This is a genomic window from Niveispirillum fermenti (genome assembly GCF_048066175.1).
In the GTDB taxonomy this organism is placed as follows: domain Bacteria; phylum Pseudomonadota; class Alphaproteobacteria; order Azospirillales; family Azospirillaceae; genus Niveispirillum; species Niveispirillum fermenti.
Genome location: NZ_JBLTXA010000014.1, coordinates 1 through 114901, shown reverse-complemented (window position 1 = coordinate 114901; position 114901 = coordinate 1). Strand labels below are relative to the sequence as shown.

Annotated in this window: 93 protein-coding genes and 1 riboswitch; of the genes, 46 read left to right on the top strand and 47 right to left on the bottom strand. The window is 65.6% G+C overall.

What is annotated here, in order from left to right:
• Positions 1 to 130 precede the first annotated feature (130 nt).
• The 6 genes from ACM9LZ_RS15320 to ACM9LZ_RS15295 all read right to left on the bottom strand — a co-directional run bounded on the left by ACM9LZ_RS15320 (position 131) and on the right by ACM9LZ_RS15295 (position 9781).
• Positions 131 to 3487, bottom strand: coding sequence for a flagellar hook-basal body complex protein (locus ACM9LZ_RS15320; RefSeq protein ID WP_416620363.1), 3357 nt, complete (start codon positions 3485 to 3487; stop codon positions 131 to 133).
• A gap of 277 nt (positions 3488 to 3764) precedes the next feature.
• Positions 3765 to 4052, bottom strand: a complete 288-nt coding sequence (locus ACM9LZ_RS15315; RefSeq protein WP_416620362.1) for a hypothetical protein — start codon at positions 4050 to 4052, stop codon at positions 3765 to 3767.
• A 33-nt stretch (positions 4053 to 4085) separates the two neighbouring features.
• Positions 4086 to 6134: a hypothetical protein gene (locus ACM9LZ_RS15310; protein ID WP_416620361.1), complete on the bottom strand. Its 2049-nt coding sequence runs from the start codon at positions 6132 to 6134 to the stop codon at positions 4086 to 4088.
• Positions 6131 to 7537 carry a flagellar hook-associated protein FlgK gene (gene flgK, locus ACM9LZ_RS15305; protein WP_416620360.1) on the bottom strand — a complete coding sequence of 469 codons (1407 nt, stop codon included), beginning with the start codon at positions 7535 to 7537 and terminating at the stop codon, positions 6131 to 6133. The genes ACM9LZ_RS15310 and flgK overlap by 4 nt, the downstream gene beginning before the upstream one ends.
• Positions 7538 to 7807: 270 nt before the next feature.
• Positions 7808 to 8140, bottom strand: a complete 333-nt coding sequence (locus ACM9LZ_RS15300; protein WP_416620359.1) for a DUF2934 domain-containing protein — start codon at positions 8138 to 8140, stop codon at positions 7808 to 7810.
• 126 nt (positions 8141 to 8266) lie between these two features.
• A complete protein-coding gene (locus tag ACM9LZ_RS15295; RefSeq protein ID WP_416620358.1) occupies positions 8267 to 9781 on the bottom strand; it encodes a class I SAM-dependent methyltransferase in 1515 nt (504 codons plus the stop codon).
• A gap of 217 nt (positions 9782 to 9998) precedes the next feature.
• Between ACM9LZ_RS15295 and ACM9LZ_RS15290 the strand changes: the two genes are divergently transcribed.
• Both ACM9LZ_RS15290 and ACM9LZ_RS15285 read left to right on the top strand, forming a co-directional pair.
• Positions 9999 to 10583 carry a thymidine kinase gene (locus ACM9LZ_RS15290; RefSeq protein ID WP_416620357.1) on the top strand — a complete coding sequence of 195 codons (585 nt, stop codon included), beginning with the start codon at positions 9999 to 10001 and terminating at the stop codon, positions 10581 to 10583.
• 113 nt (positions 10584 to 10696) lie between these two features.
• Positions 10697 to 11173, top strand: coding sequence for a YchJ family protein (locus ACM9LZ_RS15285; protein ID WP_416620356.1), 477 nt, complete (start codon positions 10697 to 10699; stop codon positions 11171 to 11173).
• A gap of 18 nt (positions 11174 to 11191) precedes the next feature.
• On the opposite strand, the gene ACM9LZ_RS15280 is transcribed toward ACM9LZ_RS15285, so the two are convergent.
• Entirely contained in the window at positions 11192 to 12070 is an 879-nt protein-coding gene (locus tag ACM9LZ_RS15280) for an SDR family NAD(P)-dependent oxidoreductase (RefSeq protein WP_416620355.1), read from the bottom strand.
• 278 nt (positions 12071 to 12348) lie between these two features.
• Between ACM9LZ_RS15280 and hemH the strand changes: the two genes are divergently transcribed.
• The gene (hemH, locus tag ACM9LZ_RS15275; protein ID WP_416620354.1) at positions 12349 to 13395 is read left to right on the top strand and encodes a ferrochelatase; all 1047 of its coding nucleotides are present in this window, start codon (positions 12349 to 12351) and stop codon (positions 13393 to 13395) included.
• A 221-nt stretch (positions 13396 to 13616) separates the two neighbouring features.
• Positions 13617 to 14294 (top strand): substrate-binding periplasmic protein, encoded by a 678-nt coding sequence (locus tag ACM9LZ_RS15270; protein WP_416620353.1) that lies wholly within the window; start codon positions 13617 to 13619, stop codon positions 14292 to 14294.
• A 38-nt stretch (positions 14295 to 14332) separates the two neighbouring features.
• Here the strand turns inward: ACM9LZ_RS15270 and ACM9LZ_RS15265 are convergent, their stop codons facing one another.
• The 4 genes from ACM9LZ_RS15265 to ACM9LZ_RS15250 all read right to left on the bottom strand — a co-directional run bounded on the left by ACM9LZ_RS15265 (position 14333) and on the right by ACM9LZ_RS15250 (position 18194).
• Complete coding sequence (locus tag ACM9LZ_RS15265; protein WP_416620352.1) at positions 14333 to 15175, bottom strand: alpha/beta fold hydrolase; 843 nt, start codon at positions 15173 to 15175, stop codon at positions 14333 to 14335.
• Entirely contained in the window at positions 15172 to 15990 is an 819-nt protein-coding gene (locus tag ACM9LZ_RS15260) for an aspartate/glutamate racemase family protein (RefSeq protein WP_416620351.1), read from the bottom strand. The genes ACM9LZ_RS15265 and ACM9LZ_RS15260 overlap by 4 nt, the downstream gene beginning before the upstream one ends.
• 186 nt (positions 15991 to 16176) lie before the next feature.
• Positions 16177 to 16671, bottom strand: a complete 495-nt coding sequence (locus ACM9LZ_RS15255; RefSeq protein WP_416620350.1) for a YbaN family protein — start codon at positions 16669 to 16671, stop codon at positions 16177 to 16179.
• 62 nt (positions 16672 to 16733) lie between these two features.
• On the bottom strand, positions 16734 to 18194 hold the full coding sequence (locus ACM9LZ_RS15250; RefSeq protein ID WP_416620349.1) for a catalase: 1461 nt from the start codon (positions 18192 to 18194) through the stop codon (positions 16734 to 16736).
• Positions 18195 to 18321: 127 nt separating this feature from the next.
• Here ACM9LZ_RS15250 and ACM9LZ_RS15245 point away from each other — a divergent pair, with 127 nt between their 5' ends.
• Positions 18322 to 19218: a LysR substrate-binding domain-containing protein gene (locus ACM9LZ_RS15245; RefSeq protein WP_416620348.1), complete on the top strand. Its 897-nt coding sequence runs from the start codon at positions 18322 to 18324 to the stop codon at positions 19216 to 19218.
• Between the two features lie 82 nt (positions 19219 to 19300).
• Here ACM9LZ_RS15245 and ACM9LZ_RS15240 read toward each other — a convergent pair whose 3' ends face one another.
• From ACM9LZ_RS15240 to ACM9LZ_RS15225, 4 genes are all read right to left on the bottom strand, one after another.
• Entirely contained in the window at positions 19301 to 19909 is a 609-nt protein-coding gene (locus ACM9LZ_RS15240) for an SCO family protein (RefSeq protein WP_416620347.1), read from the bottom strand.
• 12 nt (positions 19910 to 19921) lie between these two features.
• Entirely contained in the window at positions 19922 to 20425 is a 504-nt protein-coding gene (locus tag ACM9LZ_RS15235) for a copper chaperone PCu(A)C (protein WP_416620346.1), read from the bottom strand.
• Between the two features lie 52 nt (positions 20426 to 20477).
• The gene (locus tag ACM9LZ_RS15230) at positions 20478 to 20819 is read right to left on the bottom strand and encodes a hypothetical protein (protein ID WP_416620345.1); all 342 of its coding nucleotides are present in this window, start codon (positions 20817 to 20819) and stop codon (positions 20478 to 20480) included.
• Positions 20820 to 20963: 144 nt separating this feature from the next.
• Positions 20964 to 21464, bottom strand: coding sequence for a hypothetical protein (locus tag ACM9LZ_RS15225; RefSeq protein WP_416620344.1), 501 nt, complete (start codon positions 21462 to 21464; stop codon positions 20964 to 20966).
• Between the two features lie 102 nt (positions 21465 to 21566).
• Between ACM9LZ_RS15225 and ACM9LZ_RS15220 the strand changes: the two genes are divergently transcribed.
• The 12 genes from ACM9LZ_RS15220 (at position 21567) to ACM9LZ_RS15165 (ending at position 36468) form a co-directional block, all read left to right on the top strand.
• Entirely contained in the window at positions 21567 to 22175 is a 609-nt protein-coding gene (locus tag ACM9LZ_RS15220) for a PAS domain-containing protein (protein WP_416620343.1), read from the top strand.
• A gap of 718 nt (positions 22176 to 22893) precedes the next feature.
• A complete protein-coding gene (locus ACM9LZ_RS15215) occupies positions 22894 to 24231 on the top strand; it encodes a replication initiation protein (protein ID WP_416620342.1) in 1338 nt (445 codons plus the stop codon).
• A gap of 149 nt (positions 24232 to 24380) precedes the next feature.
• Entirely contained in the window at positions 24381 to 24593 is a 213-nt protein-coding gene (locus ACM9LZ_RS15210; RefSeq protein ID WP_416620341.1) for an alkylphosphonate utilization protein, read from the top strand.
• A 93-nt stretch (positions 24594 to 24686) separates the two neighbouring features.
• Positions 24687 to 25508, top strand: coding sequence for an alpha/beta fold hydrolase (locus tag ACM9LZ_RS15205; RefSeq protein ID WP_416620340.1), 822 nt, complete (start codon positions 24687 to 24689; stop codon positions 25506 to 25508).
• Positions 25509 to 25626: 118 nt separating this feature from the next.
• The gene (locus ACM9LZ_RS15200) at positions 25627 to 26616 is read left to right on the top strand and encodes a ParA family protein (protein WP_416620339.1); all 990 of its coding nucleotides are present in this window, start codon (positions 25627 to 25629) and stop codon (positions 26614 to 26616) included.
• Positions 26606 to 27451, top strand: a complete 846-nt coding sequence (locus ACM9LZ_RS15195; RefSeq protein ID WP_416620338.1) for a ParB/RepB/Spo0J family partition protein — start codon at positions 26606 to 26608, stop codon at positions 27449 to 27451. The genes ACM9LZ_RS15200 and ACM9LZ_RS15195 overlap by 11 nt, the downstream gene beginning before the upstream one ends.
• A 93-nt stretch (positions 27452 to 27544) precedes the next feature.
• A complete protein-coding gene (locus ACM9LZ_RS15190; protein ID WP_416620337.1) occupies positions 27545 to 28201 on the top strand; it encodes a hypothetical protein in 657 nt (218 codons plus the stop codon).
• Positions 28202 to 28753: 552 nt separating this feature from the next.
• Complete coding sequence (locus tag ACM9LZ_RS15185) at positions 28754 to 29920, top strand: efflux RND transporter periplasmic adaptor subunit (RefSeq protein WP_416620336.1); 1167 nt, start codon at positions 28754 to 28756, stop codon at positions 29918 to 29920.
• A 15-nt stretch (positions 29921 to 29935) separates the two neighbouring features.
• Positions 29936 to 33061 carry an efflux RND transporter permease subunit gene (locus ACM9LZ_RS15180; RefSeq protein ID WP_416620335.1) on the top strand — a complete coding sequence of 1042 codons (3126 nt, stop codon included), beginning with the start codon at positions 29936 to 29938 and terminating at the stop codon, positions 33059 to 33061.
• Positions 33062 to 33063: 2 nt separating this feature from the next.
• On the top strand, positions 33064 to 34449 hold the full coding sequence (locus ACM9LZ_RS15175) for an efflux transporter outer membrane subunit (RefSeq protein ID WP_416620334.1): 1386 nt from the start codon (positions 33064 to 33066) through the stop codon (positions 34447 to 34449).
• Positions 34450 to 34959: 510 nt separating this feature from the next.
• Positions 34960 to 35991 carry a glycosyltransferase family 4 protein gene (locus ACM9LZ_RS15170; RefSeq protein ID WP_416620333.1) on the top strand — a complete coding sequence of 344 codons (1032 nt, stop codon included), beginning with the start codon at positions 34960 to 34962 and terminating at the stop codon, positions 35989 to 35991.
• A gap of 162 nt (positions 35992 to 36153) precedes the next feature.
• Entirely contained in the window at positions 36154 to 36468 is a 315-nt protein-coding gene (locus tag ACM9LZ_RS15165; RefSeq protein ID WP_416620332.1) for a PepSY domain-containing protein, read from the top strand.
• Positions 36469 to 36541: 73 nt separating this feature from the next.
• Here ACM9LZ_RS15165 and secD read toward each other — a convergent pair whose 3' ends face one another.
• Both secD and ACM9LZ_RS15155 read right to left on the bottom strand, forming a co-directional pair.
• Positions 36542 to 39091: a protein translocase subunit SecD gene (secD, locus tag ACM9LZ_RS15160; RefSeq protein ID WP_416620331.1), complete on the bottom strand. Its 2550-nt coding sequence runs from the start codon at positions 39089 to 39091 to the stop codon at positions 36542 to 36544.
• Positions 39092 to 39172: 81 nt separating this feature from the next.
• Complete coding sequence (locus ACM9LZ_RS15155; protein WP_416620330.1) at positions 39173 to 39556, bottom strand: hypothetical protein; 384 nt, start codon at positions 39554 to 39556, stop codon at positions 39173 to 39175.
• A gap of 144 nt (positions 39557 to 39700) precedes the next feature.
• On the opposite strand from ACM9LZ_RS15155, the gene ACM9LZ_RS15150 reads away from it, so the two are divergent.
• From ACM9LZ_RS15150 to ACM9LZ_RS15135, 4 genes are all read left to right on the top strand, one after another.
• Positions 39701 to 40192 carry a MarR family winged helix-turn-helix transcriptional regulator gene (locus ACM9LZ_RS15150; RefSeq protein ID WP_416620329.1) on the top strand — a complete coding sequence of 164 codons (492 nt, stop codon included), beginning with the start codon at positions 39701 to 39703 and terminating at the stop codon, positions 40190 to 40192.
• Positions 40185 to 41258 (top strand): HlyD family secretion protein, encoded by a 1074-nt coding sequence (locus ACM9LZ_RS15145; protein WP_416620328.1) that lies wholly within the window; start codon positions 40185 to 40187, stop codon positions 41256 to 41258. Before ACM9LZ_RS15150 ends, ACM9LZ_RS15145 begins: the two co-directional genes overlap by 8 nt.
• A 4-nt stretch (positions 41259 to 41262) precedes the next feature.
• Complete coding sequence (locus ACM9LZ_RS15140; RefSeq protein ID WP_416620327.1) at positions 41263 to 42792, top strand: DHA2 family efflux MFS transporter permease subunit; 1530 nt, start codon at positions 41263 to 41265, stop codon at positions 42790 to 42792.
• Positions 42793 to 42898: 106 nt separating this feature from the next.
• Complete coding sequence (locus ACM9LZ_RS15135; RefSeq protein WP_416620326.1) at positions 42899 to 43120, top strand: hypothetical protein; 222 nt, start codon at positions 42899 to 42901, stop codon at positions 43118 to 43120.
• A 142-nt stretch (positions 43121 to 43262) separates the two neighbouring features.
• On the opposite strand, the gene ACM9LZ_RS15130 is transcribed toward ACM9LZ_RS15135, so the two are convergent.
• On the bottom strand, positions 43263 to 44075 hold the full coding sequence (locus tag ACM9LZ_RS15130) for a substrate-binding periplasmic protein (protein ID WP_416620325.1): 813 nt from the start codon (positions 44073 to 44075) through the stop codon (positions 43263 to 43265).
• Positions 44076 to 44192: 117 nt separating this feature from the next.
• Complete coding sequence (locus ACM9LZ_RS15125; protein ID WP_416620324.1) at positions 44193 to 44699, bottom strand: TIGR00645 family protein; 507 nt, start codon at positions 44697 to 44699, stop codon at positions 44193 to 44195.
• Between the two features lie 200 nt (positions 44700 to 44899).
• Positions 44900 to 45024: riboswitch (guanidine-I (ykkC/yxkD leader) on the top strand.
• Positions 45025 to 45094: 70 nt separating this feature from the next.
• Here ACM9LZ_RS15125 and ACM9LZ_RS15120 point away from each other — a divergent pair.
• The 7 genes from ACM9LZ_RS15120 (at position 45095) to atzF (ending at position 54905) form a co-directional block, all read left to right on the top strand.
• Entirely contained in the window at positions 45095 to 46171 is a 1077-nt protein-coding gene (locus ACM9LZ_RS15120; protein WP_416620323.1) for a putative urea ABC transporter substrate-binding protein, read from the top strand.
• Positions 46172 to 46330: 159 nt separating this feature from the next.
• Positions 46331 to 47152 carry an ABC transporter permease gene (locus ACM9LZ_RS15115; RefSeq protein ID WP_416620322.1) on the top strand — a complete coding sequence of 274 codons (822 nt, stop codon included), beginning with the start codon at positions 46331 to 46333 and terminating at the stop codon, positions 47150 to 47152.
• A complete protein-coding gene (locus ACM9LZ_RS15110) occupies positions 47149 to 47979 on the top strand; it encodes an ABC transporter ATP-binding protein (protein ID WP_416620321.1) in 831 nt (276 codons plus the stop codon). Before ACM9LZ_RS15115 ends, ACM9LZ_RS15110 begins: the two co-directional genes overlap by 4 nt.
• Before the next feature lie 12 nt (positions 47980 to 47991).
• Positions 47992 to 48807, top strand: a complete 816-nt coding sequence (locus ACM9LZ_RS15105; protein ID WP_416620320.1) for an urea amidolyase associated protein UAAP1 — start codon at positions 47992 to 47994, stop codon at positions 48805 to 48807.
• A gap of 17 nt (positions 48808 to 48824) precedes the next feature.
• Positions 48825 to 49478: an urea amidolyase associated protein UAAP2 gene (locus tag ACM9LZ_RS15100; protein WP_416620319.1), complete on the top strand. Its 654-nt coding sequence runs from the start codon at positions 48825 to 48827 to the stop codon at positions 49476 to 49478.
• Between the two features lie 121 nt (positions 49479 to 49599).
• Positions 49600 to 53139, top strand: a complete 3540-nt coding sequence (gene uca, locus ACM9LZ_RS15095; RefSeq protein ID WP_416620318.1) for an urea carboxylase — start codon at positions 49600 to 49602, stop codon at positions 53137 to 53139.
• Positions 53139 to 54905, top strand: a complete 1767-nt coding sequence (gene atzF, locus ACM9LZ_RS15090) for an allophanate hydrolase (RefSeq protein ID WP_416620317.1) — start codon at positions 53139 to 53141, stop codon at positions 54903 to 54905. The genes uca and atzF overlap by 1 nt, the downstream gene beginning before the upstream one ends.
• A 27-nt stretch (positions 54906 to 54932) precedes the next feature.
• Here the strand turns inward: atzF and ACM9LZ_RS15085 are convergent, their stop codons facing one another.
• Positions 54933 to 55844 (bottom strand): aldo/keto reductase, encoded by a 912-nt coding sequence (locus ACM9LZ_RS15085; RefSeq protein WP_416620316.1) that lies wholly within the window; start codon positions 55842 to 55844, stop codon positions 54933 to 54935.
• A 147-nt stretch (positions 55845 to 55991) separates the two neighbouring features.
• Here ACM9LZ_RS15085 and ACM9LZ_RS15080 point away from each other — a divergent pair, with 147 nt between their 5' ends.
• Positions 55992 to 56894 (top strand): acyl-CoA thioesterase, encoded by a 903-nt coding sequence (locus ACM9LZ_RS15080; protein WP_416620315.1) that lies wholly within the window; start codon positions 55992 to 55994, stop codon positions 56892 to 56894.
• A 101-nt stretch (positions 56895 to 56995) separates the two neighbouring features.
• Positions 56996 to 57364, top strand: coding sequence for an acyl-CoA thioesterase (locus ACM9LZ_RS15075; RefSeq protein ID WP_416620314.1), 369 nt, complete (start codon positions 56996 to 56998; stop codon positions 57362 to 57364).
• Between the two features lie 46 nt (positions 57365 to 57410).
• Here the strand turns inward: ACM9LZ_RS15075 and ACM9LZ_RS15070 are convergent, their stop codons facing one another.
• The 8 genes from ACM9LZ_RS15070 to ACM9LZ_RS15035 all read right to left on the bottom strand — a co-directional run bounded on the left by ACM9LZ_RS15070 (position 57411) and on the right by ACM9LZ_RS15035 (position 66744).
• Positions 57411 to 57830, bottom strand: coding sequence for a c-type cytochrome (locus ACM9LZ_RS15070; RefSeq protein WP_416620313.1), 420 nt, complete (start codon positions 57828 to 57830; stop codon positions 57411 to 57413).
• A 105-nt stretch (positions 57831 to 57935) separates the two neighbouring features.
• A complete protein-coding gene (locus ACM9LZ_RS15065; protein WP_416620312.1) occupies positions 57936 to 58730 on the bottom strand; it encodes a hypothetical protein in 795 nt (264 codons plus the stop codon).
• A 90-nt stretch (positions 58731 to 58820) separates the two neighbouring features.
• A complete protein-coding gene (locus tag ACM9LZ_RS15060) occupies positions 58821 to 60467 on the bottom strand; it encodes an OFA family MFS transporter (protein WP_416620311.1) in 1647 nt (548 codons plus the stop codon).
• Between the two features lie 355 nt (positions 60468 to 60822).
• Positions 60823 to 61038 (bottom strand): formate dehydrogenase subunit delta, encoded by a 216-nt coding sequence (locus ACM9LZ_RS15055; protein WP_416620310.1) that lies wholly within the window; start codon positions 61036 to 61038, stop codon positions 60823 to 60825.
• On the bottom strand, positions 61028 to 61849 hold the full coding sequence (gene fdhD, locus ACM9LZ_RS15050) for a formate dehydrogenase accessory sulfurtransferase FdhD (protein ID WP_416620309.1): 822 nt from the start codon (positions 61847 to 61849) through the stop codon (positions 61028 to 61030). The genes ACM9LZ_RS15055 and fdhD overlap by 11 nt, the downstream gene beginning before the upstream one ends.
• Positions 61846 to 64716 (bottom strand): formate dehydrogenase subunit alpha, encoded by a 2871-nt coding sequence (gene fdhF, locus ACM9LZ_RS15045; protein ID WP_416620308.1) that lies wholly within the window; start codon positions 64714 to 64716, stop codon positions 61846 to 61848. The genes fdhD and fdhF overlap by 4 nt, the downstream gene beginning before the upstream one ends.
• A gap of 10 nt (positions 64717 to 64726) precedes the next feature.
• Positions 64727 to 66271 (bottom strand): formate dehydrogenase beta subunit, encoded by a 1545-nt coding sequence (locus ACM9LZ_RS15040; protein ID WP_416620307.1) that lies wholly within the window; start codon positions 66269 to 66271, stop codon positions 64727 to 64729.
• A complete protein-coding gene (locus ACM9LZ_RS15035) occupies positions 66268 to 66744 on the bottom strand; it encodes a formate dehydrogenase subunit gamma (protein WP_416620306.1) in 477 nt (158 codons plus the stop codon). Before ACM9LZ_RS15035 ends, ACM9LZ_RS15040 begins: the two co-directional genes overlap by 4 nt.
• Before the next feature lie 398 nt (positions 66745 to 67142).
• Here ACM9LZ_RS15035 and ACM9LZ_RS15030 point away from each other — a divergent pair, with 398 nt between their 5' ends.
• Entirely contained in the window at positions 67143 to 68201 is a 1059-nt protein-coding gene (locus tag ACM9LZ_RS15030) for a pyridoxal phosphate-dependent aminotransferase (protein ID WP_416620305.1), read from the top strand.
• Positions 68202 to 68229: 28 nt separating this feature from the next.
• On the opposite strand, the gene ACM9LZ_RS15025 is transcribed toward ACM9LZ_RS15030, so the two are convergent.
• Genes ACM9LZ_RS15025 through ACM9LZ_RS15015 form a run of 3 tightly spaced genes read right to left on the bottom strand, consistent with a single transcriptional unit; the run spans position 68230 to position 71550 of the window.
• Positions 68230 to 69123 carry a LysR family transcriptional regulator gene (locus ACM9LZ_RS15025; RefSeq protein ID WP_416620304.1) on the bottom strand — a complete coding sequence of 298 codons (894 nt, stop codon included), beginning with the start codon at positions 69121 to 69123 and terminating at the stop codon, positions 68230 to 68232.
• On the bottom strand, positions 69120 to 70778 hold the full coding sequence (locus ACM9LZ_RS15020) for an alkaline phosphatase family protein (protein WP_416620303.1): 1659 nt from the start codon (positions 70776 to 70778) through the stop codon (positions 69120 to 69122). Before ACM9LZ_RS15020 ends, ACM9LZ_RS15025 begins: the two co-directional genes overlap by 4 nt.
• Entirely contained in the window at positions 70768 to 71550 is a 783-nt protein-coding gene (locus ACM9LZ_RS15015) for a M48 family metallopeptidase (protein ID WP_416620302.1), read from the bottom strand. Before ACM9LZ_RS15015 ends, ACM9LZ_RS15020 begins: the two co-directional genes overlap by 11 nt.
• Positions 71551 to 72260: 710 nt before the next feature.
• Between ACM9LZ_RS15015 and ACM9LZ_RS15010 the strand changes: the two genes are divergently transcribed.
• On the top strand, positions 72261 to 73691 hold the full coding sequence (locus ACM9LZ_RS15010; protein ID WP_416620301.1) for a M20/M25/M40 family metallo-hydrolase: 1431 nt from the start codon (positions 72261 to 72263) through the stop codon (positions 73689 to 73691).
• Positions 73692 to 73755: 64 nt separating this feature from the next.
• Here ACM9LZ_RS15010 and ACM9LZ_RS15005 read toward each other — a convergent pair whose 3' ends face one another.
• The 3 genes from ACM9LZ_RS15005 to ACM9LZ_RS14995 all read right to left on the bottom strand — a co-directional run bounded on the left by ACM9LZ_RS15005 (position 73756) and on the right by ACM9LZ_RS14995 (position 80438).
• Entirely contained in the window at positions 73756 to 77229 is a 3474-nt protein-coding gene (locus ACM9LZ_RS15005) for a glycosyl hydrolase 2 galactose-binding domain-containing protein (protein WP_416620300.1), read from the bottom strand.
• 278 nt (positions 77230 to 77507) lie between these two features.
• The gene (locus ACM9LZ_RS15000) at positions 77508 to 79583 is read right to left on the bottom strand and encodes a S46 family peptidase (protein ID WP_416620299.1); all 2076 of its coding nucleotides are present in this window, start codon (positions 79581 to 79583) and stop codon (positions 77508 to 77510) included.
• A 198-nt stretch (positions 79584 to 79781) separates the two neighbouring features.
• Positions 79782 to 80438 (bottom strand): glutathione S-transferase family protein, encoded by a 657-nt coding sequence (locus tag ACM9LZ_RS14995; RefSeq protein WP_416620298.1) that lies wholly within the window; start codon positions 80436 to 80438, stop codon positions 79782 to 79784.
• Between the two features lie 189 nt (positions 80439 to 80627).
• On the opposite strand from ACM9LZ_RS14995, the gene ACM9LZ_RS14990 reads away from it, so the two are divergent.
• The 5 genes from ACM9LZ_RS14990 to ACM9LZ_RS14970 all read left to right on the top strand — a co-directional run bounded on the left by ACM9LZ_RS14990 (position 80628) and on the right by ACM9LZ_RS14970 (position 86228).
• Positions 80628 to 81179 (top strand): PAS domain-containing protein, encoded by a 552-nt coding sequence (locus tag ACM9LZ_RS14990; RefSeq protein ID WP_416620297.1) that lies wholly within the window; start codon positions 80628 to 80630, stop codon positions 81177 to 81179.
• A 73-nt stretch (positions 81180 to 81252) separates the two neighbouring features.
• Entirely contained in the window at positions 81253 to 81831 is a 579-nt protein-coding gene (locus ACM9LZ_RS14985) for a HupE/UreJ family protein (protein WP_416620296.1), read from the top strand.
• 123 nt (positions 81832 to 81954) lie between these two features.
• Positions 81955 to 83127 (top strand): TAXI family TRAP transporter solute-binding subunit, encoded by a 1173-nt coding sequence (locus ACM9LZ_RS14980; protein ID WP_416620295.1) that lies wholly within the window; start codon positions 81955 to 81957, stop codon positions 83125 to 83127.
• Positions 83128 to 83226: 99 nt separating this feature from the next.
• Positions 83227 to 85188, top strand: coding sequence for a GGDEF domain-containing protein (locus ACM9LZ_RS14975; RefSeq protein WP_416620294.1), 1962 nt, complete (start codon positions 83227 to 83229; stop codon positions 85186 to 85188).
• 80 nt (positions 85189 to 85268) lie between these two features.
• Positions 85269 to 86228: a nucleoside hydrolase gene (locus ACM9LZ_RS14970; RefSeq protein WP_416620293.1), complete on the top strand. Its 960-nt coding sequence runs from the start codon at positions 85269 to 85271 to the stop codon at positions 86226 to 86228.
• Positions 86229 to 86249: 21 nt separating this feature from the next.
• Here ACM9LZ_RS14970 and ACM9LZ_RS14965 read toward each other — a convergent pair whose 3' ends face one another.
• Positions 86250 to 86651 (bottom strand): hypothetical protein, encoded by a 402-nt coding sequence (locus ACM9LZ_RS14965; protein WP_416620292.1) that lies wholly within the window; start codon positions 86649 to 86651, stop codon positions 86250 to 86252.
• 116 nt (positions 86652 to 86767) lie between these two features.
• Positions 86768 to 89032: a beta-glucosidase family protein gene (locus ACM9LZ_RS14960; RefSeq protein ID WP_416620291.1), complete on the bottom strand. Its 2265-nt coding sequence runs from the start codon at positions 89030 to 89032 to the stop codon at positions 86768 to 86770.
• 705 nt (positions 89033 to 89737) lie between these two features.
• Here ACM9LZ_RS14960 and ACM9LZ_RS14955 point away from each other — a divergent pair.
• The 3 genes from ACM9LZ_RS14955 to ACM9LZ_RS14945 all read left to right on the top strand — a co-directional run bounded on the left by ACM9LZ_RS14955 (position 89738) and on the right by ACM9LZ_RS14945 (position 95975).
• Positions 89738 to 92806, top strand: a complete 3069-nt coding sequence (locus ACM9LZ_RS14955; RefSeq protein ID WP_416620290.1) for a TonB-dependent receptor — start codon at positions 89738 to 89740, stop codon at positions 92804 to 92806.
• A gap of 115 nt (positions 92807 to 92921) precedes the next feature.
• Entirely contained in the window at positions 92922 to 94433 is a 1512-nt protein-coding gene (locus ACM9LZ_RS14950; RefSeq protein ID WP_416620289.1) for a tryptophan halogenase family protein, read from the top strand.
• 27 nt (positions 94434 to 94460) lie between these two features.
• Complete coding sequence (locus ACM9LZ_RS14945) at positions 94461 to 95975, top strand: tryptophan halogenase family protein (RefSeq protein ID WP_416620288.1); 1515 nt, start codon at positions 94461 to 94463, stop codon at positions 95973 to 95975.
• A gap of 7 nt (positions 95976 to 95982) precedes the next feature.
• On the opposite strand, the gene ACM9LZ_RS14940 is transcribed toward ACM9LZ_RS14945, so the two are convergent.
• The gene (locus ACM9LZ_RS14940) at positions 95983 to 97023 is read right to left on the bottom strand and encodes a LacI family DNA-binding transcriptional regulator (protein ID WP_416620287.1); all 1041 of its coding nucleotides are present in this window, start codon (positions 97021 to 97023) and stop codon (positions 95983 to 95985) included.
• A gap of 320 nt (positions 97024 to 97343) precedes the next feature.
• On the opposite strand from ACM9LZ_RS14940, the gene ACM9LZ_RS14935 reads away from it, so the two are divergent.
• Entirely contained in the window at positions 97344 to 99005 is a 1662-nt protein-coding gene (locus ACM9LZ_RS14935; protein WP_416620286.1) for a protoglobin domain-containing protein, read from the top strand.
• A gap of 86 nt (positions 99006 to 99091) precedes the next feature.
• On the opposite strand, the gene flgH is transcribed toward ACM9LZ_RS14935, so the two are convergent.
• From flgH to flgF, 4 genes are read right to left on the bottom strand one after another with little or no spacing between them, the layout of a single operon-like run.
• Positions 99092 to 99859, bottom strand: a complete 768-nt coding sequence (gene flgH / locus ACM9LZ_RS14930; protein ID WP_416620285.1) for a flagellar basal body L-ring protein FlgH — start codon at positions 99857 to 99859, stop codon at positions 99092 to 99094.
• An 11-nt stretch (positions 99860 to 99870) separates the two neighbouring features.
• On the bottom strand, positions 99871 to 100851 hold the full coding sequence (gene flgA / locus ACM9LZ_RS14925; protein WP_416620284.1) for a flagellar basal body P-ring formation chaperone FlgA: 981 nt from the start codon (positions 100849 to 100851) through the stop codon (positions 99871 to 99873).
• Between the two features lie 46 nt (positions 100852 to 100897).
• Positions 100898 to 101683, bottom strand: coding sequence for a flagellar basal-body rod protein FlgG (flgG, locus tag ACM9LZ_RS14920; RefSeq protein WP_416620283.1), 786 nt, complete (start codon positions 101681 to 101683; stop codon positions 100898 to 100900).
• A gap of 26 nt (positions 101684 to 101709) precedes the next feature.
• Positions 101710 to 102432, bottom strand: a complete 723-nt coding sequence (flgF, locus tag ACM9LZ_RS14915; protein ID WP_416620282.1) for a flagellar basal-body rod protein FlgF — start codon at positions 102430 to 102432, stop codon at positions 101710 to 101712.
• Between the two features lie 138 nt (positions 102433 to 102570).
• Here flgF and ACM9LZ_RS14910 point away from each other — a divergent pair, with 138 nt between their 5' ends.
• Both ACM9LZ_RS14910 and fliN read left to right on the top strand, forming a co-directional pair.
• Complete coding sequence (locus tag ACM9LZ_RS14910) at positions 102571 to 103098, top strand: mismatch-specific DNA-glycosylase (protein WP_416620281.1); 528 nt, start codon at positions 102571 to 102573, stop codon at positions 103096 to 103098.
• Positions 103099 to 103136: 38 nt separating this feature from the next.
• Positions 103137 to 103454, top strand: coding sequence for a flagellar motor switch protein FliN (fliN, locus tag ACM9LZ_RS14905; protein ID WP_416620280.1), 318 nt, complete (start codon positions 103137 to 103139; stop codon positions 103452 to 103454).
• A 344-nt stretch (positions 103455 to 103798) separates the two neighbouring features.
• On the opposite strand, the gene ACM9LZ_RS14900 is transcribed toward fliN, so the two are convergent.
• Positions 103799 to 104500, bottom strand: coding sequence for a Crp/Fnr family transcriptional regulator (locus ACM9LZ_RS14900; protein WP_416620279.1), 702 nt, complete (start codon positions 104498 to 104500; stop codon positions 103799 to 103801).
• A 110-nt stretch (positions 104501 to 104610) separates the two neighbouring features.
• On the opposite strand from ACM9LZ_RS14900, the gene ACM9LZ_RS14895 reads away from it, so the two are divergent.
• From ACM9LZ_RS14895 to ACM9LZ_RS14885, 3 genes are all read left to right on the top strand, one after another.
• Entirely contained in the window at positions 104611 to 105336 is a 726-nt protein-coding gene (locus tag ACM9LZ_RS14895) for a DUF502 domain-containing protein (RefSeq protein WP_416620278.1), read from the top strand.
• A gap of 96 nt (positions 105337 to 105432) precedes the next feature.
• Positions 105433 to 107406, top strand: a complete 1974-nt coding sequence (locus ACM9LZ_RS14890; RefSeq protein WP_416620277.1) for a multicopper oxidase family protein — start codon at positions 105433 to 105435, stop codon at positions 107404 to 107406.
• A gap of 252 nt (positions 107407 to 107658) precedes the next feature.
• Entirely contained in the window at positions 107659 to 108936 is a 1278-nt protein-coding gene (locus tag ACM9LZ_RS14885; RefSeq protein ID WP_416620276.1) for an MFS transporter, read from the top strand.
• Between the two features lie 213 nt (positions 108937 to 109149).
• On the opposite strand, the gene ACM9LZ_RS14880 is transcribed toward ACM9LZ_RS14885, so the two are convergent.
• The 5 genes from ACM9LZ_RS14880 to ACM9LZ_RS14860 all read right to left on the bottom strand — a co-directional run bounded on the left by ACM9LZ_RS14880 (position 109150) and on the right by ACM9LZ_RS14860 (position 114491).
• Entirely contained in the window at positions 109150 to 110343 is a 1194-nt protein-coding gene (locus ACM9LZ_RS14880) for a class I SAM-dependent methyltransferase (protein WP_416620275.1), read from the bottom strand.
• Positions 110344 to 110439: 96 nt separating this feature from the next.
• A complete protein-coding gene (locus ACM9LZ_RS14875) occupies positions 110440 to 111609 on the bottom strand; it encodes an amino acid aminotransferase (protein WP_416620274.1) in 1170 nt (389 codons plus the stop codon).
• 135 nt (positions 111610 to 111744) lie between these two features.
• Entirely contained in the window at positions 111745 to 112641 is an 897-nt protein-coding gene (locus tag ACM9LZ_RS14870; protein ID WP_416620273.1) for a DMT family transporter, read from the bottom strand.
• A gap of 117 nt (positions 112642 to 112758) precedes the next feature.
• Complete coding sequence (locus ACM9LZ_RS14865) at positions 112759 to 113523, bottom strand: RDD family protein (RefSeq protein ID WP_416620272.1); 765 nt, start codon at positions 113521 to 113523, stop codon at positions 112759 to 112761.
• Positions 113524 to 113591: 68 nt separating this feature from the next.
• Positions 113592 to 114491, bottom strand: coding sequence for a LysR family transcriptional regulator (locus ACM9LZ_RS14860; RefSeq protein ID WP_416620271.1), 900 nt, complete (start codon positions 114489 to 114491; stop codon positions 113592 to 113594).
• Positions 114492 to 114901: the final 410 nt, after the last annotated feature.

Genomic DNA, 114901 nt, shown 5'->3' with positions numbered 1-114901 from the left:
AACGCCGTTTACCGCCCGCGACCACCCCCGGCCCCCGCATGGCCCGGAAACGCGAAATCCCGGCCCTGGAAAGGGGCCGGGATCGACACGCCGCGCAGCTAGGGGTAAGGGGCCGCTGCCGCCCGATGCCTTACCGCTTCAGATTGATCGTCTCCGTCAGCATTTCGTCGGTCGTCGTGATGACGCGGGTATTGGCCGTGTAGGAACGCTGGGCCACGATCAGCTTCGTGAATTCCTGCGCGATATCCACGTTCGATCCCTCCAGCGAGCTGGTGGCGATGGTGCCAGCACCATTGATGCCCGTGCTGGTGAAACGCGCGCGGCCACTTTCCGAGGTTTCCGTGAACACCCCACCCGTCTCACGCGACAGGGAGTTGGGGTCGTTGAACAGGACCAGCGGCACCTGGGCGATGATCCGCCGGCGGCCATTGTCGTAATTGGCCACGACATCACCATTGTCCCGGATCTCCACGTCGCGGAAGGTGCCCTGCGGGCTGCCATCCTGAAGCAATGAGGTGACGTTGATCGTGCTGCCATCATACTGCGTCAGGCCCGTTGCCTCGCCGAAGGTGCCGAGGTCCAGGGTCATGCGCTGCGGCCCGTTGCCGTAATCGACCAGGAAGGTCACCTGCGCCGGCTGCCCGGCTTCCGTCACGGCGCTGACTGTCGCATTGCCGAGGCCGACATTGGCCGACGACAGGCTGGACAGCGTGCCGGCCTTGGCCAACTCGCCGTTGGGCAGTGTACCGCCAAAGCCCAGCGTGATATGGGCCGGCGTCGTGCCCGCCGTCGATGACGGCTCGCCAAGGAAGGCGATGCCGTCCTGGTTGCTGGTAAAGGTCAGCACGCCGCCCACCGATGTGGCCTGGACCGGCACGCCGCTATCCTGGTTGACCTTCAGGGCCAGGTTGGCGGCGATCTCGTCCAGCGACACCTCGCTGCCGGTGGTCGTATAGGTGATGGTCCGGTTGAAGCTTTCGGGAATGGCCTGCGTGCCGTCCAGCGGGATGCTGGCATCCTTGGCCGTCAGCGTGATGCCGGTCGTGACACCGTTGGTCTTGACGGCATTGGCCGTGAAGGGGGCGCCGAAATCATTGCCGACCCGGGTCACCAGATTGTCCAGCACGCTGGCCACCGTGGGGAAGTCGGCCAGATTCTGTTCGGATATCTGCATCGCATAGGTCGTGCCGTTCATGGTGATGGCATAACGGTTGCCCACCGTCGGCGCCGCCGTGGTGTTGGAGAAGTCGAAGAATTGCGAGGCGGCATCGGTGGTGGTGGCGATGGCATCGGTCCCGGTAACCGTGAAGCTGTTATTCGGGGTCGAGGTCAGGATCAGATTATTGCCGGTGGCGGACGCGGTGATCCCGGCCGGCAGGCCAAGCTGGCCCGCCACGAAATTCAACGTATCATTCATGGTCGCCAGTGCCGGCGGACCCGCGATGTCGGCGGCGGTCAGCGTGTGCGAATAGGTCGTGCCGTTCACCGTGACGCTGTAGACCTCGTTCGCCACGGGCGCCCGGTTCGGATAGCCGATCTGGGTGATCTGCGGCAGGGTGGCCGTCGGCTGCTGCGTCGTCGTGCCCCGCATGGCGACGGGGTTCGTCTGGATCGCCGTGGGGCTGCGCAGTGTGACGGAATAGGTGGCCCCCACATCGCCGGGCACGCCCGTGATGGAGATGCGCTGTGTCTGCCGGCTGCCGGAGATGTTCCCCTGCACCGAGCTGACGAAGGTCGTGTTGTCGGCCGGCAGGGCGTTGGTGATCGCCGGCTGCATCAGGTTGTCACGTGCCGTGACGGAGAAACCCGTGCCCGCGACCGGTGCCGTCAGGATCAGCCGGTTGCCGCTGGCGCTGACGTTCACCGGCGGGGCGGTACCGCCGCCATCCTGCAGCAATGTCACGCCCGGCGCCGGCGGCGCCACCAGGGTCAGCGCGTCGCTCATCGACGGGTTGGCCGGAAGGGCAGCGATGTCAGCCGCCGTCAGCGTGTGGGAATAAACGGTACCGCCGATGGTCATGCTGAACGTGTCACCCGCCACCGGTGTGCGGTCGGGATAGGACAGTTCGGTCACCTGCTGCACGCCGGTGGCATTGGCCGTCGTCGTCATGCCCAGTTGCTCACCGACACTGAACGGCTCGCCCAGGGTCGTGCCGCGCAGGGTCAGGGAATTGCCTGTGACGGAGGCAACAACCCGCTCACCCGCCGAATTGGCGTTGATCTGGGCGGCCAGGGCCGTCACGACACCGTTCAGGTCGCGCAACTGGCCGATATTGGCGGCCGTTACCTCCACGCGGTAGGTCCGCGAGCTGGCATTGTCGACATTGATGGTGAAGACGTCACCGATATCGATGGAACTGCCGGCAAAGGTCACCACGCTCTGCTGCGGCTGACTGGCCGTGGCCGTGGTGGTGACCGGGGGATTGACGGTGTTCGTGGTGGGCGTGGCGTTGGTAACCGCCGTCGTCAGGTCGAAGCCCTGGCCGGCGGTGGAGGAGGAGATCCGCAGGCGCCCGTTGGAAACGGTGGCCGTGACACCCACCGGGGGGACGGCGCCGTTGATCTTGTCCGCCAGCGACTGGGCCACGCCCGCCAGGTTGGAAAGCTGGGAGGCATTGTTGGTCGTGATTGTCTCGGTGAAGTTCACGCCATTGACCGTCACCTGATAGGCGTCGCCAACCTTGAAGGCGCCGTTGCCGCTGGGAGAGGTGAACTGCACCTCCTCGATCTGCTGGCGCGGCTGGGTGCCCTGGGTCATGCTGGTCGATTGCGAGCTGACGGGATAGCCGGGCAGGCTGCCGGCCAGCGGCTGGCTGCCGACGGCGCCCGGCGTGTCGATGGTCAGGCGCCAGGACCCTTCGGTCTGTCCCGGCCGCCAGCCCAGGGTGATGTCGCGCGGCGTGCCCGTGGCATCGAACACCTGGATGGTTGTGGGCTGGATGGCCTGGCCCGGCGTCGGCGTGGTCGGCAGGTTGGCCCGCAGCTCGATGGAGCGGGTGGCCACGGGGCTGTCGATATCGGCCGTCACCTGGATCGGCGAAACGGTCGTGGAATAGGCGCCCGTCGCCTCGTTGTAGATATAGCCGTTCAGTGCATAGCCGGAATTGTTGACCAGCGTGCGCTGATCGTTCAGTTCAAAGCTGCCGTCACGGGTGTAGAAACGCCCGTCGGTCGGGGTGCTGACCCCGTTCACCGTGGTCAGGCGGCTGACGCTGAAGAAGCCCTGTCCGCGGATGGCCAGGTTGGTCGTGCGATCGACGGTCTCGATATTGCCGGCCACATTGTTGGCATAGCTGGGACGGGCCACCACGCCGCCGGGATTGTGAACGCGCGAGTTGGACTGCAGCACGAGATTGCTGAAGGACGTGTCAACGCGCTTGTAACCCGTGGTGCGGGAGTTGGCGATATTGTCCGAGATATGCCCCAGCGCCGAAGCCTGCGCCTGCAGGCCCGAAATGCCGGTGGTCAACGATCCGAAGATGCTCATGGAAGGGCTCCCGTCAGGGTATTGGCGTGTCGCTGTCTATTAAGCACGGACCGTGCCAACTACCTGAAAATCCACCATCTATCTGATATGGAAGGAAAATCCTTAAATGGTCGGTATCTGCAAGCCGGTGGTGACAAAGATTGCCGGGCTCTGGCCCGGCGGTTTTTGCCGCCCGGCGGGGGGCTTTTGCCGGGGGGGGAGCGAACATGGGAAAGGGCCGGCCCGCCATATGCGGAACCGGCCCTTGCGGCACGACAGGGATGACAAGAGGGGGGGATCAGTTGGGACGCGGCAGGCTGAAGAGCCCGGACCGCACATCCTCTGTGATACCTTCCAGGAACTCCACGGTCGTGCCGGCGCCATGCTTGGCCAGCAGGCCATAGATGGCGGCCGTGACAGTCATGGTGCCAACCATGTCATAGGGCACACCGTCCTTCACGGCATTGATCCAGAAGTTGTTGAACTGGTCGAACAGGCGGACGCGCATCTGTTCTTCCGGGGTGCCTGCCGCACTCTGGCCGGCGGAAACGGGGGCGATGGCATTCTGGGAAACATAGGCGTTCATGTCGGTTCTCCTTGGATGGATGATTGCTGCGATTCAGGTGAGGAAGTTGATGAGGGAGAGGGAATTTGCGCGGGACGCGACCGTGTAGGTAGCTTCCTGCGAACTCATGGCGGCCTTCAGGCGGACGGCGACCTCGTTCTCGTCGATGCCTTCGATGCCGGCCAATTCGTTCTTGGCCTTGGTCAGCGCGTCCTGATGGCGGGAGCGCACATTCTCCATGGCCGTGTTGGCGTTCGCGACGCGGGCCTGGGCGCCCCGCAACTCGCCGGTGACACCGGTCAGCACGTCGCGCGCCTCGTTCATCCGCTGGCTGTACTCGCCGGGGCGGGCCACGGCGGCCGTCAGGCTGCGCAGGGCGTTGACCAGCTTCTGGATGGCGGGATCGTTGCTGGTGACGCCATAGCTGACCGTGTAGCCGTCATCCACCTGCACGCGGGCGATGTCATAGGCCGCGGTGCTGGTGGCATTGGCAGCATATTGCGTGTCGTAGAAGGGCAGGTCCGGGGGCCGCGTGGTGCTGGTGAAATCACCATGCTCGGCCAGCGGCGGCAGCTTGTTGTTGACCAGCATCGTGCGGTTGCCGGCATTGTTGATGCTGGCTTCGGTCTGGAACTGGGAATTATTTTCCTTGGCCGTCAGCACGATGTTCGTATCGTCAGCGGGATCGATGCTGGCGACGACCGGAGAGGTCCCGTCGGCATTGATCTGGTCCATCAGCTTGGTTGCCACGAAGGCCGACATGGAGGGCTGCGGGGCCGGCATGGCCGCGATCTCGTCGAAATCCTTCGGCCCGACGACATAGGAATATTCGGTCGGTCCGGCGATCACCACCTGTTCGGGGGCGCCGTCATTCTGCACGATGGTGCGCGCCCCGATGGAGATGTTGAACACATCGCCGACATCGGCCTCCGCCCCGTGCAGCTTCACATGATCAATCTGCTCCTGGGTTTCGCTGGCCGTCTGGATGGTGAAGGGGGCCGTGTCGCCGTCGATGGCCAGGGGGGACGCCTCGATCCGGTTGTTGTGCCGCCCCGGCTCATAGACGTTGGTGGCCAGCGTGAAGCCTTCCTTGGGATCGTTGCCGGTGACCGTGACCACCCCGTTCAGTACCGATGCGGTGACGTTCAGGGGCGGCTGGTAGGCCTTGATCTGGTCGACCAGGCCTGTGCCGGTGCTGTTGGTCAGCGCCTCGTTCAGCGACTGTTCCTGTCCCGTCGTGACATAGGTGAAGCGCTTGCCATTCAGGGTCATCTCGTAGGTCGTGCCCACGTCGCCGCGCTCGCCCACCAGGGTGACGCGATTGATCTGCTTGGCGGAGATCAGGTCGCCCACAGGCACCGTGTCATAGCGTGACCCGGCGAAGAGATAGCGGTCGCCGACCTTCTGGTTCAGAAGCGACTGCAGTTCCGCCGTCATCCCCTTGATGATTTCCTTTGTGGCGGTCAGTTCCGGCCAGCTCACATCGAAGGAGGAGATGCCGGAACCTTCCAGCTTCTCGATGTTCAGCTTGACGATGGCGCCATCGCCCGGCCCGCCAGTGATCGTGAAACGATCGGCATCGACCTGCGGCGGCACCTGCTTCAGATTGATGGTGTTGGTGGCGACACCGCCCAGACCATCGGAGACCGTCACATCGAAGCTGCCCGGCGGGCCGCTGCGGCTGGGGATCGCGGAAACGGTATAGGTGGCTTCGGCCATGAAGCGGCTGTTGGTCAGGTCCACGCTGACCTTCATGGAACCGGCCGTCGCATTGTTGACGGTGCTGACGCGCACCGCGCCCGGTCCGGCGGGCAGGCGCGTCGTGCTGGTCAGTTCCGACGCCATGTCGGCCATGCGCTCCATGATCGTATTGTAGGATTGCACCCGCGTGGAGGTCTGATCGATGACCTGCGTATAGCTCTGCCGGCGTACCAGTTCGGTGCGCAGGTCCAGCAGGCGCTGCGTCTGCACGCCATAGAAGGCGACATCCGTCGATTGCTTGCCGGACGACAATTGCTGGGACAGCGTATCGATGTTCCTCTGACCGCCCGTAACGGTCCGGACCAGATTAAGATAGCTGGCGTAGCTGCTGATGCCCGTCATCTCACGATCCCCTCGATGGCGTCCAACATGTTGTTGACCGTCTGCATCACGCGGGCGGCGGCGGAATAGTTGCGCTGGAGGACCTGCAACATGGCGATTTCCTCATCCATGTTGACGCCGACATTGTTCTTGTAGCGAACATCCAGTTGCATCTTGAAATCCGTGGCGATGGTTGCCTGTTCGCCCACCACCTTTGAATTGGCGCTCCACTGGGTGATCATGGTGCTGACCATGGAGCTGTAGGTCAGGCCCGTGGCGCGCAACCCGTCGGCCGTGATGCTGCGGCCCGAGCTATTGAGCGCCGTGGACACGCTCTCCGCCGCGCTGGTCTTCACCTGAAGCTGGCCCGACAGCAGGGCCGGGTTGATGCCGAAGGTACCGGCCCCGTTACCGATGAAGAAACGGTCCGGCAACTCACCCTCGGCCGTCGGCGATGCCTGGCTGTAGGCATCGGCGAAGCTGGTGGGCTCGCCCGCCTTGGTCGGGCCCAGGAAAGCCTGTGCCACCGCCTCCAGCTGCGAGCGCAGTTTGCGCAGAACCTCCGCACCGGGCAGGCTGGAAGCGGCCTGGACCGGGTCCTTGGTCGATCCATCGGCCCGCAGTTCCAGCAGGGCGCCCAGCTTGCCGTCGGAGACCATGCCGGAAAGATCCCGGTCCGACCCGGTGGACCGAAGCTCCCCATTGTCATAGGTGAACTTGACCGGGGCGGCATCCAACAGCGAGATGCCCGAACTGGTGAAGATCGACAGCTTGCCGTCCGCGCGCTCCACGGTGCGGATGCTCATCATGCTGGCCACATCGCGCACGAGCTGGTCGCGCCGATCCTCCATGGCCAGGGTCGGATCGCCCGCCCCCCGGGTAGCAAGGATATCGGCATTCAGCTTGTCGATCTCGGCAAGCGCGCTGTTCAACTGATCAACGGAACCGCGGATATCATTGTCGAGCTGCTTTTCAAGATCGCCGATGCCCGAGGACAGGCGCTGCATCTCCCGCGCGATATCCTCTCCATAGATCACGATCTGGTTCTTGGCGACGACATTTTCCGGATTGGCGGACAGTTCGCGCCAGGCGGATTCAAATTTCTCCAGACTATCGGAAAGCGGCGGCGTGCCGCCCGTGGTCCCCAACAAATCCGTAACCCGGCGCATATAGCCGGCCAGGGTCGTGGCGCTGGACTCCTCCGAAATGGTCTGCTCAAGCTGCACGCGCAGGGCGACATCGACCTGACGCTTGTACTGGGCCACGACGGCGTTGCCGCGGCTGTCGGTCGTCTGTTCCAACGTGTGGCGGGAACGGTTGGGATCATCGGCCTTGGCCACATTCTCGGCAACAAGCGACAGCTGGCCCTGAATCATCTTCAAGGTGCTTGTCGTGTTTGAGAGAACGCCGAAGAGGCTGGTCATCGACCGGTTCCTTTTGCCGACTTTGCGTCAGGACCGATCCCCACGACCGGCCCGCCCCCAGAGATGCAACGGGCGGGCCAACTTGATGAAGTTGTTGTTTATCAGATAGTTATGTGAAAAATCCCCCTGTCGCACATGATAGGCGGCAATTTCTGCCGGCTGGAAAAGCCGGAAACGGCAAGCTTCGCCGGGTCAAACAAAAACCCCCGCCTTTCAGGGGCGGGGGCTTGGATGCGCGGGGGGCGGCCGTCGCCCGGCCGGCAGCGATGGTCAGGCCGTGTGAACGGCGGCGGACAGCAGGGATAGCCGGCTGCGAACGATCTGTTCGGCCACCAGCCAATGTTCGACATCACGTCCCTGCGGCTGGCCCTCGCTCAACCACAGCAGGTAGGCTTCCTCAGCCACCTGATCCTGCGAGGGTTCGGCGGCCAGGGGTGCGGTCGTCACCTTCTTCTTCGCTGCCGGTTCAGCCTTGGCAGCCCGCGGCTTGGCCGCGGCGCGGGGCTTCCGGGGCGAGGGAGGCGTGATGGCGGCAGCGGCCGCCTCTGGAACAGTCAGGGCAACGGCATCGACAATGACGGGCTTGGCGGACTTGCGCGGCATGGAATCGTCTCTCCATCGGCGGGGGGCAGTCAGGGTGACGCCCCGCCATGTTGCACCGCACTTTCGAGAAAAGCCACCTTCTTCCGAAGCATTACACCGAATTTTCATCCTGACTGTACAAAAGCGTCATCCATCCTGCTGCACCGCACCCAGAAGGCGCAGAAGGGGCAGGCGGCGCCGGGCAAAGCTTTCCCACTGGTCTGCCAGTTCTGCACGGTTGCGGTCGGGCGTATCCAGCGGCCGGCCGTCCCGCAGCACGCGCTGGCCCGCCGCCTCCAGCACCTTCCAGGCGAAGGCCGCCGGCTCCGTCCCCTTTTCCAGCGCGGCCAGGAACAGCAGTTCGATGCGACTGGTCTCCACAGCCCCGCCCGTCACGGGGCAGGCAAGGGCCGTCATCCGGTCGGCCTGCTGCGCGTCCGCCAGCAGCAGCGCATTCAGGCGCGCACAGCTTTCACGACGCCGGGCCAGCCCGGTCTCCGGCAGGGCCGGCGTCACCAGCGACAGGGCGGCCAGCGCGGCAAGCGCGGCCGGACCCCGGTCACCCAGCGGCGCCAGCAATGCCTGCTCCGCCTGCGGCCCCTGCATCAGCGCCGTCAGCAGGGCGTGCGCCTCGTCGAACGGCGGCTCCACGGGCAGGGTGGCCGGCGTGGCCCGGCGTGGCAGGTCGCGGGGCGTGCCCAGTGCCGCCCATATCCGGTCACCCTGACCTGCCATATCCCCTGTCCCGGCCTGCCCACCTACGCGGATGAACAGGTCGCGGCGGAAGGGACGGTTGGACAGGAAATCCCGCAGCAGTTCGGCAAAGGCCGGATCATCGGCCGCCGCAGCCCCCCCGGCGGTAAGGATGGCCTGCCGCCGGGGTTCCTCTTCCCAGCGGTCGGCGGCCCGCGCCTGGGCCGCCAGGCTCAATCCGGCCGGCGCCAGACTGGCCGCCAGATCGGTGAAGTAGGTGGGGTGCCAATTCTCGTTGAAATATTCGTGTGCCAGATAGGCTACGGGCCGGTCCAGCAACTGGTCCAGCCGGGCCGATACGGTGGGGTTGACCTGGAAATGCGCGGCGCCAGCCGCACGCAGCCTGTCGGCCAGGGCCAGCGCGCCCTGGATACGGTCGGGCAAGCCCCCCTGCCCGCGCATCACCGACGCCAGCATCAATTCACGCAGCGGCATATATTGCCCCCAGCCGGGCAACACATTGTATCCCATATAGACCACGCCACCGGGCTTCAGGTGACGGGCGATGAAGTCCACGATCTCCGCCCGCTGGACCGGTCCAACCCAGGACCACACGCCATGCAGGGCAATGATGTCGAAACCGGGCAGGCCGGCGCGGCCATATTCGGCAAAGCCCCTGTCGCTGACCGTCAGATTGCCAAGCCCGGCCCGCGTGGCCAGCCCCCGGACATGGGCCACGTGGGCGGGATTGATGTCATTGCCCCAGAACCGCGCCTGGGGATTGGCAGCGGCCATCAGGGCCAGCGTGAAGCCCTGCCCGAAGCCCAGTTCACAATAATCGAAGCCGGCATCGGGCCGGATGGGCGCGCGCGGCCCCAGCGCCGCCGCCATGGACCAGGGCAGCAACTCGGCATGGAAACCATGCGTATAGCCGATTTCCGTGACATACCCGTCGGTCCAGCCCTGCATGCCCCTTCGCCCTCTCCCTCTCATACCGGGGTCGAGAAATCCTGCCCCCGGTATCCGCGCCAACTGGCGCGGCGGCAGCCCGCGCCGCCGAAACCGGCAAATCCTGACCCGTCAGGATTTACCGGCGCGCGTATCACATGGCGTTTTCATGGCATGAACGGCCGATCTCGGCTATGGAAAGCAAACCCGGGCCGGGAAGAAGCGACAGGGAACAGGCATGCGCTACGGAAAGCTGGAAGTCATCTGCGGTCCCATGTTTTCCGGCAAATCCACGGAAATCCTGAAACGCGCCATCTGGTACACGCATGGCACGGGCTCGCACATCCTGCTTCTGAAGCCCGCCTTCGACGTGCGCTATGCTGAAAACCGGGTGGTCAACCATGATGGCATCGGTTTCGACGCCATCCCGATCACGCGCATGCCCGCCGTGGCCGACAGCATCGCCGCCGTCTTCATCGATGAAGTGCAGTTCTGCACCGACCCCCATTATCACGGTGACCTGGTGGAGGATGTGCGGGTGCTGCTGCACCGGGGCATCGATGTGGCCGTGGCCGGGCTGGACATGGATTGGCGCGGCCGGGCCTTTCCCGTGACGGCCACTCTGGCCGCCATGGCGGATGGGTTGCAGAAGCTGCGGGCCCGTTGCGCCGTGTGCGGGCATGACGCGCATAAAAGCTTCAAGAAGCACAGTAACGACCGCACCGTGGAACTGGGACAGGCCGACCTGTACGAGCCACGCTGCAACCTGCATTGGCATGATCACAGTCCGAAGCCGGGCCGGGAATTGTCGCTGGACCTGTGACGCGCTTCACCGGAAGCCCCCCTTGCCATAACCGCACTGGCGGGGGCCGGCGCAATCCGCTATCCCCTTGGGCCCAAGCCGAACTGAACCTTCTGCCCTTGCGAGTGAGCGATATGAGCCTTTGTCCCTGCGATTCCGGCCTGGCTTTCGATGCCTGCTGCGGCCCCTTCCTGGCCCGCACCGCCGTCGCCCCGACACCGGAAGCCCTGATGCGTTCGCGCTACAGCGCCTTTGCCAAGCAGGATGTCGCCTATCTGGGCGAGACGCTGCTGCCCGGCACCCAGGACGATTTCGACGCCGAGCAGGTGACCGAATGGGCCCGGACCAGCACCTGGACGGGACTGGAAGTGCGGTCCACGGCCAATGGTGCCTCTCCGGACGAAGCCTATGTCGAGTTCGTGGCCAAGTTCACGATGGACGGCAAGGACCTGGTCCATCACGAGACAGGCCGTTTCGTGCGCCAGGACGGTCGCTGGTGGTATGCCGACGGCATCATGGGCCAGCGTCCGCGCACCGTGGTGAAGGTGGGCCGCAACGATCCCTGCACTTGCGGATCGGGCAAGAAATACAAGAAGTGCTGCGGCGCCTGACCGGGCTGCGGAAATACGCTAAGCGTTGAAACCCGCATCCACCGTCACCACCGACCCCGTCATGAAATGGGCGGCGGGGCTGGCCAGGAAGGCCACCGCAGACGCAATGTCGGCCGGCTTGCCATAATGGCCCAGCGATGTGAGCCGGCGGTTGGGCTCTGCCCAATCGCCATCGGCGGGGTTCTGATCGGTATCGATGGGCCCCGGTTGCACAAGGTTGACCGTGATGCCCCGTGGGCCCAATTCGCGGGCGAGCCCGCGGGTGAAGGCCAGAAGCGCCGATTTCGACATCGAATAGACGGTCAGGCCAGGATAGGGAACCCGCTCCGCCAGGCAGGAACCGATGGTGATGATGCGCCCGCCCTGCTGGAGATGCGGGATGGCCGCCCGGGCAGCCAGCGCAGCGGAACGGGCATTCACGTTCAGCAGCGCATCGATATCGGTCAAGCTCATCTCCTGCAGGGGGCCGGACCGCGCGATGCCGACATTGTTGACCAGCATGTCAAGCCCGCCCAGCCTTCCGACCGTTTCAGCCACCGAGCGCCCGACCGCCGCTGGGTCACCGCTGTCGGCCTGAATGGCCAGGGCGCGGCGGCCCTTCGCCTCCATCGCGCCGACGATGGCGGCGGCCTTGTCAGTTGAATGCAGATAGGTGATGGCGACATCGGCCCCCCGGTCCGCCAGTTCCAGCGCGATCCCGGCGCCGATGCCACGGGATGCGCCCGTCACCAGCACGCGCCGGCCCGCCAGATCCCCCTGCCTGTTCGGTCCGGGGTCGGTGGCCTCCCTGCCCGAAGCGGCGCCGGCGGCTGCACTGGCGGCAATCGCACCCATGCCCGCGGTGGCGCCCATCATCATCAAGCGCCTGCTGACGGCGGTTTCATCCTGGTTGCGCATTTCATCTCTCCATAAGGTCATGGCCAAAACCGGGCTGGCCCATGACCGGAAGTGTCACGCTTCGCGGCGGCCGGCTCTACGCAGATCCGATCAGACAATGATGGGGTTCTATCAGATGAAAGCGGCACGGCCGCCGCCGGCCCTGCGCCAGCATGGCGCAGCCGTTCCGGCAAAAGATTGGACGCCCGGTCATTGAAGGTTTGGCCCCACCGGATATCTTGTTAGAACCCAGACCGTCCACACGGACGGTTTTGTCCCCTTTTCCGGATGGCCCGCAATTGTCCGTCACGCCCCAGCCCCCTGCCCTGCCCGCCGGCCATCCGCTGCTGCCCCGGCCGAAAATCGGCGTCCTGCTGATCAATCTGGGCACGCCGGAAGGCACCGATTACTGGTCCATGCGCCGTTATCTGTCGGAATTCCTGTCAGACCGCCGCGTCGTGGAGATACCGCCCTTCATCTGGCAGCCGATCCTGCAGGGGATCATCCTGACCTTCCGGCCATCCAAAAGCGGTCATGCCTATGCCGGCATCTGGAACCGGGAGCGCGATGAAAGCCCCCTGAAGACCTATAGCCGGGCGCAGGCCGATGGGCTGCGGGCCGTGCTTTCCCAGGCCCATGGCGACCGGGTGGTCGTGGAATGGGGGATGCGCTATGGCCATCCCGCCACCGCCGATGCCATCGACCGCCTGTTGGCTCAGGGCTGCGACCGCATCCTGCTGTTTCCGCTGTATCCGCAATATAGCGCCACGACCACGGCCACGGCCTGCGATCAGGCGTTCCGGCATCTGATGCGCCTGCGCCGGCAACCTGCCGTGCGCACGGTACCCGGGTATCACGATGATCCCGCCTATATCGAGGTGCTGGCCGATAGCGTGCGGCAGCATCTGAACGGGCTTTCCTGGCAACCGGATATGATCATCGCCTCCTATCACGGGTTGCCCAAAGCCTATCTGGAAAAGGGCGATCCCTATCATTGCTACTGCCTGAAAACGACACGCCTGTTGCGTGAACGGCTGGGCTTTGGCCCGGACCGGCTGATTCATGCGTTCCAGTCGCGCTTCGGCCGCACCGAATGGCTGCAGCCCTACCTTGAGCCCCTGGTCAAATCCCTGCCGGGCCAGGGTGTGCGCAAGGTCGCCATCCTGGCGCCCGCCTTTGTCAGTGACTGCGTCGAAACACTGGAGGAGGTGGACCAGGGCATCCGGGAGACATTCCTTACCGCAGGGGGGAGCGACTTCACCTATATCCCGTGCCTGAACGACCAGCCCGGCCATATCGGCCTTTTGCGCCGGATCGTGGAGCGGGAATTGGCGGGCTGGCTTTAACGGCCTGCCCCATCCTTACCGTCTGGGGGCATGTCACAAGGCCGGGTTGACCTTGGGTCCCGATCCCTCCTACGCTGGGCCGACGGGTCCACCGCGCGTTGGCCCCATAGCATGCAGGTGGCAGGGTGCGGCGATCGGCGGTCCTTCTTCTGTTTCTTGTGGCAACATGGACCCTTCCCGCCCCATCGGCCAAGGCGCAGGAAGGGGGCGCAGCATCTCCCTTGAAGCTGGTCACGGGCAGTGACTATCCACCCTATGTCGATGATGATCTGCCGGGCGGCGGTCTCATCACCCGCGCGGTGCTAAGCGCTTTTGCCGCCGCCGGATGGCCGGTGGAACTGACGGTGGAGCCGTGGCGGCGCGGCTATGAAGGGACGCTGGCCGGCCGCTTCGACGCCACCTTCCCCTATATCCGCACCACGCAGCGCGAAGGCGAGCTGCTGTTCTCCGATCCGATCGTCATGGTGCGCCAGCATCTGGTCGTCGCCATCGGCCAGCGCGATGCCGCCGCCGCCCCCGGCTGGATGAAGGGCCGGCTGGTCTGTGCCGGTGTCGGCTATGGCCTGCCGCCCTGGCTGGAGGCGATGATCCACAATGGAGAGGTGCAGCGCATCACGCCGGGGCAGCAGCGAAGCTGCCTGGCCATGATCGCCGCCGGCCGCGCCGATTTCATGGTGGAGGATGCGCGCATTGCCGCGGCGCGGCTGGCCGAACCGGGCGCGGCGCGGAATGTCGCCGTCGTTCCCTCCCCCGATACGCGGGAAGCGAGCCTGCACCTCGTCATTGCCCGCACCCATCCGCATGCTCAGCAGATCCTGGCGCTTTTCAACCAGGGCCTGGCCAAGGCGAAGGCCGATGGCACGGCCCCGGCGATGGTGCCCTTGGGCCCCCCGTCCTGACGGCACCCAGCCTGTGCCCCTGTTCCCGGCCACGGACCTCACCCGATACCGGCGACGAAGTCGGCGATGACCTGCGCAACGGCCGTGCCGTGGCCTGCCGCCCCGAAGCCCGGCGTCTGCCGGCACTGGCCTTTGGCGGCGGCGGCCAGGGCGGCGCGGGTATCATCGGCCAGCGGGTCCGCCGCACCCAGGACCCCCAGCACAGGACAGGTGATCAACGGGATACGGGCCAGGGTCGGATAGCGGAAAGCCGCGTGATAGCTCCAGGGATAGGTTTCCGGCGCCTTCAGCACATCCAGCAGCAGATCGTGCAGCTTCTGCGGTGCCGGCAGGCCTACGGCCCGGCGGTGCCCGGCATCGCGCTGATACCAGGGAAAGAAGATATACTGATCACGGCAGAACATGAAGGCGCGCAACAGATGGTCGCCGTCCAGCGTCGGCGTGAAGGCGGGAGCATAGCGCGCCATATATTCCGCCTGCTGTGCTTCCGTGAAGGCCGCAACCCCATCCAGCACGACGCTGCGCACCCGGGCCGGCGCCTGGATGGCCAGTTCGGCGGCGACGGCAGCCCCCGTGTGCGAACCGTAAAGATGCGACGTCGCAACTTCCAGCCCATCCATCAAGGCCAGGGCGGTGGCGGCGTAATCCGCCATGGCCGGACGTGCATCGCCGGGCAGGCGCGGGGGATCGCTGTCACCATTGCCCGGCGTATCGGGCGCGATGACATCGAAGCGATCGGCCAGGGCTGCGATCAAGGGCTCCAACTGCTTGGAACTGCCGGGAGAGGCGTGAAACAGCAGGATGGTCTCGCCGGCGCCGGCCCGGCGATAATGGATCTGCCCATGCGGGCCATCGGCGAAACCGCGGCGGATCCGTGTCATGCCCCCTCCTCCAGGCTGGCCACGATGCAGACCGGACAATCCTCCGGCGCATCGGCGGCCACCCCTTCCACCATGCGCGACACCAGATCGCGCCGGCCGGGGCGCAGGGTCAGACGGCCGGAGCCGGATGCAGCCGTTGCCGCCACCCCGACGGCAGCGCGCACAGCTTCCTGCAACGGATTGATCACGGGAAGGCTGGCCGCCTGCGCAATCCGGCCGGCCAGGGGGGACATGCAGGTGCAGCCCAGCAGAACGGCCTCCGCGCCACTGGCCGCCATGCGGGCGACCGCCGCATTGATGGTGGCAAGGATGGGGGCCGCACCGTCCCGCACCTGTGCCAGATATCCGTCGGGACCTTGCAGTTGGTCCAGCGCTTCTTCCTGCCCGACATTGTCGATGCCCAGGCACTGGCCAGCAAAGCCATACCGATGCAGCAGGTCCTGTGGGATGAAGTTCATGGAAGCCGGCCAGACCGTGACGATACCGAAGCGGCGCCCCCCCGCCCCGGCCGCCGCCATTCCCTGGAAACCCGCCCCGAAGACCGGCACCGGCGTGGCGGCCTGGATGGCCTCCAGCCCATAATCGCCGACACTGTCGATCACCATGGCCGTACAGCCATCTTCAACCGCCACCAGCGCCGCATCCAGATGCCCGACCTGTTGCAGAAGCCGTTCTACCGGCGTGTGGGGAAAAGCCGGAACCCTGGACGGACACGCCCGTAATGACAGGCCCGGTGTCAGCAGGGGTGCCAGCTCCGCAGCCGGGCCACCCGGCCGGAACGGGTCCCTGACGGCACCCAGCAAGCCGATCCACATGACCCATCTCCGATCTATTGATATATTCTTATATCATATTGACGGAGACTGCTATCTGTCAATCACGGGGCCCGCCCGGCCGACCTATCTTTGTGCGCCATTGCACGGACCAGGATGGCCCGATTACGCTGCCGATCACGGGATATCGCATCGGTGAAGGATAAGGGCGATGGATGTTAGCATCGATCAGGATGGCACCCTGACATTGACGGTCGAGATGCTGAACCATCTGGGCGTCAGGCCCGGTGACAGGGTGACGGTCACGCTGGCGGCCGGCCGCATGGTCACACCATCCGGTTCGGGCCGTGTGACCAGATAGACGGCGATCATGGCCAGACCTGTGCCACAGCCTGCAACCAGCCAAGGCTGTGCCGTGGCCAAGGGCACCAGCATGAGCCCTCCCAGCGAAAGCCCGATCACGGCCGCAACCTTGCCCCGCCGGGAAATCGCCCCCCGTTCGATGAACAGCCGCAGGGGCGGGCCCAATCGGGGATGACTGAGTAACATCGCCGCCCGCCGATCCCCTAGCCGCAACAGGCACCAGACCGACAGCAGCAGGAATATCGTGGTGGGCATCACGGGCAACACGGCACCGATCAGCCCCAGCAGCAGGAACAGACCCGCACCAAGGCGCAGCAGGCCGCGGGTCAGGCGGCTGGTTCTCCGGGGCATGGCGGTCATGGCACGGGTCCTTTCCATCGCCCCCGGTTGCGACGTCGCAACCGGGGGCATCATTGTCGGGGTTACGCGGCCGGATCGGACCGCATCGTGACACCGAGTGCCCTGGCGACGCCGGCGGCATAGTCCGGATGGACCTTGGCAAAGTGGCCAAGCTGGCGCTGAACAATGAAGTCGGGCACGCCATCCATGGCGGCGGCGATATTGCTGAACAGCCTTTGCTTCTGATCATCATCGAACAGGTTGAACAATGCCCGGGGCTGGCTGTAATCGTCATTCCCCTCCCGGTGATCATACCGGGTCGCGTCCCCGCTGATCCGCAGCGGCGGTTCCTGCACCGACGGGTCCTCGACCGGACCATCAAAGCTGTTGGGCTCGTAATAGGCATCGGGATTGCCCGTGTCGTTACGGAAGAACCGCATGGCCCCATCCTTGTGATAATGATGGAACGGGCATTTCGGGGCATTGACGGGCAGTGCTTCATAATGTGTGCCCAGCCGGTAGCGATGGGCATCGGCATAGGAGAAGATGCGGGCCTGAAGCATCTTGTCCGGGCTGTGCCCGATGCCGGGAACCACATTTGACGGGCTGAAAGCCGCCTGCTCGATCTCGGCGAAGTAATTGTCCGCATTGCGGTTCAGTTCCAGCACACCGACATCGATGGGCGGATAATCACCATGCGGCCAGACCTTGGTCAGGTCGAACGGATTGTAGGGTGTCTTTTCGGCATCCGCCTCGGGCATGATCTGGACCTGTACGGTCCATTGCGGAAAGGCACCCTTTTCAATGGACCCGAACAAATCCTCCTGATAGCTCTCCCGGCTGTGGCCAATGACCTCCGCAGCCTCGCCATTGGTCAGGAATGTGTGGCCCTGCCGGGTCTTGAAGTGGAACTTCACCCAGAACCGCTCACCATCATGGTTCCATAAGCTGTAGGTGTGGCTGCCATAGCCGTTCATGAAGCGTGGGCTGACGGGCAGGCCGCGGTCGCTGAACAGGATCGTCACCTGATGCAGGCTTTCCGGCGACAGGGACCAGAAATCCCACATCGCCGTGGGACTGCGCAGGTTGGTGCGGGGGTGGCGCTTCTGCGTGTGGATGAAGTCCGGGAATTTCAGCGGGTCGCGCACGAAGAAGACGGGCGTGTTGTTCCCGACCAGGTCCCAGTTGCCTTCCTCGGTGTAGAACTTGATGGCAAAGCCGCGCACGTCGCGTTCGGCATCGGCAGCCCCCATTTCACCCGCGACGGTCGAAAAGCGGAGCAACAGGCTAGTCTTCTTGCCCACCTCGCCAAAGATCCGGGCGCGGGTATAGCGGGAAATGTCGTTCGTGATGGTCAGCGTCCCGAAGGCGCCCCAACCCTTGGCATGCACCACGCGCTCCGGAATACGCTCCCGGTTCTGGTGCGCCAGCTTCTCGATCAACTGGTAATCCTGCATCAGCAGCGGGCCGCGGGGACCGGCTGACAGGCTGTTCTGGTTGTCGGGAACCGGCGCCCCTGCCGAGGTGGTCATGCGATGAGCCATTTTCATATCTCCCTGCGGGGTAGGTGTATGGGATGAACCGAACCTTAAGGGGTACGGTCCCACTGGTAAAATCGATTGTTTGAATGGTAATGATTGGTTTTACCTATGATAAGTCACGAGAACCCCTATGAACCTGCGCGACCTTCGGTATGTCCTCGCCGTCGCCGATCATCGGCATTTCGGACAGGCGGCAGCAGCCTGCAATGTCAGCCAGCCGACCTTGTCGGGACAGATCCGCAAGCTGGAAGAGTTGCTGGGCGCCACCTTGTTCGAACGCACGAACAAATCCGTCAGCCTCACGCCGGCCGCGGAGGCGATACTGCCCCTGGCCCGCGCCGCCGTGGAGAAGGCGGACACCATCATGGAACTGGCCCAGGGCTGGCGGGACCCGCTGGCCGGTTCCTTACGTCTCGGGGTCATCCCGACCCTGGGGCCCTATCTGGTGCCGCGCATTCTGGGGCCCTTGCGCGACCATTGCCCCCACCTGGACCTCGCCCTGTGGGAGGATACGACCGACAATCTGCTGGCCCGGCTGCGCCGGCACGCGCTGGATATGGTGCTGATCGCGACCAGCGTTGAGGAGGAGGATATCGTCACCCTTCCCCTGTTTGATGAGCCATTCCTGCTGGTCCTGCCGGAAGCGCACGCCCTGGCACCAGCCCCCTTCATCAGTGAAGACCAGTTGGCCCATATGGAAATGCTGGTGCTGGCCGATGGCCATTGCCTGCGCGAGCAGGCATTGGCAGCCTGCGCCCGGCCGGAAACGGGACGCGCCGACCTGCGGGCCACCAGCCTGGAAATGCTGTTGAACATGGTTGCGGCGGGTTATGGCTGCACGCTGGCACCAGCGCTGATGGTCGCCGGCCGGTCCTCCCCGGCACCCGGCACCATTGCAAGACCGCTGACGGCTGGCGTAGCGGGTCGGACAATACGCCTGGCCTTCCGGGAAACCTTTCCCCGCCGCCAGGCCGTGGAAGCCGTGGCCCAAGTGATCAGCGGCCTCAGCCTCGGCGCCTGCCGGTAAAGCCGGGCAGGGGAGGGGGCGGGGAAAGGGACGGTGGCGGAATGTAGTCGCCGCCAGAGCGGTTTCCGGTCAACCGAAAACGCTAGCCGCGGACCTTGCGTATCCATTCCACCAGTTCAGCCGGGCTGGAGCCATGGCCGAAGACGCGGACAAACTGTCCGTTCCGGTCCATCAGGTAGATGAAGGCGGAATGGTCCATCAGGTAATCAGCCGTGCCCGCCTCTTCCGCCGATACCTTCTTATAATAGGCACGGTAGGATTTGGCAGCGGTGGCGATCTGTTCGGGCGTCCCCGTCAGTCCGCGCAGGGCCGGATGGAAAAGCGGCACATATTCAGCCAGTTGCGCCACCGTGTCGCGTTCGGGATCAACCGACACGAACAGTGCCTGTGTGTCCTGCTGTTCCGCCGGCGTCAGTTCGTCCAGCGCCTGGCCGATCAGTTGCAGATCGGTGGGGCAGATATCGGGACAGAAGCTGTAGCCGAAATAGACCAGCGACACCTTGCCATTCAAAATGTCCTGCGTGACCGACTGCCCCTTATGGTCGGTCAGGGAGAAGGGGCCGCCGATGGCGGCGCGCCCCTGTCCCTGCTCGGCCTGTGGTGACAGCCGGTCGGCGATCAGGACGATGGAACCCAGTACCGCAGCGGCTGCCAGCAGCACCAGGCCGGTCCAGAATGTCCGGCGACCCATGATCATGCCGCCTTAATGCTGGTGACCTTCATGACCCTTGCCATGGTCATGGTCGCCATGGTCATGCTCGGCAGCGCGGGCACCGGGACCCTGAACGGGAACGGTCACCGTAACATTGCCCGCCTTTTCGAAGGTGAGGGTCAAGGGGAAGCTTTCACCCTGCTTCAGCGGTGCCTTCAGCCCGATCAGCATGATGTGCAACCCGCCGGGCTTCAGTTCCGTCGGCGTGCCCGCCGTCACGGCGATCCCGCCTTCCACGGGGCGCATGCGGGCAATGCCGTCTTCCATCAGATGGGTATGCAGTTCCACCTTATCGGCAACCGGGCTGCTGGCACTGACCAGCTTGTCGCTGCCGCTGTCGATATTGACGGTCAGGAAAGCCGCGCCGGCCTTGGCCGTGGGCGCGCTGGCGCGGGAGAAGGGGGCCGTGACGCTGATTTCCGCCGCGTGGGCGGTGCCGGCCAGCAACAAGCCGGCCAGGGTGGCGGCGAACAGGCGGTGAATGGTCTTGCGCATGATTGAACTCCCTCGGGGGATACCATATGGAATCGGTGGTGGCAGGTGCGGGTCATCGCCCTGCTGGCGGTCCCCGGGCCCCCAATCCCGCCGGGGCCGACACAGCCCGCAACACCGGGCCGGGCGGTGCGGGCGTTACAGCAACCCTCCAGACCAGGGGTACGAACAGCGCCGACAGCGCCGCCGGCAATGACAAGCCCGCCATCATGGCGAAGGGACAAGGCAGGGCATGCGTATCCGCGGTACGCCCGCTACCGCCACCCGCCATGTCATCATCCGGCTGCGGGGCGGTGGTGGCGCAAAGGGCCAGGGTCAACCGACCTCGCCACAACGCCTCGCCATCCGGCATATATCCGCGCGGCACCAGGGCGACCAGCAGCATGACCGGCAGCAACCATGCCGCCGTCCATGCCCGCCACCCATCCGCCTCTGGCCGTGCTCCCCACATCATGAGCTATGCGATGCCATGACCGGGCGGGCCTGTCCAATGTTCTCTTGTCGCAAGCCGGCCGGGCCGGAACAGCAGGAACCCGGCATGTCAATGCAGACTGGCCCCTTGCGGCATCCGGACCATCAGCGGCACCGCGGCCGAAGACAGGGCATAGCCCGCCCCCCGCAGCAGCCGGGCATAATCGACCAGTGATGGTGCCGCCACCCGCGCCGCATGAAGCGGCAGCCAGGTCGATAACAGTGCCTCCACATCGACCACATCACCATTCTGGACCGATCGCATCGCGTTCAGCAGGGCCGCCTCGTCATCGGTCAGGCGCGTACAGGCCGGGCATCCCAACTGGGGTGGGTGGCGGGCGGCATAGGCGAAGACGCGCATCAGGGCGTCGATGCGCAGGGGCGCCCCCTCCACCCCCGCGGACAGATAGACATCGCGCAGCAGCAACGCGGGGCAGCGTCCCCGGCGCGCACATGTTGCCCAATAGCGCAGGCCCCACAGGGCCAGCCGGCCGGACGGGTACAGGGCGACGAACGGCATGTTGGCGGCGATGACCGGATGGGAGGGGCGACGGCGCTGGACGATCGGCACGGCTCTGGCTCCTTGGGGTTGATGCGATGTCGCAACTCTATCGCTATTAATAATCATTCTCAATATAGCAATGTGCCATTGCCAGCGCCGGGGGCCCGGTCCATGCTGGTCTGGAGAGGCGGCAAGGCGGAACGCATGGGCACCTTGATCCTGGCCAGACTGGCAGCACCCTTCGGCATGTGGGAAACCCATGCGCCACACCCATTGCCGGATACGCCCGACAGCATGGCGGCCTTCCACCTTGATTGGCAGCAATGCCGGGGCAGTCAGGCCTTTCCCACAGCCTTGGGCTTCACACCCCAGGCTCTGCAGGGGCCGGCGGGAAATCTGGCGCTGGTGGATCTGCGGCGGGGCGTGGAGCAGGCCCGCTATCTATGGGCGGGCCCCAACCTCGTGAAACTTTATGGCGCATCCCTGACGGGCCGGCTGCTGTCGCAATGCTATCGCGGCCAGGCATTGGCGGATGTCCGGGCTGCCTACCAGCGGATGCTGGACCAGCAGGGGCCGGTTTTCTCCGATCGGCGCTTCCGTATCTTCGGGGAGAAGCTGGGTTATCACCGCCTGCTGCTGCCATTGCTTGACGAGCGGGGGAAAGTCGGATTCGCGATGTTGCTGCTCCTGCCCAAGGGAAACCTGAAATCCTCGGTCGACTGGCGCCCCTACGAAATCGAACTTGAACTGGCCGAAGCATTGCGATCGGAAAGCCGGTGACAAACCATCCTTACCGCTTGGGGCGCAGCCCCCGGTGGGTAAGGGAATCGGGCAATCCTTACACCTCGGGGGCAAAGGCATAAGGCGGCGGCGTTTTATCATCGGGAGGCAGCATCCTTACGGTTCGGGGGACTAAAACCCATGGCTACAGCCATATCCATGTCCCTCTGGCGCTGGCGCCTGCCAAATCAACGGCCCGATTCCCTTACCGCACGGGGGCTTTCATCCTTACCGGTCGGGGGCTGTTGAGATCACCGATAGTCCGAAGACCCCAAGCCGTAAGGAATGCCCCCGGACGGTAAGGATGGCGGCGTGCTGGGCAATGACACCAGCCCCGGAGTCGGCCTTTCCCCCGGGATGTAAGGAAAAGAGCCCCCGATTCGGGATTTCCCACCTCATCACCGGGGGCAGGTAAAGGACAACCTGCCCATGTCCTGTTGCCAATCTCCCCAAAATCCTTGCCGTTATTTTGTTCCAGGATTCTTAAAAGGATTCAGGGGCTCGGAAAGCCGCGGAAAACCTGGCATTTCCGGTGATCATCCTTACAGCCTGGGGTGGGGTGTCCCTACAGGATGGGGGCGTTTGACCCACGCCCCAGGGCGTAAGCCCAGCCCCCGGGCCGTAAGGACGTGGGATTTTCCCAGCCATAGCCCCTTTCCTTACTTGCCTTGGCTGTAAGGAAGGGACTAGCTTGGCGGCACCAGACCAGGGGACCACCATGCCGCCATCCCGCCGCAAGAATGCCGCACCGGAACAGGGACCGGCCGCCTCCGCATCGCCCATGGGCAAGATGGGAACGATCGTACCCTATGTGCCGGGCGCTGGCGATACGGGTGTCGTAATCGAACTGGATGGCAGCCTGGTGGATGAGGAGAAGACCGATAATCTTCCGGCCCTGGACCGGATGGGCCATACGGCCCGCGTCGCCGCCGCGACGTTCGAACGGGATGGCTACAAGCATCTGATCAAGGCGGCTGAGGCCGTCTATTCCTATCCGGCCAACGGCTCCCGCCTGTCGCTGCCGGCGCAGAAGATGCTGAATTTCATGATCCATCTGGCCGGCAGCCAGAATTTCGCCAACAAGCTGTACCGCCTGCCCAAGAAGGTGGTGCGCGGCAACCACAAGGGCAATGAACGCATCTTCGACGCCCTGAAGGAGATTTACGAAAGCAGTCTGGTGGTCATCGGCCCCTTTCGCGGGCGACGCAGCCGGGCCGAGTTGCGTATCCTGTCATCCTATGTCCGGCCGGAAGATGAGGTGGAGATCGACAGCGCGGACATCCATTTCCAGTTCACCGATGCCTTCCTGGAATTGCAGCGCTCCTCCCAGCTCTGGGCGCGCCTGTCAGGCCCGGCCATGGTGAAGGTCACCAGCACTTATGCGCTGAAGCTCTATGAGATCGGGATGCAGCGCTATCAGATGGATCACCCGTCGCTGACCCTGGATATCGAGACGCTGCGCAAGCTGTTGAACGTGCCTGAAGGGGCGTACAAGGATTTCGGTATCCTGCGGACCCGCACCATCGACCGGGCCATGGTGGAGGTCAACCAGCTCGCCCCCTTCAGGGTGGAGATGCCGGAAGACAAGATGAAGCGCCGCGGCCGCAAGATCGAGGAGGTGACCCTGGATTTCCATGCCAAGGAGGAGGAGGAGGCCGCCGAAACCTTCCTGGAGCGGGAACGCAATTCGGCTGGCCGGAAGACCCGGCGTGAGACGGGCGGGACCAAGGCCCCCGCCGCCATCGCACAGACAAGGTCCCTGCCGGAACCGCCGCCCCCCTTACCGGATGCCGATGATGCCGAGGCGCTGTGGGCCGCCGCCCGTCATGCGCTAGGTCAGAAGCAGGTGCCGGGGCCGCTGCTGCGCGATCTCAGCGTTGTGGGGATCGAGGAGACGGCCCGCGGCAGCCGCCGGCTGGTGCTGCGCGCCGGCCACGCCGCCACGGCGGAAACAGCCCGTCGCAGCCATGAGGCGACGATCCGCGTCGTCCTGTCCTCCCTGACCTCCGGCACCATCGCCGAGGTGGAGTTCCAGTCCACACGCATCGGTCGTTGAAACAACCAGGATATCAACAGATGCACATTGTGGCCGGGTCGCGATGTGCTTTCGGCAATCCGGGCATCCCTGTTCCCTGGGCTATGGTCCGCATCCTCCCTTTTGCCCCTTTTCAACAGGGGGCACATGAACCCGGAAGGATGCAGGCGATGGACGTGAGGGATTGCAACGGCAACATCCTGGCCGAGGGTGACAGCGTCACCCTGATCAAGGACCTGAAGGTAAAAGGCGCCAATGTCACGCTGAAGCGCGGCACCATGGTGCGGAACATCCATCTGACCGATGATCCGGAAGAGATCGAGGGCAAGGTAGAAAAGGTGAAGGGCCTTGTCCTGAAGACCTGCTTCGTCAAGAAAGCCTGAACTGTCCACCTGTCGAACAGGAGAGGGGAGGCCAGGTGTGGCCCGGTCCGCTTCCGGCAATGCTGCCGGCCTGTTTCGCGGACCAGGGAGAGGATGATGATGCGGCTTCGGCGGGGATATGCGGACGGACCCTACGGCCAGATCCATTACTGGGACGGGGGCAGGGGCAAGCCGCTGGTGCTGGTGCATCAGGCCATCATGTCGGCCAATGAGTTCGACAATGTGTTCCAGCCGCTGTTGGATCGGGGCATCCGTCCCATTGCGCTGGACCTGCCGGGTTTCGGCCTGTCCGATCCCCCGCCGTTCGCACCGGGCATCCCCGACTATGCCGCTGCCATTCCGCCCTTGCTGGATGCCCTGGGCATCGGGCGGGCCGCCATCGGCGGTCACCATACAGGCGCGCTGGTCAGCAACGAGGCGGCCAATCTCTACCCCGACCGGATCACGGCCGCCATCCTGGGCGGGCCGCTGTTGCTGCCCGACCCGGTGCGCCAGGCCCTGATCGACGATATCGTCGCGCGGGAGAAGGCCTTCACGGCCCTGCCGGAAGCGGCCCATATGGTGGAGGTGGCCAAGGTGCGGGAGCGTTATGCCGCCGGCAGCGTCAGCCATGCCCGCATCACCGACTATGTCGTGCAGGCGATGCAGGCTTTCGCCATGGGAGCCTATTGGTACGGGCACAACGCCAGCTTCAACTATCGTCAGGAAGGGCCGCTGATGGCCCTGCGTCAGCCGGCCCTGATTCTGACCAACACGGGCGACATGATCTATCAGGCCGCCCTGGAGGCCCATCGCATGCGCCCGGACTTCGCCTTCCATGCAATCGAAGGCGGCGGCATCGACATCCTGGACCAGAGCCCCGTCGAATGGGCCAATGCCGCTGCCGACTTCCTGGATGGTGTCGATTACGCATGAGACCGCGCCGGGCTGGGACGGTCACTGTTGACATATAACAACCGCGTTAGTTGACGCCCCGTCAACCGATCCCTATGCTCCGCTCGCATCGACAGCCATTGGCACCGGGGGGCGGAGCATGGAAGGGACGGCGTTGCGGGCGGCGCGGGAAGCGCGCGGGGATACGCAGCAGGCCTTTGCCGACTGGCTGAACGCCAGTCTGGGCCGGCGTTACGACAAGGGCCGGGTTTCCCGCTGGGAAGGCGGGACAGAGAAAATTCCCCAGGCCGTGGCCGAGATTGTCGGCACCCCGGCCCGGCGGCACCGCGACCGCGCCACCATCATCGCCATTTCCAACCAGAAGGGCGGGGTGGGCAAGACCAGTGCCGCCGTCAACATCGCCGCCGCCCTGTCGGCGCTGGGGCAGCGGGTGCTGCTGGTCGATGCCGACCCGCAGGCCAGTGCCACGGTCCATCTGGGCATCTCCCAGGCCGAGGCGTCGGAGGCGGGACGCACGACCTATCACGTGATGCTGAAGGACCAGCCCGTGGCCGGAGCCGTGAACCCCGTCTGCGACGGGCGGTTCCACCTGCTGCCTTCCACCATCCTTCTGTCGGCGGCAGAGACGGAACTGATGGCCGAGCCCATGGGCACCCTGGTGCTGCGGGAGAAGCTGGCCTCCGTCGCTCGCTCATACGATTACATCCTGCTGGATTGCCCGCCGCACCTGGGCATGATGACGTTGAACGCCCTTGCCGCCGCAACGGGTGTTCTCATCCCCGTGCAGACGGAGATGCTGGCCATGATGGGCGTACCCCTGCTGCTGGACACTATCGCCAAGGTCCGCCGCCGCGGTAATCCTGATCTGGCCATCATCGGCATCCTGCCCACCATGTTCACGGCCCGCCATACGCAGGACCGCGCCACGCTTTCCGATCTGACCGAACGGTTCGGCGGCAGCTTGCGCATCTTCTCGCCGGTGCCACGCTCCACGATCTTTCCGCAATCCGTGGCAGCCGCGCAGCCGACGGTCGATGTCTCTTCCGACCCCGCCCTTGTCGCCCCCTTCCGCGAGGTGGCACATTCCCTGCTTCAGGCCGACCAGACGGAGGACGCCCATGTCGCGTAAGCTCGCCCGCACCAATCCGGCGCTCGCCCCGGCCATGCCGGTGGTGCCGCGCGACAGCGGGATGAACCGGCTGTTCGGCACCTCGGCCGATTTTCCCGAACTGGTGGAACTGGACCTGGATCAGGTCCAGCCCAATCCCGACCAGCCGCGACGACATTTCGACCCCCAGGGGCTGCAGGAGCTGGCCGACAGCATCCGCCACAACGGTCTGCTCCAGCCCATCCTGGTGAAGAAGGCCGCCGATGGCCGTTACGTCATCGCGGCCGGCGAGCGGCGATGGCGTGCCCACGGGCTTCTGGGCAAGCCCACGATCTTCGCCGTGATCACCAAGGGCGATATCGAGGAAGTGGCCCTGGTGGAGAACCTGCAGCGCCGTGACCTGGACGCGCTGGAAACCGCTTCCGCCCTGGCCCGGCTGGGGGAGCGGCACAATTACGCGCAGGAGCAGCTGGCGGCCGTCGTCGGCCTGTCCAAATCGGAAGTATCCCGGCTGCTGGCCCTGCGCGGATTGCCGGACAAGGTGCAGGCCGAATATGCGGCCCTGCGCGAGCGGGTGACGAAAAGCCACCTTTATCTGCTGGTCGATACCGAGGGGGAGGGCGCGCGGCTGGCGCTGTGGTCACGAATCAAGGACGGGGCGACCATCAAGGAACTGCGCGCTGCGCGGCAGACCCCGGCCGCCACACCCACCGGGGAAAGCCCCGTGCTTGCCGTGGCGCGCAAGCTGGGCCGAAGCCTGGACAAGCTGTCCGACCGGGCCGGCCGGCTGGCCGCAGAGGAGGTGGCATCGCTGACAGCGTTGCGTGACCGTATCGATCAGTTGATAAAGGGGTGATTTGCGACGTCGCAAGCCTGGGTCGCAAGCCTGGGCCCAATCCCCCGGGCGGTAAGGATTCGGGGTATTCCCCCAAAATGTAAGGATGATGTGATGACGCGGAAGCTGCTGGTGTCCTTTCTGGCCCTGGGCCTGCTGGCAACCCCCGTAATGGCCCAGACGCCGCCAGCTGCCGGCGGCGCGGCGCAGGCCGTCAACGCCAAGGTGGAAGGGTTTCGCAGTGCCCGCTTCGGCATGACGGAGGAACAGATCCGCCAGGCCATCGGCAAGGATTTCAAGCTTACCGGTGACTCCATCCAGAAGGTCACGGACCCGTCGGAACGGACCACGGCATTGCTGGTCAAGGTCAATGACCTGCTGCCCGATACGGGCCCGGCCGTCGTGGCCTATCTGCTGGGCTATAAATCGAAGAAGCTGTTCCGGGTGAATGTCACCTGGGGCCATGAGATCGGATCCCCCGCCAAGGCGGAGCAGATCGTCAACGCGGCCAATGCCCTGCGCAACTATCTGCTGGAACAGGGATATCGTACCGAAGGGCTGGTCCTGAACCACCCGCTGGGCAATGACGGGGTTCTGGTCTTCCAGGGCAGCGACGGCAAGGGACGGCTGACCGAACTGGTCCTGGGCATCGTCAGCCAGCCTTCCGGGAAGCCCGATACGCCGCCCACCGTGCAGGGGGCGAGCATGCGCCTGTCCTATGTGGAAAAGCCGGGTGAGCCCGACATCTACCGCATTCCGGGCGGTTTCTGATCCTATCCTTACCGTTTGGGGGCATCCTTACGTCCTGGGGGAATATTTTGTCCCGCGGCTTGTCGGATCGGGCCGCCGCCGCACGTCTTTGGAATGTGCCACGTTCAGGAAACCGCTTCTCCCGTCATCGCCGCGCCAGCGGAAGGATGGCGGCGAAGAGGGCGGAGCCGATTCCGCCCTGAACCTGACAAGCACGGGCCTGAAGATCAGGTAAAGACGGCGGAGGATGCTTTGCGCACAGAACCAGCGATGCGGATACCGGAAATTGCGCAACGGGGCCCTGCGGCCGGAATTGCACCGGCTAGTGACCGGGATCACAGGTTTAAAACGTCGATACCATGATAAATCGGCCCAACCGTTGGTAGGCAGGATGCCTGTCGGCGTGCGCGCGGCACCATCACCCCTATCGCGTTACTGTCATGGGGATGGCCACGTGTACGGTGTTCAACGGAAATCGTATATGATGCATCCGCTATCGGATGTAATTTCATGACCGGAATGCCGGGACAGCTCCGGAGTGCCGGGACAACAAAGTTCAAGGGAACTGGCAGCATGCTCCTCAAACGTTCTATCGGCCCCGTCGCCCTTTTGGCATTGTCGCTTACGGCTTGCGGACAGGATGGCGGGGGCGCCGGCGCGGGTGGGGGTATGCCACCGGCCGAGGTGGCCGTGATCGCTGCCAAGCCGGCACCCTTCACGGTGACGACGGAGCTGACGGGCCGCGTCACGCCCTACCAGGTGGCCGAGATCAGGCCGCAGGTATCCGGGATCATCAAGGAGCGGCTGTTCACGGAGGGCACGGACGTTCAGGCCGGACAACCGCTCTACCAGATCGATCCGGCCCCCTATCGCGCCGCCCTAGCCCAGGCCCAGGCCGACCAGAAAAGCGCACAGGCGCAATTGACGGCGGTGAAGGCCAGGGCCCAGCGTTACAAGGAACTGGTCGCCGTCCGGGGCGTCAGCCAGCAGGAATATGATGACGCCGTGTCGGAACTGGGCGCGCGGGAAGCCGCTGTCGCCGCCGCCACCGCCGCGCTGCAAACCGCGCGCATCAATCTGGACTATGCCAGCCTGACGGCCCCCATCTCGGGCCGGATCGGCCGGTCCCGTGTGACGCCGGGCGCCCTGGTGACGGCCGGGCAGGAGAGCATGCTGACCAGCGTGACGCAGCTCGATCCGATCTATATCGACCTGACCCAGTCGGCCGATGCCCTGTCGGCCCTGCGCCGGCAGGTGACGGCCGGCAGCCTCAGCCTTCCGGAGGACGGGAAGCTGAAGGTCAAGCTGATCCTTCCCGATGGCAGCACCTATGCCGAGGAGGGCGTGCTGGACTTCGCCGATGTCACGGTGGACCAGGGCACGGGTACGGTGGGCCTGCGCGCCACCTTCCCCAACAAGCATATGGAATTGCTGCCGGGCATGTTCGTGCGAGCCGTGGTGGAACAGGGCACCTATGCCAGCGCCATGCTGGTTCCGCAGCAGGGTGTCATCATCGGACCCGGCGGCCACCCCGTGGCCATGGTCGTGGGCCAGGGCGACAAGGTGGAGCCGCGCCCCCTGAAGACGGCGAAGGCCGTGGGCGACCAGTGGGTCGTCATCGGCGGGCTGGCGCCCAATGACCGGGTGATCGTGCAGGGCGTGATGAAGGCCCCACCGGGTGCCCAGGTGAAACCGGTGCCCTATCAGCCCGCCGCGGCCCCTGCCGCTCCGGCGCATTGACCGGAGTAGCGGATCATGGCGAAATTTTTCATCGATCGCCCGGTTTTCGCCTGGGTGATCGCCATCGTCATCATGCTGGCCGGTCTGCTGTCGATCCTGCGTTTGCCGATCGAGCAGTATCCCGCCATCGCGCCGCCGGCCATCGCCGTGTCGGCCGTCTATCCCGGTGCGTCGGCCGAAACGCTTGAAAAGACCGTCACGCAGGTTATCGAGCAGAACCTGAAGGGCATCGACAATCTGCGCTATATGTCGTCCAGCAGCGATGCATCCGGCAGCGTGACCATCACGCTGACCTTCGATGCGGGGACCGATCCCGACATCGCGCAGGTGCAGGTACAGAACAAGGTCACGCCGGCCCTGTCCTCCCTGCCGTCCGAAGTGCAGTCCCGTGGTGTCACGGTGTCGAAATCGTCGGCCAGCTTCCTGATGGTGGTGGCATTCGTTTCCACCGATGGCCGGTTGAGCGACATCGATATCAGCGATTTCATCGCCTCGCGCATCCAGGATCCGGTCAGCCGCGTCAACGGCGTGGGCAACATCCAGGTGTTCGGCGGCAGCTATGCCATGCGCATCTGGCTGGACCCCGTGAAGATGGCGGGCTTCGGCATGACCTCTGCCGAGGTCATCGCCGCCATCCGTGCCCAGAACGCGCAGGTTTCCGCCGGTCAGGTGGGTGGCACACCCTCCGTGGCGGGCCAGCAATTGAACGCGACCGTGACGGCACAGGGCCGCCTGGCCACGCCGGAACAGTTCAGCGCCATCCTGGTCAAGTCCAACCCTGACGGGTCGTCCGTGCGGCTGGGCGATGTGGCCCGCGTGGAACTGGGGGGTGAGACCTATGATTTCGTGACCCGGTACAACCGGCAGAACGCATCGGGTCTGGCCGTCAACATGGCGACTGGCGCCAATGCGCTGGAAACGGCTGAAAACGTCAAGGCCGCCATCGAAGCATTGCGCCCTATCTTTCCTGAAGGGGTGGATGTCGCCTATCCGTTCGAAACCACGCCCTTCGTGAAGCTGTCGGTGCAGGAGGTGGTGAAGACCCTGGCCGAGGCCGTCGTGCTGGTCTTCTGCGTGATGTACCTGTTCCTGCAAAGCTTCCGGGCCACGCTGATTCCCACCATCGCCGTGCCCGTGGTGCTGCTGGGCACCTTCGGTGTCCTGGCGGCGTTCGGCTTCACCATCAACACGCTGACCCTGTTCGGGGTCGTGCTGGCTATCGGCCTGCTGGTCGATGATGCCATCGTGGTGGTGGAGAATGTCGAGCGCGTGATGGAGGAGGATGGTCTTTCCCCGCGTGAGGCGACGCGCAAATCCATGGGGCAGATCACCGGGGCCCTGGTCGGCATCGGCATGGTGCTGTCGGCCGTGTTTGTGCCCATGGCGTTCTTCCCCGGTTCCACGGGCGTCATCTACCGGCAGTTCTCCATCACCATCGTATCGGCCATGGCCTTGTCGGTGCTGGTGGCATTGATCCTGACGCCGGCCTTGTGTGCCACGATGCTGAAGCCGCCGCAGCATGGGGAGCGCCGGGGCTTCTTCGGCTGGTTCAACCGCAATTTCGGCCGGGCCAACCGGGCCTATGTGAGCGCCGCGGGCGGCATCATGCGCCGGTCCAAGCGTTTCATGCTGGTCTTTGCGGGTCTGGTGGCGCTGTTGGCCTTCCTGTTCCTGCGCATGCCGACGGCCTTCCTGCCGGAAGAGGACCAGGGCGTGGTCTTCGCCATGGTCATGGCACCGCCGGGTGCCACGCAGGAACGCACGATGGAGATCGTCAAGCAGGTGGAAAACCATCTGCTGGACAATGAGGGCCAGTATATCGATGGCGTCTTCTCCGTGGGCGGCTTCAGTTTCGCCGGCCAGGGCCAGAATTCGGCCATCGTCTTCATCAACCTGAAGGACTGGTCGGAACGCAAGGGAGAGGGTACATCCGCGCAGGCCATCGCCATGCGCTCCATGGGGGCCTTCATGGGCCTGAAGGACGCCATGGTCTTCGCCTTCACCCCGCCGGCGGTGATGGAACTGGGCAATGCCACAGGCTTCGACTTCCAGCTTCTGGACGAGGCGGGGCAGGGGCATGAAACCCTGCTGGCGGCGCGTAACCAGTTGCTGGGCATGGCCGCCCAGAACCCCGCGCTGGCCGGTGTGCGCCCGAACGGGATGGAGGATACGGCCCAGTTGAAGGTGGAGGTGGACAAGGACAAGGCCGCCGCCCTGGGCCTTGACATCAGTGATATCAACAGCACGCTGTCGGTGATGTGGGGGTCGACCTATGTTGATGATTTCGTGGATCGCGGCCGTGTGAAGCGCGTGTTCCTGCAGGCCGATGCACCCTTCCGCATGCTGCCGGAGGATGTGGGCAAGCTGCATGTGCGCAACAATCAGGGGGAGATGGTTCCCTTCTCGGCCTTCGCCCACACATCCTGGACCTATGGTCCGCCCAAGCTGGAACGGTTCATGGGCACGGCATCCATGAACATCCAGGGGGAGCCGGCGCCAGGATACAGTTCCGGGGCCGCCATGGCGGCGATCGAGGAACTGGTGGAGCAGTTGCCCGACGGCATCGGGCTGGCATGGACGGGCCTGTCCTATGAAGAGCGGCTGTCCGGCGCCCAGGCGCCTGCCCTTTACGCCCTGTCCCTGCTGGTGGTGTTCCTGTGTCTGGCCGCCCTTTATGAAAGCTGGGCCATCCCGCTGGCCGTGATGCTGGTGGTGCCGCTGGGCGTGCTGGGGGCCGTGGTCGCGGCGACCCTGGCCGGCCTGCCCAACGACATCTATTTCCAGGTGGGCCTGCTGACAACCATCGGCCTGTCGGCGAAGAACGCCATTCTGATCGTGGAATTCGCCAAGGAACATTACGAAAAGGGGATGGATCTGGTGGAGGCCACGCTGGAGGCGGCGCGTCAGCGCCTGCGGCCCATCATCATGACGTCCATGGCGTTCATCCTGGGCGTTACCCCGCTGGCCATTGCGTCGGGTGCGGGGTCGGGCAGCCAGAATGCCATCGGCATCGGCGTGGTGGGCGGCATGCTGTCCGCCACCTTGCTGGCCATTTTCTTCGTACCCCTGTTCTTCGTGGGTGTCGAACGGCTAATGAACCGCCGGGCCCGTGCCCAGAACATTCAGGCCGGGCAGGAGTGAGGATGATGCGCAAGCCTGCTTATCTGACCCTTTTCACCAGCCTGCTGCTGGCGGGCTGCACCCTGGCCCCCGATTACCAGGCGCCCGTCACGGGGATCGCCGGGCAGTATCCGGCGGGCACCATGGCAGCGCCTGCGGCCGACGTCGCTTGGCGGGACTTCTTCCTGGAGCCGGAGCTGCAGGGCCTGATCGAACAGGCGCTGGTGCGCAACCACGATCTGCTGATCGCCGCCGGCAATGTGGAGCGTGCCCGCGCGCTCTACCGCATCGAACGGTCGGCGCAACTGCCCAGTGTCGCGCTGGGTGGCCAGGCCAGCCGTGCCCGCACCGTGGGGCCGGCAGGGGGCATCAATGAACAGATCGGGGTCAATGTCGGTTTCACCGCCTTTGAACTCGACCTGTTCGGCCGGGTACGCAGCCTGTCCGATGCGGCCCGCCAGAGCTATCTGGCCACGGCCGCCGCGCGGGAGACGGCGCGCCTGACCGTGGTGGCGGAGGTGGCGAACACCTATCTGACCCTGCTGGCCGATCGCGAGCAGCTTGCCCTGACGGAACGGACCTTCGCCGCCCAGCAGGAGAGCTATGACCTGATCCGGCAGGCCTATGACCGTGGGGCCCGCAATCTGCTGGAACTGCGGCAGGCCGAAACCCTGCTGGAGACGGCGCGCGCCGACCATGCCGCCTATCGCCGCCAGGTGGCGCGGGATGAGAATGCGCTGGCCGTGCTGACCGGTGGCCCCGTGACCGTGGCGGCCGACCGGGAACTGGGGGCGGACGGTACGTTGCTGATCCCCGCCCTGCCGGAGGGCCTGCCGTCAGATCTTCTTGTCCGGCGTCCCGATATCATGCAGGCCGAGCATACGCTGCGGGCCGCCAATGCCAATATCGGCGCCGCGCGGGCGGCCTTCTTTCCGCGACTGAGCCTGACCAGCGCGCTGGGAACGGCCAGCACCTCGCTGTCCGGCCTGTTCGAGGATGGCAGCAAGACCTGGAGCGTGGGCGCCGATGCCAGCCTGCCGCTGTTCGATTTCGGCCGCAACCAGGCCAATCTGGACGTTGCCAAGGCCGAGCAGGAGATCGCCGTGGCGCAGTACCAGGGCACGGTGCGCACGGCCTTCCAGGAGGTGGCAGACACGCTGGTGGCCCGGGCCACCCTGGATGACCAGATCGCCGCCCAGACGGCCCTTGTCGCGGCCGCTCGGGAAAGCCAGGAGCTTTCCCAGGCACGCTATGACCGCGGCATCGACAGTTATCTGCAGGTACTGGACGCGCAACGCAGCCTTTATGGCGCCGAGCGCACGCTGATTGCCCTGCGATTGGAGCGGTTGGCGAATCTGGTCACGCTTTACAAGGCGCTGGGTGGTGGTACAGGTGATCGCGCAGATTGATGTTTCTGCGTTGCAACAATAAATTCACAAGGCAAGGGGGCGGGCAATCCAGGGATGCCCGCCCCTTTTGTTTGGACGGTCCGATACGTGCTGGCCGTATTCGAGTCGCATCCGTCTTTCGGACGAAAATTAATGTGTGTTATGCCGAAAGTCCTTACGTTCCGCCCTCTTCCGCATGGCTCATAATCGGAATGGCATAGGCTTATCAGCCAAAACTGTGCCATTTAGGCATCAGATATGTTAATCTCCATGTCAGTAAGTTGTTTTTGTCTCTCCGCGCTTCCAACGCAGAGCATCCCTACGCTAATGTCTTCACGGTCTGTCGGGTGCTATGGTAAACAGCCATGGCTTTCGGCGCTGCGGTACGGAAGGGGCGGACCGCGGAACGAATACGCATCAGGGAACGTTTCCCCGGCGCTCTGAATATCCTCGTCAATGTTCGGCACAACCGGACTGGTGTGGGTTGAAGAGGGGAAGCAATCTCGCAAACCTCGTTCGAGGGTGGGAAAATTGACGTATATTTTGGCTGTGGTTCTGCAGATCGCCCTGTCTGCCCTGATTTGCCTGTCGGCACGCCCGATCGGGGATGCCCTGGGGATCATGGACAAGCCCGACAGTCTGCGCAAATTGCATCGCGGTGCCGTTCCCCTGGTCGGCGGCCTGGCGATCCTGTTGCCGGCGATGCTGGTTGGAACCGGGCTTTCCATCATGGATGATGTGACCGGGCACTGGGTCATCGTGCCTGTCATGACGACGCTGTTCGTCATGGGCATGCTGGATGATCGTCAGCACCTGCCGCCCGCCGTCCGTTTGTCCGTCTCGTTGGTCATGTTCTCCGTGGCCATGATCCTGTCCCCGCATCTGGCGCTGACCAGCCTGGATTTCGGTGATGGCACCGTGGTGGATGTACCGCCCTTCCTGGGGGTGATGCTGACCGTGATCAGCCTGGTCGGGTTCCAGTACGCCTTCAACATGAGCGACGGGGCCAACGGTATTGCCAGCGGCACGGCCATGATCTGGGCGTTCTTCTTCGCCCTGGCCGGGGCTGGCACCTTGTCGGTGATCGCTCTGCTGATCCTGGCTGGTGGCGCGGTTTTCCTGATGTTCAACATGCGTGGCCGCATTTTCCTTGGGGATAGCGGGGCCTATGGCATTTCCGCCGCCATGGGGCTGCTGGGCCTTGCCATCACCAATCATCCGGGCAGCGGCCTGGCCAACATGCAGCTCATGGGCCTGTTCCTGCTGCCCGTGCTGGACTGCCTGCGCCTGATCGTGGCCCGCAAGCGGGCCGGGCGGGCGCCCTTCTCCCCCGACCGGGAGCATCTCCACCATTACCTGCTGCGCTGGCTGGTATCGCCCACCCGCACGGCCCTGTTCTACTGGATCATGGTGGCGTTGCCGAACGCTGTCGGTCTGATGGTGGGGGGTGTGTCCGGCTTCATGCTGACCGTGATCCTGACCCTCGCGCTCTATCGTGTCGCCATTGCCCGCACCGCAGCGATCCCGGCACCGGCCGGCGTGATCGGCGGCGAGGCGCGCTGACAGGCTTCCCGATCCCGCCGGGTTCCTCCCGAAGCGGTACTACTGAAAGCGGCCGGGGCCATTTCCCGGCCGTTTTTCTTTTCCCGGCCCTGTTCATGCCGGGTTCAGGCCCCACCTGTCAGGATGCAGTCATCCTTGATCCAACAAGACAGGAGCGACCTGATGTTCTTCCCCCGTATCCTTGCCGCCGCCCTTCTGACCACCACCCTGGGCACCGGTGCCTATGCCCTGGCCCAGGGAACGACCGGTGCCGTCCCCGCGGCGCCGGGTCCCGCCATCGGGGCGGCCGGCCAGCCGCCGCTGCCCATGGCCGAACTGCTGGACAAGGTGGCAGCCCAGGGCTATCGCGATGCACAGGGCTTTGAACGCAAGAGCGACAAGCTGGTAGAGGTGAAGGCCACCAACGCCGACGGCCGTCGCGTGGAGCTTGATGTCGATGCCCGTACCGGGGAGGTGCTGAAGGTCGACCGGGATTGACGAGCGCCCCCCCCACTGGTCCCCGCGGCCCATGAAAAAACCCCGGCACCACAGGGTGCCGGGGTTTTCTCTGTCAGGCCTTGCTGGTGGCCTCGCCGTCCGCCTGTGGCTCGTCGGCGGGCGGGTCGTCCGCATCCATGGTTTTGCGCAGCCTGTTCTCGCCCAGATAGAGCAGGATGGGGGCCGCGATGAAGATCGAGGAGGACGTGGCCAGAACCACACCGAACAGCAGCGCCCAGGCAAATTCCCGCAAAGCCTCACCGCCGTAGAGTGCCAGCGGGATGATCGACAGGAAAATGGCGATGCTGGTGTTGATGGTGCGGGTCATGGTCTCGTTGATCGACCGGTTGATCAGTTCGCGCAGCGGCATCTTGCGGTAAAGCCGCAGGTTTTCGCGCACGCGGTCATAGACCACGACCTTGTCGTTGATGGAGAAGCCCATGATGGTCAGCATGGCGGCAATGGCCGTCAGGTTGAACTGCATCCCCGTCAGCGAGTAGAAGCCGATGGTCTTGGTGGTATCCAGCAACATCGTGATCACCGCCCCGATGCCGAATTGCCATTCGAACCGGATGGTGATGTAGAACAGCATGGCGATGGCCGCCAGCCCCAGGGCGATCATGCCGTTCGTGAACAGCTCGGCGGAAACCGAGGCGCCCACCGCCTCCACACGTCGGACCTCCGTGCCGGGGAAATTCTGCTCCAGCGCGGTGGTCACGGCCTTAATGGCGGCTTCCTGATTGCTCTCAGCCCCTTCCTGCCGCTCCATGCGCAAGATCACGTCGCGGTCGGACCCGAAGGCCTGAAGCGACACGGGGCCGACATCCACCCCTTCCATCACCTGACGCAGGCGGGGGAAATCGGTCGGCTCGGGGGTCCGCACCTCCATCACGATGCCGCCGGCGAAGTCGATGCCGTAATTCAGGCCGGGCTTGAAGAACAGCGCCACCGACAGGGCGGACAGGATCACCGAAACGATCAGGCCGGCATGCCGGCCCTTCATGAAGTTCACGTTCCAGCCATAGGTCTTGAGACTGAACGGCCCCTTGACCGGCAGTTCCCGGCGCCGCTTGCGACGGAACCAGATGGCCGTCAGCAGGCGGGCCACCAGCGTGGCCGTGAACATCGAGGTGATGATGCCCAGCGACGTGGTGACAGCGAAGCCCTTCACCGAGCCCGTGCCGACAATATAGAGCAGAACCATCTTGATCAGCGTGGTCAGGTTGCTGTCGATGATGGTGCCCATGGCCTTGGTATAGCCGGCCTCCAGCGCCGACAGGGCGGTCCTGCCTTTGCGCAATTCCTCGCGGATACGCTCGTTGATCAGGATGTTGGCATCCACCGACATGCCCAGCGTCAGGACGACGCCGGCGATGCCGGGCAGGGTCAGCGTAGCTTCCAGCATGGCCAGACAGGCCAGTGTCAGGAACAGGTTGAAGATCAGCGCCGCATTGGCGATCAGGCCGAAGAAGCCGTAGGTCATCCACATATAGCCGAAGACCAGCACGACGCCGACAAGGCAGGAAATCAGGCCGGCCTTGATGCTGTCGGCACCCAGTTCCGGGCCGATGGACCGTTCCTCCACCACCGTCAGCGGGGCGGGCAGGGCGCCGGCACGCAGCAGCACGGCCAGTTCATTGGCCGTCTGGGCCGTGAAATTGCCGCTGATCTGCCCGCGGCCACCCATGATGGGCTCGTTGATCACGGGGGCGGAGATGATGCGCCCGTCCAGCACGATGGCGAAGGGCCGGCCGACATTGGCGCGGGTGATCTCACCGAAGCGGCGGGCACCGATGCTGTCGAAGCTGAAGGACACCACCCAGCGGCCCGTCTGCGGGTCCGCGCTGGGCTGGGCATCGGTCAGGGTCGCGCCATCCACCTCGACGCGCTTGCGCACCAGGATCTGGCTGCCGCCGGCACCCCGGTCGGCATTCATCATCCACTCAAATCCCGGTGGGGCGGCGCTGCCCGGCGCAATGGACGGATCGCCGACCAGATGGAAGGTCATCTTCGCCGTCTGGCCCAGCAGGCGCTTGATACGGCCGGGATCGGTCACCCCGGGCAACTGAACCAGCACGCGGGAGGCGCCCTGGCGGGCTACCATCGGCTCGTTCACGCCGGTCTCGTCGATACGACGGCGGACGATCTCCAGCGACTGGTCCACGGCCTTGCTGACGCGGTTGGCCAGGGCCTGCTGGCTGAAGGCCAGACGCAGCCGTCCGGTTTCAGGCACGATGGAGAAATCGCCAACCTCGCCGGGCAGGGCGCCCTGCGTCATGGGACGCAACGCCTCGGTGGCACGCGCGGCATCGGCCTGATCGGCCAGACGCACGATGATGCCATCGCCATCCACGGCCACGCCCGTCGTGCGCACCTCCGCGCTGCGCATCAGGCCGCGGGCTTCGTCTGTGGCATTGTCCAGCCGTTCGCGCTTCACGGCCTCGGCATCCACCTCCAGCAGCAGGTAGGAGCCGCCCTGGAGATCCAGGCCGAGATTGAAGTGACGCGCCGGCATCCAGGAAGGGATATTGTGCGAGCCGATCAGGCTGGGGATCGACACCAGCACGCCCAGAAAACAGATCAACAGGATGATCGTCGTCCGGGCCTTGGAGAAATTAAGCATAGGCAGGTCCGATCGCGGAGAAACCGGCGTCGGTCACGCCGGCTTTGATCATTGAACGGGGTCAAGAAGACGGATGGAGGGTCAGGCGTCCGACGGCGGGCCGCGCGGCTGGCCGCAGAGCCCCTGTGTCGGGCGGACCGGGCCGTCGGCCGGGCAGGACAGGTCCTGCCTGTCCGTGCCGGGGACGGTCAGCCAGGGGCCGGCCGGCGGCAGGGCCACCGGCACCGGGCCCTGGGGGAAGGGCGCCGGCTTGCCATCGGGGCGATAGGAGCCCTGCACCAGCGCCATCTGTGCCGGCGCCGACACCTGCACACCGCAATCAAGCGGACCCGGCTCGCAGCCGGAGGCGGGCCCGCGAGCGGCGGCCGCCATGGCCCGGCCCAGGGCGCTGTCGCCCATGGCGGCGGCCAGCAGCACAAGGGCTGCCAGCAGCATCAACCGCCAGGGGGCAAGGGACAGACGCACCGGTTCCACCACTTCCAGAGATATCAAAGGGGCAGGAATACGCGCTGGCCGCTCCCCTGGCAAGCAACGACTGGCTTTTGTGGCATGGCTGCCCCGGCTGATATGACATTGCTTATAGTAGTCATGCTTATAATATGTGGAGTTATGAGCGACATCGAACCCATCCCCGCCTTTGGCGCCGCGCTGGCCGACACGGCCCGCCTGTTGCGCCGACGCTTCGACCAGCGGCTGCGCTTCACGGGCAGCACGCGGGCGCAATGGCACGCCATCTTCAAGATTTCCAAGCAGGAGGGGGTCAAGCAGGCCGAACTGGCGGAAGTGCTGGAGGTGGAGCCCATCACGCTGACCCGCCTGCTGGACCGCATGGGTGACGGCGGCTGGGTGGAGCGCAAGCCGGACCCGACCGACCGGCGTGCCCGGCTTTTATACCTGACCGACAAGGCGCGAGAGGCGCTGGTGCCCATGCGCCTTGTCGTCGACGAGATTTACGAGGAAGCGCTGGCGGGCATCAGCCCGGCGGAGCGAGCCGAACTGGTCCGCATCCTGTCCAAGATACGGGCGAACCTGTCCGACCGCACCGCCCAGCCGGACGATCAGACCGGCCAGGGTGCCGGGAAAGGTGATCATCATGAGTGAGATGGAAGAAACGAAGCCCGTGCCCCCGCTGCGCCGGCGCCTGCTTCTGGGGCTGGCCCTGCCGCTGGTGCTGGCCGCCGCCGGCGGCTATGTCTGGGTGACGGGCGGCCGCTATGTGAACACCGACAATGCCTATGTGAAGCAGGACAAGGTGGCCGTGGGGCCAGAGGTGCAGGGCCTGATCGTGGCGGTGCATGTCGGGGAAAGCATGCCGGTCAGGCGCGGCGACCTGCTGTTCGAGGTCGATCCCCAGCCTTATCGCATTGCGCTGGCCCAGGCCGACGCCGCCATTGCCAGCGCCCGGCTGGAGGTGGAGCGCATGCGCGCCAACCTGTCACAACAGCGCGCCGAACTGGCTGCGGCCGAGCAGGACCTGGATTATCGCCGCCGCGACTTCGACCGGCAGTCCCGCCTGGCGCAGAGCGGCTACGCCGCCCAGGCGCGGCTGGACCAGTCCCGCAACGAATTGCGGGCGGCCGAACAGGAAGTGGCAAAGACCAAGCAGGGTGTTGCCGCGGCCCTGGCCGCGCTGGGCGGCAATCCCGATATCGCCACGGACAGCCATCCGATGGTGATGCAGGCGCTCGCCACCCGCGATCGCGCCGCCCTGGACCTGGAGCGCACCGCCGTCCGCGCGCCGTCGGATGGCATTGCCAGCCAGACCGACCGGCTGCGCGTCGGGCAGTTCGCCCTGCCGGGCCTGGCCATGCTGTCGATCGTGGAGACGCAGGCCACCTATATCGAGGCCAATGTCAAGGAAACCGACCTGACCCACATGACCGCCGGCCAGACGGCCACCGTGGTGCTGGATGCCTATCCCGGCCGCACGCTGACGGCGCATGTCGCCAGCATCGGGGCCGGAACGGGGTCGGAATTCTCCATCCTGCCGGCCCAGAACGCGACGGGCAACTGGGTGAAGGTCGTGCAGCGCGTGCCCGTGCGCCTGTTGCTTGCCGACGGGGATCGTGTCCCCCTGCGGGCCGGCCTGTCCGCCACGGTGGAGATCGATACGGGTCAGGCGCGCGGCCTGCCCGGCTTCCGCGCGGCCCAGGCGACGGAACGGTGACATCATGGCAGCCGTAGAAGAAGCGGCGGCCCCTGTCCGGCGAGGATTGCTGACCATTGCCATCATGCTGGCGACGGTCATGCAGGTGCTGGACACGACCATCGCGAACGTCGCTCTGCCCAGCATGCAGGGCAGCCTGGGTGCGGCCCAGGACAGCATCACCTGGGTGCTGACATCCTATATCGTGGCCTCGGCCATCATGACGCCGGTGACCGGCTGGCTGGCCGACCGGATCGGGCTCAAGCCGCTTTTCCTGGTGTCCGTAGCCGGCTTCACCGTCGCCTCCATGCTGTGTGGCACGGCCGGCAGCCTGACGGAGATGGTTGTCTGGCGCCTGCTGCAGGGGGTTTTCGGCGCGGCCCTTGTGCCGCTGTCGCAGACGGTCCTGTTGAACATCAATCCCAAGGAACGCCACGGCCAGGCCATGGCCATGTGGGGGGCCGGCATCATGATCGGCCCCGTGATCGGCCCCACTCTGGGCGGCTGGCTGACGGAAAGCTTCAACTGGCGCTGGGTCTTCTACATCAACGTGCCCGTGGGCATCCTGGCGTTCCTGGGCATCCTCGCCTGGATGCCGGCGTCGGCCACGCGGCGGCGCGGGTTCGATTTCGTGGGTTTCGGCCTGCTGTCCATCGCTGTCGGGTCCCTGCAGCTCATGCTGGACCGGGGCGAGCAGCTCGACTGGTTCGCATCGCCGGAAATCTGGATCGAGCTGGGGATTTCCATTTCCGCCTTCTGGGGTTTCGGCGTGCATATGCTGACGGCGCGCCAGCCCTTTCTGGAACCGAGATTATTCCGGGACCGCAATCTGGTGGCCGGCCTGATCGTGATCTTCGTGGTCGGGGTCATCGTGCTGGCCGCCATGGCGCTGATGCCGCCCATGCTGCAAAGACTGATGGGTTATCCCACCATCACCACGGGCATGGTCATGGCGCCGCGCGGCCTGGGGGTGGTGATCTCCATGCTGCTGGTGGGGCGGCTGGTGCATCGCGTCGATGCCCGCCTGCTGATTCTGGTCGGGCTGTTGCTCACGGCCTGGTCGCTGCACATGATGACGCAATTCACCATTGTCATGGACAGCACGCCGATCATTGTCAGCGGGCTTGTGCAGGGCCTGGGCCTTGGGCTGGTCTTCGTGCCGCTCAGCGCCATCGCATTCGCCACCCTGGCACCGGCCGACCGGGTGGATGCGGCCAGCCTGTTCAGTCTGGTCCGCAACCTGGGCAACAGTCTGGGGGTATCCGTCGTGATCTCCGCCCTGGCGCATTTCACCCAGGTCAACCATGCGGAACTGGCGGCCCATATCTCGCCGTTCAATCCCGCCATCGATGCCCGCCTGGTACAGATGGGGCAGGCCGCCCCGCCGGCGCTGGCGGCGATGGACCAGATGGTCAACCAGCAGGCGGCAATGATCGCCTATCTGAATGATTTCAAGATGATGATGATCGTTACCCTGTGTGCAATCCCCCTTGTCCTGCTGCTGCGCCCTGCGCGGAACGAAGGCGGGCAGGGGCATGCGCCGGTCATGGATTGATCTCGCAACCTGGGGGTGCGCCCCCGGTATGGGTGATGGTCGCCCACCGCTATTCCCAGCAACCGCCGGCTTGACTAATCTGGCGGCCAAGCGAAGGACGAGGCTTATGAGCGACGCGATAAGGCAGATCCGGGCCCGGGCCCGCCGCAAGGCGGCCGGGCTCGTCAGGCTGGAATTCTGGGTTCCCGCTTCCCGAAGGGAAGAGGTGCGGACTGCGGTACAGGCATTGTTGGAAAGCCCGCCGCCCGCTGCTACGGAGGAGCCCGCCGTTCCCGTGGTGCAGCGGCGGCGGCGGCTGATGACGGATATCGACGGCCTGCTGGACTGATAGCAGCGGCCGAAAATCTTGACCGATGGTCAAGGTTTTCGGCACCACGAAGCGCCGGGCGCCGCCATCCCGCGGCTTGCGGCGCCCGGGCATGCGGGCAGTATTGATCAGGACCGTCGGTTCTGATCAATGCTGAAGGCTGTCATCGGCCGGCCCGTGCCTCCTGCCGGGTGCCGCCCCCTTGTGCAAGCCCGGCACGCAGACCCCAGGTGGCCAGCAGCATATCCAGCCGCCCGTCGGACATCATCGACAGGATGGCGTCGTTCAGGTCCTGAACGGCCAGGGCGCTGGCGGGGCTGATCAGGCAGGAGCGCTGCCGGGTGGCCACCGTGATGACGTCGGATCGCGCATGGCTGGCCAGGGATGGTTCCCCTGCCAGGGCATGGGTCCAGCCCAGGCGGGGGAGGATGATGGCGTCCAGCCGTCCGCCGGCCAGCTTGCGCATGTTGGTTTCGGCATTGCGTGCATCGACCCGCCGCAACTCGCCCGTGCGGAACCGCTCCTCCACGGCGGGCGGATACCGGTAGCCCAGCACGGTGCCAAGCTGGGCACCGCGCAGGCTGTCCAGAACAGGCGGCCCCTGGATATGCCGGGCCATGACGATGATATCCTGATCCTGAAACAGGGGACGGGAGAAATGGTCGGCCGGAAGCTCCGGGTAGAATTCGGGCGCGGCCAGGCAATAGGCATCCACCGTGCCCGCCTGCAACTCGCCCTGGATGCGGTTGCGCGGCACGAAACGGTAGACCGGGGTCCGCGACAGCCGGGCCGCCAGTTCGTTCCCCAATTCCAGCAGGAAGCCGCCTTCCAGCCTTTCCTCCCGGACGATGGCGAACGGCGCCTCGTTATGGTCACCATAGGCGAAAATCAGCGGCGCATCACCGGCCATACCCGGTGGCACCCAAAGGATGGCCAGGGTCATGATCAGCGCCCCGACCGCCATCCGCAAAACCATGTAGCGCCCCCCCGACGCGAAACCCGCATTCACTTGAGTTTGGGCATTTTAGTAAAAATGTATGCGATGGGGGAGGATTATCTTGATCCCGACCCGGCCGGCTGTCCCGCTTCCCCGTCAGGGCTTGGGCTTGCCGTTGGTCATCTTGTCCAGCAGGCCCATGAGGAAGGCGGAAGCCACGAAGGTCAGATGGATGATGACCAGCCACATCAGCTTGTCATTGGTGACCTTGTCCGCATCCATGAAGCTTTTGAGCAGATGGATGGAGGAGATGGCGACGATGGAGGCCGCGACCTTGACCTTCAGCGTGCCGCTGTCCAGCTTGCCCAGCCATGACAGTTTCTCGTCATTCTCGCCCAGTTCGATACGCGACACGAAATTCTCGTACCCGCTGATCATCACCATGACGACGAGGCTGCCCACCAGGGTCAGGTCGACCAGGGCCAGCGCGGCGAGGATCAGGTCCGCCTCGCTTTCCCCGAACAGCGCATAGTCGAACAGGTGCCACAGCTCCATGACGAAGCGCAGCGTGAACGCGATCAGCACGACGGCCAGGCAGAGATACATCGGCACCAGCAGCCAGCGGCTGGCGTAAAGGGTGCGTTCGATGAAACGTTCAAGCACGGGGTGACGCTCCGGAAGGGGCTTGCAACGGCGTGGCAATGACGCAAAGCGGGGTTGCTGTCAACTGTCCCGCATTGCAACAGAGGGTGCCCGCGAATTGGGCGCATTGCCTGACCCGAATGCCTGAAAGCTGGGCATTGGCGCGGCCGTGGGCGGGGGAACAGGCCGCTTCGGGCTGGCACGGTGCTTGCTGATACAACAAGCATGGTGGCTAGGGTTCCGGCCGTGCCCGTTATGGGGGCGGTGACTGGTCCGAGAGCTGCCGCCCGGCACCGCCAGCCTGCTGGCCCGGCCGGGTACACGGCGGGATAAAAGCCCGGGAGATCGAGGAGGGTTGGCGCCCCCGTTCGGTCTCCGCCAACCCCCCAAACCGGTTTGGAACCATAAGGGGTTGGATGATGAAGACGCGCCGCTTCCTTGGAAAATTGACCGCCGGGCTGATTGCCGCCTCGCTCTTGTCCGCACCGGCCCTTGCCGCGCCGAAGAAGGATTTCAAGCTGGCCTGGTCGATCTATGTCGGCTGGATGCCCTGGCAATATGCCGACGAGAACGGCATCGTGAAGAAATGGGCCGACAAGTACGGCATCACCATCGATGTGGTGCAGTTCAACGATTACGTGGAAAGCATCAACCAGTACACGGCCGGCGGTTTCGACGCTGTCACCCTGACCAATATGGATGCATTGTCCATTCCCGCCGCCGGCGGTGTGGACACCACGGCCGTGATCGTGGGTGACTTCTCCAACGGCAATGATGCCGTGATCCTGAAGGGCGGGGAGGATCTGGCCAGCATCAAGGGCCGGAAGGTCAACCTTGTGGAATTTTCCGTGTCCCACTATCTGCTGGCCCGCGCGCTGGAAAGTGCCGGCCTGACGGAGCGGGAGCATGTGTCCGTCGTCTCCACCTCCGATGCCGACATGGTGGCCGCCTGGTCCACGCCGCAGGTCACGGCGGTCGTCACCTGGAACCCCCTGGTGGCGGAGATCATGGCCCAGCCGGATGCCCGCAAGGTGTTCGACAGCAGCCGCATTCCGGGCGAGATCATGGACCTGACCGTCGTCAATACCGGCGTGCTGAACGACAATCCGGCTTTCGGCAAGGCGCTGGCCGGCATCTGGTACGAAACGATGGCCATCATGTCGGCCCAGACCCCGGCCGGTGCGGCCGCACGTGCCGCCATGGGCAAGGCATCGGGCACCGACCAGAAGGGTTACGAGGCGCAGCTGGAGGCCACCCGCATGTTCTACAAGCCGGCGGAGGCGCTGGCCTTCGTGCGGGGGGCGGAGCCGAAATCGACCATGCGCAAGGTGGCCGGCTTCCTGTTCGACCATGGTCTGCTGGGCAATGGTGCGCCATCGGCGGAGGCCATCGGCATCCAGTTCCCCGACGGGTCCCTCTATGGCAGCGACAGGTTCGTGAAGTTCCGCTTCACCGACACCTATATGGCTGCCGCTGCCGACGGGACGCTTTGACCGCTTGCCCGTGCCACACCGGCCGATGCCGGGTTTCCAGGGGTGTGAACCCCCTCTCTCCGCGGTGTTTGACGACGCAAACCCGCCCAAGGCGTTCCTGATCCACCGGTTCCGGCCTGTCGCCGGGTCGGTGGCGGGGGCGTGCAAGGGAGTTGCCCCATGCGCCTGATCAACCGAAGGCCCGACCGTGCAAGCTGGATGCTGCTGGCGGCATTGCCCTTCGTGGCCGTGCTGGTGGCCTATGCGTTCGGATCGGCGGTAAGGCTGGCCGAAAACCCGTCCGACAAGCTGTTGCCGGGCCTGGCCGCCTTCGCCGATGCCATCGACCGCATGGCCTTTACGCCCGACCGCCGCACCGGCGACATCCTGCTGTGGCTGGATACGGGGACCTCGCTGCTGCGTCTGCTTTCCGGCATCGCCATCGCCTCTGCGGGCGGGCTGCTGGTGGGGATGGCGGCGGGGCTGCTGCCGCATGTCCGGGCCGCCCTGTCGCCCTTCGTGACGGTCCTGTCCATGGTGCCGCCGCTGGCCGTGCTGCCCATCCTGTTCATCGTTGTCGGGCTGGGGGAGGCGTCGAAGGTGACGCTGATCGTCATCGGCGTGATGCCCTGCCTGATCCGCGACATGATGCTGAAGATCGATGACCTGCCGCGTCAGCAACTGATCAAGGCCCAGACCCTGGGGGCCAATAGCTGGACCGTTGCCATCCGTGTTGTCCTGCCGCAGATAGTGCCGCGCCTGATCGACAGCGTGCGGTTGAACCTGGGGCCGGCCTGGCTGTTCCTGATCTCTGCCGAGGCCATCGCCAGCGAGGCGGGGCTGGGCTATCGCATCTTCCTGGTGCGCCGCTATCTGGCCATGGACGTCATCCTGCCCTATGTCGCCTGGATCACGCTGCTCTGTTTCCTGATGGATCTGGGCCTGCGTGTCCTGCAGCGCCGCGCCTTCCCCTGGTTTCAGGATGCGAGGGCAGCCGCATGACCGCCATCAGCGTCCGCGATGTCTGGAAGGAATATGGTGAGCAGGTGGTCCTGGAACGGATCAGCCTGGAGATAGCGCCCCGTTCCTTTGTGGCGCTGGTTGGTCCGTCGGGCTGCGGCAAGACTACCTTCCTGCGCATGCTCCTGTCGCAGGAAACCGCGACGAAGGGGGAGATCCTGATCGACGGCCGGCCCGTATCGCCCGAGCCCGGGCCCGATCGGGGCGTGGTGTTCCAGCGCTATTCGGTGTTCCCGCACCTGACGGTGCTGGGCAATGTGCTGTTGGGGGCGGAATTGAAGGCCGGCGGCCTGCTGGGCCGCCTGTTCGGCCGGGCCCGGGTCCGGGCGCGGGAAGAGGCCGTGGCCCTGCTGGCGGCGGTGGGTCTGTCCCACGCGCTGGACAAGTATCCGGCCCAGCTTTCCGGCGGCATGCAGCAGCGGCTGGCGCTGGCCCAGGCCCTGATCGCCAAACCCAAGGTGCTGCTGCTGGACGAGCCGTTCGGCGCGCTGGACCCCGGCATCCGCGCCGAGGTTCACAAACTGATGCGCCAGCTCTGGCATGAGCATCCGATGACGGTGGTCATGGTCACCCATGACCTGTCGGAAGCCTTCCACCTGGGTACCCGGGTCATCGCCTTCGATCGCCGCCGCAACCTGCCGGAGGAACGGCTGCGCTACGGTGCCGGCATCACCAACGATATCGAGGTCTGGCCCCGCCGCATCGCCGGCCGGCCGGACCTGGCCCAAGACCCCGAACCGCCCCGCCGGGACGACCTGGCCGCAAGCGAAGGGCAACCAGACCGGGACGACCCGGCCGACGCAGCGTGAGAGGGAGCGGACATGCCCCGCCAGACACCCGAACAGATCGCGGCCAACCGTGCCCGTTACCTGGAACTGAAATCCGCCGCCGCCGGCCGCGCCCCGCTGGTGCTGCCCCCGCCCAGCCCGCGCGACCTGCCGCTGCCCGATGCCGCTGCCATCCATCTGCGGGAGACCCTGCCGGGCGGCTGGTACTGGACCGGCATCATCCGCCGGGGCCGGGTGCTGCGCATCACCAACCCGGGCGCCACGCCGGGCGTATCGCTGCTGGCCTGGAACCTGGCCGACACGTCGGAACGCTTCAACCATGCCGACACGATCAAGATCCAGTGGACGGCGGAGATGCGCAAGGGAAGGGTGCTGTTTTCCGACATGGGACGGGTGCTGCTCTCCATCGTGGAGGATAGCTGCGGCCGGCATGACAGCGTGGTCGGCGGGTCCAATCCGGCCAGCGTCGCTCGCACCTATGGTCCCGACAGCGGCATACGCAACGCGCGGGACAATTTCGTGCTGGCTGCGGGCAAGCACGGCCTGACCCAGCGCGACATCCCCCCCTGCATCACCTTCTTCGCACCCACATCCGTCACCGGTGACGGAAGATTCACCTTCGATGCCGATGCGGTGCAAAAGGATGACTTCGTATCGCTGCGCGCCGAGATGGACCTGATCCTGGCTGTTTCCAACACGCCGCATCCGTTGGCGCAACCGGTCACGCCCCTTCCTGTCGAACTGGTCATCCATGAAGCGGCACCGGCCGGCGACGATGACCTCTGCCGCATGGCGACGGCAGAGGCCGTGCGGGGTTTCGTCAATACCGATGCCTTCCTGTCGGCCTGAGCGGGAGAGGGACAGCCATGACCGGTAACAGCGATTTCACCCCCGTCCTGTCGGATCGCGATCCGGCCGATGCCATCCTGGACCAGATCGTACCTGCCGAGCATCCCTGGTCGGGTGTCGTGCGCAAGGGGCAGGTGCTGCGCATCGTGGACAGCGAGGGCTGCCAGGCCGTCGACACCCTGTTCTATTCCCTGGCCGACTATGCCGAGCGCTACAGCGCCCAGGATACGGTGCTGGCCCAGGGCACGCCCTATATCGGGCCGGGATCGGCGCTTTATTCCAACCGGGGCACGATACTGGCCACCATCATCGCCGACACCTGCGGGCGCCACGACACGTCGGCCGGTGCCTGTTCCTGCGAAAGCAATACCGTCCGGTTCGGGCATCATACCAAGTATATGCATGCTTGCCGGGAAAACTTCCTCATTGCCGTGACCCGTCACGGTATGGGCAAGCGCGATATCGTGCCCAACATCAATTTCTTCATGAACGTTCCCATCGATGCCGACGGGACGCTGGCCATCGCCGACGGCGTCTCGTCGGCCGGGGACTATGTGGAACTGGTGGCTCACCAGGACCTGCTCTGTGTCATTTCCAACTGTCCGCAGGTGAACAACCCCTGCAACGGCTTCGATCCCACGCCGATCCGGGTGCTGGCTTGGGAGGGGTGAGGCCGCCGGCCTGCCCGTTTCCGCCAGCCGCCTGACCTGGGCGCTCCCCCGGTCCTTCCCTCCATCCGACGGGTGGGCGAAGGGCCGGGGCGGCGCCAGAGCCCCCCGAGGATTCTACCCCATGTTCACCAAGGTCCTGATCGCCAATCGTGGCGAGATCTGCGCGCGGGTCGTCAAGACCCTGCGGCGCATGGGCATTGCATCGGTTGCCGTCCATTCGGATGCCGACCGGTTCACGCTTCCCGTCCTGTCGGCGGACGAGGCGGTGCCCATTGGCCCGGCCCCGGCCAAGCAATCCTATCTGGATATCGACGCCGTGCTTGCCGCCTGCCGGGCGACAGGGGCGCAGGCCGTGCATCCCGGCTATGGCTTCCTGTCAGAAAATGCCGGCTTCGTGGAACGGCTGAATGCCGCGGGGATCGCCTTCATCGGTCCGCGGGTGGAACATCTGCGCGACTTCGGTCTGAAGCACACGGCGCGCGCGCTGGCCAGGGCGGCCGGCGTGCCACTGTTGCCCGGCACCGATATCCTGGATGATGTGGAGCAGGCACAGGTGGCCGCGGCGGGCATCGGCTTTCCCGTCATGCTGAAAAGCACGGCGGGCGGTGGCGGCATCGGCATGCAGCTTTGCCACGATGCCGACGAACTGGCGGCCCGGTTCGCCGCCGTGCAGCGCATGGCGACCAGCAGCTTCGGCGATGCCCGCGTCTATCTGGAAAGGTTCGTGGCCGAGGCGCGGCATGTGGAAGTGCAGATTTTCGGGGATGGCAGGGGCGGTGTCGTGGCGTTGGGCGAGCGTGACTGCTCGCTTCAGCGCCGCAACCAGAAGGTCGTAGAGGAGACACCGGCCCCCGGGCTGCCCGATGGCGTGCGCGCACAGTTGCGCGCCGCCGCCGTGGCATTGGGGCAAAGCGTGCGCTATGCCTCGGCCGGCACGGTGGAATTCATCTATGATGTGGCGCGTGGCGAGGTCTATTTCCTGGAGGTGAATACCCGCCTGCAGGTCGAACACCCCGTGACGGAGGCGGTATTCGGCGTCGATCTGGTGGAATGGATGATCCGGCAGGCGGCCGGTGACTTCACCCTGCCGGCGCAGGACGCGCTGACACCGGCGGGGGCCGCCATCGAGGTCCGGCTTTATGCCGAGAACGCGGCCGCTGATTTCCGACCCTCCACCGGGTTGCTGACGGAAGTGTCGTTCCCCGCTGATATCCGCGTGGATGGCTGGGTGGCGACGGGCACGGAGGTGACGGCCCATTATGATCCCATGCTGGCCAAGCTGATCGTGCATGCCGACAGCCGCGATGCGGCCATCGACCGCCTAGCCGCGGCGCTGGCGGCGTCGCGTGTGGCGGGGATCGAGACGAACCTGTCCTATCTGCGGGCCATTATCGGATCGGACCTGTTCCGTCAGGGCAAGGTCGCCACCTCTGTCCTGAAGGATTTTCCCTTCACCCCCGCCACGGTGGAGGTGATCGCACCGGGGGCGCAATCCTCAATCCAGGATTGGCCGGGCCGGCTGGGCTATTGGGATGTTGGCGTGCCGCCGTCCGGTCCCATGGATGAACGGTCCTTCCGCCTGGCCAACCGCCTGCTGGGTAATGAAGAGGGGGTGGCCGCCCTTGAATGCACCCTGACGGGACCGACCCTGCGCTTCAATGCCGGCGCGACCATCGCCCTGGCAGGGGCGATGATGAGCGCGACGCTGGATGGCGTCCCGATCGCCCATGGTGTGCCCGTACCGGTCACGGCCGGGCAGGTTCTGGCGCTAGGCCGTATCCAGGGGCCGGGGCAGCGGACCTATCTGGCGGTGGCCGGCGGCTTCGACGGGCCCGACTATCTGGGATCGAAGGCCACGTTCGCGCTGGGCCGTTTCGGTGGCCATGCCACAGGGTGCCTGAAGGCTGGCGACACGCTGGCTCTGGCCGGCCGGCCCATCGGGGTGGCCGTGGCGGCGGACCTGCCGGTGCTGACCCATGAATGGGAACTGTCCGTGCATTACGGTCCCCATGGGGCGCCCGATTTCTTTCAGGAAGGCGACATTGCCGACCTGTTCGCCGCGACATATGAGGTGCATTTCAATTCGGCCCGCACGGGCGTTCGCCTGATCGGTCCCCGTCCCCGATGGGCGCGCGCCGATGGTGGGGAGGCGGGCCTGCACCCATCCAACATCCACGACAATGCCTATGCCATCGGCGCCGTCGATTTCACGGGTGACATGCCGATCATTCTGGGCCCCGACGGTCCCAGCCTTGGGGGCTTCGTCTGTCCCGTGGTGGTGACCAAGGAGGACATGTGGAAGGTCGGGCAGTTGCGGCCGGGGGACAAGGTGCGGTTCGTGGCGGCTGCGGTGCCCGGTGCCGCCCCTGCCGGGGGGGTGGTGCAACCCCCCACCCGCACCCCTCCCATCCCGTCACCCATCCTGGCCAGGATCGACGGGGCGGTGCCCGTCGTCTATCGCCGGGCGGGGGACGATTATCTGCTGGTCGAATATGGCCCCATGGTGCTGGACCTGGGGTTGCGCCTGCGGGTACATCTGCTTGTAGCCGCATTGCGTGACCGGTCCCTGCCGGGCATCATCGATCTGACGCCGGGCATCCGTTCCCTGCAGGTGCATTTCGACAGTGGCCGCCTGACGCCGTCCGTCCTTCTGGATGTTCTGGCGGAGATCGAGGCCGGGCTGGGCTCCGTCGAGCAGGCCAGGGTACCGTCGCGCATCGTGCATCTGCCGCTGTCCTGGAACGATCCGCAGGTGCGGCTGGCCATGACCAAGTATCAGGAACTGGTCCGCGCCGATGCGCCCTGGTGTCCCGATAATATCGAATTCATCCGCCGCATCAATGGCCTGGACAGCCAGGAGGATGTCCGGCGCATCGTGTTCGATGCCCGCTATCTTGTCTATGGCCTGGGCGATGTCTATCTGGGGGCGCCCGTGGCCACGCCGCTGGACCCGCGCCACCGGCTGGTGACCACCAAATACAATCCCGCCCGGACCTGGACGCCGGAAAATGCCGTGGGCATCGGTGGTGCCTATATGTGCATCTATGGGATGGAAGGGCCGGGCGGATACCAGCTTTTCGGGCGCACCATCCAGGTCTGGAACAGTTGGCGCAGCACCACACCGTTCCAGCCAGGCAAGCCCTGGCTGTTGCGCTTTTTCGACCAGATCCGCTTCTTCCCCGTCAGCGAACAGGAACTGGCCGAGGCGCGGGAAGCCTTCCCCCATGGCCGCTATACCGTTCGCATCGAGGAGACGGAACTGGAGTATGCCGCCCATCTGCGCTTCCTGGCCGAGAATGCCAGCAGCATCGATGCCTTCAAGGCGCGCCAGCAGGCGGCATTCGAGGCAGAGCGGGAAGATTGGAAGGCCCGCGGCCTGGACAGTTTCGTCAGCGACGACGGCGCACCGGCCACCGAGGAGAGAACCCTGCCGGAGGGCTGTGCCGCGGTTGAAACGAGCGTGACCGGTAACGTCTGGAAGATAATGGTCGAGCCGGGGCAACAGATGCTGCCCGGCGATACGATCCTGATCCTGGAAAGCATGAAGATGGAGATGGAGGTGAAGGCCACAACAGCCGGCCGGGTGCGCGAGGTGACGGTGAAGCCGGGCCGCACCGTCAATGCCGGCCAGACCGTGGCCATTCTGGAGGAGGTTGCCTGATGTTGCCGGAGAAATTGACCATCCACGGCCTGACTGCGCTCTACCGTGCCGGCGATGCCAGCCCGGTCACGGTGATCGAGGAGGTTCTGCACCGCCTGGCCAATAATCCCGACCCTGCGGCCTGGATTTCCACCGTGCCGCCGGAGACGCTGCGCGACCGGGCGGCAGAACTGGCCAAGGGGGGCTATGACCCCTCGCGGCCGCTCTGGGGCATTCCGTTTGCGGTGAAGGACAATATCGATGCCGCCGGCCTGCCCACCACGGCCGCCTGTCCCGCCTTCGCCTATGACCCGGCCGATGATGCGCATGTGGTGGCCCGGCTGACGGCGGCCGGAGCCATCCTGGTCGGCAAGACCAACCTGGACCAGTTCGCCACCGGCCTGAACGGCACACGCAGCCCCTATGGCGCGCCGCGCTGCGTGTTCGATGGTGATTATATCTCCGGCGGGTCCAGTTCCGGGTCGGCCGTCGCGGTGGCACGCGGGCAGGTCGCTTTCGCATTGGGCACCGATACGGCGGGGTCCGGCCGGGTGCCGGCGGCCTTCAACAATCTGGTGGGGATCAAGCCGACCAAGGGCCTGCTGTCCGCAGCGGGGGTTGTGCCGGCCTGCCGGTCGCAGGATTGCGTGACCGTCCTGGCCCATTGCGTGGCCGATGGTGAACTGGTTCGCCGTCTGGCGGAAGGGTTCGACGCGGCCGATCCCTTCTCCCGCCCCGCACAGGCAAGGCCGCTGCGCCTGGAGGGGTTCCGCTTCGGCGTGTTGTCGGGGGCGGAAAAGGTATTCCTGGGCGATGACGCGGCCGAGGCGCTTTACGATGCCGCTGTGGCGAACATGACGGCCCTGGGCGGCATCCCGGTTCCCTTCGATTATGCGCCGCTGCGGGAATGCGCCCATCTGCTCTATGGCGGTCCCTGGGTGGCGGAACGGCTGGCGGCGATCGAGGAATTCGTGGAGGTGCAGGCTGATGCCATGGACCCGACGGTGCGTGCCATCATCCAGGGGGCTGCCGGCAAAAGCGCGATCGAGGCCTTTGTCGGCCAATATGCCCTGGCTTTTTACGCCCAGACCATTGCCGGGATGTGGGCGGACCTGGACCTGCTGCTGCTGCCCACCACACCCACCATCTACACGCTGTCCGACATGCTGGCCGATCCCGTGCGCCTGAACAGCAATCTGGGGCGGTATACGAATTTCGTGAACCTGCTGGATTGTGCGGCGGTCGCCGTGCCGGCCGGGTTCCGGCCCAATGGCCTGCCCTTCGGGGTGACCCTCGTCGGGCCCGCCTTCACGGATAATGATCTGGCCAATATTGGTGACCGTCTACATGCAAAATCGTCTCCGGTCACGTATCCGCTCAAGATTGTTCCACCACCCACCTATCTTCCCATCCTGGTGGTGGGGGCGCATCTGACGGGGATGCCATTGAACACCGAACTGACGGGGGTGGGTGGCATCCTGCTGGGGGCGGTGCGGACCGCGCCCGATTACCGGTTCTACGCCCTTGCCGGCACGGTGCCGCCCAAACCGGGGCTGATCCGTGATCCGGGGTTTCGGGGGCCGGGCATCCTGGCGGAGGAATGGGCATTGCCGCCGTCCGCCTTCGCGGCCTTCGTCGCCCGTATCCCGGCACCGCTGGGCGTCGGCAAGGTCGCCCTGTCCGACGGGCGGCAGGTGACGGGTTTCCTTTGCGAGGGGCATGCCCTGGCCGGCGCGACGGAGATCACGGGGTTCGGCGGCTGGCGCGCCTATCGCGCCAGCCTTTGATGTCCGATACGGTCGGGCCACCGGTGGTCAGGGCAGGCGCTTGCCCAGAGCCGCGGTCAGCACGGCGTACCATTGGGCGCCGGTCATCGCCACGGTGAAGGCCTCCGCGGCCGCGCGGATGCGCGCCGGGTTCTGGCTGCCGATCAGCGGTATGGGCCGGGCCGGGTGGGCCATGCCCCAGGCATAGGCCGCCGCGGCGCGGCTGGCACCCTGCGGCAGGGCGATGGCGTCCAGGGCGGCGGCGACCGCCAGTGCCCGGGCATCGTCCAGCCCGCCCAGCAGCCGGCCGCCCCCCAGCGGCGACCAGGACAGCACGGCCAGATTGCGTTCCATGGCCTGGTCCAGAACCCCGTCGAGCAGCGGATCGACATGCAGGGGCGAGAATTCCGGCTGAATGGATACCAGGGGGAAGGGCATGTGGGCCGCCAGGGTCGCCACTTGGGCCGTGGTGTGGTTGGACACACCGGCCGCCTTGATCTTGCCGTCGTGGCGCAACCGGTCCAGGGCGGCGGCCACCTCTGCCGGGTGGGCCAGCAAGTCGGGGCGGTGGACCTGATACAGGTCGATCACGTCCACGCCCAGCCGCTTCAGCGATGCCTCGCACGCCGCGACCAGCCGGCCGGCCCGTGCATGATAGGGGATGGGGGGGAGGATGCCGCCCTTCGTGGCCAGTACAATCCGGTTGCGCAGGCCGGGATTGGCGGCCAGCACGCGGCCCAGCAACGCCTCTGCCGCGCCGAACCCGTCGGCATGGTCCACGCCATAGATATCGGCCGTATCGAACAGGGTGATGCCGGTTTCCAGCGCCGCCATGGCACGCTGCGTGGCGCCGGTCAGGTCGTCACCATGATAGCGCCACATGCCCCAGCCCAATGCCGACACCGGCGGCGCCCCATCGATCAGTGGACGGGCATCACGGTGGATGGTCAGCAGATCCATGGCGGCTTTCTCCGGGCGGCATATCCGGATGTCCTTCTACCCGCATTTCTCCCATGCCGCCATCGCGATGGCTGCCCCCTTGCCAGCACAGGCGCCGGCTAAAATAGTGGGAGGCGGATCGAGTGCAGAAGAGAGAAAGGTCCCGCGATGATCGAGGACTACAACGCCATTCCGCCGGAGGAACTGGTGGCCCGCCTGACCCGTCTGCTGACGGTCACGGAACTGGAAAGGGATTTGTATCAGGGCTCCCGCCTGATCGGCGGCAAGGGTCGGGTGTTCGGCGGCCAGGTGGTGGCCCAGGCCCTGGCATCGGCCATGCGCACGGTCGACCCTGTCCGCAGCGTCCATTCGCTGCATGCCTATTTCATGCGCGGCGGGGACGAGGATTATCCCATTGATTTCCGGGTCCACCGCGATTATGACGGCCGCAGTTTCGCTACCCGCCGGGTGGAGGCGCTGCAGGGCGGCGTGCCCATCCTGACGCTGACGGCTTCCTTCCAGGTGCCGGAAGAGGGTTGCAACCATCAGCGTGATGCCATGCCCCAGGTCCCCCATCCGGAGGACCTGCCCAGCGAATATGCCTTCTTCATGTCGGTGGCGGAACGGCTGCCGCCGGAATCACGGGCGCTGCTGGCCCATCGCCGCGCGGTGGAACTGCGCCTTGTCGATCCGGTGGACCCGACGCGGCCCGTGCCCCGCGAACCGGTACAGCATCTCTGGTTCCGCGTCGTCTCCCCGCTGGCGGACGATCCGGACCTGCATCGGGTGGCCCTGGCCTATATCACCGACATGGGGCTTCTGGGGACCGCCGTGCTGCCGCATGCGATAAGCTGGCTGGGCCGGACGGCGAAATCGGCCAGCCTGGATCATGCCGTGTGGTTTCATGCCCAGGATTTCCGGGTCGATGACTGGATGCTTTACAGCATGGACAGCCCCTGGGCCGGTCAGGGCCGCGGCCTGAACCGTGGCCAGATATTCGACCGTCAGGGACGGCTGATCGCCAGTGCCGCGCAGGAGGGCTTGATCCGCCGCGCGCGGCCTGCATCCTGAGCCAGACGAACAGACTGAAGGGGGAGCGAGAATCCATGGCCCGGCCGACACCGCCATCGCGCGATCATTTTCCGCATTTCCGGACGCTGGACACAAGGTGGATGGATAATGACATCTATGGCCACGTCAACAACGTGACCTATTATTCCTATTTCGATACGGCCGTGAATGGCTATCTGATCGAACGCGGCGTGTTGGACATCCATCGGGGCGGCGTGATCGGCCTGGTGGTGGAGACGGGCTGTAAATATTTCGCCTCCGTCGCCTTTCCCGACCGGCTGGAAATCGGCATCCGTGTCGGCCACCTGGGCAACAGCAGCGTGCGGTACGAGGTGGGGATCTTCAAGTCAGGGGCGGAACTGGCCGCGGCCGCCGGTCATTTCATCCATGTCTATGTCGACCGGGATAATCGCAAGCCCACCAGCCTGCCCGCCAACATGCGGGCCGCACTTGTGGCGCTGATGGCCTGACGCGGTTGTGCCGGCCGGGGCGGGTCGCACCCCGGCCGGCCGGCCGTCACTTGGTCTTCAGGAAGGCGATCACGTCGCGGCGTTCCTGTTCGTTGGGCAGGCGGAAGGCCATCTTCGTGGCGCCCACGGCCTTGTCCGACTGACCCTTGTCGGCCAGGAACTTCTTCAGATAGCCATTGGGATCGGCCAGATAATCCAGCAGGGCCTCCTCCGTCCAGGCCAGGCCGGCTTCGCCGGCATTGTGGTTGATCTCCGAATATTTGTAGCCGTCCACCTTGCCGGCTGTGCGGCCGACGATGCCGTTCAGGATGGGGCCGACCAGGTTGCGGGCGTCAGGGCCGACGCGGTGGCAGGCCATGCACTTCTTGAACACGGCCTCGCCCTTGGCGGCGTCCTGGGCCATGGAAGTGCCGGCGGACAGCACGGCGACACCCGTCAGGGCAAGGGCGGCGAACAGGGACTTCATCAACAGGTCCTCCCAATGGGGGTATGGGACGCCGGATCATGCGGCGGGTGTGCGCATTTCATCGGCTTTGCGGGCATCCGGTCAAGCGGACAAAAGGTCCTATGGTCACCCCGCCGCACCGGTCGGTGCCAGACGCAGCAGCGCATCCTCCACCTTGATGCGACGGTATGTCTCGCGGGCCAGGCCATCCTGTTTCAAATCCTCCCGCCGTGACCGGGCGCGGGCACGATCCGCATCACTGACGTCGCCATCGCGCTCCACAAGCCAGCGTGTGTAGCTGTCGTCCGCCTCCTTGACCGGGCGGGCGGATGCCGGCATCGGGCGTCCGGCCTCGGCAGGTGGCCGGGGCCGGGCCAGGGGGCGCAGCGTCTGGTTCGGGTTGAACTCCGTCCGCCGGTCCCGGCCCGTGATGGTGACGTCCGGCGCCGCCACGCGCCCGGTGGCACTATAGAGGAAGGCCGATGCGATGCGATCCTGTGCGGCCTCCCCCTCTTTCGGCCGATGCTCGACGGCGGCCGGCGGCCGGTCGGGCACCGCCAGGCGGGTGATGCCCCGGTCGTTGATGGCATCCAGCACATCACGCGGGTCCGTTGTGGTCAGGATCACCTCCCGCCGTGCGGGCCAGAAATCATAAGGTGCGTGCGCCCCATGCCCCCGGCCGACATGGAAGGCATAAATCTCCGGATAGACGATGTCGCGACGGGAAGGTCTGACCGCATAGAAGGCCGTCATGGCGGCCTGAAGAAGATGCGTGGCGCCGATGCCGCCGAACGCCTCGTCGATCACCAGTCCGAACCGGTCATGCACGTGCCAGTCCGGGAAAAGCCCGGCGATGGACGCGGCCATTCCATCGATCTCCACATCGAACATTTCCGGCTTCAGCAGGGTGGCGACATGCATTGCGGGCCCGTGCCTCCATGAAATGGCCGGCCGGGATGGGCCCGGCCGGCCAGGGTTGATCATTGCGCAGCGGGACGGGCGGTGCCCGGCCTACTGGAACAGTTTCACGACGCTCTGCATCGTCTGGTAAACGCCATAGATGACGGGGATGCCGACGGCCAGCCAGGCCAGCACCACCTTGGTGTCGATCCCGCCGCTGCCCACATCGCTGTGGTTGCCGGTGACCGCGGCCACGGCCGGTGCCGGCCCGTCATCCTCCTTCATGAACCACTTACGGTCCACGGGCTTGACCAGCGCATTGGCGATCAGGCCCAGCACCAGGAAGCCGGCCAGGATATACATCGTATAGTCGTAAACCTGGGCGCGCGGCACGCCGGCGGCGATCTGCGCCTCGCGGATATAGTTCACGACCACGGGACCGACGATGCCGGCCGTGGACCAGGCCGTCAACAGCCGGCCATGGATGGCACCGACATATTTCGTGCCGAACATGTCAGCCAGATAGGCGGGTACGGTGGCAAAGCCGCCGCCATACATGGACAGGATGATGCAGAAGGCCACGACGAAGCCGATCTTCGAGCCCATATGCGCCAGTGACGGGGCCGAGGCGTAAAGCACGATGCCCAGCGCGAAGAAGGTCAGATAGGTCATCTTGCGACCCATCTTGTCCGACAGTGATGCCCAGAAGAAGCGGCCGACGATGTTGAACAGGGACAGAAGCCCCGCGAAGCCCGCTGCGATACCGGCGATCTGTTTCTTCTGTTCGCCATCCAGGTCAGCGAAACCGAGATCCGGTCGGCCCAGCAGGGCGCCGCCAAAAATCTCCTGCAGCATGGGCGACGCCATGCCCAGCACACCGATGCCGGCCGACACGTTCAGGCACAGAACAGCCCAGATCAGCCAGAACTGCCGGGTCTTGTGCGCATCCTTCACATGCACATTGCCATGCGCGATCATGCTGTTGGTGCTGGGTGCGGGCGGGGTCCAGCCCGTGGGCTGCCAACCCTGCGGCGGGATGCGGTAGCCGAAGGCACCGGCCATCATGAAGACGAAATAGATCAGGGCCAGCACGACGAAGGTTTCCCACACCCCCACCGACGTATCCGTCTTGAAGGCATTCATCAGCATGTTGGCCAACGGGGACCCGATCATGGCACCGCCACCGAAGCCCATGATGGCCATGCCGGTCGCCATGCCGCGCCGGTCGGGGAACCATTTGACCAGGGTGGAGACGGGCGAAATATAGCCCAGCCCCAGCCCGATACCGCCGATGACGCCGGAACCCAGCCACATCAGCCACAATTGATGGGTGTAGATGCCGAGTGCTGAGATCAGCAGGCCGCCGCACCAGCAGAGCGCGGCCACGAAGCCGGCCTTGCGCGGGCCTTCCCGTTCCAGCCAGCCGCCCCAGATGGCGGCCGAGGAACCCAGCAGAACGAAGAACAGCGTGTACATCCAGCCCAGATCCGCGACCTTCCAGTCGCAGGAGGTGGTGAACAGGGCATTCAGCAGACCGGCATCCGCCGGGCATGCGAGGGGTGCCGTCACCCCCAGCGACTGGCTGAGCGGCAGCCAGAACACGCTGAAACCATAGGCCATGCCGATACAGAGATGGATGGCCAATGCCGCCGGCGGCACCAGCCAGCGGTTGAAGCCCGCATGCGCGATGATGCGCTCCCGGTCAAGCAGGCCGGGTTGCCCCGCGCCCTGATCCTGGGTTTGGTCTGCTGCTACCATGCCCTCATTTCCTCCTGCTCGTTCGCCCTGGAGGGGCGGTTCTGGATGGACGCACAAATGCCGGCACTTCTTGGGTCTGGTGCCGGTCGGGAATTTGGACAAAAAGCTTCAGCCGGAGACGCGGGTGCGTTTCCGGTGTCTTTATATTCCGTGCTGATGCTCTTCGACCCCTGGTCCGGCAGGACGCGGCGGCGTGCCGCGACACGAAGCGCATGGGCGCTCACCACGCCTCAAGCCTGGACCCCGCCTGGTCAAAGGGGGGTGGAAAGAACGCTGGAACGGATACCCATGGGCGGGGTCGGGTTTGCCCGGGGGCAGGATCGTCGCAGTGCAGGCGACGGGAACGGAGCACTCCTTATGGTTTGGGTCGCAGGCTTTCCAACGCCTGGACGACGATGGGGCTCAACCCCTCGCCGCCCTTGTTATCGAGATGATCGAAGATTCCGGCTCGCATGCGGGGGTCCCAGAAGCTTCTGATATGATCGGCCACGCCATCGGCCCCTTGCGGGCCCTGGCTGGCGAAGAAGGCGCCGATCTGGTTGGCCATCATGACCAGCTTGTCAGGCGACACGGGGTTGCTCCTCGGCTTTGGTCGAAATGCGGTGGGGATGCGTGAACAGCTCGAACCCGTCGGCGCGGGCCACGGCCACCAATGTCATGCCTGCCCCGTCGGCCAGCGTCACGGCCAGCGTGGACGGTGCCGAGACGGCGGCCAGGATCGGGGCACCGGCCATGGCCGCCTTCTGCACCAGTTCCACCGACACGCGGCTGGTCATCAGGATGGCCCCGTCGCAGGCGTTGCGTCCTTGCCGGGCCAGCGCGCCGATCAGCTTGTCCAGTGCATTGTGCCGGCCCACATCCTCGCGCACGGTGAGGGTGCCGTCCGGGGCCAGAAAGGCGGCGGCATGCACGGCGCGGGTCAGACGGCCCAATGTCTGGGCCGTCTGCATGGCGTCGAAGCCCCTGGCCAGGGCCAGCGGCGTCAGGGGCCGGCCGGGGCCGACGGGCCGCGCGGGCCGGACGGCTTCCGTCAGGCTTTCCACGCCGCACAGGCCGCAGCCCGCGGGCCCGGTCAGCCGGCGACGGCGGGCCGACAATACGCTGCGCGACCGTTTGGACAGCCACATGCGGGCCACCCAGCCCAGCTCCGTCTCGACCAGTTCCAGCTCCTCCACCTCCGTCCGGTCGTCGATGACGCCTTCTGTCAGGCTGAAGCCGATGGCGAAATCCTCCAGGTCGGCGGGGCTGGCCATCATCACGGCATAGGTGGCGCCATCATGCACGATGGCCACGGGCACCTCTTCGGCCACGATGCGGGTCCCTTCCTGCATGGCGCCGTCGCGCCATGCCAGCCGCTTCAGGGGTTTCGCCGGTCCTGTCATTCAGCCGCCTCGGCCGGGTCATGCCCTTCGATGCGGCGGGAACGCTGGGCATGCGCCTCATATTCCCGCTGCCACTTGCTGGGGCCGTTGCTGGGGGCCACCTGGACGGCCGTCACCTTGTATTCCGGACAATTGGTGGCCCAGTCGGAATAGTCGGTGGTGATGACGTTGGCCTGCGTGTCGGGATGGTGGAAGGTGGTGTAGACCACACCCGGCGCCACCCGGTCGGTGATTTCCGCCCGCAGGCTGGTCTCCCCCGCCCGGCTTTGCAGCTTCACCCAGTCGCCATCGCGGATGCCGCGATTCTCCGCATCATGGGGGTGGATCTCCAACCGGTCCTCCCCGTGGAACACGGTGTTGGCGGTTCGCCGGGTCTGGGCACCGACATTATATTGCGACAGGATGCGGCCCGTGGTCAGCAGCAGGGGGAAGCGTGCGCCCGTGCGTTCTTCCGTCGGGATATACTCCGTGATCACGAACTTGCCCTTGCCGCGCACGAACCCATCGATATGCATGACGGGCGTGCCGAGCGGTGCCTTGTCGTTGCAAGGCCATTGGATGGACCCCATCTCCTCCAGCCGCTGGTAAGACACACCCTTGAAGCTGGGGGTGACCCGGGATATCTCGTCCATGATCTGGCTGGGATGGGCGTAATCCATCTTGAACCCCATGGCGCGGGCCAGCAGCAGCGTCACCTCCCAGTCGGCATAGCCGTTCAGCGGCGCCATCACCCGGCGCACGCGCTGGATGCGGCGTTCGGCATTGGTGAAGGTGCCGTCCTTTTCCAGAAACGTGCAGCCGGGCAGGAAGACATGGGCATAGTTCGCCGTCTCGTTCAGGAACAGGTCCTGCACGATGACGCATTCCATGGCGGCCAGACCGGCGGCCACATGATGGGTGTTGGGGTCGGACTGAAGAATATCCTCCCCCTGGACGTAGAGCCCCTTGAACGTGCCATCGACGGCGGCGTCCAGCATGTTGGGGATGCGCAGGCCCGGTTCCCCCGACAGGGGCACGCCCCACAATTCCTCGAACATCTGCCGCGTGGCATCGTCGGAGACGTGGCGGTAGCCGGAGAATTCATGCGGGAAGGAACCCATGTCGCAGGCACCCTGGACATTGTTCTGTCCCCGCAGCGGGTTCACACCCACGCCCGGCCGGCCGATATTGCCGGTGGCCATGGCCAGATTGGCGATGGCCATCACAGTGGTGGTGCCCTGGGAATGTTCCGTGACGCCCAGGCCGTAATAGACGGCGCCGTTGCCGCCCGTGGCGAACAGCCTTGCCGCCTGACGGATGGCATCGGGCTCGACCCCGGCCATCGGCCCGACCACTTCCGGGCTGTTGCGCGGTTCGGCCACGAAGGCGGCCCATTCCTGGAACTCCGCCCAGTCGCAACGCTCGCGCACGAACTCCTCGTCCGCCAATCCTTCCGTCACGATGACATGGGCCAGCGCCGTCACGATGGCGACATTGGTGCCGGGGCGAAGCGGCAGATGCACCTCCGCCTTGATATGCGGCGATTTCACCAGGTCGATGCGGCGCGGATCGATGACGATCAGCTTCGCCCCCTGGCGCAACCGCTTTTTCAGGCGCGATGCGAAGACGGGATGCCCGTCGGTCGGGTTGGCACCGATGACGATGACGACATCGGTATCCTCCACGCTATCGAAATCCTGCGTTCCGGCCGAGGTGCCGAAGGTGGTCTTGAGTCCATAGCCGGTGGGGGAGTGGCAGACGCGCGCACAGGTATCGACATTGTTGGTGCCAAAGCCCGCGCGGATCAGCTTCTGCACCAGGAAGGTTTCCTCATTGGTGCAGCGGGACGAAGTGATGCCGCCGATGCTGTCCTTGCCATATCTGGCCTGGATATTCTTCAGCCGGTCGGCAGTGAAGCCGATCGCCTCTTCCCAGCCGACCTCACGCCAGGGCTGATCGATGCTGTCGCGGATCATGGGCGACAGGATGCGTTCCTTGTGGGTGGCATAGCCCCAGGCGAACCGCCCTTTAACGCAGGAATGGCCCCGGTTGGCCTTGCCATCCTTGTAGGGGACCATGCGCACCAGCTCGTCACCCCGCATTTCCGCCTTGAAGGCGCAGCCCACGCCGCAATAGGCGCAGGTGGTGACGACGGAATGTTCCGGCTGCCCGATCTCGATGACCGATTTTTCCTGCAAGGTGGCGGTGGGGCAGGCCTGCACACAGGCACCGCAGGACACGCAATCACTGTCCAGGAAGGCGTCATGCTGGCCGGGCGATACGCGGCTGTCGAAGCCGCGCCCCTCGATGGTCAGGGCGAAGGTGCCCTGCACCTCCTCGCAGGCCCGCACGCAGCGGGAACAGACGATGCATTTGGCAGGATCATAGGTGAAATAGGGATTGCTCTCGTCCTTGGGCATCGACAGCGGGCTGTCGGCCTTGAAATGGTTGGCCCCGTCCATGCCATAGCGCACCTCGCGCAGGCCCACGGCCCCGGCCATATCCTGCAATTCGCAATCGCCATTCGCCGCACAGGTCAGGCAGTCCAGCGGATGGTCGGAGATGTAAAGCTCCATCACCCCCTTGCGCAGTTGCTTCAGGCGCGGGGTCTGGGTCTTCACGTTCAGCCCCGGCGCCACGGGCGTGGTGCAGGAGGACGGCGTGCCGGCCCGCCCCTCGATCTCCACCAGGCACAGGCGGCAGGATCCGAAGGCGTCCACCGTGTCGGTGGCGCACAGCTTGGGGATCTGCGTCCCCATCTCCATCGCCGCGCGCATGATGGAGGTGCCTTCCGGCACCGTGACGGACTGACCATCGATGGTCAGCGTCACCAGCTTCTCAGAGCGCGACGCGGGGGTGCCGAAATCGGTTTCGTGGATGAGGGTCATCGTGCCCGTCCTATTCCGCCGCCACGGGCAGATGCCCGCGCCGGAAATCCTCGGGGAAATGGTGAAGGGCGCTCAGGACCGGATAGGGGGTGAAGCCGCCCAATGCGCATAGCGAACCGAATTTCATCGTCTGGCAGAGATCCTCCACCAGGGCGATATTCGCCTCCACGTCGATCCCGGCGCGGATACGGTCGATGACCTCCGCCCCCCGCGTTGAGCCGATGCGGCAGGGGGTGCATTTGCCGCAACTCTCGATGGCGCAGAATTCCATGGCGAAGCGCGCCTGCGACGCAAGGTCGACGCTGTCATCGAACACCACGATCCCGCCATGGCCGATCAGGCCGCCGCGCGCCGTGAACGCCTCGTAATCATACTGGGTATCGAACAGCGACGGCGGGAAATAGGCACCCAGAGGGCCGCCGCATTGCACCGCCTTCACGGGCCGGCCCGTGAGGGTGCCGCCCCCGACCTCGTTCACGATCTCGCCCAGCGTGATGCCGAACGCATCCTCGAACAGGCCGCCGAACTTCACATTGCCGGCGATCTGGATGGGCATGGTGCCGCGCGACCGGCCCATGCCGTAATCCGCGTAAGCCTGTGCTCCATTGGCCAGGATGGTGGGTACAGTGGCCAGCGACAGAAGATTGTTGACCACCGTCGGCCGGCCGAACAGGCCCTTGATGGCGGGCAAAGGCGGCTTGGCGCGCACCAGGCCGCGCTTGCCCTCCAGGCTTTCCAGCAGGGCCGTTTCCTCCCCGCAGACATAGGCGCCGGCACCGACGCGCAGTTCGATGTCGAAGCCGAAATCCGTGCCCAGAACCGACGGACCCAGCAGCCCCGCCTTGCGGGCCACATAAAGGGCACGGGCGAAGATGTGGTTGGCATGCGGATATTCCGACCGGGAATAGACATAGCCCTTGTTTGCGCCCACGCCATAGCCGGCGATGACCATACCCTCGATCAGGGCCAGCGGGTCGCCTTCCAGCATCATGCGGTCGGCGAAGGTGCCGCTGTCACCTTCATCGGCGTTGCAGACGATGTAGCGGCGGTCGGCGGGGGATGCTGCCACGGTGCGCCATTTCACGCCCGTGGGAAAACCGGCCCCGCCGCGCCCGCGCAGCCCGGATCGCACCACCTCCTCGATCGTGTTGGACGGCCCCAGTTCCAGGGCGCGGGCAATGCCTTTGAAGCCGCCATGCGCCCGGTAATCCTCCACCGACAGCGGATCGATGATGCCGCAACGGGCGAAGGTCAGGCGGTTCTGCCGGGCCAGCCAGGGGATATCCTCCGTCCGTCCCAGGCACAACGGATGGGTGGCACCCGTCAGGAAGCCGGCGGCAAACAGGCCCGGCACATCGGCGGGTGTCACGGGGCCATAGGCGATGCGGCCGGCGGGGGTTTCCACCTCCACCAGCGGTTCCAGCCAGAACAGACCGCGCGATCCGGTGCGCACGATGGTGATACCGTCGCCGGCCTGCGCCGCGATGGCCTTTGCCACCTTTTCCGCGCCCACGGCCAGGGCCGCCACATCCTGGGGAATGAAAATCCGGGTCATGACCAGCGCACCTCTTCCACGGCGGCGGCCAGCCTGGCCCCGTCCAGCCGGCCCACCGGGTCGCCGTCGATCAGGGCGGCCGGGGCGCAGGCGCAAAGGCCCAGGCAATAAATCGCCTCCACCGTCACATTGCCATCCGCCGTCGTTTCGCCCCAGCCGATGCCAAGGCGCTCCAGCAGCGCGGTTGCCGTCTTCTCCGCGCCCAGGGACTGGCACGCCTCGGCCCGGCAGACCTTGATGACATGGCGGCCCGCCGGTTCGTGCCGGAAATCATGGTAGAAGGTGACCACGCCATGGATTTCCGCACGCGACAGGTTCAGCGCGTCGGCGATCATGGGCACGGCTTCATCGGGTACACAGCCAAACGCCTCCTGCAGCGCATGCAGGATCGGGAGGGTGGGACCCTCCAGATGCAGGTGCCGATGAATGATATCGGCGGCGTGGCGCTCGTCCCAAGGCAATGGGGGGGTCATTGGGAACTCCAGCGGGCAATCACCCTTGCAGGGTTTTCCGAAACGCCCCCTTGATCAATGGGATTGTTTTGTTGAGCGATTGCACATCCTGATCGTTACCTCGGTATGCATCGATTTGCCGGGCTTTCAGACAGGTTATTGTTATGGTTGGTGGATTGATCTGCGCCCATGTTGTTGGTGCATCGGAAATGCATGCGGCGCTGCCGTTAACCATGTTTTTGCTGCAAAGGTCGAAATATTGCCGGTCCTGGCGGTCCCCTTGCTGGGGCCGCGTCATTGCGGCATGGCGGGGGACGGAATCCGCCGCGTGCAATGGCGGTGACGACTGCCTATCCTGCCACGGCTTTGAACATCGGTCGGGAACCGGTGTTCCCCGTCACCACAGGCTGGTATCTGGAATGAGCCGTTTCTGGAGTCCCATCGTTCATACCCTCAGCCCCTATGTGGCGGGGGAGCAGCCCCGGATCGCGGGGCTGGTGAAGCTGAACACCAACGAAAGCCCCTATGGCCCGTCGCCCCGCGCCGTCGCCGCCATTGCGGCGGCCAATGGTGATGCGCTGCGGCTGTACCCCGACCCCACCAGCCTGCCGTTGCGTCAGGCGATCGCCGGCACCTATGGGCTGGATGTGGGGGAAGTGTTTGTCGGCAATGGTTCGGACGAGGTGCTGGCCCATGTGTTCCAGGGGCTGTTGAACCATGACGGCCCGTTGCTCTACCCGGATATCACCTACAGCTTCTATCCGACCTATTGCCGGCTTTACGGGATCACCGCCAGGCTGGTGCCGCTGGACGAGGGGTTCCAGGTGCGGCTGGAGGATTACCGCCAGCCCTGTGGCGCCATCATCCTGCCCAATCCGAACGCACCCACCGGCATCGCCCGCCCGCTGGCCTGGATCGAGGCACTGCTGGACGAGCATCCCGACCAGGTGGTGGTGATCGACGAAGCCTATGTGGATTTCGGCGCCGAAAGCGCCATTGCGCTGGTGCGCAAATACCCCAACCTGCTGGTTGTCCACACTTTTTCCAAATCGCGGGGACTGGCGGGCCTGCGTGTCGGCTTTGCCGTGGGGCAGCGGCCGCTGATCGACGCGCTGGAACGGGTGAAGGACAGCTTCAATTCCTATCCGCTGGACCGGCTGGCCCTGGCGGGGGCCACGGCCGCCTGGCTGGATCGGGAATGGTTCGATCATCACCGCACCCTGATCATGGCCAGCCGGGAACGGCTGACGGTGGCTTTGCGGAAACGGGGATTCGAGGTCCTGCCGTCGGCGGCTAATTTCGTGTTCGCGCGTCATCCGGGTCGTTCGGGCCCCGATCTGGCTGCCGCCTTGCGGGCCAGGGCCATCCTGGTCCGGCATTTCGCCAAGGACCGCATCGGCGACTTCCTGCGCATCAGTATCGGGACGGACGCCGAATGCGACCAGCTGCTGGCGGCACTTGACGGCATCCTGGGCTGATCCGCCGTTCGTCGATGGGGCGGCCGGTTCAGTGTCCCTGCGTCTGCGCCAGACGCTTGGCCGCCGTGATCATGGCAGCGGCCATGGGTGAATGGGGCTCCCGGTCCATCATCACCAAGCCGATCGTGTGTTCGATCACGGGATCGATCAGCGGGATGGCGGCCAGTTCCACGGGCAGGCCCAGGGCCTCCATCAGGACCGTGGGCATGATGGATATCCACCGGCCCGTGCGTACATGCGCGGCCAGCGCCGTCATGGAATTGCTTTCCACCGCCACCTCCGCCTTCACGCCCACACGGTGCAATGCGCGGTCGATGATGCGGCGGTTCTGCATGTCGGGCGACAGCAGGCAAAGCGGGATGCCCTGCAATTCGGCCCAGCGCACCTCCGTCCGGCCGGAGAACTGGCTGTCCGGACCGGTGATCAGGTGATACCGCTCCCGGTAGAGCGGTATCTTGACGAAATTGCCGACCGGTTCATTGTCCAGATAGGTCAGGCCGGCATCGATGGCCAGATTCTCCACCTGTTCGATGATCTTCTGGGAATTCGATGCCAGGATCAGGAAATCCACACCGGGATGCTTGTCGATCACGGCGGTGGTCAGTTTCGGCACCATGGCGAGCGCGGTTGGCACGGCGGCCAGCCGGAAATGGCCGCAGACGGTCTTGCGCAGCGCCTCGATATCCTGCCGCATGGACCGCCAGTCCCCGACCAGCCGGCGCGACCATTCCAGCAGCCGTTCCCCCTCTGCCGTGAAGCCCTGGAACCGCGACCCGCGCACCACCAGCGGCACGCCCAGCATATCCTCCAGATGCTTCACACCGGCCGACAAGGTGGGCTGGGACACGCCGATTTCTTCCGCCGCGCGGCCGAAATGGCGGGCGCGGGCCAGGGCCAGGAACAGTTCCAGCTTGTCGATCATGGCATGCCCCTTCCCGGTTGCCCCCGCATGTCGGCATGGATCGTCCGTCGTTGCAAGGGTTGTGTGCTGAAGCGTGACAGCAATTGGGGGTATATGTCCCACATGGGCAGTGCCGCGGCGGTGGGGGATGGGACCATGCCGTCCGCCAGGTCCAGCCCGTCCAGCCGGCGCAAGAGATCGGCGTCGCGTGACAGGATGTGCAGGGGCACGCGATGTCCCTGGCCGGCTGAAATCCAGTCCAGTGCCGGATGATCGCCCAGGATGAGGATCAGTGCGCCGGGCGGCGCCTGTCCGACCAGCCAGTCCCCCAGGGCGCGCAGGCTGTAATCCAGCGAGCGGGCATAGCCGCCCGCCATGTCCGTATAGTCCGGGCGCAGGTCGGCGTGCGAGAACGCGGTGCCATCCGCCGCGCCGTCGCTGCCGTCCAGCCAGGGCGGCAGCGGTGTCCAGGGTGCGTGGCTGCTGGTCAGCACGATTTCAAGATAGAGCGGGCGTTCATCCTCTGCGGCCGGCCCTGCTGCGGGCCCCGCGGCCGGTAACAGCCGTTCCGGCGTCAGCGTGGCCAGAAGCGCCTGATCGGGCAGGGGTGACCAGCCGAAGGCAGGCCCGGCATAAGGGAAGGCCGCCCTGTCCATGACCTGCTCGAAGCCCCATGCCGGCCCTTCCAGCCAGGGCATGGACAGGCCCGGCATGGCGGCCAGGGTGCGCCATCCGGCGCGGTTCAGGGCGCAGCTCAGGCCGCAGCGCCCCGCATCCAGGACCAGCCGCTGGGCCAGGGGCTGGTCCTGCCGGATGCCGGCGCGCAACGTGCCATGGGCCAGCCAGCTCCGCCCGCCGATGACGGGGCTGTCCACCAGCCCCGACCGGCGATGGAAGCCGGCATCGGTCAGCATGCCATCCAGCGCCGCCAGCCGGGCACCCACGATATCGGCCTGGCGTGGGTCGGTCAGGGCCGAAAGACCGTAGGACTCCACCCAGGCCAGGATAACGGGCCGGCCCCGCAGAAGGGCGAACAGGTCCGCATCCGCAATGCCGGATGACGGGTCCTGCGCCAGATCGGCGGCCATGCGTGCCTGCATTCGCGCCGCTTCCCGCCAGCGGTCCGCCTGTTCGATGATGGCGCCGGCCGGGCCGCGATCGGGTGGCTGCAAAAGCCAGCCCGGGCCCGCCATTGCAGCCAGCAGGCAGGCGATGCCCAGCACCAGGGTGCCGGCCCGCCCGCGGTTCTCCTGCAAGGGCCGCAGCAGCAGCCCGGAAAGCCAGCGGCACAGAAGCAGCAGGCCCCCCGTGCCCGCCAGCAGCCCCAGCCCCAGCATGACCGTGCCCGGTCCCGTCGCCGCGACCTCCCAAAGGGCGGGGATCAGGGCCGGGTCGAACGCGGGTTCGAACCGTCGGCCTGCTGTCATCAGGGCCGCCATGTCGGCCAGCCGCAGCAGCAGGACCAGCCAGCAGCCCAGGGCTACGGCCCAGACGATCCGCGGCCCCGGCCGCACGTGCAGCAGCGCCAGTAAAGCCAGCAGCAGGGGCAGTTCCAGCACCAGCCCGCGATGGGCCGCAGCCAATACATGCCCCGGCACGGCGGGCAGGCCGGTCAGTAGCGATAATGCCGCCAGGGCGGCCAGTGCCGCCGGCCAGTACCGGACCCTATCCGCCATAGCGGTGCAGCCGGGCGCCGTTGGTGCGCAGCCAGTCTCGGTGATCGGTGACATCGCCATTCGTCAGGCTGGCACAGACGGCCCAGAAGCGTGCGGAATGGTTCATTTCCTGCAAATGCGCCACTTCATGTGCGACGACATAGTCAAATACAGGCTCCGGGGCCAGGATCAGCCGCCAGCAGAAGGAAAGCCGGCCACCGGGTGAACAGCTCCCCCAGCGCGAGCGCGTATCGCGCACGCTGACCGCCGCCACGCGGGCGCCCAGACGTTCTGCCTTTTCCTGCGACCGGGCCGCGGCCAGCTTCCGGGCCTCCGCCTTCAGGTAATCGGCCACCCGCCGGGGCACAAAGTCGGCCTCTCCCCCCACCTGCAGCTCATGCCCGCCATCGGCCAGGGCCACCCGTCGCGGTGTGCGCCGCCCGCCCGGCACATGGCGGATGACATGGTCCACGCCCAGGATGGGTATGGTAGCATCAGGCAGGAACGGCATCCTGTCCGGCACGGCAGACAGGCGCTGGTGCAGCCAATCCATGTGCCGTTCCACGAACAGCCGGATATCGGCATCCTGCACGCGCGGCGGGGTGGACACGCGCACGATGTTGCGCGCCACGTCCACCCGCATCGAAAGCCGGCGGGACCGGGCCGACACGCGCACCTCCACCGGCACGGGCACAGTGTCCAGCGCCAGGGTGCGGGGCGGCGTCACGACGGGCTGGCGGCGCTTGGCGCGGGCCGGAGCCTTTGGGGCCAGGATTTTGCGCAGGAAGTTCAAGGCAGGGCGTCGGATTATCGGGGCCGGGGGGGGGGGGCGGATGCGGCAGCCTAAACGATATGTCTGGCGGATCGAAGCCCGAACAGTCGAAGCCCGAACAGGAGCGGGCCCGCCCGTCACCCGACGGCTTTGCCTCGACGTCTTGAGGTCGACACCTTTCACCCGATGTCTTGAGGCCAGCGGGACCGGCGCAGGCAGAATTTTCTTTTGCGCAAAAGAAAACCCCCGTAGCTGGATGCGCCTACGGGGGTATCCTTCAAACCGGAACCACAGGACCTATGTCAAATCGCGGTTCCAGGATGGTTGCTGCGATAATTCAAGTAATCGCAAAGTCTTGCTGCGGTGGGGTCATGCTTTTACACACCCTCCCAGGTTACGGAACGCAGTCGATCACCCTTTCAGGATTGGGCCGCCCACTGCGTCGGGGGCGTCGATATCTTCAAAACAACCCTCCATGTCTTTGTTACGATTTGATGGTGCGCGCTTTCGGTATGGGCGTCAAGCGTTTTTGTGAGGGGTTTTGACGCCCTATCCCAAAGGCCAGAGCATGACGCGGGGTGTTACCACATGGCTCCCGCCATCAATGGTGGCGAGGCCGGAGGGGCGCAATCCCGCAAAAGATTTCGATCCCCTCCCCCGCATGGGGTAGGCTTGCTTCCAAATCGGGGTGCCGGGCGCATCCCGGCCGTCCTTTTAGGAGGAGCAGTGCGTTGAAACGTTTCGGTTCCCTGATGCTCGCCGGCCTGATGCTGGCCTGGACCCCGGTGGTGCGGGCCGCCGATGCCGGTCCCTATGCCCCGGCGACGCTGGCGGTGGCGCGTGAGATACAGGAAAGGGCCCTGGCCGGGTCGGGCGCCTTCGATTTCGTGGAATCGCTGACCGTGCGTGTCGGCCCCCGCATGGCCGGAACTCCGGCGGCAAGGGCCGGCCATGACTGGGCCATGGCGCGGTTCAAGGAACTGGGCCTTGCCAATGTCAGGGTTGAGCCCTTCACGGTGGAAGGCTGGGAGCGGGGCCTGGAATCGGCTGCCATCCTGTCACCGGCGCCACAGCACCTGCATGTCACGGCGCTGGGCTACAGCGTTGCGACGCCGGCGGACGGGGTGACCGGCGCCATCGCACGGTTCGACACGCTGGACGATCTGCTGTCGGCGCCCGATGGTAGCCTGGAAGGCAAGATCGCATTCGTGGACAAGAAGATGGCGCGCTTGCAGGATGGCGGCGGCTATGGGCAGGCGGTCGTTGCCCGCGGCCGCGGTCCGTCGGAGGCGGCGCGCAAGGGGGCGCTGGCGCTGCTGATCCGTTCGATCGGCACGGACAGCCACCGGTTCCCGCACACCGGTACCACCCGCTATTCTCCCGATGTCGCGGCCATTCCGGCCGCCGCCCTGTCCAACCCGGATGCCGACCAGTTGAACCGGCTGCTGGCGCTGGGCGGGCCGGTGACGGTGCGGCTGACGCTGGCCAGCCAGGCCATGGGTCCGCTGTCGGATGCCAATGTCATGGGTGAGATCAGGGGTCGTGAACTGCCGGAGGAGATCGTCGTCATCGCCGCGCATCTGGACAGTTGGGACCTGGGGACAGGCGCGCTGGATGACGGGGCGGGTGTGGGCATCGTCCTGGCGGCGGCCCGCATCCTGAAATCCCTGCCGCAGCCCCCGCGCCGCACCATCCGCTTCATCCTGTTCGGGGCGGAGGAACTGGGACTGGTCGGCGCCCGTGCCTATGCCGCGGCCCGTGCGGGCGGCCCTTCGGGCAGCAAGGAGCGGCACCAGATCGGGACGGAGGCGGATTTCGGTGCCGGTCCCGTGATCACCTTCAACGCCGATGTGCGGCCGGAAGCCAGGCCTGTCATCGATGCCATCGGCCGGGCCCTGTCCCCGCTGGGCATCGTGCCGGGACGTGGCCCCAGCAGCGGGGGCCCCGATATCGGACCGCTGGCCACGGCCTTCGGCATGGCCACCGCCGGTCTGGGCCTGGATGGCACTGACTATTTCGATTATCACCACACGGCCGATGACACGCTGGACAAGGTTGACCCGCGCAAGCTGGACCAGTCCGTCGCGGCCTTCGCCAGCTTCGCCTGGCTGGCGGCGGAAAGCCCCGTGGGTTTCAGCCCGGTGGAACGGACCAGGGAATAGGCTGGGAACGGCGGTCGTGGGGAACACCCTTCGACCGCCGTTCCCGTCAGGGCTGGCGCTTCCGTCAGGGCTGAATGGTGACCGTGACGCTGGTGGGCTGGATGTTCCAGCCGCGCAGGCCCAGTGATGGTGCCCCCGTCCCGCCGGCCGCGGCCGGATAGGTCACCTGGACCTGCCGCGTCTCGCCCGGCAGCAGGGTCAGGTAATTGTCGCTGACATAGACGGGCAGGATGCGGCTGCCATCCGCCTTTCGCGGCGTCAGCTTCGCCATCAGGGCCGGGCTGCCGCCGGGGTTCGACAGGGTCACGTCCAGCACCACTTCACCCTTGCCGTCCACCCGGCCCTGGGCCGAAAGGCTGACGGCCATGGGCGGCAATTCGTTCAGCCGCTGGTGGGCCGGGGCGTCGGCGGCGACCCAGTAATCGTTGCGCGACAGCACGGTGCCGGCCCCGTCCTTCAGTTCCAGCGCGACCAGAAGCAGTCTGTCACGGGCCAACCCTTCCCCCAGGTCCAGCGTGAACGGATGCACCACGCCGCCGGCCGGAATGTCGATGCCTTCGGTGCTGCGCACGGGCCAGGCGGTGGCCCCCACGGGCTGGACACGGGTTTCCAGGGTCAGGCCCGTGCGGGGGACTTGCGTGTTGTTGACCAGCGTGATGCGATGGTCCGGCAGGTCCAACTGTGCATGCACGGGCTCCGATGCCTTCTTGAAGCCGTAGAAGGCGCCGTGCGTGTCATAGTCGTGGCTCAGGATCTGCCACATGGTGCTGGGCCGGGCCGGCTGCGTCATCCAGAGCATGCGGCCGGAATGCCGTGTCCACAGCCCCGCATTGAAGCCTTCGAAGATGGCGCGGTAGCCTTCGTAATTCAGCATCTGCGCCTTGCGCTCGAAATCCTCCAGGCTGGTGGCGGGGCCGAATTTCGTGGCCAGCGCCTGCATGAAGGTGGCGACGTCGCCGTTCCCGCCCTGATGCCAATCATGATAGGCCCAGGTGTCGGAAATGGGCCAATGCTCGCTTTCCGGCACGGCGGCCTTGAACGCCTCCAGTGTGGGGAAGGAGGGCAGGCCCAGTTCCACGGAGAAGCCCCGCGCATGCTCGGTGAAATAGCTGTCGGGCTCGCGGTAATTATAGGGGCCGCTGCCGGCCAGGTTGACGCGGTTGGACGAACCCGTGAAATGCCGCGTGCCGTCCAGATCGAAGATCATGTCGGCCAGCGCCTCGTTCAGGATGGGCTGGGGCACCCCCTCGTTCCGGCCGAACCACAGCACGATGGACGGATGGTTGCGATAGCGTTTCACCGTGTCGGCGGCGTTGGCCATGAACAGGGGAACATCCTGCGGCTCAAGCTGATAGTCCTGCGTGCTGGCCCAGAAATCGTTCATCACCATCAGGCCGTATTCGTCGGCCAGTTCAAAGAACTCCTCCTGCGTATTCTGGCCCACCCAGTTGCGGATGATGTTGACATGTGCGTCGCGGTGCAGGCGGAAATAGGGTTCCAGCCGGTCCTTCTCCACGCGCTTGCGCCAGTCATCCATGCCCCAGTTGCCGCCCCGGGCCGCGATGCGCACGCCGTTCACCTTGATCACCATGTGTGGTGACAGTTCCGCCGCGTCCGCCGGGGTCACGGCGGGGGAATTCTCCGCGCCCGGATAAAGGGAGGCGGCCCAGCCGTCCGGCACACGGCGCAGTGCCTCGTGGGCCACATCGATGATGCGCTCCCCGCGCGCCTTGGCTTCCGTCAGGTCCACTTCCACCCGGCGCAGCCGTCCCTGCTTGTCCATCAGCGACAATTCATAGGTCACCTGCCGGATGCCGAAGCGGATTTCCCTTCTGTCGGACGGCCGGCCATCCGCCGTCACGGCCACCTGCATCCGGTGCAGTGCCGGCTCGCCATAGCCGTTGGGCCACCAGAGCGCCGGGTTGCGGATGGCGAGTTGGGGAAACTCCGCAGGCGTCAGGGCGATCGTGCCGCCACCCGGCGCGATGGCGGCCTGCTTCGTCACGGTGATGCCGTTGAAACTGGCCGTGATGCTGGCGCTCACCGTCCGGTCCGTCAGGTTTTCCACCGGCACGGTGACGCTGATATCCGCCACCGAATTATCGGGGCGGGGCAGGGCGGTGACGATCCTGGTGTCCCCCAGGCGCAGGTCGCCCGTGGCGGTCAGCGTGACGTCGCGCCACAGACCTGTGTTGCGGTCGCGCACCGACGGTATCCAGTCCCAGCCTTCCGCGGCGACGAAGGTCGGGCCGTCCAGCGCCATCATGCCGCCATTCTCCCCCACGCCGGATGTCAGGCTTTCCTCATGCGGCAGGCCGGGATGGGGCGGGGGGCTGATGCGGATGGCCAGCGCGTTGGGCTGGCCTGGCCGGGCCAGACCCGTCACGTCGAATCGGCCGCGGATGAAGGCACCCTTCATCTCGCCCAGACGGTGGCCGTTCAGCCAGACCTCCGCCTGGTAATTCACGCCGTTCAGCGACAGTTGCAGGTGCTTTCCGGCCTGGTCGGACGGGACCGTAAATTCCGTGCGATACCAGTAATCCTGCTTGTTCAGGCTTTCCGGGATGGCCAGATTGTTCAGGCCGTAATCGGGATCGGGATAGACGCCGCGATCCACCAGCGTCGTCAGGACGGTGCCGGGCACCGTTGCCGCATGCCAGGATGCCGCATCGAAGCCCGGTTGCGACACGGCCGCACCATGGGCCGTGATCTTCGGTGCTTCCACCAGCTTCCAGGCGCCCAGTACCCATTCGCCGGGGGCTTTCGGCGCCAGTGCCGGTGTTGCGACCAGCGGCTTGGCGACGGGGGCGGAGAAGGGGGTCCGGGACCTGGGCCGCGTCCAGGGGTCCTGCGGAGCGATCTGCCCGTACATCTGCCGTACCTGTACGGGCCAGGTCGGTGCGCCGCTTTCGAAATTGGTCAGGTCGCGGACGGGCCGGATATCGGCAAACGCCCGCAGGTCCGCCGGTGCCAGGGCACGCGGCACGGCGGAAAAGCCGGCCAGCCGCCCCGCGAACGGCACGGCATCGCCTGCGACGAAGGCGGCCGTCAGGCTGCGGCGCGGCGCCAGCATGAATTGCGCCAGCGCGTCCGGTGTTGCGGCCGCGCCCGACCCCACCTCCCGCCCGTCGACATGCAGGCGGGCGCGCGTGCCGTCAAAGCTGGCGGCCAGGAAGACCCACTGGCCGGGGGACAGGGCCCTTCCGCCGCTGATCACCCTGTCGCCGGCCAGCAGGGCCGGGCGACCATTCTCCAGCATCAGGAAATAGGCCGGGGCGGTGCCGTCGGCGGTGGCGAAGCCGCCCAGCAGCGACCGGCCGCGTCCCACCTCGTCCGCCTGTACCCAGCCATAGAGGGTGAAGGGGGTGCCGGCCGCCACGGGTGCCGGGGCCGGCGCACGATCGTCACGCACCGGCTTGGCCAGCCCGTCGCCGCCGGCCGGGAATTCAACATCATAGGGGCCGAACCCGCCGGGTCCCAGCCCGCCCGCTCCCCCCAGCCCCTGATGGGCCTGGCCGAGCGCCAGCGGAGCGGACATTGCAATTGCCAGCGCTGTCATAAGCGATGCCCGAAGGGCGCGGACCCCAACTGCCTTCTTCATGGACTTTTCCTTCCCTTATCGGCGACTTCGGGCGCCGTTTTGCGGGTCCGCATGGGATTGAAGCCAATGCAGACAGCGATGTCATATTTAATAAATCAAATTTCATAAATAAGGAAGGCGCAATCCCGCCGGCCCAACGGAAAAAGCCGCCGGGGGTCACCCGGCGGCTTGATATCAGGTCATGGTCCGGTGTCGGCGGCGGGGCCGCTGGGGGCTTATTGCACGCCCAGCTCGCGGGTCAGGTGCCTGGCGTCATAGACCGTGCGCAGTGCCTCGGCCATGCCGCGCACATCGACCATCACGGACCGGTTGCGGCGCGGATCATAGCCGTAGTCACCCGACAGGCTGTGAATATTGCCGTCGAAGATCAGGCCGATCACCTCGCCCTTGGCGTTGATGGCGGCGGACCCGGAATTGCCGCCGATGATGTCGTTGGTCGACACCGCGTTATAGGGCGTGCTCATCTGTACCTTGCCGCGGGCGGCCTCCCAGCTCGGCGGAATGGCGAAGGGGGCGGCACCCGTGTCGCGCTCATAAAGCCCGGCGATGGTGGTATAGGGTGCCACCTCCTGGCCGTCCGGCTCCGTCCAGCCCTGCATCTTGCCGTAGGACAGGCGCAGCGAGAAGGTGGCGTCGGGATAGATGCTGTCGCCGTAAAGGGCGAAGCGCGCCTTCGCAATGCGGGCCTGTGCCTGCTCCACCACGGCGTCGACCTCCTCCTCCACCGACTTGCGGGCCTGCCGGGCGGCCTGGTCCACCAGCTTCATCAGCGCGATCATGGGGTCGTCGGAAGCGTCGATGGCCGCCTTGCCGCCCTCGAACAGCCGCAGGCGCTCGGCGGGGTCGCCGAGCTTGCTGCCCTTCACGGCGGCTTCGGCCACCTGGTCGGGTGAACGCTTGCCCAGCACGGCCTTCACGATGGGGTCGTCGGGACTGAACTGCTCGCGCAGCTTGGTCAGCGAGAAGGACAGCAGGGCGATTTCCAGCTCCGCATGCACCGGGGCCGGGTTGGACAGGCGCTGCTTCAGGGCCGGCAGGCGACTGTCGCCATATTCGCGCAGGCGCTCGGGATTGGGCAGCCCCCGCTCGTCCCCGGCGCGCAACAGCAGGCGGGCGAAGGCGGCCAGCTCGCTATCAAAGGCGCGGGACCGTTCCAGCATGATGAAACGCGGGTAAAGCTGGGCATAGCGGGCCTGGGCCTGCTCGATCTGTGTGAAGGCATCACCGACTTCGGCGGCAAGCTTCGGATCGGCGGCGATCTTGGCGCGCAGTTCCTGCTCCGCCCGGACCTTGGCGCCGAAGAAATCCTTGTCGGCCAGGGCAATCTGCCGGCCGCGCCACACCTTCACGCCATTTTCAGTGCCGGAAAGGTCGTCCAGCGCCTCGCGGCGGCGGTCATCATTCTCGCGCCCAAACTCGATCAGGCGGCCACGGCGCTCCTGCGCCCAGAACAGGAAGGACGGGGCGACATTGTCGCGGATGAATTCCAGCTCGGCGATGGTGCGCAGGCGGCTGGTGGAACCGGGGTTGCCGATGACGAAACTGGCCTCGCCCTCCTTGCTGCCTTCGCGGGACCATTTGAAATGGTTGGGGCTGGCGATGGGCTTGCCGTCCTCGTAGACGCGCAACAGCGACATATCCAGGCAATAGCGCGGGAAGTTGAAATTGTCAGGATCGCCGCCGAACGCGGCGGCGGCGGCTTCCGGCGCGAAGGCCAGGCGCACATCCTGATAGCGCTTGTACTTGTAAAGGCTGTAGCGGCCCCCCTGGTAGAGGGTCACGGCGTCGCAGCGCAGCTTGTCGTCACCGCCGGCGCAATCCTTTTCCAGATCGGCCAGAACGGTGCGGCGGGCATTGGCGAAATCCTGGCCCGTCTTGCCGGTGGTCGCGGCTTCCACCTTACCCGTGACGTCGGTGATATCGACCAGTTGGTTGATCTCGATCCCGGCGCACTGCTTCTCCTCCGCCCGGTTGCGGGCCAGGAAGCCGTCGGCCTGATAGTCCTTCTGGGCGGACGAGAGTTCGGCGATGCAATCGGAAATGCAATGGTGGTTGGTCATCACCAGCCCTTCGCCGGAAACGAAGCTGCCCGAGCAGCCGCCGGCCAGGCGGACATAGGAAAGCTGGGCCTTCTTCAACCACTGGGCGTCCGGCGTGAAGCCGGTCGACTTGCCGATGGCTGCCGCCGGCACATTGTCGAAGGTCCACATGCCCTCGTCCGCCTGGGCCGCGCCCACCAGCAGGGCAAGGGTCGCGGCGGTCGCCGCCGCCAGCTTAACCGGCTTCACCATGGTCAATTCCCGTCCTTGTTCCGAATTGTTCTGTGATTGTTGCTTTGGATCGCTGGTCCCCGCAGAACGCGGGAACAAGGCGGGCAAAATGCGCCCAACAGGACCGCCGGTCAACGGTGGCCTGGTGCCGCTTTACAGGGCCGGAATGGTGCCAGCACCCGCCCCGGCGAACCTCCCGGGCGGGCTCTTTCGAAGGGATCAGCCGTTGGCGGCGCGGCGGCGCATGAAATCATCCAAGGCGCCGTTCATCTGCTTCAGCAGGTCGGCCACCATGGGATCGTTCTGGGCATGGCGCCACACAGCCCCCATGCGCGGATGGTCGGCGAAAACGTCCAGCCCACCGAAGGCCGGCAGGAATTTCTCCAGGAAGAAACAGGCCGGCACCATGGCGCAGTCGGCCAGGGTGAAACCGGTGCCCATGCACCAGGGACCGTCGATGAAGGTTTCCAGCCCGTCACGTCCGCGCTTCAGTTCCGCCATCTTCTCGGCCACCAGCCTGGCGTCGCGGGACACGGGGTTCATCTGGCCCAGCAGGCCCAGCAGGGCGGGCAGGATGTAAAGATCGGCCGCACGGCTGATGATGCGGGCCCGCGCGCGGGCCAGATCGTCGCCGGGCAGGATCTTCCTCTCGGGGAAGCGCTCGTCCAGGAACTCGCAGATCACCTCGGACTCGATGATCGCGGTGCCGTCGGTTTCCAGGGCCGGCATCTTGCCATAGGGATTGATGGCGAGATATTCGGGCGATTTCAGCCCCACGCCGGGGGCCGGCACCAGCGGGATGTCCAGTCCCTTGAACCGGACGGCCAGCAGCACGCGGGCGACATAGGGGCTCAGCAACGCACCATAAAGCTTCATTTCAACGATCTCCGGCTTCCGTCACCCGTCCATCGGGTTCTTCATAGCGCGCTAAGGCGCGGGCGGGTAGGGGGCATGGGCGCGGAAAATGCGCGCAGCCCGCGTGCGATAACGCCATGCGTCCGTCATATCCCTGCAACGCGGCGGGGGTAACCAGGGGCCGTTTGCCCCTGTGACAGCCCTGGCCCCATGTTTTCATCCGCCGATCCCATCGATGCCGCCGACCTGACACAGCCGCCCCTGCGCGCGGCCCTGGCGCTGTGGCGGCGCGCGGCGGGCGGGGCGGCCTTGCCCCTTGTCGGGGCGCTGGACCTTGCCGCCATCGATCGCACGCTGCTGCCCAATCTGGCGCTTGTGGCGGGGCCCGCGGACGGGCACGGGCGGCTGTTCGGCCTTTTCATGGGTTCCGCGGCGGCCATCGCCACGGGGCGTGACATCACGGGCCGTTTCCTGGACGAGGTCTATCCCCCCGCGCTCTATGACACGGCGCACCGGTTCCTGCTGGCCGTGGCCCATGGCCGCGCACCGGTATATGAGGAGTTCGCGGCCGGCCCGGATGCGGGGCGCACGGTGCAGGCCGCCTGGCTCGGCCTGCCGCTCGCCGGACCCGACGGGGCCGTGTCGCGCATCCTGCTGGCGCTGGACTATCGGCCCTCCGTCCCGGCCGTGGCAGCGGGCGTCCGGGTGCTGCAGGACCGTTCGCGCCTGCACCGCCACACTGTCCGGCCGGTCCGGCTTTGAGCCCGCAGGCTTGACCCGGCCGGTCCGGCCGGTCATCAAGGACCGTTCCGCCCGTTTGAACGGACCTGTTCTGATGCAAGCCCGCCATGTCCTGTCCCCCGCCTGCCTCTGCCTGCTTGTGGCAATGCCGGCGCATGCCGCCTCCGTGCCGCAGGGCTTTTCCTCCGGGCTGGCGGGCCCGCTGCTGACCTATGTGCATCTGCTGGGGTTGCTGGGGCTGGGACTCTGGCTCGACATGCAGGGCCGCGGAACGCCGGGCGGGGGGACGGTGGCTGCCCTGCTGGCGGGGCTGGGCTTCGCGCTGCTGACGCGGGCCGGCGTGGTGGTGCCCTATGCGGCGCTGGCGCTGGAAGCGTCGCTGCTGGTCCTGGGCGGGCTGCTGGTCGCCGGTGTCACGCTGCCCCGGCTGGCGGGTCTGGCCGGGGCTGCCATTGTCGGTGCCCTGCATGGCATCAGCCTGTCGCAATGGGGCGGGCCCGTCACGCGGCATCTGCTGTTCTGGCCCGGCATGCTGACGGGATGCCTTCTACTGGTAACGGCCGGCGTCGGCCTGTCGGCGACGCTCTATCCGCTGGGGGCGGGCAAGGCGTCGCGCATATTGGGGGTGGTGATCGGGCTGGTGGGACTGCTGATGCTGCTGAATGTCCTTTGAAAGGCCATTCTGTGACCGGTCTGTGGCAAAACCGTTGGATATCCGCCACAGCCCCCGACTTTCGGCCAATTCTATACCATTTCGCCCCCGTTCCGGTTGCTTCCCCCTGCGGCGGGGCGCACGATGGTATTCTCATCCTGCAACAACAAGATGGACGTGCCCGTCATGCCGTCCCCCGCCGGACCCCGATGCGAACCCCTCCCGCCCGTTGATGCCTCCGGTGACGCCGATACCGGCGTTCTGCACCGACGGGGCTTGCTGCGTGCCGGGCTGGGCCTGTTGGCCGCCGGTGCCCTGTCGGGCACGTCCATCGCCAATACGGGGGCCGAGCAGGTCCGCTTCTTCCAGATCGGCACCGGCACGACGGGTGGCACCTATTTCCTGATCGGCGGCCTGCTGGCCAATGCCGTCAGCAATCCACCGGGGTCCCGCCCGTGCGAGCGGGGTGGTTCCTGTGGCGTGCCCGGCCTGATCGTCGTGGCCCAGGCCACGTCGGGTGCGGTGGAGAATATCAGTCTGATGCGATCCCGCCGGCTGGAATCGGCGCTGGTGCAGGCCGACATCGCGCATGCTGCGCTGGAGGGGCAGGGTCCGTTCGACAAGGCGCCCTATGCCGATCTGCGGGCCATCGCCAATCTTTACACCGAAACGATCCATCTGGTCGTGCGGGCCGACAGCGGCATCAAGACGCCCGCCGACCTGCGCGGCAAGCGCGTCGTGCTGGGCGAACAGGGGTCCGGCACGCTGGTGACGGCGCGCGCGCTGCTGGCCAGCTATGGCCTGTCCGAGCGCACGGTGAAGCCTTTCTATCTCAGCCCGGCGGCCGGTGGCGACCGGCTGGAGGCGGGTGACATGGACGCCTTCATCATCGTCGGGGGCTATCCCTTGCCCTCGGTCGCCGATCTGGCCCGGCGTGTCCCCATCGCCTTGCTGCCCTTCGACGACAAGCGGGCGGCTCAATTGGTCAAGCGTCTGCCGCACTTCACCGAAAGCCGGATCGAGGCGGATGTGTATGACGGTGTGCCGGCCACGCAGAGCCTGGGGGTGGGTGCGCAATGGCTGGTCCGCGGTGACCTGAAACCGGATCTGGTTCATGCCATCACCGCTTCCCTGTGGAATGAGCAGACACGGTCCATGCTGGATAATGGCCACCCGCGCGGCCGGTCGGTGCAACTGGCCACGGCCCTGTCGGGACTGGCCGTACCGCTGCATCCAGGGGCTGAGCGCTTCTACCGCGAAAAGGGATTGTTGACGGACGGACAGGCCGCGGCCCCCGGCGGCTCCGCCATCCATTGACCCCCCAGTATCCGGAAGATACAACCCGTGCGTCCGGGTTGACCCTGGAATACATACTCCGATAACCTTTTCCGACGCGAATACACCGGGAAGGTCGATGTGCAGCAGCGTTCGGGAATTGATCCGGTGGCCGGAACAGAGACGGCCCTTTCCGGTTCGCTGCTTCGTCGTTTTGTGCTTCACCTCGCCTTATGGTCGATGCTGGTCGTTCTGGTACTGACGGCCATCGGCTATTCCACGATCTACGACCGGACCGAGCGGGAGGCGCTGGGCACGCTGAAGGCCCATCTTCTGGAACGCGGGCGCACGGAAAGCGCCATCTTCCAGTTGGCGGCGGCCAACATGGAAACCTTCCGCGACCGGTTCCTGTCGCTTTACACCGATCCGGCCATCCTGCCTGCGGAAAAGGCGGCGGCGGCGTTCGATCATTATTTTTACAAGGATGCCGATGGCGCGGTCCGCACGCGCCGGCCGTTCTTCGATGGGGTGATCGATGATGACGGCCTTTACCGCCAGGGCATGTCGGGTTTCATCGGCAACAAGCTGCGGGCGGTATCGCCGGAACTGCAACGGCGGATGGTGCTGACATACCGGTTGCTGGGTGAATACGGCCCGGCCTGGAGCAACCGTTTCATCAATACAACCGTCAGCATGCCGGAAAATGCCATGGTCATGTACTGGCCGGCTTTTGCCTGGGGGCTGGAGGTGCGGGCCGATCTGGACATGACGGCCTTTTCCGTCGTGAATTCCACCTTGCAGGAAGCCAATCCCGCGCGCCGGCCCGTCTGGACCCCGCTCTATCACGACCATACGGCCAAGGCCTGGATGGTCACCTACCAGCTTCCCGTCGACCATGCCGGGCGGCATCTGATCAATGCCGGTCACGATGTGCTGGTGCAGGATCTGATGGACCGGCTGATCACCGATCATCTTCCCGGCTCCTACAATTTCGTGCTGGCGGCCGACGGTCATCTGGTGGCCCATCCGCTGTGGATGGACCGGCTGAGGCAGGAACTGGCCACCATCAACCTGGAAAAGCTGGGCGATCCCGGCTTGCTGCGCACGCATGCCCTGATCCGCGACAGCATTGCCGGCCGGGTGACCGATCTGTCGTCCGACGACAATGTCTGGATCGTGGTGGACAAAGACGACGAGGCCTATCTGGCGGTCACGCGGCTGGACGGGCCCGACTGGTGGTTCATCGCCCGCTATCCCATGGCGCTGGTGGCGGACACGGCGCATCAGGCGGCCAGCGCCATCATGCTGATGGGCACGGCCTATTTCCTGGCTATGCTGGGGCTGGTCTTCGTCCTGCTGCGGCGGCAGGTGGCCGCCCCCATTTTGCAGTTGAAGGCCGCATCGGAGCGGGTGGCGGCCGGCGATTATGCCGCGGTTGCGGACGGGACCCAGGCCTTGCCCCTGGAGGCGCGGGACGAGATCGGGCTGCTGGCCCGATCCTTCCGGTCCATGGCCGGGCATGTGCGCGATGCCAACGCCCGGCTGGAGGGGCTGGTCACCCTGCGGACCGAGGCGCTGGAGGCGGCCCACCGGCAATTGCAGGAATGGAGCCTGCACGATCCCCTGACCGGCATCCACAACCGCCGTGCCTTCGAGTCCGATCTGCAATCCATCTTCGATCTGGGCCGGCGGCAGGCCCGTTCAGGCTTCGCCCTGGTCCTGGCCGATATCGATCATTTCCAGGCCTATAACGATGCCTATGGCACGGCCGCCGGCGATCAGGTCCTGCGGACCCTGTTCCGGGTCATTGCCCGGCATGTGGGGCAGGGGGATCGCGTCTACCGGTTGGGTGGGGCGCAGGCCGCCATCATCCTGACCGATAACGATGCCGGCCATCCGGAGGAACGGCTGCGCCGGGTGCTGGATGCCGTGCAGGCGCTGGCCCTGCCCCATCAGCGCAGCCCGCATGGCCAGGTCACCCTGTCGGCGGGCCTGGCCATCTTCGACGCCGCCATGGCCGACCCGGCCGCGCTGGTCCACCAGGCCCAGGATCGGCTGGATGCCGCCCGGCAGGCGCGGCGCAAGCAGCAGCCCGCCGGATAGCGGGCGGATCGCCTGACCGCTTTATCTTGCATGCCCGCCGGCCTATGCTGGCGGTCGGTACTTAACCGAAGAAGATGGCCATGGGCAGCCCCCTCTCCCTGATCCTGGATGGTGATCCGGGCACCGACGACCTGTTGGCCTGGATGTGGGTGCTGGCCCTGCCGAAGCGGGCGCGTGTGCTGGGCATCACGGCCGTGAACGGCAATGTGACCCTGGACCGGACGGCTGCAAACGCCCTGGCCTTCCTGGATTATATTGGCGGGCCGGATATCCCGGTCCATGCCGGGGCGCGGGCGCCGCTGGACCGGGACGATCCGCCGGCGGGCGACGGCGCCTTTTCGGAGACGGGGCTGGGGGAATTGCGCCTGCCGCCTTCCCTGCGGCGGCTGGCATCCCATGATGCGGTCGGCTGGATGGCGCAGACCCTGCGGGCCCATCCGGTGCGCAGCGTCATCCTGGTGGCCACGGGGCCCTTGACCAACCTGGCCCTGCTGCGGCGGGAAGCGCCCGATGCCTATGCCCGCATCGACCGGATCGTGGCCATGGGCGGGTCCTTCGCGCCACTACCCCCCAATTTCGTGCGGCGGGGCAATGTCACCCCCTGGGCCGAGTTCAATTTCTGGATGGATGCCGCGGCGGCGCAATCGGTGCTGAACGGCGGGGTGCCTGTCCTGCTTGCCCCCGCCGATGTGACGCACCAGCTTGTCAGCGACCCGGCCCGGCTGGCCAGGGCCCGCGCCCTGCCGCTGTTCGGGCAGGAGGTCGCGTTGATGCTGAACGCCCCCTACCACCTGGACAAGCCGAAATTCCACACCGATGGCGCCTTTCTGCATGATCCCACGGCCGTGGCGTGCCTGTTCTATCCGGAAATGTTCGAAACGGTGCGGGCCCAGGCACATGTGGTGCAGGAGGGAACGGGCCTCGGCGCCGGCCTGATGCTGCCGGACGGCGCCGGTGGGGTGGAGGTGGCGGTCCGGGTAAAGGATACCGACGCCTTCTATGCCCGTCTGTTTGACGATCTGGCGGCCCATTACGCCTGATCCCGCCCTTGCTTCCGCCGTCTATGCCGCGGGGGCGGGCCGTAGCCCGGCTGCCGACCGGCGCAGCCCCAGAATCTGGCCGGCCACCAGCCCGGCAACGCCTACGGCCTGGATCAGGATGAAGCCGGTTCCCAGCGGCGTCGTCCAGCCCAGGCCCAGCAGGGCGATGCTTCCGGCGACCCAGGCGAGGTTCAGCACGACCATGGCACGGGCCGGCCCCGTGCCAACCCCGGTGCGGCGGCCGGCATAGGCGGCCAGCAGGGCGGCGGGGAACAGAACGATCCCCGCTTCCAGCAGCAGCCAGCGCGGCAGGCCCAGCCAGGGTTCCAGCAGGCCGGCACCCGCCACCAGCAACAGGCCGGAGCCCAGGCAGGCACCGGCGTCGAGCAGCAGCAACTGGCGGGTGAAGGCGTTGATACCCATGATGTTTCTCCATCGTCATCGGTTGCGATGGGCCCATCATGGCCGTGCCGGGCCGGCGCTTGCGATTACCTGTGAGGTAATGGCGCCACCGTCACCCGTCCCGCGCGCCCTCCTGCCTATTGTGCCTTGCTGGCCGGCAGGCTGGCGCCCTTCAGCACCACGTCCGCCGTCAGGGGCAGGTCGGTGGCGGAGGCGCCCAGCCAGACGCGGTAGCGGCCCGGTGTCACGACCCATTGCCGCCCGGCCGTGTCATACATGGCGAGCAGGCGCGGGTCGACCGGCACGGAGAATCGGGCCGAAGCGCCCGGTGCCAGGTCAAGCTTCTGCCAGCCGGCCAGCCGTTTCGGTGCCTCCCAGCCGCCATCGCGGGGGCCGACATACAGCTGGGGCACGGCCTTGCCTGCACGCTGGCCCGTGTTGGTGACCGTTCCCGACAGGGTCAGCGTGCCGTCATCGCCCTGCACTGCTGTCAGATCCTTATAGGCGAAGCTGGTGTAGGACAGGCCATGGCCGAAGGGGAACAGCGGCGTCAGGCCCTTCTTGTCGAACCATTTGTAACCGATCGCTGCCCCCTCATGATAATCCACGTCGAATGGCGTGTCCTGGGGCAGGTCCTCACCGTCCAGTTTGGGCCGGGGCAACTGGTCCAGGCTTTTCGGGAAGGTGACAGGCAGGCGGCCGCTGGCATCCACCTCCCCGAACAGGACGCGCGCGATGGCCTCTCCGCCCGCGGTGCCGGGATACCAGGCTTCCATGACGGCGCCGACCCGGTCCAGCCAGGGCATGAAGACGGGGCCGCCCGTCTGCAGGACGACGATCGTGCGCGGGTTGGCTTTCGCCACGGCTTCGATCACCGCATCCTGCCCGTCGGGCAGGGTCAGGGGGAAATCCATGGCCTCCCCCGTCCATTGGTTGGCGAAGATGATGGCGATATCACTGTCGGCGGCCAGGGCGGCCGCGGCCGCGGGGTCGCTGCCCGGATCGAAACGCACGGCGGCCGATCCGTTGCGGGCCCGGATGGCGTCCAGGGGTGGATTGGCATGGAAGACGACCGGGCCGGGGAAATGCTGCGGTCCCAGCCCCGGCACGGGATTGCCGCCCGGCCCGAATACCGTGGACGAGCCGCCGCCCGCCATCACGCCCTTGTCGGCATGGCCGCCGATGATGGCGATGCGCCGCGCCCCGGCATCCAGGGGCAGCAGGCCATCCTTGTTGCGCAACAGCACGATGCCTTCCTCGGCATCGGCGCGGGTGATGGCGGCATGCGCCGCATAATCGATCCGGTGATCCTCCACATTGACCGGATGGTCGAACACGCCGTTGGCAAACAGCGCATGCAGGATGCGCCGGTTCATATCATCCAGCCGTTCCATGGGCACCGATCCGTCGGCCAGCGCCGCACCCAGCAGTTCGGGGCCGAAATAGGGTTCCTTGTCGAACACATAGCCCGATTCCTGGTCCAGCCCGGCATTGGCCGCCTTGGCCGTGGAGTGGACGGCACCCCAGTCGGACATGACATAGCCCTTGTAGCCCCAGTCCCGCTTCAGCACCTGGTTCAGCAGAAAGTCGCTCTCGCAGGCGTAATGCCCTTCATAGCGGTTGTAGGCGCACATGACGGAGCCGGGATCGCTGCGGTCCATGGCGATTTCGAACGCCAGCAGATCCGACATGCGCGATGCCGCCTCGTCAATGTTGGCGGACAGCACGAAACGCCCCGTCTCCTGCGCGTTCAGGGCGAAATGCTTGATGGTGGAGATGATGTTGTTGGACTGGATGCCCGCGATCTGGGCCCCCACGATGACGCCGGCCAGAAGCGGGTCCTCTCCACCATATTCGAAATTGCGGCCGTTGCGCGGCTCGCGCACCAGATTGAGGCTGCCGGCCAGCATGACGTTGAAGCCCGAAAGCCTTGCCTCCCGGCCGATCATCACGCCGCCCTGCCTGGCCAGCGCCGGGTTCCAGGTGGCCGCCGTGGCGATGCCGGCGGGCAGGGATGTGCGCTCGCGCATCGGTTCGGTCGAATCGCGCTGTGTCGCCACGCCCAGCCCGGCGTCCGTCAGCCATTGCGGCGGGATGCCCAGCCGGTCGATGCCCGGCACAAAGCCTGCCGAACCCATGCGGATGCCGGCGGGCGGGGTATAGTTCCGTTCCTTGAAGGGGGAGCCGAAATAGCCGAAGACCAGTGTCTTCTTCTCCGCCACGCTCATCTGGCGCAACAGCAGCTCTGCCCGGGCCTCTGGGGCCAGGCTGGCATCCATCCAGGGCCGGTCCGACAGGGCGACGGTCGGGGGCGCCGGTTCCGCGGCATGGACGGCACCCGCCGCAAGCGCGGTGGCCAGCATCAGGGTGGACATGAAGGCCCGTATCTTTCTGTCATGCATTCTTGGGGTCTCTTTCTTATTCATAAGGCGTGACGTCGGCCAGGATCGATGGGCATCGCGCTCTTTTCCCGTCCTGGAAAAATTGCTGTCGGGACGTCATGCGCATCCCCGGGGCTCTGCTGCCCCGACCTCCCGATCGTCCGTCCGGCATGGGTCGCGGACGGTTGTAGAAGGACGATATCATCGTCTCGGCCTCCTTGTCAGCCAAAACGGACAACGTTGTCTGATTTCTGTCTGTCGCAGCCGGACAATCTCCTTTGCTGTGCGTGACATCTGGGCAACAGAATTTGGCGCCGCCGCGGGTGCGTCATGTTGCTGATCAGTTAATACATTGTTAAATATTGGTTTTTGCGCCTGCGTGGTGCAGTTGCGGGACCGGCTTTCTTCTCGCGGGGAACGGGGAGGCCATTCACCGCCTGGGACAGTCCATGTCTGCGCTGTCACCCCATATGACAACGATGACATATAGTGCTTGACATCAGGGCGGGTGTCCGTACATTCGGAAACACAAGGATGGGAGCGTGTGGAAAACACGCCGGTGATGGGTGGGGAAACGATCGGCTTCTGAAAGCCAAATTCGGCAATATCCGAACAGACAAAGGCCCCGGGGCGCCTCTGTCTGAACGCCCCTGCGCATGCTGGCGCCAAAAACCACACGGAAATACTTTGCTTATAAGGGAGGATCTCTTGACAGGGATGCATTCTATGCTTGGGCGCGGCCTGGCCGTGGCTCTGCTCGCGGGGGTGTCGCCCCTGGCGATGACTTCCACCGCCCTGGCACAGGCCGCGCCGGCTGCGCAGGACACGCTGGACGAAATCATCGTGACCGGCGTGCGCGCGTCGCAGCAGCGGTCGGTCGATGTGAAGCGCAACCAGACGGCCATCGTCGATGCCATCTCGTCGGAGGATATCGGCAAGCTGCCCGACGTCACCATCGCCGACGCCTTGCAGCGCGTGCCCGGTATCCAGATCCGCCGTGACGCGGGCGAAGGCAGCACGGTGAATGTGCGCGGCCTGCCGCAGGTCATCACCATGCTGAATGGTGAGCAGTATCTTTCGGCCGGCAACCAGGGCGAAGCGAAGCCCAACCTGACCGACGTGCCGGCACAGTTGATGAACGCCGTGGTCGTCTATAAGACCACGGACACCCGCAACGCCCTGTCGGGCGTTTCCGGCACCATCGACCTGCGTACCCGCCGCCCCTCCGACATGCCCTATGGCTTCTCTGCGTCGGGCGCGGTTGAGGGGCAGACCGGCAAGGACACGAAGGAGAAGGATTGGCTGGCCAACGGCCTGCTGGCCTGGCGCGGCGACCGTATCGGTGTGCTGGTTTCCGCCGCCGGCAGCGAGGCCAACCTGGGCAACAATTATTCCGGTCTGGCACCGGGGCCCGGCACGGGCGGCCTCTCGGGCAACAATGACTGGGGTGGCACCGCGCCGAACCAGTTCATCTCGCCGCACGGCTTTGAAAGCTTCAAGAAGGAGACGGAGCGCGACCGCCTGTCCGTTTCCGCCGCGTTCGAGGCCGATCTCGGCGAAGGCTTCACCTTCGTGGCCGAAGGCTTCTACACGAAGATGGACGAATATAACCGCGCGGCCGGCATCAACATTTCCAACCGCTGGTCGGGCGATGCCTTCGGTGTCTGGGCAACCCCCACATCCTCGACCCCGGTTGCCGGCAGTGACTGGCTGGCGGTGGACGAGTACGACATCAATGCCTGGTGGGTGAACTCCTTCTCCGTCAACCGCGTCAACAAGTCGGAATCGAAGAACTACAATCTCGAACTGAACTATGACAATGGCGGCCCGCTCAAGGTGCAGGCGCGTGCCGTGCGCGCCGATGCGGACCGTCTGTCGCTGAACGGACAGGCGCAGGGCGATCTGTCGAACTGGCAGTATGCGCCGGGGCGGTTCAACCTGTTCCAGACGGCCGCCGACCGTACCCGCGGTACCTTCTATCCGGCCGCCATCGCATCGAAATTTCCCGGCCGCTACACCAACGACATCGTTGGCAGCCTGGGTGGGCGTTATGTCGATCCCAATCCGCTGGGCTATGGGCAGAACCCGCAGCTTCATTACGATATTTCGGGCAAGCACCCGGTCTGGTCCGGTTTCGACCGGCCCATCTCGGGCGGTCTGGGTGCCGGCAAGTCGCTGACCGACTATATGGCCAACAAGGACAGCTATGCCATCGGCGCCTTCTCCTCGGAAGGTAACAACGAGGCGACGTCCGACCTGAACGTCTACCGCATCGATACCCAATATGATTTCGAGGAGCCGCTGGGTGGATTCCTGAACAGGGTCGATGTCGGCATCCGCCGCAGCGACCGGTCGGTCTCGATCGCCCAGTTCCACCATTTCTCGAACTTCTATGAGGGTGTCGGCGTCAACGACCAGGGCCAGCCGAACACGTCGGGCTGTTCGGCCCAGTGGAAGGCCATCGACGTCGTCATGAACCAGAACCAGTGCCAGGCGGGTGAGTTCGTGCCCGATCCGGTGACCGGACAACTGGTGTTTCAGGGCTATACGGTCAACGCGCCGACGCGCCTGGACACCTATAACAACGTTATCTGGGTCGATAATCTCGGTTCGATCACGAAGGGCATCCCCGGCTTCTGGGCGATCGATCCGCGTGACTTTGACGATCCGGTCGCCTTCCACAAGAAGGTGTTCGGCGGTGCCGACCGCGTCATCCTGCCGGGCCAGTCCTATGATGTCAGCCTGACGGAAGACAGCGGCTATATCGACACCAACTTCGAATGGGGCCGCCTGTCCGGCAATGCCGGCCTGAAGATCATCCGGACCGAGCTGCTGGTTCGCCAGAACATCACGGGTGACACCCTGAACTATGGCGACACCAATATCGATGCCGGTGATGTCGTCTCCAACCGCACCTATTACGATTATCTGCCGGCCGTGAATGCGACCTACGACGTCACGAACGACCTGCGTCTGCGCGCCAGCTACAGCAAGACCATGCAGCCGCTGGACCTGCTGCGCTATGGCGGGGCGTTGAAGATCAATACGGCGGATGGCGAGGTGCGCCCCGACGGCACGAAGATCCGCGAAGTCACCAGTGCGGAATCCAGCGGCAATCCTGAACTGGATCCGTGGCGTTCGGATAATTGGGACGCGGCCATCGAATATTATATCGGCCGGGCCAGCATGCTGAACCTCGCCGTGTTCCGCATGAACATCAAGAGCTACGTCGTCACCCGCACCACAACTGACGGCCGGTTCCCCGACCAGGACGGCGTGATCCGCCGTACCGTGCCGGTGACCCGCCCGGAACAGGGTGAGGGTGGCCGCGTGGAAGGTGTCGAGGTTGGTGCCAAGCTGTCCTTCAAGGACTTCCTGGACGATGAAAGCTTCTTCTCCAACTTCGGTGTCGATACCAACTATACCCTGTCGCCCAGCGAGCAGACGCTGACCTCGGGCGAGAAGGTGCCGTTCAACGACAATTCCAAGCACCAGTTCAATCTGGTCGGCTGGTACCAGGACGACCATTTCCAGGCCCGCGTTGCCTATAACTACCGCAGCAAGCGCCTTGAGAATGTGTTCAAGGACTTCCCGGTCTATCAGAGCAGCACCCAGTTCGTTGACGTGAACCTGAGCTACAACATCAATGAGCAGATCACGATCTATGCCAACGGCTCCAACGTCACCGGCGAGATCGAGGATTACTTCGTGCAGTTCACAGGGGGACCAACCCAGTTCGTCTGGCAGAACGAGTATGAAAGCCGCTACACGCTGGGTGTCCGCTTCAAGTGGTAACCATCGGCTAGCGTAATTCCGGGGCGCCGTCGGGACGTGATCCACGTCAAGGCGGCGCCTTTTCCTATTCTGCGATCCTCTTTACACTTGTCCGATCATTGCCAGGGAAAATGCCATGCAGCCCGACAATCGTATCCGCGACCTGGTCATTGTCGGCGGCGGCACGGCGGGTTGGATGACGGCCGCTTCCCTGGCCGAGCATTTCCGCGGTTCCGGCCTGAAGATCACCCTGATCGAAAGTTCCGCCATCGGCACCGTCGGGGTGGGGGAGGCGACGATCCCCACCATCCGCCGCTTCTATCAATCGCTGGGCCTGCGCGATCTGGATGTGCTGAAGGCCACGCATGGCACCGTGAAGCTGGGTATCCGGTTCGACGGCTGGCTGCATGACGGGTCCAGCTTCATCCATCCGTTCGGCGTCTTCGGCCAGGACCTGCGCAACATTCCGTTCCATCAATATTGGCTGCGCCTGCGCGCCGGGGGGGAGGCGACGGACCTGGGCGATTATTCGCTGGCCGTGGCGCTGGCGCGGGCCGGGCGCTTCACGACCCCGTCCCCCAACCCGCCCAGCACCCTGTCGGTGTTCGATTGGGCGTTGCATTTCGATGCCGGCCTTTTTGCGCAACTGATGCGCCGGACGGCGGAGCGGGCCGGTGTCCGCCGCATCGATGCCAGGATCGAAAAGGTGGAAACGGACGCCGGCAGCGGCCACATCACCGGTCTTCTGCTGGACAATGGCGACACGGTCCGCGGCGACCTGTTCGTCGATTGCTCGGGCTTCCACGGCCTGCTGATCGAAGGCGCGCTGAAGGCGGGGTATGAGGATTGGAGCCACTGGCTGCTGTGCGACCGGGCGCTGGCGGCACAGGGCCATGTGACATCGCCGCCACCGGCCTTCACGCGCGTCACGGCGCACAAGGCCGGCTGGCGCTGGACCATCCCTTTGCAGCACCGCACGGGCCATGGCTATGTCTATTCCAGCCGCCATATCAGCGACGCGGCGGCGGAGGCCGAATTGCTGGCGGCCGTCGGTGCCGACCTGAAGATGGCGCCCCGCCGCATCACCTTCACCCCCGGCCGGCGCCGGCAGGCATGGAAAGGCAATTGTGTTGCCATCGGCCTGTCCTCGGGCTTCCTGGAACCGCTGGAAAGCACCTCCATCGCCCTGATCGAAACCGGTATCGAAAAGCTGAAGCAGCTTTTCCCGGCCCGGGAGATCGATCCATTCCTGGTCGATGAATATAATGACTGGAGCCGGCGGGAGATGGAGCGGGTCCGCGACTTCATCATCCTGCATTACTGGCTGAACCGGCGCGACGACACGGCATTCTGGCGCGATTGCCGGTCGGTGGCGCTGCCCGACACGCTGGCCGGCAAGGTGGAGATGTGGAAACGCCGCGGCCACATGGTCCGATACCGCTGGGAGATGTTCCAGCCGGCAAGCTGGCTCGCCATCTACGCCGGGTTCGATTGCCTGCCCGACGGTTATGATCCGGGGCTCGACGGGATGGACCTGCCCAGCCTGTCGCGCGGCCTGGCCGGGATGCGCAAGGGCATTGCGGACGCCGTAGCCGACTGCCCGACGCATGAGGAATTCATCGACCGCTATGCCAAGGTCGACCTTTAAACAAGAACAGAGGGCAAGGGGAACGCCATGAAGCCGTTGAACAGGATCGTCGTTGCCGGTGGGGGCACGGCCGGCTGGATCACCGCCGCCATGCTGTCCTTCATGCTGAAGGGGACGGGCACGGCCATCGAACTGGTCGAATCGGATGAGATCGGGACCATCGGCGTCGGTGAAAGCACGATCCCGCCCTTTGTCGTGCTGCTGCGCAACCTGGGTATCGACGAACAGGATTTCATCAAGGCCACCAATGCCAGCTTCAAGCTGGCCATCCGGTTCGAGGACTGGTTTGACAAGGACCGTACCTACTACCATCCGTTCGGTAGTCTGGGCGGGCTGATCGACAGTCATGAATTCTACCAATGCTGGCTGCGGGCCAAGGCGGCGGGCCATCCATCGGAATTGCAGGATTTTGCGCCGGCCACGCTGATGGCCGACCAGATGCGCTTCATGCTGCCGTTCAAGGCGCAGCGCACGATGATCGCGTCGGCGGCCTACGCCCTGCATGTCGATGCCAGGCGCGTGGCCCAGTATCTGCGGCGGTATGCGGAGGAACGTGGCGTCACCAGGACGGAAGGCCGCATCACGCGGGTCCGCACCCGGCCCGATGGCGCCATCGCCGGGCTCGATCTCGCCAATGGCAAGAATGTCGACGGGGATTTCTTCGTCGATTGCACGGGTTTCCGCGCCTTGCTGATCGGCCAGACCCTGGGGGTCGGCTATGTCGACTGGTCGCAGGAACTGCTGTGCGACCGTGCCGTTGCCGTGCAGACGGAAAATACCGAGGACGACGCCGACGTCCACCCCTACACGCTGTCCCAGGCACAGGATGCCGGCTGGCGCTGGCGCATCCCGTTGCAGCACAGGGCCGGCAATGGCTATGTCTATTCCAGCCGCTTCCTGTCCGATGACGAGGCGGTGGCGACCCTGATGCGGCAGGTGAAAGGCCGTGCCCTGACGGAGCCGGCCATCATCCCCTTCAAGACCGGCATGCGAGCCCGGATGTGGGAAAAGAACTGCGTGGCGCTGGGGCTGGCAGCCGGCTTCATCGAACCGCTGGAATCCACGGCCATCCATCTGGTCTACCGCGCGGTCGACTACCTGTTGCGCTTTTTCCCGGACATGGATTGCGATCCGTCGCTGGCGGTGGAATTCAACCGCCGCGTCGCCGCGGAATATGAGGAGGTGCGCGACTTCATCGTGCTGCATTACTGCACGTCCCGTCGTGACGACACGCCCTTCTGGCGGGCCGCACAGCGGACGCCGGTGCCGGCCAGCCTGCGTGCCCGCATGGATCTTTTCAAGGCGACGGGCATCCTGCGCCAGGGCCTGGACGAACTGTTCGGTGCCGCCTCCTGGCAGTCGGTCTATGAAGGCATGGGTGTGCGGCCGGCCCGCTATCAGGCCCTGGTGGAGAAGCTGCCGATGAGCGTGATCACGGAGACACTGGACCGTTCCGCCCCGCTATTGCGGGCGCAGGTGGCGGGACTGCCCCACCATGCGCAGTTCCTGCGCGACCATTGCCGCGCCGAACGGGATTTCTGACGGCCCTTCACCGCCGGGCCGGCGGTGCGGTCGACCGGCGGATGACGACGTGATGGGGCAGGACGCGGTTGGCGGCCGGCGCCGGCTCCCCCGGCTGCCGCTTGCGTGTCAGGATGGATACCAGAATTTCCGCCGCCGCGTCGGCCAGTTCCTGGATCGGCTGCTTGACGGTGGTCAGTGGCGGCCAGACCATCTCGGCCAGTTCGATATCATCGAACCCCACGACCGACAGGTCGCCCGGCAGCGACAACCCACGGTCATGCGCCACCGAAAGCACGCCGGCCGCCATTTCGTCGTTCGAGGCGACGATGGCCGTCGGCGGTTCCGGCAGCGACAGGAGACGCCGGGCACAGGGCAGGGCCGACCGGTAGGTGAACCCACCCTGCTCGACGATTTCCGGATCGGGCTCCAGCCCGTATTCACGCAGCGCGTCGCAATAGCCGGAATAGCGCAATTGCGTGCCCGCATGATGTTCCGGCCCCTTGATGAAGCCGATGCGGCGATGGCCGAAGGCCAGCAGGTGCAGGGTCAGGTCGTTGCTGGCCGCCCGCTCATCGATGCGCACCGATGAGCCGCCCGCGCGCTCATGCTGCGGCGTGACGCGGACATAGGGGATGCCGGCGCGCTCGATGACGCCCAGAACGGTGTCGTTGTCGGTGACAGGGGCCGTCAGGACGACGCCGTCCAGGTTCAACTGGTTCAGCAGTTTGCTGACCCTCTCCTCCACGTCGTCGCCACGATAATCGATCTCCTCGATCAGCAGGTGATAGCCCTGGTCACGGAACCGTGTCAGCAGGCCCATCTGGATCTGACCGGTATAGGGCCCGCCCGGATCGCCATAGACATGGGCGATCAGATAGGATTTATCGCCCTTCAGGCTCTGGGCTGACTTGTTGGGCTGGAACTGCAACTCCGCCATTACCTTCAACACACGTTCGCGTGTTTCGGCGCTGACATAACGTTCATTGTTCATGACACGGGAAACGGTCTTGATCGACGCACCGGCGGCGCGGGCGACGTCAATGATCGTCGGCTTGCGGTCTGCCACGATAAAACACCTGTTGGACGAAGGTGGCGCTTTGGGGCCGGCAGGCCCGACCCCAAAATTTCACGTAATGAAGGGCATTTGCAAGTGCCGGTTAACGTTGTCAGGGCCGATCTGCGCTTGCAGCTTGGGGCCGCAATGGAATGATTGGCCCTGTATCAGGAAAATAATGCGTCAATATTCCGGGCTTGTACGGAATATATAAATCAAAATGCTAACCACCCAACCTATATCGACAATTGCGTTGTATCAATGCGACAGGGTGCCGCCCGTGGATAGGGTGCGCGCGACGAAACCAACCTTGCCGTTTCGGAGCCCCGGACATGCCCAAGGATTGCGCGACCGACACGGATGTTGTCGAGGAACGCCTACGCTTCTTCCGTCTTGATGGCGACGCTTGCGAATTGCTGCGTGCCATCGGGCCGGATATCGCCGCGGCCCTGCCCGCCATTACCGGAAATTTCTATGAAAGGTTGGCGCAGGAACCCGAACTGTCACCCCTGATCGCGGATGCGGGAAAGGTGGCGCACCTGACCCAGGCACAGGCACGGCATTGGGGCGCCTTGTTCAGTGGCCGCTTCGATGATGCCTATTTCGAGCAGGCACGGCGTGTCGGCCGCGCGCATGACCTTATTGGCCTGGCCCCGCGCTGGTATGTCGGCGCCTATGCGCATTTCCTGGAGCAATTGTTCGCGGTCGTTCTGGACCGGGGCTGGTCGCGGCCGCGCACCCGGGCTGCACTGGGGGCCGTCGTGCGGGCCAGCCTGCTCGACATGGAACTGGCCATTTCCACCTATGCCGAGACGGGAGAGGCCAACCGGCTGAAGGCGGAAATGCTGTCGCTGACCGATCGCATCGAAAGCGATATCGACGACACGGTAGCCGGCGTCGTGGAGGAGGCGGAGCGGATGGCGGCCGATGCCGACCAGCTTGGCCGCACGGCTTCCAGCCTGCGCGAGGCGGCATCGGTGATGGCGGCGTCGGCGGCCTGCGCGCTGGAGAATGTCCAGGCCGTGGCCGCCGCGACGGAGCAGTTGGAGAAAGCCAGCCAGTCCATCGCCGGGCAGGTCCAGCGCAGCACGGAAGTGACCGACGATGTCGCCCTGCGCGTCGGGCAGACGGCGCAAACCGTGGCCTCGCTGTCGGACGCCACGGCCCGGATCAGTGAGGTGGTCCGTCTGGTGCAGATGATTGCGGCACAAACCAAGTTGCTGGCACTCAATGCCAGCATCGAGGCGGCACGGGCCGGCGAGGCCGGGCGTGGCTTTGTCGTCGTGGCGGCGGAGGTGCGCAGCCTGGCCCGTCAGACGGAGGAGGCCATCGCCACCGTTTCCGGCCAGGCCAGTGATATCCGCCAGGTGACCGAAGCCACGGGTCATTGCGTGCAGGCCGTGGTGCAGGACATCCGCATGGTCGACGCCATCGCCGCAGAGGTAAGCCATGCCACGGGGCAGCAGCAGGAGGCCACGGCGGAAATCTCCCGCGGGGCGGTGTCGGCCGCGGCACAGGTGCAGGACCTGGCCTGCCGGGCCGACGGCATGCTGGACCATGCCCGCATCACAGGCGATACGGCGGCGCAGGTCCGCGAACTGGCCGGCCATGTGAACGACCGGCTGACAGGCCTGCGCCGCCGCGTGACGGAGGTGCTGCGCCATTCCTCTGCCGGCGATCGCCGCCGGACCCGCCGCGCGCCGGTTTCCCTGACCTTCGAGGCTGAATTCGCTGGTTGCCGCCTGCGGGGACGTACCGTGGACCTGTCGCTGGAAGGCTGCCTGCTGGATGGCAGCCACCCCGACCTGTCGCACGGATCGGAAGGGCGGGTGAGGCTGGTGGGGTTGGGGGAGGCGCGGGCCGTGGTGCGCGCCGTCAGCCCCGCCGGCCTGCATATCCGCTTTGCCGAGGTGCCGAGCAGTATGCAACTGGCCATCGACGGCCTGTTGCGGGCACCGGCACCGGCCCAACAGGCCGCACCCCGCCCCGGCTGACCGCCAGCGTCCGTGACGCGGGGGACACGGCATATTCTGCCGCCCGGTGGCGACGGCCACCGGGCTGGTGAAAAAAGGGTGGGGGATCAGAACGGGCTGATCGCCTCCAGCACCTGCTGGCCCCAGCGGGGCGCCTGCACATCGCTGATATGGCCGCGGCCACCATAGGAGATGCGGGCCTCGGCAATTTTTTCATAGGAAATGGTGTTGGCCGAGGTGATGTCCTCCGGCCGGATGATGCCGGTCAGGGTCAGTTCGCGCACCTCGTTGTTGACGCGCACCTCTTGCTTGCCGTTGACGACCATGTTGCCGTTGGGCAGGACCTGAACGATCAGGGCGGCCACCTGCATGTTGATCTGTTCCTGCCGCTGGATCTGGCCCGTGCCCGTGCTGTTGGACGTGCCGTTGGCACTGACCAGGCTGGCGGCCGACACCGTGTCGGGCAGGATGTTGTTGGTGCTGGCTTCCAGGCCGAACAGGTTGGGGATGCCCAGGCTGTCGCTGCCATCGCGGCTGCGGCTGGTATTGTTCTGCAACTGTGCCCTGTCGTTGATCTGGATGGTGACGGTCAGGATGTCCCCCACACGGCCGGCCCGCTGATCCTTGAAGAAGGCGCGGGCACCGGCCCGCCACAGGGAATTGGCCTGGCGGTCCTGCACCGGCGCATCGGGCATGGGCAGATGCACGGGGCGGTAGTTCGGTGCGCGGGATGGGTCCTCGATCCCCGACAGGGCCGGTGTCCGGCCCACGGCGGCCAGCTTGTCGGTGACGCAGCCGGTGGCCAGAAGCGCGGTGGCGGACAGCAGGGCCAGGGTACGAACGGAGCGGGCGATCGGCGCGGTACGGGCGGACATTTCGGTTCTCCTCAGCGGGCGGCGGTTTTTGCCATGCCCGTGGACGGGGTGATGGGGGCGGCGATCTGGCCGGCGGGCAGGACGGTCACCAGATTGGGGCCGGCCACGATCGCCTCGATCACTCTGTTGGAGGATGTATTCACAATCCGTACCAACTCGCCCATCGCGCCGTCCGTCAGCGCCCGCCCCGATGCCGTCAGCGTCATGACGGAGGATTGCAACTGGATCGTCACGGTCTGGCCACGTCCGACAACGACGGGTTCGCGCACGTCGCGGCCATTGACGGCACGGTTGGGCGCCACCGCACGGCGAAGGCTTTTCCCAATCATTTCAGAGACATCGGTGACGGTTCCCGCCTGGACCCGGTCCCGAGGCTGGCTGATATAGGTGATGTCTCCCTCACCGATCACCTCGCCACCGGCCATGCGGCGGGCCAGCACCGGCAGTTCCACCATGTCGACCACGCGGGCGCCGACGGTCTGGCGGATCTGCTCCGGCCCGGTGGCCGGGATCACGAGATCGGCCGTCAGCCGCGCGCGCTGGGCGTCATAGGCAAGTTTTTCCACCCGGACCGAGGCATCGTTGCCGGCCGGCAGAAAGAAGCTCAGCGTGCGATTATCCAGCAGCAGCTCGATCCCGTCCGCGGCGCCGGTGTCCAGCATGGCGTTGCGCAGCCCGTCCGTGATGGCCTGCGTCGTCACTTCCACAGAGGCACGCTCGACCTGTACGCGGTCCGCCCCGCTGGTGGCGGCCCAGCCGATGCCGTTGGCGGCGGCCAGACGTGTCAGGGTGGGGGCATCCAGGCCCGCCTGCCGCCCCGGCGCCGGGGCGATCATCACGGGCCGCATGGCCTGATCGGCCGTCAGCCCGTCGAACAGGTCCCCCAGCAGAATCTGGTCGCCATGGACCGTGGCGGCCGGCTTCAGCGTGGCGGCGACGGCGGGGCCGGTCAGCAGCGTGGCGGCAAGCAGCAGGGCGGCGAAGCGGATCATGGCGGGATCTCCCTGGGCGGGCTGGGTCGGTGCGGTCAGGTCGGGATCAGCGGAGCTGGCTGACCGACTGCATCATCTGGTCGGTGGTGGAGATGACGCGGGAGTTCATCTCGTAGGCACGCTGTGCGGTGATGAGCTGGGTGATCTCCGCCACGATGTTCACGTTGGAGGTTTCCACCGCCCCCTGCATGATGCGGCCGAAGCCCGGTGCGCCCGGCGGGCCTTCAATGGCGGCGCCCGATGCCGGGGTTTCCAGCAGCAGGTTGTCGCCGATGGCTTCCAGGCCGGCCGTGTTGGGGAAGGTGGCAAGCTGGATCTGGCCGACATTCTGCGGCTCGATCTGCCCGTCGATCTTGGCCAGCACCTCGCCGTTCGGGTTCACGGTGATGTCGATCGTGTTCTGCGGGATCACGATGCCGGGCAGCACCTGATAGCCATCGGCCGTCACGATGGTGCCCTCGGCATTGAGCTGGAGCGAGCCGGCGCGGGTATAGGCTGTTTCCCCGTTGGGCAGTTCGACCTGGAAATAGCCCTGGCCATTGATGGCCAGATCCAGCGTGTTGCCGGTGGGGTTGATGTTGCCCTGCTCGTTGATGCGGTAGATGGCGGCGGCCTTCACGCCCGTGCCCACCTGGATGCCCGACGGCACGATCGTGCCGGCGTCGGAGGAGGTGGAGCCGACGCGGCGCTGGTTCTGGTACAGCAGGTCCTGGAATTCGGCCCGCTGACGCTTGTAACCGGTCGTCGTCATGTTGGCGATGTTGTTGGAAATGGTTTCGACGTTGAGCTGCTGGGCCAGCATGCCGGTGGCGCCGATAGAGAGGCTACGCATGGTTCCGATCCTTCCTGCTGGCTTGCTTACTGAACGCGGGTGAGTTTGCCGATGGCGCCACGGATGCGCTCATGTTCGGTATCGATCAGTTTCTGGACGCTCTGGTAGGTGCGCAGCACATCGATCATCTGCGTCATCTCCACCACGCCCTGCACGTTGGACCCTTCGATGGCCCCCTGGCTGACCTCGGGCTGTGCCACGGCAATTTCTTCCTGGTTGGTCTCGTACAGCCCGCCGCCCAGTTCCATCATCCGCTGCTGATCGGCAAAGGTGACGACCTTGAGCTGGGCCAGGGGGCCGTTCTCGGTGCTGATGCTGCCGTCGCCGGCGATATGGACCTGGACGCTGTCGGCCGGCAGCACGATGCGCTGGTTGTTGGTGTCCAACAGCGGTAGGCCGGCGCGGTCAACGATCTCGCGATCGGCATTGAGCTGCAGGGCGCCGCCGCGGGTGTAGCGGGGGCCGGAAAGTGTTTCGAGAACGAAATAACCCTCGCCGCGCAAGGCGACATCCATCTCGTTATTGGTCACGTTCAACGGACCCACATCGACATTGCGCAGCAGGCCGTAATCCTGGACGAAGCTCATCCGGTCGCCCTGGCGGTCCGGACGCTCCAGATATTCCAGGAACAGCATGCGCTGCGACTTGAAGCCCGTGGTGTTCATGTTGGCGATGTTGTTCGACACCACTTCCAACTGCCGGCGCAGGACTTCCTGGCGGGACAGGGTGATGTAGAGTGAGTTTTCCATCGCTTCCACTTCCTCGTGACACGTGATGGCCGGGGCGGCCCTGTGTTCGGGAAAATGATAAGCAAGGGGCGTGCCATCCCTGGTGAAACGCCAGAATTCTGCGCTTTTCCATTGCGTGGAAGACGGGGGCGGCAAATAATGCCGGCCATCATGATCCTGCCCGATATCCTGGTTCCCGGCCTCCACCTCGTCTTTTGCGGTACGGCGCCGTCCCGTGTCTCTGCGGCGAAGGGCGCTTATTATGCCAATCCCGGCAATGCCTTCTGGCCGACGCTGGCACGCCTGGGCCTGGTGCCGGCAGGCTGGCGCGCGGCCGATTTCGACCGTATGAATGATTTGGGGCTGGGCCTGACCGACCTGAACAAGGTGGAAATCGGCAATGATGCCGACCTGACGCCGGATGGCTTCGACGTGCCGGGTTTCATGGAGAAGATGCGGCATCATCGTCCGGCCGGCATCGCCTTCACGTCCAAGAATGGCGCCCGGCTGTTCCTGGGGGCCGCCGCGCCGATCCCGTGGGGGCGGCAGCCGGTGGATTGGGAGGGGGTCGCCCTGTTCGTGCTGCCCTCTCCTTCCGGCCAGGCCCGCCGTTCCTTCTCGCTGGGCCCCTGGCAGGAGGCTGCCGCCTTTGTCGCTGCAAGACGGGGCCGGTCCGTGATAAGGTAGGGTCTACCTTCCACAGCGGCTTTTCCGGGGTCAGGGGCATGCCCGATCAGGACGATATCGATGCGATGTTCGGCGAGATGGCCAGCGGCGGTTCCGTCCGCGCCTTGCCCGAACAACAGGAAATCTCCGCCGTCTATGACACGGAAGTGGAGATGAGCGTCGTGCTCGGCACCTCCAACATCCGCGTGCGGGACCTGTTGAAGCTGGGCCGCGGGGCCATCGTGGAACTGGACCGTAAAATCGACGACCTGTCCGACATCGTTGTCTCTGGCCGGATGGTCGGGCGCGGCGAGGTGACCATCGTCGAGGACAAGATCGCCGTTACCTTCCGGGAATTTGCCCGCATCAATAATTGAGCGTATTGAACGGGCAGGCAGACTGCCGGGGCTGTGACATTTCCATTTGAATAGGGCGGCGGCCGTAACGGCGCATAGACGCGGGCTGGCTTCTGCCGCCCATTCATGACATCCTTGTCGTCCTGCCGACTGGCCAAAAAAAAGCCGGCTGCGGAAGCGCAGCCGGCAGAGATGAAGGGAGCCTCATAAGGAGGTAAAGTCCCTGACAGTTGCCCTAATGCAACGGTCAAGTCACTTTCTTATAATGCATCCCGGCGCTGTTTAAAAGCCTAAAAAGCGTTGCGGCGGTGTCACACACAAAAAAGTTCATATTTCAGCCGATGCACAAAACGCGGCCCAGCCCATCAGTCACCGCGCACCTCCTCCACCATCTCTTCCAGCCGGCCGAAATCGGGGATGATCAGGCTGTTGCCCTGGCGGATCACGATATTGTCGCGGGCCAGGTCGCTCATCACGCGCGCCACGGTTTCGCGCGTGGTGGAAACGCGGCTGGCAATGTCGGAATGGATGGGCACGGGCGTGATCTCCGCCGACCGGCCATCGGGCTTCAGCCCGGCCTTGGCCAGACGCAGCAATTCGGCATGCACCCGGTTGTTGGCGCCCAGTGTCGACAGGTCCATGATGCGGCCGGTGGAGGTGCGCACGATCTGGGCCAGGCGCCGCATGACGATGGCCGCCACGGTGGGGTTGTTGGTGACTGTTTCCAGGAACAGGCGCGGCGACATGAAGGCCACCAGCGTGTCGGTCAGCGCCACGATGCTGGCAGACCGGGAGCCGCCATCGATGGCCGACAATTCCCCCAGATAGCCACCCGATTCGATATCGTCGAAGGTGATTTCCCGGCCGGAAAGGGAATAGTTCACGACCCGCACCCGTCCTTCGACGATCAGGCAGACGTCGCGGCTGTCGGATGACCGGTCGACGATCTGTTCATGCGGGTGGAAATGCCGCCAACTGCATTGCCGCGCGATGGCGGCCCGCGCGTCGGATGTCAGGCATTGCAGAAGGTCGATCCGGTCGAGATTGGCGGAGGGGGAGTCGCTCACGTCGGGCGTCCGATGATTGGTTCCACAGGATTGTATATCTAGGAGCCGCGGCTGCAAACCGCTACGGTGTCGATCGAAAATGGTTCACGGGGACGAGAAGGAGAAACATCATGGCGAAGCAGGATGGCGGCGGAGAGGCCCAGCAGCGGCGGGGTCCGTTCTCCAGCTTCCATCTGACGCTGGGGGCCCGGCTGAAGGCCTATCTGCTCACCGGCATCCTGGTGACGGCCCCGATCTCCATCACGCTCTATCTGGCCTGGCTGGTAATCGACTGGGTCGACGGGCTGGTCAATAATCTGCTGCCGGCACAGTACCACCCGGACCAGTACCTGCCCTTTACCCTGCCGGGCCTGGGTTTGCTGATCATGCTGGCCTTTCTGATCCTGGTCGGCATGGGCTCTGCCGGTTTCGTCGGCGCGCTGCTGGTCCGGCTGGGGGAAGGTGTGGTGGGGCGCATGCCTGTGATGCGCGGCATCTATTCGGCCACCAAGCAGATATTCGAAACCGTGCTGACGCAGCAATCCGATGCGTTCCGCGAGGTGGTGCTGGTCGAATATCCCCGCAAGGACGCCTGGTGCATCGCCTTCGTCACAGGCGCGACGAAGGGGCAGTTGCGGCAGTCGCTGCTGGGTGCCGGCTATGATGATTGGGTCAATGTCTTTGTCCCCACCACCCCCAACCCCACGTCCGGGTACCTGATCTTCGTGCCGCGCAGTGATGTCCGCCCCTTGAGCATGAGCGTGGAGGACGGGCTGAAGGCGGTGGTGTCGGGCGGCATCGTCATGCCCAGCGACGACGTGCCGCCAGCGGCCGACACAAAGTCGTCAAGCGCGTAATTCAACGACATTAATCCCATCCTGGATTGTATATTGCCACTCCCGTAAATTGATGGTCATAGTACCAATAGGCCATCAATTCACGGGGGAATGGTGATGGGTGATCTTGGTATGGAGCCCTGGCGCGGCCGGAGCATCGCCATGGCGGCCTTGCTGCTACTGGCCGGCTGCGGCACGGCCACGGCGCAGCGTGCCGAACTCGTCCGGGAACTGGAACCGCCTGCGGTCCTGTCCGCGGTGCCGCAGCAGGCGCGCGATGCCGCCGACCCGCGCGGGTACAACCTGTTGAGCCAGGGGGCACTGGCAACAGCCATCCGGGCGGGGCGGGAACTGCATTACGACCTGCCCATCCAGTACACGACGGGCCGCATCTACAACCCCGCCACGGACAGCTACGACACCGTCTCGCTGCGATCCTATGGCGATGCCTTCATGGCTCCGACGATCGTGATGGATCCCGGCCAGACGGTGCGCATCAATCTGGACAACCGGCTGGACCCCGAACCGCTCTGCGGCCGGCAGCCCGATGGCCAGCCCATGCCCATCAACCAGCCGCACTGCTTCAACGATACCAACCTGCACAGCCACGGGCTGTGGGTTTCCCCGACGGGCAACAGCGACAATGTGCTGCTGACCATCAAGCCGCGGGTGAAATTCCAGTATGAATATAATGTGCCGGAGGATCATCCGGCCGGCACCTTCTGGTATCATCCGCACAAGCATGGATCGACGGCCATGCAGGTGGGCAGCGGCATGGCCGGCGCCCTGGTGGTACGCGGGTCACGCCCGCCCACGCTGGTCGGCAATGGCGATCTGGACACGCTGCTGTCCCCCTTCGCGCCTGCCGGTGGTGTCGCGGGAGAGGTGATGCTGATCCAGCAGATCCCTTACGCCTGCTTCAACAACAAGGGGGAAATCAAGACGGATGCCAGAGGCCGGTGGATTTGTGACAAGGGTGACATCGGCAAGGTCGAGAACTTCGCCGCTCAGTTCGACTTCCGCGCATGGAAGGCATCCGGCCGCTACACCATGTTCAATGGGGTGGTGCGCGGGACCGACACATTGCAGGCCGGGCAGCTTTATCGCTGGCGGCTGATCCATGCCGGCGTGGAGGAAACGATCAACCTGCGCATCCGCAAGGTAAGCAATCCGGCCCGGCGCCTGACCCGGATCACCAGCGCCCGCGACCAGGAGGCGGAGGTGAAGGGCCTGTGCGCCGGTGCCGATGTCACCCAGTACGAGGTGGCGGTCGACGGGCTGACCCGGCCGTCGATCTATGCGAAGACCGTCAACAACCTCCAGCCCGGCTATCGAAGCGATATTCTGTTCGTCCTGCCGGAAGCCGGGGATTACTGCGTCTATGACGACGCCGACCAGTCCGGCGACCAGATCGTCGACAATGACAATGCCAAGATCATCGGCTTCATCCGGGCCACCGGCCCGGCCAAGGTGGCCGACAGTGCCGCCTTCGTGCAGGAACAGCTCACACGGTCGGCCGATCGCCTGCCGCCGGATGTCGCCGCGATCGTCAAGGCCGACCTGAACGGCGCCGATGGCATGCGGCTGACCAAATACCTGCCCCATCAGGCGATCACCGAAGCGGAGATCGAGCGTTGGCAGAAGACAGGCGTGGACCCCATCGACATCGTCTTCAACCTGACCGATGAAAGCCCGTCACGGTACCTGATCAATGGGAAGGCCTATGATCCGGCGGTGATGAACCAGACGCTGCTGCTGGGGGCGGCCCAGGAATGGCGCCTGTCGTCGGACCGGGTCAGCCACCCGTTCCATATCCATGTCAATCCGTTCGAGATCATCTCCATCAAGTCCAAGACCACCGGACAGGAACTGACCGGCGGCATCTATGCCGGGATGAAGGGGACGTGGCGCGACACGATCATGACAGGCACCGATGCCATCATTACGATCCGCACCCGGTATAACCGCTATATCGGCAGCTTCGTCCTGCATTGCCACATCCTGGACCATGAGGACCAGGGCATGATGCAGAATGTCCAGATCGTGCTGCCCGGCACGGATGGCAAACCGGTGATGCCCGGTCATCATTGACGGACCGTGGACAGGGACCGGTCAACGTCCGTCCGGCGGCCTTCCTCCCCGGCTGCCGGCGTGACGTTGAAAGGGGCGGGTCGGCTGACCCGCCCCTTTTCCTTTCCGGTCAATGGCCGGCGCGGCACCAAATCCATCAGTTGACCACCGGTGTCATTGCAATTGACACCGGTTTCCATTAGGGTCTCTTCCTGCTGCGGCCGGGTTGCCGGCAAGCCCACGAATAATTTCGCGCAACAGTCGGGGGAAAGCATGGGAAGTGATACGGACGGGTCCGGCGTCAGGGTCGGGCGGGTCAGATGGGTGGTGGTGACGCTTCTGTTCTTCGCCATGATCATCAATTATGTCGACCGGCAGATGATCGGCGTGCTGAAGCCGACCTTGTCGGCGGAGTTCGGCTGGACCGAGTCCGACTATGCCGACATCATCTTCTGGTTCCAGTTCACCTATGCACTGGCCTATGTCGCCTTCGGCCGCATCGTGGACCGGATCGGCGCGCGCTGGGGCTATGCGCTGGCTTTCTCCATCTGGACCGTCGGCCATTTCGCCCATGCCGGGGCCAAGTCGCTGACCGGCTTCATCATGGCCCGCATGGTGCTGGGCGTGGGTGAGGGCGGCGGCTTTCCCGGCGGCGTGAAGGCCGTGGCGGAATGGTTCCCCAAGAAGGAACGCGCATTCGCGACGGGCATCTTCAATGCGGGCACCAACATCGGCGCCATCGTCACGCCGCTGGTGGTCCCGGCCATCACCATTGCCTATGGCTGGGAGATGGCCTTCATCATCACCGGTGTGGCCAGCCTGGTCTGGCTGCCGCTGTGGCTGATCTATTATCGCCGCCCGCGTGATCACAAGGCGGTGGGGGCGGCCGAACTGGCCCATATCGAAAGCGATCCGCCCGACACGACGGAAAAGATCGGCTGGCTGCGCCTGTTGCGCGTGAAGGAGACCTGGGCCTACGCGCTGGGCAAGTTCATGATCGACCCGATCTGGTGGATGTTCCTGTTCTGGCTGCCCGATTTCCTGGGCAAGCGCCATGGGCTGGACCTGATGAGCTTTGGCATCCCGCTGGTCATCATCTATCTTCTGTCAGATGTGGGATCGGTGGCCGGTGGCTGGCTGTCGTCCAGGATGATGCAGAACGGTGCCAGTCTGAACCGGGCGCGCAAGCTGTCCATGCTGATCTGCGCCGTGTTCGCCCTGCCGGTCGGCTTCGCGGCCTTTGCCGATCAGCTTTGGGTGGCCGTCCTGATCATCGGCATCGCCACGGCTGCCCACCAGGGCTTCTCCGCCAATCTCTACACATTGCCGTCGGATGTGTTCCCGCGTGCGGCGGTGGGATCGGTGGTCGGCATCGGCGGCATGATCGGTGCCTTTGGCGGCATGGCCATGGCCAAATATGCCGGTTACGTGCTGGACAAGATCGGCAGCTACACGCCGATCTTCGTGGTGGCAGCCTCGGCCTATCTGCTGGCGCTGGGCATCGTCCACCTGCTCAGCCCGCGCATGGAACCGGCAGTGATCAAGGACTGATACTATTTTGCAGTGATCAGAACCAATTGGTTCTGATCACTGCCCTCAATCGCCGGCGCCACCATTCGTTGGCGCGGGCGCCGCCGCACCAACTTGCGATGAGTTCTACTCACCGCAAGTTGGTATGACCGTGACGGCGGGCGGCCATTGACGGTCATACCGCCAGTGGCCGCCCGTTCTCCGGCGCGTGCCCCCTGTCAAAAACCGGGTTCATCAAAAACCGGGTTCGCGCGCCAGCAGCGTGGAGAGTTTCGGTGTCACCCCCCATTCCTTCACCAGGGCGGCATAGTCGGCAGTCGTCCTGGCATCCGGCCTGGCACCCGTCCGGACCGCGCGCAGCAGGGTGTTGCGCGGCGTGTGTTCGGACGGCACGAATTCGATGATCTCCGTCCGGTAACCTGCCTGGCGCATCAGGCTGGCGCGCAGCGCATCGGTCAGCACATCGGCGAAACGCTCGCGCAGGATGCCGTGGCGCGTCAGCAGCCCATAGGAAGCGGGCGGCTCCCCCTCCCGCAACTGGCGCTGCAGGTCGTGATGGCAGCAGGGGGCCGCCAGCACATGGCGCGCACCCCACGCCACGGCGCGGGCCAGCGCATCGTCCGTGGCCGTGTCGCAGGCATGCAGCGCCAGCACCACGTCGGCCCCGTCCACGGGGGCCTCGGCGATGGTCCCCTCGATGAAATGCAGCCCGTCCCAGCCCAGGCTCGCGGCCAGTTCCGTGTTGCGCTCACGCGCCTGGCGCTTGGCATCCACGCCCGTGAACGCCACTGACAGCCCCCGCACATGGGTCAGGAACCGATAGGCGGCGAAGGTCAGATAGGCATTGCCGCAGCCCAGATCCACGACACGCAAGGGGCGGCCGGCCGGAAGTTCCGCCTCCTTCAGCACGGCGTCCAGGGCGCGGACGAACTCTTCCACCTGGCGATACTTGTCCTGGCGCGTCGGCTTGATGCGGCCATCGCCGTCGGCGATACCCACCGCGCGCCAGAAGGGATCGGCCGGGTCCAGCAGGCGGGGCTTGGCCCGGTCATGGTCCAGGCTGCGCGCCACGGGCGTGGCGCGGCCGCTGCGGCTGACCATGGCCTCCCCCTTTTTCGTGACGCGAAGCTGGACGGTGCCGTCCAGGGTTTCCACATGCCATGTGCCCATGCCCAGCGCCAGAAGCGCATCCACGGCCTGTTCGGCGGCAGGGCCGAAGGCGGCATTGCTGGTATGGGCCTGGCGCTCGTCATAGGCGACGGTCTGCAGGTGCGGACCGGCCTTCAGGGCCACGGGCCGCAATTCGATGCGCCGCCATGGCGGGTCCATGTTGCGCATGCGCCCGCCGGCCACGGCCCGCACCAGCCGGCCACCGTCCAGCAGCAGGGCTTTGATCTCGGCAAGGGCGGGGGCGAGCGGCGTGGCCATGGATCGAATGGTTCCAGGAAGGGGCAGGAAGGGCGGGCGATGCGCATCCTAAGCGCACCGCCCGCGGAACGGTATCCCCCCGCCCGCATGGCACCGTTACAGGCTGGCGGCCAGGGCCTTGGCGAAGATGCCGGCCGTTTCCACCGACAGGCCGGCAATGTTGATTCGGCCCGACCCCGCCATGTAGACGGCATGGTCCTCGCGCAGGTGTTTCACCACGTCCGGCGACAAGGGCAGCAGGGAGAACATGCCCCGCTGTTCCGCCACGCGGGCCAGCACGCCGCCATGGCTGGCCAGCGCGTCGCGGATGCCCAGCAGCCGGTCGCGCATCGTGTCCAGTTCCGCCTTCCAGTCGGCGGCCAGGGCCGGGTCGTCCAGCAGGGTGGCGATGACGGCGCCGCCATGGTCGGGCGGCATGGACCAGTTGGCGCGGGCCAGCGCCAGCACGTTGGACGATACCCGGTCGCTGTCGGCCGCGCTGGCCGTCTGCACGATCAGGGCTCCGACACGGTCGCGATAGACGCCGAAATTCTTGTCGCACGAATAGGCGATCAGCGCCTCGGGGCATGCACCCATGACCAGACGCACGCCGGCCGCGTCCTGTTCCATGCCCAGTCCCAGCCCCTGATAGGCCAGATCCAGGAAGGGAACGATGCCGCGTTCCGACAGGGTCGCGGCAATGGCCTTCCACTGGTCCAGGCTGAAATCGGCGCCCGTCGGGTTGTGGCAGCAACCATGCAGCAGGGCGACATCGCCGGCCTGCGCCTTGTTCAGCGCGTCCATCACCGCATCGAAGGTCAGCGTCTGGCTGGCCGGATCGAAATGGCGGTAGGTCTGCATCTTCAGGCCGGCTGCGGCCAGGATGGGCGGATGGTTGGGCCAGGTCGGCGTGCCGACCCAGACCGTGGCCCCCGGCCGGGTGGCGGCGACCAGTTCGGCCGCCAGGCGCAGTGCGCCCGTGCCGCCCGGCGTCTGCACGCCCGACAGACGGCCGGACAGTTCCACCTCGCCCAGGGCCAGCCGCGCCATATGGCGGGCAAAGGCGACATTGCCCTCCGGACCCAGATAGGACTTGCTGTCCTGGCTTTCCCAAAGCTTGTGCTCTGCCGCCTTGACCGCGCGCATCACGGGGGTCTTGCCGGCGTCATCGCGGAACACGCCCACGCCCAGGTCGATCTTGTGGGAACGGGGGTCGTTGCGGAACAGGCCGATCAGGGCCAGCAGGGCGTCAGCGGGCTGCGGGTTCAGCGGCGCGAAGAAGGACATGGGACAAATGCCTCTTGTTGCGGGGCGGGGTTGGTGGGACGGGCCTCAGCATAGGCCCGTTGCGGCGCAATTACTGTGCGATCTGGAGCCCTTATCACGTAACTTCCGGCCCGGCTGGCGGGGTCGGATGATGATTTATTGCGCCCGCCGTGTGGCCAGCCATATGCCGGGCAACACAAGGGCCGCACCCGCCATATGATAGGCCTCCAGCCGTTCGCCAAGCAGCAGGCCGGCCAGAATCGCGTTGTAGAGCGGCATCAGATAGAGCGTCATGCCGGCCCGTTCGGGCCCGAACACCGCCACCAGCCGGCCATAGACAAGATAGGAGGCCAACCCCGGCACCAACGCCAGGAACAGCAGGGCCGAGATGGTCTCCGGGCTTGGGGATATCGCCACGCCCAGGGCCATTTCCAGGCCGTAGAAGGGCAGCATGGCCATGACGCCGCCCGCACAGATGCCGGCGAAGCGGGCAACAGGCGCCAATTCAGCCGGCCGGTGGCGCAACAGCAGCGAATAGAAGGCCCAGCCCGTGGCGGCCAGCACGACCCAAAGATCGCCCGGTGTGAAGGTCAGGTGCAGCAATGCCGCCGGATCGCCCTTCAGGATAACGGTGATGACGCCCGCCAGGCTGACCGCCACCCCCAGCGCCTGCACCGCCCCCACCTTCTCCCGCCAGAACAGCCGGCCGAACAGCACGATCAGCACGGGGGCGGAGGCGTAGAGCAGGCTGATATTGGTGACGGTCGTGGTCTGGGCGGCCAGATACACGGGGGCGCCGCATACCCCCATCCCCAGCGCACCCAGCAGCAGAAAGCCCCGCCAGTCGGCCCGGATGGCCGGCCAGCCTGCAACCAGTTCACGCCGGATAAAGGGCGCCAGGATCAGCAGGGCCAGCGCCCAGCGCCAGAATGCCATGGCCACGCCGGGAATCTGGCCGGCCATCAGCTTGGATACCAGCACGTTGGACCCGAACAGCAGCGGCTGTCCCACCAGCAGCAGGAACCAGGAGGCGAGGGAGGGCCGGACGGGCATGATGGCAGGCCGATGATGATGGCGCTTCGCCGCTGCATAGGCGCAAAGCCCCATCCGGATCAAGCCTGCGGGAACGGGACCCTGGCCCGCCCGCACCGGCTGCCGGGGTGCAAGGCCTCATGGGTGTTGAGGTATCTCGCTGAGCAGGAAACTGGCCGTGAAGCCGAACAGCACGTTCAGCAGCACTGCCACCACCACAGGCCCCATTCCCTGGGGGCCGCGCAGCACCTCCAGCCCGTTGGCGACGTCCCAGGGCGCACGGCGGCCCTCGAAGACCTTGGCGCCCGCCAGGACGGTGCCGACGAAGCTGAAGACCGGAACGCCGAGAATGAAGCCGCGCATCCAGAGGTCGGTCTGCCGGCGGATGATGGCGGCCAGCCCCGGCCGGCCACCCCGGCCGTCGCAGACCCTGATATCCAGCAGGGCTTTGCCCGGCGTCGTGCCGAACCGTGCCAGGCACAGGGCCTGCCAGAACAGGCTGAGCGGCACGACGGCCATGGCGATGGCGATTCTGGGCAGGCCCTGCAATTCGGGAAAGACCCACCATCGTCCGATCAGCAGCAACAGCAGGTGAACCGTTATCGCCGTCAATCCCTGGTCGATGAACTGGGCCAGATAGCGGGCCAGCACCCCGGCACGCTGCGGCCGCCCCGGATCGGGCAGGGGCAGGTCGGGTCCCGTCGGGTCGGGCGTCAGGTCAGCCACGAATTTCAGGGCCGGCCGCATGTCGGGCAGGTCGCGGGCGCGGGTCCATCCGGAAAGTCCCGGCGCCCACAGCCAGCCCCCCGGCGCGATCCGCCCTTCCTGCAGCATGCGGCGTATCTGAAGGTCGGGACAGGGGCCGTTCACTTCCCCGTCGCCGATATACCACAAGCGGTCCATGCCCACCCCGTCGGTGCCTGCCGGTGGAAGGGGATGGTACCTGCTGTCATCATTTCGTCAAGATTTCGTTAACCATGGAACAGTCGGGCGTTGCGATGTACTTCCTCTGCGATGAACTCGGCCGTGACGCGGATGCGCGACAGATGCCGCACGTCGGAATGCATCACCAGCCAGAAGCTGCGCATCAGCTTGACCTCTGCCGGCAGCAGCCGGACCAGATCCTGTTCCCCCGCCACCATGAAACAGGGCAGGATGGCGACGCCGCTGCCGGCCTGCACCGCGCGGAACTGCGCCACCAGGCTGGCGCTTTTCAGATAGGGCCTGATGTCGCGTGACACCTGCGGGACATAATCCAGTTCCGGGGAATAAAGCAGGTCGTCGATATAGGAAATGAAACGGTGGGCGGCCAGATCGCCCGTACCCCGGATCGGGGCGGCCGTCTCCAGATAGGTGCGGGAGGCGTAAAGGCCCAGTTCATAATCGGTCAGCTTGCGGGCATGCAGGCGACCGGCTTCCGGCTGGGCGACGGTGATGGCGATGTCGGCTTCGCGCTTGGACAGGCTGAACAGCCGCGGCATGGCCACAAGCTGCACTTCCAGGTCCGGATGTGCCGCCCCCAGCCGGCCGATGCGCGGTGCCAGGAAGAAACTGCCGAATCCGTCGGGCGCGCCGATGCGCACGGCCCCCGACAGTTTCGCCCCCGATCCGGCCAGTTGCTCCATGATGGTCAGCGCCATGCCTTCCATGGCTTCCGCATTGCGCAGCAGCGTTTCCCCCTGCTGCGTCAGGCTGTAACCGGTGGCATGGCGCTCGAACAGGGTGGCCCCCAGCGCATGTTCCAGCGATGTCAGGCGCCGGCCCAGGGTCGTATGGTCCACCCCCATGCGCCGGGCGGCCAGGGTCAGCCGCCCCGACCGCGCCACAGCCAGGAAGGATTGCAAATCATCCCAGTCAAACCGGCTGGCCATTCCACATCCATGGGAAAATGCGCACATCGAAACAGGTTTGAATTTGCACGCATGTGCGTATCCACGCAATGTTCAGGGCGTCACCGCCCGTCTTTTGTGCGGTGCGGGCCGGGAACCCGCCGCAGCGCACAATCGTAATAATGATGACGCGGTGGTCCGTTTCGGCTTAAAGAGGGCAAACCCCGCACAAGGCCGCCGGCCGCACCTGCCCGGTGCCGGCCGATGGCCCGGTGGTGGGACACGCATAGCGGGCAATGGCGCAAAGAGGGTGGACCCACGGGGCCGTGCCGGTCCATCCTCCGGGCTGTTCCTCCATTCGCATTCTGGAGAATCCGGGCAAATGAGTGCCACTATCGACATCCGCCACGTTCCCCATGCTTCCCCGACGCCGGCCGATGTCCGTGCGGGGT

What these genes read in the sequence shown, in the direction of transcription:
- ACM9LZ_RS15165 (WP_416620332.1), top strand. Translation starts at nt 36,154, where the DNA reads ATGTTCTTCCCCCGTATCCTTGCCGCCGCCCTTCTGACCACCACCCTG.
- uca (WP_416620318.1), top strand. Translation starts at nt 49,600, where the DNA reads ATGTTCACCAAGGTCCTGATCGCCAATCGTGGCGAGATCTGCGCGCGG.
- ACM9LZ_RS15310 (WP_416620361.1), bottom strand. Translation starts at nt 6,134, where the DNA reads ATGACGGGCATCAGCAGCTACGCCAGCTATCTTAATCTGGTCCGGACC.
- ACM9LZ_RS15150 (WP_416620329.1), top strand. Translation starts at nt 39,701, where the DNA reads ATGAGCGACATCGAACCCATCCCCGCCTTTGGCGCCGCGCTGGCCGAC.
- flgF (WP_416620282.1), bottom strand. Translation starts at nt 102,432, where the DNA reads ATGGAAAACTCACTCTACATCACCCTGTCCCGCCAGGAAGTCCTGCGC.
- ACM9LZ_RS15240 (WP_416620347.1), bottom strand. Translation starts at nt 19,909, where the DNA reads ATGGGTCGCCGGACATTCTGGACCGGCCTGGTGCTGCTGGCAGCCGCT.
- ACM9LZ_RS15065 (WP_416620312.1), bottom strand. Translation starts at nt 58,730, where the DNA reads ATGCATGTCGCCACCCTGCTGAAGCCGGAAATGTTCGATGTGGAGATC.
- atzF (WP_416620317.1), top strand. Translation starts at nt 53,139, where the DNA reads ATGTTGCCGGAGAAATTGACCATCCACGGCCTGACTGCGCTCTACCGT.
- flgA (WP_416620284.1), bottom strand. Translation starts at nt 100,851, where the DNA reads ATGATCCGCTTCGCCGCCCTGCTGCTTGCCGCCACGCTGCTGACCGGC.
- ACM9LZ_RS15200 (WP_416620339.1), top strand. Translation starts at nt 25,627, where the DNA reads ATGGAAGGGACGGCGTTGCGGGCGGCGCGGGAAGCGCGCGGGGATACG.
- ACM9LZ_RS15025 (WP_416620304.1), bottom strand. Translation starts at nt 69,123, where the DNA reads ATGATCGACAAGCTGGAACTGTTCCTGGCCCTGGCCCGCGCCCGCCAT.
- ACM9LZ_RS15085 (WP_416620316.1), bottom strand. Translation starts at nt 55,844, where the DNA reads ATGGATCTGCTGACCATCCACCGTGATGCCCGTCCACTGATCGATGGG.
- ACM9LZ_RS15255 (WP_416620350.1), bottom strand. Translation starts at nt 16,671, where the DNA reads ATGACCGCCATGCCCCGGAGAACCAGCCGCCTGACCCGCGGCCTGCTG.
- ACM9LZ_RS15265 (WP_416620352.1), bottom strand. Translation starts at nt 15,175, where the DNA reads ATGACACGGATCCGCCGCGGTTTCGCCGATGGCCCGCATGGGCAGATC.
- flgH (WP_416620285.1), bottom strand. Translation starts at nt 99,859, where the DNA reads ATGTCCGCCCGTACCGCGCCGATCGCCCGCTCCGTTCGTACCCTGGCC.
- ACM9LZ_RS15245 (WP_416620348.1), top strand. Translation starts at nt 18,322, where the DNA reads ATGAACCTGCGCGACCTTCGGTATGTCCTCGCCGTCGCCGATCATCGG.
- ACM9LZ_RS15000 (WP_416620299.1), bottom strand. Translation starts at nt 79,583, where the DNA reads ATGGTGAAGCCGGTTAAGCTGGCGGCGGCGACCGCCGCGACCCTTGCC.
- ACM9LZ_RS14995 (WP_416620298.1), bottom strand. Translation starts at nt 80,438, where the DNA reads ATGAAGCTTTATGGTGCGTTGCTGAGCCCCTATGTCGCCCGCGTGCTG.
- ACM9LZ_RS15190 (WP_416620337.1), top strand. Translation starts at nt 27,545, where the DNA reads ATGACGCGGAAGCTGCTGGTGTCCTTTCTGGCCCTGGGCCTGCTGGCA.
- ACM9LZ_RS14965 (WP_416620292.1), bottom strand. Translation starts at nt 86,651, where the DNA reads ATGGGTATCAACGCCTTCACCCGCCAGTTGCTGCTGCTCGACGCCGGT.
- ACM9LZ_RS14985 (WP_416620296.1), top strand. Translation starts at nt 81,253, where the DNA reads ATGCAAGCCCGCCATGTCCTGTCCCCCGCCTGCCTCTGCCTGCTTGTG.
- ACM9LZ_RS14945 (WP_416620288.1), top strand. Translation starts at nt 94,461, where the DNA reads ATGAAGCCGTTGAACAGGATCGTCGTTGCCGGTGGGGGCACGGCCGGC.
- ACM9LZ_RS14860 (WP_416620271.1), bottom strand. Translation starts at nt 114,491, where the DNA reads ATGGCCAGCCGGTTTGACTGGGATGATTTGCAATCCTTCCTGGCTGTG.
- fdhF (WP_416620308.1), bottom strand. Translation starts at nt 64,716, where the DNA reads ATGACCCTCATCCACGAAACCGATTTCGGCACCCCCGCGTCGCGCTCT.
- ACM9LZ_RS14880 (WP_416620275.1), bottom strand. Translation starts at nt 110,343, where the DNA reads ATGGCCACGCCGCTCGCCCCCGCCCTTGCCGAGATCAAAGCCCTGCTG.
- ACM9LZ_RS14955 (WP_416620290.1), top strand. Translation starts at nt 89,738, where the DNA reads ATGCTTGGGCGCGGCCTGGCCGTGGCTCTGCTCGCGGGGGTGTCGCCC.
- ACM9LZ_RS15315 (WP_416620362.1), bottom strand. Translation starts at nt 4,052, where the DNA reads ATGAACGCCTATGTTTCCCAGAATGCCATCGCCCCCGTTTCCGCCGGC.
- fdhD (WP_416620309.1), bottom strand. Translation starts at nt 61,849, where the DNA reads ATGACAGGACCGGCGAAACCCCTGAAGCGGCTGGCATGGCGCGACGGC.
- ACM9LZ_RS14990 (WP_416620297.1), top strand. Translation starts at nt 80,628, where the DNA reads ATGTTTTCATCCGCCGATCCCATCGATGCCGCCGACCTGACACAGCCG.
- ACM9LZ_RS15040 (WP_416620307.1), bottom strand. Translation starts at nt 66,271, where the DNA reads ATGACCCGGATTTTCATTCCCCAGGATGTGGCGGCCCTGGCCGTGGGC.
- ACM9LZ_RS15145 (WP_416620328.1), top strand. Translation starts at nt 40,185, where the DNA reads ATGAGTGAGATGGAAGAAACGAAGCCCGTGCCCCCGCTGCGCCGGCGC.
- ACM9LZ_RS15285 (WP_416620356.1), top strand. Translation starts at nt 10,697, where the DNA reads ATGAGCCTTTGTCCCTGCGATTCCGGCCTGGCTTTCGATGCCTGCTGC.
- ACM9LZ_RS15080 (WP_416620315.1), top strand. Translation starts at nt 55,992, where the DNA reads ATGATCGAGGACTACAACGCCATTCCGCCGGAGGAACTGGTGGCCCGC.
- ACM9LZ_RS15320 (WP_416620363.1), bottom strand. Translation starts at nt 3,487, where the DNA reads ATGAGCATCTTCGGATCGTTGACCACCGGCATTTCGGGCCTGCAGGCG.
- ACM9LZ_RS15035 (WP_416620306.1), bottom strand. Translation starts at nt 66,744, where the DNA reads ATGACCCCCCCATTGCCTTGGGACGAGCGCCACGCCGCCGATATCATT.
- ACM9LZ_RS14890 (WP_416620277.1), top strand. Translation starts at nt 105,433, where the DNA reads ATGGGTGATCTTGGTATGGAGCCCTGGCGCGGCCGGAGCATCGCCATG.
- ACM9LZ_RS15300 (WP_416620359.1), bottom strand. Translation starts at nt 8,140, where the DNA reads ATGCCGCGCAAGTCCGCCAAGCCCGTCATTGTCGATGCCGTTGCCCTG.
- ACM9LZ_RS14870 (WP_416620273.1), bottom strand. Translation starts at nt 112,641, where the DNA reads ATGCCCGTCCGGCCCTCCCTCGCCTCCTGGTTCCTGCTGCTGGTGGGA.
- ACM9LZ_RS15290 (WP_416620357.1), top strand. Translation starts at nt 9,999, where the DNA reads ATGCGCTACGGAAAGCTGGAAGTCATCTGCGGTCCCATGTTTTCCGGC.
- ACM9LZ_RS15195 (WP_416620338.1), top strand. Translation starts at nt 26,606, where the DNA reads ATGTCGCGTAAGCTCGCCCGCACCAATCCGGCGCTCGCCCCGGCCATG.
- ACM9LZ_RS14970 (WP_416620293.1), top strand. Translation starts at nt 85,269, where the DNA reads ATGGGCAGCCCCCTCTCCCTGATCCTGGATGGTGATCCGGGCACCGAC.
- ACM9LZ_RS15260 (WP_416620351.1), bottom strand. Translation starts at nt 15,990, where the DNA reads ATGTGGATCGGCTTGCTGGGTGCCGTCAGGGACCCGTTCCGGCCGGGT.
- ACM9LZ_RS15215 (WP_416620342.1), top strand. Translation starts at nt 22,894, where the DNA reads ATGCCGCCATCCCGCCGCAAGAATGCCGCACCGGAACAGGGACCGGCC.
- ACM9LZ_RS14910 (WP_416620281.1), top strand. Translation starts at nt 102,571, where the DNA reads ATGCCGGCCATCATGATCCTGCCCGATATCCTGGTTCCCGGCCTCCAC.
- ACM9LZ_RS14885 (WP_416620276.1), top strand. Translation starts at nt 107,659, where the DNA reads ATGGGAAGTGATACGGACGGGTCCGGCGTCAGGGTCGGGCGGGTCAGA.
- ACM9LZ_RS15185 (WP_416620336.1), top strand. Translation starts at nt 28,754, where the DNA reads ATGCTCCTCAAACGTTCTATCGGCCCCGTCGCCCTTTTGGCATTGTCG.
- ACM9LZ_RS15180 (WP_416620335.1), top strand. Translation starts at nt 29,936, where the DNA reads ATGGCGAAATTTTTCATCGATCGCCCGGTTTTCGCCTGGGTGATCGCC.
- ACM9LZ_RS15175 (WP_416620334.1), top strand. Translation starts at nt 33,064, where the DNA reads ATGATGCGCAAGCCTGCTTATCTGACCCTTTTCACCAGCCTGCTGCTG.
- ACM9LZ_RS15060 (WP_416620311.1), bottom strand. Translation starts at nt 60,467, where the DNA reads ATGGTAGCAGCAGACCAAACCCAGGATCAGGGCGCGGGGCAACCCGGC.
- ACM9LZ_RS15005 (WP_416620300.1), bottom strand. Translation starts at nt 77,229, where the DNA reads ATGTCCGCTCCGCTGGCGCTCGGCCAGGCCCATCAGGGGCTGGGGGGA.
- fliN (WP_416620280.1), top strand. Translation starts at nt 103,137, where the DNA reads ATGCCCGATCAGGACGATATCGATGCGATGTTCGGCGAGATGGCCAGC.
- ACM9LZ_RS15140 (WP_416620327.1), top strand. Translation starts at nt 41,263, where the DNA reads ATGGCAGCCGTAGAAGAAGCGGCGGCCCCTGTCCGGCGAGGATTGCTG.
- ACM9LZ_RS15110 (WP_416620321.1), top strand. Translation starts at nt 47,149, where the DNA reads ATGACCGCCATCAGCGTCCGCGATGTCTGGAAGGAATATGGTGAGCAG.
- flgK (WP_416620360.1), bottom strand. Translation starts at nt 7,537, where the DNA reads ATGACCAGCCTCTTCGGCGTTCTCTCAAACACGACAAGCACCTTGAAG.
- ACM9LZ_RS15070 (WP_416620313.1), bottom strand. Translation starts at nt 57,830, where the DNA reads ATGAAGTCCCTGTTCGCCGCCCTTGCCCTGACGGGTGTCGCCGTGCTG.
- secD (WP_416620331.1), bottom strand. Translation starts at nt 39,091, where the DNA reads ATGCTTAATTTCTCCAAGGCCCGGACGACGATCATCCTGTTGATCTGT.
- ACM9LZ_RS15030 (WP_416620305.1), top strand. Translation starts at nt 67,143, where the DNA reads ATGAGCCGTTTCTGGAGTCCCATCGTTCATACCCTCAGCCCCTATGTG.
- ACM9LZ_RS14950 (WP_416620289.1), top strand. Translation starts at nt 92,922, where the DNA reads ATGCAGCCCGACAATCGTATCCGCGACCTGGTCATTGTCGGCGGCGGC.
- ACM9LZ_RS14895 (WP_416620278.1), top strand. Translation starts at nt 104,611, where the DNA reads ATGGCGAAGCAGGATGGCGGCGGAGAGGCCCAGCAGCGGCGGGGTCCG.
- ACM9LZ_RS15120 (WP_416620323.1), top strand. Translation starts at nt 45,095, where the DNA reads ATGATGAAGACGCGCCGCTTCCTTGGAAAATTGACCGCCGGGCTGATT.
- flgG (WP_416620283.1), bottom strand. Translation starts at nt 101,683, where the DNA reads ATGCGTAGCCTCTCTATCGGCGCCACCGGCATGCTGGCCCAGCAGCTC.
- ACM9LZ_RS15115 (WP_416620322.1), top strand. Translation starts at nt 46,331, where the DNA reads ATGCGCCTGATCAACCGAAGGCCCGACCGTGCAAGCTGGATGCTGCTG.
- ACM9LZ_RS15020 (WP_416620303.1), bottom strand. Translation starts at nt 70,778, where the DNA reads ATGGCGGATAGGGTCCGGTACTGGCCGGCGGCACTGGCCGCCCTGGCG.
- ACM9LZ_RS15250 (WP_416620349.1), bottom strand. Translation starts at nt 18,194, where the DNA reads ATGGCTCATCGCATGACCACCTCGGCAGGGGCGCCGGTTCCCGACAAC.
- ACM9LZ_RS14935 (WP_416620286.1), top strand. Translation starts at nt 97,344, where the DNA reads ATGCCCAAGGATTGCGCGACCGACACGGATGTTGTCGAGGAACGCCTA.
- ACM9LZ_RS14980 (WP_416620295.1), top strand. Translation starts at nt 81,955, where the DNA reads ATGGTATTCTCATCCTGCAACAACAAGATGGACGTGCCCGTCATGCCG.
- ACM9LZ_RS15210 (WP_416620341.1), top strand. Translation starts at nt 24,381, where the DNA reads ATGGACGTGAGGGATTGCAACGGCAACATCCTGGCCGAGGGTGACAGC.
- ACM9LZ_RS15205 (WP_416620340.1), top strand. Translation starts at nt 24,687, where the DNA reads ATGATGATGCGGCTTCGGCGGGGATATGCGGACGGACCCTACGGCCAG.
- ACM9LZ_RS14960 (WP_416620291.1), bottom strand. Translation starts at nt 89,032, where the DNA reads ATGCATGACAGAAAGATACGGGCCTTCATGTCCACCCTGATGCTGGCC.
- ACM9LZ_RS15100 (WP_416620319.1), top strand. Translation starts at nt 48,825, where the DNA reads ATGACCGGTAACAGCGATTTCACCCCCGTCCTGTCGGATCGCGATCCG.
- ACM9LZ_RS15280 (WP_416620355.1), bottom strand. Translation starts at nt 12,070, where the DNA reads ATGCGCAACCAGGATGAAACCGCCGTCAGCAGGCGCTTGATGATGATG.
- ACM9LZ_RS15075 (WP_416620314.1), top strand. Translation starts at nt 56,996, where the DNA reads ATGGATAATGACATCTATGGCCACGTCAACAACGTGACCTATTATTCC.
- ACM9LZ_RS15295 (WP_416620358.1), bottom strand. Translation starts at nt 9,781, where the DNA reads ATGCAGGGCTGGACCGACGGGTATGTCACGGAAATCGGCTATACGCAT.
- ACM9LZ_RS15130 (WP_416620325.1), bottom strand. Translation starts at nt 44,075, where the DNA reads ATGGTTTTGCGGATGGCGGTCGGGGCGCTGATCATGACCCTGGCCATC.
- ACM9LZ_RS15235 (WP_416620346.1), bottom strand. Translation starts at nt 20,425, where the DNA reads ATGCGCAAGACCATTCACCGCCTGTTCGCCGCCACCCTGGCCGGCTTG.
- ACM9LZ_RS15220 (WP_416620343.1), top strand. Translation starts at nt 21,567, where the DNA reads ATGCTGGTCTGGAGAGGCGGCAAGGCGGAACGCATGGGCACCTTGATC.
- ACM9LZ_RS14875 (WP_416620274.1), bottom strand. Translation starts at nt 111,609, where the DNA reads ATGTCCTTCTTCGCGCCGCTGAACCCGCAGCCCGCTGACGCCCTGCTG.
- ACM9LZ_RS14865 (WP_416620272.1), bottom strand. Translation starts at nt 113,523, where the DNA reads ATGGACCGCTTGTGGTATATCGGCGACGGGGAAGTGAACGGCCCCTGT.
- ACM9LZ_RS15135 (WP_416620326.1), top strand. Translation starts at nt 42,899, where the DNA reads ATGAGCGACGCGATAAGGCAGATCCGGGCCCGGGCCCGCCGCAAGGCG.
- ACM9LZ_RS15105 (WP_416620320.1), top strand. Translation starts at nt 47,992, where the DNA reads ATGCCCCGCCAGACACCCGAACAGATCGCGGCCAACCGTGCCCGTTAC.